This is a genomic window from Hydrogenophaga sp. (genome assembly GCF_030656115.1).
Taxonomy (GTDB): domain Bacteria; phylum Pseudomonadota; class Gammaproteobacteria; order Burkholderiales; family Burkholderiaceae_C; genus Hydrogenophaga.
In genome coordinates this window covers 1-83,586 of sequence record NZ_JAUSOO010000121.1, presented here as the reverse complement: position 1 = coordinate 83,586, position 83,586 = coordinate 1, and the positions used below count along the sequence as shown (strand labels likewise).

74 protein-coding genes and 1 pseudogene are annotated in these 83,586 nt (G+C 64.4%); 35 read left to right on the top strand and 40 right to left on the bottom strand.

Annotation, left to right across the window (positions count from 1 at the left end):
* A partial coding sequence (purL, locus tag Q7J58_RS14980; RefSeq protein ID WP_304829676.1) for a phosphoribosylformylglycinamidine synthase occupies positions 1-2,345 on the bottom strand: 2,345 nt, incomplete at its 3' end.
* A 123-nt stretch (positions 2,346-2,468) separates the two neighbouring features.
* Here purL and map point away from each other — a divergent pair.
* Together map and Q7J58_RS14970 are read left to right on the top strand one after the other, a co-directional pair.
* A complete protein-coding gene (gene map / locus Q7J58_RS14975) occupies positions 2,469-3,296 on the top strand; it encodes a type I methionyl aminopeptidase (protein ID WP_304829674.1) in 828 nt (275 codons plus the stop codon).
* Between the two features lie 31 nt (positions 3,297-3,327).
* Positions 3,328-6,087 carry a [protein-PII] uridylyltransferase gene (locus tag Q7J58_RS14970; protein WP_304829671.1) on the top strand — a complete coding sequence of 920 codons (2,760 nt, stop codon included), beginning with the start codon at positions 3,328-3,330 and terminating at the stop codon, positions 6,085-6,087.
* Positions 6,088-6,102: 15 nt separating this feature from the next.
* On the opposite strand, the gene def is transcribed toward Q7J58_RS14970, so the two are convergent.
* Complete coding sequence (gene def / locus Q7J58_RS14965; RefSeq protein WP_304829669.1) at positions 6,103-6,642, bottom strand: peptide deformylase; 540 nt, start codon at positions 6,640-6,642, stop codon at positions 6,103-6,105.
* Between the two features lie 91 nt (positions 6,643-6,733).
* Between def and Q7J58_RS14960 the strand changes: the two genes are divergently transcribed.
* Both Q7J58_RS14960 and Q7J58_RS14955 read left to right on the top strand, forming a co-directional pair.
* Entirely contained in the window at positions 6,734-7,105 is a 372-nt protein-coding gene (locus Q7J58_RS14960) for a hypothetical protein (protein ID WP_304829666.1), read from the top strand.
* On the top strand, positions 7,015-7,383 hold the full coding sequence (locus Q7J58_RS14955; RefSeq protein ID WP_336623500.1) for a type II toxin-antitoxin system Phd/YefM family antitoxin: 369 nt from the start codon (positions 7,015-7,017) through the stop codon (positions 7,381-7,383). Before Q7J58_RS14960 ends, Q7J58_RS14955 begins: the two co-directional genes overlap by 91 nt.
* Positions 7,384-7,398: 15 nt before the next feature.
* Here Q7J58_RS14955 and Q7J58_RS14950 read toward each other — a convergent pair whose 3' ends face one another.
* On the bottom strand, positions 7,399-7,752 hold the full coding sequence (locus Q7J58_RS14950) for a TfoX/Sxy family protein (protein ID WP_304829660.1): 354 nt from the start codon (positions 7,750-7,752) through the stop codon (positions 7,399-7,401).
* 169 nt (positions 7,753-7,921) lie between these two features.
* Between Q7J58_RS14950 and Q7J58_RS14945 the strand changes: the two genes are divergently transcribed.
* Positions 7,922-8,341 carry a group II intron maturase-specific domain-containing protein gene (locus Q7J58_RS14945; protein ID WP_304829657.1) on the top strand — a complete coding sequence of 140 codons (420 nt, stop codon included), beginning with the start codon at positions 7,922-7,924 and terminating at the stop codon, positions 8,339-8,341.
* A gap of 68 nt (positions 8,342-8,409) precedes the next feature.
* Here the strand turns inward: Q7J58_RS14945 and Q7J58_RS14940 are convergent, their stop codons facing one another.
* The 7 genes from Q7J58_RS14940 to Q7J58_RS14910 form a co-directional block, all read right to left on the bottom strand.
* On the bottom strand, positions 8,410-8,796 hold the full coding sequence (locus Q7J58_RS14940; protein WP_304829654.1) for an Imm50 family immunity protein: 387 nt from the start codon (positions 8,794-8,796) through the stop codon (positions 8,410-8,412).
* 374 nt (positions 8,797-9,170) lie between these two features.
* Positions 9,171-9,758 carry a transposase gene (locus Q7J58_RS14935; RefSeq protein ID WP_304829651.1) on the bottom strand — a complete coding sequence of 196 codons (588 nt, stop codon included), beginning with the start codon at positions 9,756-9,758 and terminating at the stop codon, positions 9,171-9,173.
* A 148-nt stretch (positions 9,759-9,906) separates the two neighbouring features.
* Positions 9,907-10,869, bottom strand: coding sequence for a PDR/VanB family oxidoreductase (locus Q7J58_RS14930; RefSeq protein ID WP_304829649.1), 963 nt, complete (start codon positions 10,867-10,869; stop codon positions 9,907-9,909).
* A gap of 51 nt (positions 10,870-10,920) precedes the next feature.
* Complete coding sequence (locus Q7J58_RS14925) at positions 10,921-11,352, bottom strand: MarR family transcriptional regulator (RefSeq protein WP_304829646.1); 432 nt, start codon at positions 11,350-11,352, stop codon at positions 10,921-10,923.
* Between the two features lie 24 nt (positions 11,353-11,376).
* Positions 11,377-13,197, bottom strand: coding sequence for an acyl-CoA dehydrogenase C-terminal domain-containing protein (locus Q7J58_RS14920; protein WP_304829643.1), 1,821 nt, complete (start codon positions 13,195-13,197; stop codon positions 11,377-11,379).
* A 12-nt stretch (positions 13,198-13,209) separates the two neighbouring features.
* Complete coding sequence (locus Q7J58_RS14915; protein WP_304829640.1) at positions 13,210-14,877, bottom strand: 3-hydroxyacyl-CoA dehydrogenase NAD-binding domain-containing protein; 1,668 nt, start codon at positions 14,875-14,877, stop codon at positions 13,210-13,212.
* Positions 14,878-14,879: 2 nt separating this feature from the next.
* Entirely contained in the window at positions 14,880-16,049 is a 1,170-nt protein-coding gene (locus tag Q7J58_RS14910) for a thiolase domain-containing protein (RefSeq protein WP_304829637.1), read from the bottom strand.
* Between the two features lie 217 nt (positions 16,050-16,266).
* On the opposite strand from Q7J58_RS14910, the gene Q7J58_RS14905 reads away from it, so the two are divergent.
* The 15 genes from Q7J58_RS14905 (at position 16,267) to Q7J58_RS14835 (ending at position 33,301) form a co-directional block, all read left to right on the top strand.
* Positions 16,267-18,117, top strand: a complete 1,851-nt coding sequence (locus Q7J58_RS14905) for an AMP-binding protein (protein ID WP_304829635.1) — start codon at positions 16,267-16,269, stop codon at positions 18,115-18,117.
* Between the two features lie 58 nt (positions 18,118-18,175).
* The gene (locus Q7J58_RS14900; protein WP_304829632.1) at positions 18,176-18,967 is read left to right on the top strand and encodes a crotonase/enoyl-CoA hydratase family protein; all 792 of its coding nucleotides are present in this window, start codon (positions 18,176-18,178) and stop codon (positions 18,965-18,967) included.
* A 57-nt stretch (positions 18,968-19,024) separates the two neighbouring features.
* Positions 19,025-20,242, top strand: a complete 1,218-nt coding sequence (locus tag Q7J58_RS14895) for a Rieske 2Fe-2S domain-containing protein (protein ID WP_304829629.1) — start codon at positions 19,025-19,027, stop codon at positions 20,240-20,242.
* A 43-nt stretch (positions 20,243-20,285) separates the two neighbouring features.
* Positions 20,286-21,896: an ABC transporter substrate-binding protein gene (locus tag Q7J58_RS14890; RefSeq protein WP_304829625.1), complete on the top strand. Its 1,611-nt coding sequence runs from the start codon at positions 20,286-20,288 to the stop codon at positions 21,894-21,896.
* A 148-nt stretch (positions 21,897-22,044) separates the two neighbouring features.
* Positions 22,045-24,042, top strand: coding sequence for an ABC transporter ATP-binding protein (locus Q7J58_RS14885; RefSeq protein ID WP_304829622.1), 1,998 nt, complete (start codon positions 22,045-22,047; stop codon positions 24,040-24,042).
* A gap of 7 nt (positions 24,043-24,049) precedes the next feature.
* Entirely contained in the window at positions 24,050-25,003 is a 954-nt protein-coding gene (locus Q7J58_RS14880) for an ABC transporter permease (protein ID WP_304829619.1), read from the top strand.
* A 10-nt stretch (positions 25,004-25,013) separates the two neighbouring features.
* A complete protein-coding gene (locus tag Q7J58_RS14875) occupies positions 25,014-25,925 on the top strand; it encodes an ABC transporter permease (protein ID WP_304829616.1) in 912 nt (303 codons plus the stop codon).
* 60 nt (positions 25,926-25,985) lie between these two features.
* Positions 25,986-26,678, top strand: coding sequence for an RraA family protein (locus tag Q7J58_RS14870; protein WP_304829613.1), 693 nt, complete (start codon positions 25,986-25,988; stop codon positions 26,676-26,678).
* Positions 26,679-26,688: 10 nt separating this feature from the next.
* A complete protein-coding gene (locus Q7J58_RS14865; protein WP_304829610.1) occupies positions 26,689-27,345 on the top strand; it encodes an RraA family protein in 657 nt (218 codons plus the stop codon).
* A gap of 47 nt (positions 27,346-27,392) precedes the next feature.
* Complete coding sequence (locus Q7J58_RS14860; protein ID WP_304829681.1) at positions 27,393-28,013, top strand: RraA family protein; 621 nt, start codon at positions 27,393-27,395, stop codon at positions 28,011-28,013.
* A gap of 63 nt (positions 28,014-28,076) precedes the next feature.
* The gene (locus Q7J58_RS14855; protein ID WP_304829607.1) at positions 28,077-29,069 is read left to right on the top strand and encodes a hypothetical protein; all 993 of its coding nucleotides are present in this window, start codon (positions 28,077-28,079) and stop codon (positions 29,067-29,069) included.
* Positions 29,070-29,131: 62 nt separating this feature from the next.
* On the top strand, positions 29,132-30,130 hold the full coding sequence (locus tag Q7J58_RS14850) for an amidohydrolase family protein (protein ID WP_304829604.1): 999 nt from the start codon (positions 29,132-29,134) through the stop codon (positions 30,128-30,130).
* A 15-nt stretch (positions 30,131-30,145) separates the two neighbouring features.
* Positions 30,146-31,039, top strand: coding sequence for a fumarylacetoacetate hydrolase family protein (locus Q7J58_RS14845; protein ID WP_304829601.1), 894 nt, complete (start codon positions 30,146-30,148; stop codon positions 31,037-31,039).
* Between the two features lie 4 nt (positions 31,040-31,043).
* Positions 31,044-31,997 (top strand): cupin domain-containing protein, encoded by a 954-nt coding sequence (locus Q7J58_RS14840; RefSeq protein WP_304829598.1) that lies wholly within the window; start codon positions 31,044-31,046, stop codon positions 31,995-31,997.
* A gap of 113 nt (positions 31,998-32,110) precedes the next feature.
* Positions 32,111-33,301 (top strand): FAD-dependent monooxygenase, encoded by a 1,191-nt coding sequence (locus Q7J58_RS14835; protein ID WP_304829595.1) that lies wholly within the window; start codon positions 32,111-32,113, stop codon positions 33,299-33,301.
* Positions 33,302-33,352: 51 nt separating this feature from the next.
* On the opposite strand, the gene Q7J58_RS14830 is transcribed toward Q7J58_RS14835, so the two are convergent.
* The 23 genes from Q7J58_RS14830 to Q7J58_RS14720 all read right to left on the bottom strand — a co-directional run bounded on the left by Q7J58_RS14830 (position 33,353) and on the right by Q7J58_RS14720 (position 56,222).
* Positions 33,353-34,078: a GntR family transcriptional regulator gene (locus tag Q7J58_RS14830; RefSeq protein WP_304829592.1), complete on the bottom strand. Its 726-nt coding sequence runs from the start codon at positions 34,076-34,078 to the stop codon at positions 33,353-33,355.
* 9 nt (positions 34,079-34,087) lie between these two features.
* The gene (locus tag Q7J58_RS14825) at positions 34,088-34,768 is read right to left on the bottom strand and encodes an isochorismatase family cysteine hydrolase (RefSeq protein ID WP_304829589.1); all 681 of its coding nucleotides are present in this window, start codon (positions 34,766-34,768) and stop codon (positions 34,088-34,090) included.
* A gap of 50 nt (positions 34,769-34,818) precedes the next feature.
* Positions 34,819-36,381, bottom strand: a complete 1,563-nt coding sequence (locus Q7J58_RS14820) for an ABC transporter ATP-binding protein (RefSeq protein ID WP_304829586.1) — start codon at positions 36,379-36,381, stop codon at positions 34,819-34,821.
* Positions 36,378-37,067, bottom strand: a complete 690-nt coding sequence (locus Q7J58_RS14815; RefSeq protein ID WP_304829583.1) for an isochorismatase family cysteine hydrolase — start codon at positions 37,065-37,067, stop codon at positions 36,378-36,380. The genes Q7J58_RS14820 and Q7J58_RS14815 overlap by 4 nt, the downstream gene beginning before the upstream one ends.
* Positions 37,068-37,071: 4 nt before the next feature.
* Entirely contained in the window at positions 37,072-38,115 is a 1,044-nt protein-coding gene (locus Q7J58_RS14810; protein ID WP_304829580.1) for a formamidase, read from the bottom strand.
* 10 nt (positions 38,116-38,125) lie between these two features.
* The gene (locus Q7J58_RS14805; protein WP_304829577.1) at positions 38,126-39,046 is read right to left on the bottom strand and encodes an ABC transporter permease; all 921 of its coding nucleotides are present in this window, start codon (positions 39,044-39,046) and stop codon (positions 38,126-38,128) included.
* Between the two features lie 28 nt (positions 39,047-39,074).
* Complete coding sequence (locus Q7J58_RS14800; protein WP_304829574.1) at positions 39,075-40,145, bottom strand: ABC transporter permease; 1,071 nt, start codon at positions 40,143-40,145, stop codon at positions 39,075-39,077.
* Positions 40,146-40,297: 152 nt separating this feature from the next.
* On the bottom strand, positions 40,298-41,404 hold the full coding sequence (locus Q7J58_RS14795) for a BMP family ABC transporter substrate-binding protein (RefSeq protein ID WP_304829571.1): 1,107 nt from the start codon (positions 41,402-41,404) through the stop codon (positions 40,298-40,300).
* 69 nt (positions 41,405-41,473) lie between these two features.
* Positions 41,474-41,869 carry an oxalurate catabolism protein HpxZ gene (hpxZ, locus tag Q7J58_RS14790; protein ID WP_304829568.1) on the bottom strand — a complete coding sequence of 132 codons (396 nt, stop codon included), beginning with the start codon at positions 41,867-41,869 and terminating at the stop codon, positions 41,474-41,476.
* Positions 41,866-43,275, bottom strand: coding sequence for an AtzE family amidohydrolase (locus tag Q7J58_RS14785; RefSeq protein ID WP_304829565.1), 1,410 nt, complete (start codon positions 43,273-43,275; stop codon positions 41,866-41,868). Before Q7J58_RS14785 ends, hpxZ begins: the two co-directional genes overlap by 4 nt.
* Positions 43,276-43,283: 8 nt before the next feature.
* Positions 43,284-43,487: an AtzG-like protein gene (locus Q7J58_RS14780; protein ID WP_304781305.1), complete on the bottom strand. Its 204-nt coding sequence runs from the start codon at positions 43,485-43,487 to the stop codon at positions 43,284-43,286.
* Entirely contained in the window at positions 43,484-44,305 is an 822-nt protein-coding gene (locus tag Q7J58_RS14775) for an ABC transporter ATP-binding protein (RefSeq protein WP_304829562.1), read from the bottom strand. Before Q7J58_RS14775 ends, Q7J58_RS14780 begins: the two co-directional genes overlap by 4 nt.
* 109 nt (positions 44,306-44,414) lie before the next feature.
* Entirely contained in the window at positions 44,415-45,251 is an 837-nt protein-coding gene (locus Q7J58_RS14770; RefSeq protein WP_304829559.1) for an ABC transporter permease, read from the bottom strand.
* A 5-nt stretch (positions 45,252-45,256) separates the two neighbouring features.
* Positions 45,257-46,282, bottom strand: coding sequence for an ABC transporter substrate-binding protein (locus Q7J58_RS14765; RefSeq protein ID WP_304829556.1), 1,026 nt, complete (start codon positions 46,280-46,282; stop codon positions 45,257-45,259).
* A 63-nt stretch (positions 46,283-46,345) separates the two neighbouring features.
* A complete protein-coding gene (gene atzF, locus Q7J58_RS14760; protein ID WP_304829553.1) occupies positions 46,346-48,082 on the bottom strand; it encodes an allophanate hydrolase in 1,737 nt (578 codons plus the stop codon).
* 516 nt (positions 48,083-48,598) lie between these two features.
* Positions 48,599-49,057, bottom strand: coding sequence for a hemerythrin domain-containing protein (locus Q7J58_RS14755; RefSeq protein WP_304829550.1), 459 nt, complete (start codon positions 49,055-49,057; stop codon positions 48,599-48,601).
* 17 nt (positions 49,058-49,074) lie between these two features.
* Positions 49,075-50,175 carry a CaiB/BaiF CoA-transferase family protein gene (locus tag Q7J58_RS14750; RefSeq protein ID WP_304829547.1) on the bottom strand — a complete coding sequence of 367 codons (1,101 nt, stop codon included), beginning with the start codon at positions 50,173-50,175 and terminating at the stop codon, positions 49,075-49,077.
* 41 nt (positions 50,176-50,216) lie between these two features.
* Positions 50,217-50,492 (bottom strand): FAD-binding protein, encoded by a 276-nt coding sequence (locus tag Q7J58_RS14745; protein ID WP_336623499.1) that lies wholly within the window; start codon positions 50,490-50,492, stop codon positions 50,217-50,219.
* 423 nt (positions 50,493-50,915) lie between these two features.
* Positions 50,916-51,365, bottom strand: a complete 450-nt coding sequence (locus Q7J58_RS14740; protein WP_304829541.1) for an OB-fold domain-containing protein — start codon at positions 51,363-51,365, stop codon at positions 50,916-50,918.
* Positions 51,362-52,543, bottom strand: a complete 1,182-nt coding sequence (locus Q7J58_RS14735) for an acetyl-CoA acetyltransferase (RefSeq protein ID WP_304829537.1) — start codon at positions 52,541-52,543, stop codon at positions 51,362-51,364. The genes Q7J58_RS14740 and Q7J58_RS14735 overlap by 4 nt, the downstream gene beginning before the upstream one ends.
* Positions 52,543-53,826, bottom strand: coding sequence for a CoA transferase (locus Q7J58_RS14730; RefSeq protein ID WP_304829534.1), 1,284 nt, complete (start codon positions 53,824-53,826; stop codon positions 52,543-52,545). The genes Q7J58_RS14735 and Q7J58_RS14730 overlap by 1 nt, the downstream gene beginning before the upstream one ends.
* A gap of 38 nt (positions 53,827-53,864) precedes the next feature.
* Positions 53,865-54,836 carry a tripartite tricarboxylate transporter substrate binding protein gene (locus Q7J58_RS14725; protein ID WP_304829531.1) on the bottom strand — a complete coding sequence of 324 codons (972 nt, stop codon included), beginning with the start codon at positions 54,834-54,836 and terminating at the stop codon, positions 53,865-53,867.
* Between the two features lie 66 nt (positions 54,837-54,902).
* Positions 54,903-56,222 carry a Rieske 2Fe-2S domain-containing protein gene (locus Q7J58_RS14720; RefSeq protein WP_304829528.1) on the bottom strand — a complete coding sequence of 440 codons (1,320 nt, stop codon included), beginning with the start codon at positions 56,220-56,222 and terminating at the stop codon, positions 54,903-54,905.
* A 138-nt stretch (positions 56,223-56,360) separates the two neighbouring features.
* Here Q7J58_RS14720 and Q7J58_RS14715 point away from each other — a divergent pair, with 138 nt between their 5' ends.
* On the top strand, positions 56,361-57,317 hold the full coding sequence (locus Q7J58_RS14715; protein ID WP_304829525.1) for a PDR/VanB family oxidoreductase: 957 nt from the start codon (positions 56,361-56,363) through the stop codon (positions 57,315-57,317).
* A 56-nt stretch (positions 57,318-57,373) separates the two neighbouring features.
* Here the strand turns inward: Q7J58_RS14715 and Q7J58_RS14710 are convergent, their stop codons facing one another.
* Positions 57,374-58,135, bottom strand: a complete 762-nt coding sequence (locus Q7J58_RS14710; RefSeq protein WP_304829522.1) for a GntR family transcriptional regulator — start codon at positions 58,133-58,135, stop codon at positions 57,374-57,376.
* Between the two features lie 144 nt (positions 58,136-58,279).
* On the opposite strand from Q7J58_RS14710, the gene Q7J58_RS14705 reads away from it, so the two are divergent.
* The 3 genes from Q7J58_RS14705 to Q7J58_RS14695 all read left to right on the top strand — a co-directional run bounded on the left by Q7J58_RS14705 (position 58,280) and on the right by Q7J58_RS14695 (position 62,311).
* The gene (locus Q7J58_RS14705; protein WP_304829519.1) at positions 58,280-59,011 is read left to right on the top strand and encodes a GntR family transcriptional regulator; all 732 of its coding nucleotides are present in this window, start codon (positions 58,280-58,282) and stop codon (positions 59,009-59,011) included.
* A gap of 169 nt (positions 59,012-59,180) precedes the next feature.
* Positions 59,181-60,683, top strand: coding sequence for an aldehyde dehydrogenase family protein (locus Q7J58_RS14700; RefSeq protein ID WP_304829517.1), 1,503 nt, complete (start codon positions 59,181-59,183; stop codon positions 60,681-60,683).
* On the top strand, positions 60,683-62,311 hold the full coding sequence (locus tag Q7J58_RS14695) for a GMC family oxidoreductase N-terminal domain-containing protein (protein ID WP_304829514.1): 1,629 nt from the start codon (positions 60,683-60,685) through the stop codon (positions 62,309-62,311). Before Q7J58_RS14700 ends, Q7J58_RS14695 begins: the two co-directional genes overlap by 1 nt.
* Before the next feature lie 157 nt (positions 62,312-62,468).
* Here Q7J58_RS14695 and Q7J58_RS14690 read toward each other — a convergent pair whose 3' ends face one another.
* Positions 62,469-63,515, bottom strand: coding sequence for a TRAP transporter substrate-binding protein (locus Q7J58_RS14690; RefSeq protein ID WP_304829511.1), 1,047 nt, complete (start codon positions 63,513-63,515; stop codon positions 62,469-62,471).
* Between the two features lie 256 nt (positions 63,516-63,771).
* On the opposite strand from Q7J58_RS14690, the gene Q7J58_RS14685 reads away from it, so the two are divergent.
* From Q7J58_RS14685 to Q7J58_RS14675, 3 genes and pseudogenes are all read left to right on the top strand, one after another.
* A complete protein-coding gene (locus tag Q7J58_RS14685) occupies positions 63,772-64,287 on the top strand; it encodes a SprT family zinc-dependent metalloprotease (RefSeq protein WP_304829508.1) in 516 nt (171 codons plus the stop codon).
* Positions 64,288-64,736: 449 nt separating this feature from the next.
* Positions 64,737-68,291 carry an EAL domain-containing protein gene (locus Q7J58_RS14680; protein ID WP_304829507.1) on the top strand — a complete coding sequence of 1,185 codons (3,555 nt, stop codon included), beginning with the start codon at positions 64,737-64,739 and terminating at the stop codon, positions 68,289-68,291.
* A 336-nt stretch (positions 68,292-68,627) separates the two neighbouring features.
* Positions 68,628-68,852: pseudogene (locus tag Q7J58_RS14675) on the top strand (IS630 family transposase); the annotation flags it as partial.
* A gap of 9 nt (positions 68,853-68,861) precedes the next feature.
* Here the strand turns inward: Q7J58_RS14675 and Q7J58_RS14670 are convergent.
* Positions 68,862-69,671: a helix-turn-helix domain-containing protein gene (locus Q7J58_RS14670; RefSeq protein ID WP_304829504.1), complete on the bottom strand. Its 810-nt coding sequence runs from the start codon at positions 69,669-69,671 to the stop codon at positions 68,862-68,864.
* A 222-nt stretch (positions 69,672-69,893) separates the two neighbouring features.
* Between Q7J58_RS14670 and accB the strand changes: the two genes are divergently transcribed.
* The 8 genes from accB (at position 69,894) to Q7J58_RS14630 (ending at position 79,197) form a co-directional block, all read left to right on the top strand.
* Entirely contained in the window at positions 69,894-70,385 is a 492-nt protein-coding gene (accB, locus tag Q7J58_RS14665; RefSeq protein WP_304829503.1) for an acetyl-CoA carboxylase biotin carboxyl carrier protein, read from the top strand.
* An 8-nt stretch (positions 70,386-70,393) separates the two neighbouring features.
* The gene (locus Q7J58_RS14660; RefSeq protein WP_304829500.1) at positions 70,394-71,848 is read left to right on the top strand and encodes a biotin carboxylase N-terminal domain-containing protein; all 1,455 of its coding nucleotides are present in this window, start codon (positions 70,394-70,396) and stop codon (positions 71,846-71,848) included.
* Entirely contained in the window at positions 71,845-73,344 is a 1,500-nt protein-coding gene (locus Q7J58_RS14655) for a hypothetical protein (protein ID WP_304829498.1), read from the top strand. Before Q7J58_RS14660 ends, Q7J58_RS14655 begins: the two co-directional genes overlap by 4 nt.
* Positions 73,341-74,207, top strand: coding sequence for an HAD hydrolase-like protein (locus Q7J58_RS14650; RefSeq protein ID WP_304829495.1), 867 nt, complete (start codon positions 73,341-73,343; stop codon positions 74,205-74,207). Before Q7J58_RS14655 ends, Q7J58_RS14650 begins: the two co-directional genes overlap by 4 nt.
* Entirely contained in the window at positions 74,204-76,225 is a 2,022-nt protein-coding gene (locus tag Q7J58_RS14645) for an acetoacetate--CoA ligase (RefSeq protein ID WP_304829492.1), read from the top strand. Before Q7J58_RS14650 ends, Q7J58_RS14645 begins: the two co-directional genes overlap by 4 nt.
* 96 nt (positions 76,226-76,321) lie before the next feature.
* Positions 76,322-77,545, top strand: coding sequence for a Tm-1-like ATP-binding domain-containing protein (locus tag Q7J58_RS14640; RefSeq protein WP_304829489.1), 1,224 nt, complete (start codon positions 76,322-76,324; stop codon positions 77,543-77,545).
* A gap of 79 nt (positions 77,546-77,624) precedes the next feature.
* A complete protein-coding gene (locus tag Q7J58_RS14635; protein ID WP_304829486.1) occupies positions 77,625-78,491 on the top strand; it encodes an amidohydrolase family protein in 867 nt (288 codons plus the stop codon).
* A gap of 55 nt (positions 78,492-78,546) precedes the next feature.
* A complete protein-coding gene (locus tag Q7J58_RS14630; RefSeq protein ID WP_304829678.1) occupies positions 78,547-79,197 on the top strand; it encodes a nitroreductase in 651 nt (216 codons plus the stop codon).
* Between the two features lie 5 nt (positions 79,198-79,202).
* Here the strand turns inward: Q7J58_RS14630 and Q7J58_RS14625 are convergent, their stop codons facing one another.
* From Q7J58_RS14625 to Q7J58_RS14610, 4 genes are read right to left on the bottom strand one after another with little or no spacing between them, the layout of a single operon-like run.
* Positions 79,203-80,390 carry a thiolase family protein gene (locus Q7J58_RS14625; protein WP_304829483.1) on the bottom strand — a complete coding sequence of 396 codons (1,188 nt, stop codon included), beginning with the start codon at positions 80,388-80,390 and terminating at the stop codon, positions 79,203-79,205.
* Entirely contained in the window at positions 80,369-81,811 is a 1,443-nt protein-coding gene (locus Q7J58_RS14620; protein WP_304829480.1) for an AMP-binding protein, read from the bottom strand. Before Q7J58_RS14620 ends, Q7J58_RS14625 begins: the two co-directional genes overlap by 22 nt.
* 10 nt (positions 81,812-81,821) lie before the next feature.
* Positions 81,822-82,415: a CbiQ family ECF transporter T component gene (locus tag Q7J58_RS14615; RefSeq protein WP_304829478.1), complete on the bottom strand. Its 594-nt coding sequence runs from the start codon at positions 82,413-82,415 to the stop codon at positions 81,822-81,824.
* Between the two features lie 6 nt (positions 82,416-82,421).
* Positions 82,422-83,135: an ABC transporter ATP-binding protein gene (locus tag Q7J58_RS14610; RefSeq protein ID WP_304829475.1), complete on the bottom strand. Its 714-nt coding sequence runs from the start codon at positions 83,133-83,135 to the stop codon at positions 82,422-82,424.
* Positions 83,136-83,586: the final 451 nt, after the last annotated feature.

The following is an 83,586-nucleotide window of genomic DNA, read 5'->3' as shown; positions in this document are numbered from 1 at the left end:
ATCCAGTTGGCCGACAGCTTCACGCGGGGCAGTTCAATGGGCGCGGCCAGCAGGTTGGTGATGGCCTCGGCCACCGCCATGCGGCCGGACGCAGCCGCGTCGAGCGAGGCCAAGGGCGTGCGCTCGCCCATGCTCATGGCTTCACCGGCAAAGCCTGCAAAGTCGGCCAGCGTCACCGCGCAGTCGGCCACCGGCACCTGCCAGGGGCCGACCATCTGGTCGCGGTGGCTCAGGCCCCCCACGGTGCGGTCGCCAATGGTGATGAGGAAACGCTTGGACGCCACGGTGGGGTGGCTCAACACGTCGATGACGGCCTGTTGCAGGTCCACGCCGGTGAGGTCCATGGGCTTTTCAGCGCGCTGCACGGTCTTCACGTCGCGGTGCATTTTGGGCGGTTTGCCCAGCAGCACGTTCATGGGCATGTTGACGGGGTATTCACTCCCTCCCCCGCTGGGGGAGGGTTGGGGTGGGGGCATGCCTGACGATGCGGTATCGGCGCGCGTGCCCCCATCCCAGCCTTCCCCCAGGGGGGGAAGGGGCAAATCCACATCACCCACCACCAGATGACGCTCTTCGGTGGCTACGCCCACGACCGCGAACGGACACCGCTCGCGCTCGCAAAACGCACGAAACTGCGCCAGCGACTCGGGCGCGATGGCCAGCACGTAGCGTTCCTGGCTTTCGTTGCACCAGATTTCTTTGGGCGCCAGGCCGCTTTCTTCCAGCGGCACAGCGCGCAGGTCGAAGCGGGCACCGCGTCCGGCGTCGTTGGTCAGTTCGGGAAAGGCGTTGGACAAGCCGCCGGCGCCCACGTCGTGAATGGCCAAAATGGGGTTGTTGTCGCCTTGTTGCCAGCAGTGGTTGATGACTTCTTGCGCCCGGCGCTCAATTTCGGGGTTGCCGCGCTGCACGCTGTCGAAATCAAGCGAGGCGGCGTTGGTGCCGCTGGCCATGGAGCTGGCAGCGCTGCCGCCCATGCCGATCTTCATGCCGGGGCCACCCAGCTGAATCAGCAGCGAGCCCGCGGGGAATTCGATCTTTTTCGTCTGCCCGGCGTCGATCACGCCCAGACCGCCCGCGATCATGATGGGCTTGTGGTAGCCGCGCTGCACGCCGTCCACCGCCTGCTCGTATTCGCGGAAATAGCCCAGCAGGTTGGGCCTGCCGAATTCGTTGTTGAAGGCCGCGCCGCCCAGCGGCCCCTCGGTCATGATCTGCAACGGGCTGGCGATGTGTTCGGGCTTGCCGCCCGGCTGGTCGCTCAGGCCGCCCCAGAGCTTGGACACGGTGAAGCCGGTCAGGCCGGCCTTGGGCTTGGAGCCGCGCCCGGTGGCGCCCTCGTCGCGAATTTCACCGCCCGCGCCGGTGGAAGCGCCGGGAAACGGCGAAATGGCAGTGGGGTGGTTGTGGGTTTCCACCTTCATCAAAATGTGGTGCGTGGCCGGCTCGGCGGCGTAGGCGGGTGAGGCATGGCCACCGGCGCGCGCCACGAAGCGCTCCACCGGGTTACCTTCCATGATGGAGGCGTTGTCGGAATACGCCACCACGGTGTGTTGCGGCGCCAGCTGGTGCGTGTGGCGGATCATGCCGAACAGGCTTTTGTCTTGCGCCACGCCGTCGATGGTGAACTGCGCGTTGAAAATTTTGTGGCGGCAGTGTTCGCTGTTGGCCTGCGCAAACATCATCAACTCCATGTCGGTGGGGTTGCGCTGCAGGCCGGTGAAGGCGTTCACCAGGTAGTCAATTTCGTCAGCGGCCAGGGCCAGGCCCCAGGTGGTGTTGGCTTCCACCAGAGCGGCGCGGCCACCCGCCAGCACATCCACATGCGCCATGGGCGCGGCGTGCAGCTCGGTGAACAAGGCGCTGGCCTGGCTGCGCTCCATCGACACGTTTTCGGTCATGCGGTCGTGCAGCGCGTCGGCCACGGCCTGCAACTGCTCGGCGCTCAGGCTGGCTTTGCTCAAGAAACCGCTTTTGAGCTGCAGCCGGAACTCCACCAGCCGCTCGACCCGGTGCAGCGCCAGGCCGCAGTTGTGGGCAATGTCGGTGGCTTTGGAGGCCCAGGGCGACACGGTGCCCAGCCGGGGCATGACCCACAGCGCGGGGGCGCCGCTGCTGGCCAGCTGGTGGTGGGCTTCGGTGCAGGGCTCGCCATAGGTCAACAGCTGGCCCAGGCGCTCCAGCGTGGCGGCGTCGGGCTCGGCGTCAAACGACGCGAGGTGCACAAAGCGCGCCGTGAGGCCGGTGATTTTTTCGGAAATGCCCACAAGGCGGGGCAGGATTTGCTGGACTTTGAAGTCGCTGATGGCGTTGCCGCCATCCAAAAAGCGCAGGTGCAGGGACACGGTGGGAGCCTGGGGTGCGTGAACCCAGAGAGTGGGTGGAAACCCGCAATTTTACCCGGCCACCTGAGCGGACTTGAACGTCCGGGCCGACCACATCCAGACCCGGTGGGATAATCGCGCCCCATGAGCATCACCTACAAAGACGAAGCCGGCATTGCGGGCATGCGCGTGGCCTGCAGACTGGCCTCCGAAGTGCTGGACTACCTGACACCGCTGATCCAGCCCGGCATCACCACGCTGGAAATCGACCGCCTGGCGGCCGAATACATGAAGCAGCAGGGCACGCGTTCGGCCACCATTGGCTACCAGCCCAGCGGCTACCCGCCCTACCCCGGCCACCTCTGCACCTCCCTCAACCAGGTGGTGTGCCACGGCATTCCCAATGAAAAACCGCTGAAAAAAGGCGACATCCTCAACGTGGACGTGACCGTGATCACGCCCGAAGGCTGGTATGGCGACAACAGCCGCATGTTCATGATCGGTGGCGAAGCGGCTTGCAGCATCCAGGCCAGGCGCCTGTGCCACATCACCTTTGAAGCCATGTGGAAAGGCATTGCCATGGTCAAACCCGGCGTGCGCCTGGGCGACATTGGCCACGCCATTCAGACCTTTGCCGAAAGCAACGGCTTCACCGTGGTGCGTGAGTTCTGCGGCCACGGCATTGGGCAACGCTTCCACGAAGACCCGCAGGTGCTGCACTACGGCCGCCCGGGCACGCTGGAAGAGCTGAAACCTGGCATGACCTTCACCATCGAGCCCATGATCAACGCGGGCAAGCGCGACATCAAGGAATTGGGCGACGGCTGGACCATCGTGACCAAAGACCGTTCGCTCTCGGCCCAGTGGGAACACACCATTCTGGTCACGCCCACCGGATACGAAGTGCTCACGCTCTCGGCCGGCAGCCCGCCGGTGCCGGCGTTTGTGTCGCAAGCCCCAGCCACCGTCTGACCGCGGGCAACCCGGCCACCAGGAGACCGCCATGAGCGACCCCAAAGGCGATATTGGGGCGTTGCGCCTCCAATACCGCAGTGAAAAATCGGCTTTGCTGGCCCAATTGGGCGTGCAGGGCGCATCGTCTCGTGGCGTGCGCAGCGCTTTGCAGCGCCTGGCGCGCCTGACCGACCAGGCCTTGCGCGAGCTCTGGAGCCATGCGGGCTTCGGCCCGGGTTTCACCCTCATGGCGGTGGGCGGTTATGGCCGAGGCGAGCTGTTTCCGTTTTCTGATGTGGACGTGCTGGTGCTGCTGCCCGACGGCAGCCAGCCCGAGCAAGACGAAACCCTGAAAGCCCGGCTGGAAGGTTTCATCGGGTCTTGCTGGGACGTGGGCCTGGAGATTGGCTCCAGCGTGCGCACCCGGGCCGACTGCGTGGAAGAAGCGGCCAAAGACGTGACGGTGCAAACCTCGCTGCTGGAATGCCGCCTGATTTGCGGCAGCAAGACGCAGTTTCTGGCTTTGGTCAGCCAGCTGAACGAGGCCATGGACCCCAAGGCCTTCTTTGTGGCCAAAACGCTGGAAATGCGACAGCGCCACAACAAGTTTGAAAACACGCCGTATTCGCTGGAACCCAACTGCAAAGAGTCGCCGGGCGGTCTGCGCGACCTGCAAATCATTTTGTGGGTGGCCAAAGCCGCTGGTCTGGGTCGCAGCTGGGACGAACTGGCCCGCAAAGGCCTGGCCACGCCGCTGGAGGCGCGCCAGATCAAGGCCAACGAAGCCCTGCTCAGCCTCATCCGCGCCCGGCTGCACCTGCTGGCCAACCGCCGCGAAGACCGGCTGGTGTTTGACCTGCAAACCGCCGTGGCCGAGTCGTTTGGCTTCAAGGCCCAGGTGCCGGCGGTGATCACCCCCAGCAGCCCTGGCGCGCGCACAACGCCGCATGCCCGCAGCACGCGCCGCGCCAGCGAGGCGCTGATGAAGCGCTATTACTGGGCGGCCAAGGCGGTGACCCAGCTCAACCAGATTTTGTTGCTCAACATTGAAGAGCGCCTGAGCAGCGACGACGCCAGCGTGGACCGCCGGCGCCCGCTGAACGAGCGCTTTTTTGACAAAGGCGGCATGCTGGAGGTGGCGCACGACAACCTGTACGTGCAGCAACCCCACGCCATTCTGGAAACCTTTCTGATCTACCAGACCACGGTGGGCATCAAAGGGTTGTCAGCGCGCACCCTGCGGGCGCTCTACAACGCGCGGCCGGTGATGAACGCCCAGTTCCGCGCCGACCCGGTCAACCGCGCCACGTTTTTGCGCATCCTGCAACAGCCCGAGGGCATCACCCACGCCATACGGCTGATGAACCAGACCTCGGTGCTCGGGCGCTACCTCTGGGTGTTCCGCAACATCGTCGGGCAGATGCAGCACGACCTGTTCCATGTGTACACCGTCGATCAGCACATCCTGATGGTGCTGCGCAACGTGCGCCGCTTCTTCATTGCCGAGCACTCGCACGAATACCCGTTTTGCTCGCAACTGGCGGCGGGCTGGGACAAGCCCTGGATCTTCTACATTGCCGCGCTGTTCCACGACATCGCCAAAGGCCGCGGCGGCGACCACTCGGACCTGGGCGCCAAAGACGTGCGCACCTTCTGCCGCCAGCACGGCATTGCCCGCGAAGACAGCCAACTGATGGAATTCCTGGTGTCGGAACACCTGACCATGAGCCGCATGGCGCAAAAGGAAGACCTGAGCGACCCGGACGTGATCAACGCCTTTGCCCAGCGCGTGGGCAACGAGCGTTACCTGACCGCGCTGTACCTGCTCACCGTGGCCGACATCCGGGGCACCAGCCCCAAGGTGTGGAACGCCTGGAAAGGCAAACTGCTGGAAGACCTGTACCGCTACACCCTGCGCGCCCTCGGCGGGCGGGCGCCCGACCCCGGCGCGGTGATTGAGGGCCGCAAACGCGAAGCCTTGTCCATGCTGGCGCTGCACGCCCTGCCCCACCTGGCCCACAAGGCGCTGTGGGACACGCTGGACGTGAGCTACTTCATGCGCCACCAGGCCGACGAAATCGCCTGGCACACCCGCGTGCTGACCAAGCAACTGGCTGTGGCCGCCTCGCAAAACCACAACCAGATCACCACACAACAGGCCCGCGCAGCAGCCAAACGCCCCGCTGCGCCCGAGGGCGAAGCCCACACAGGCGACGACGCACCGGCGGAACACTGCATCGTGCGCGCCCGCCTGTCCCCCGAGGGCGAAGGCCTGCAGGTGCTGGTGTACGCCCCCGACCAGCACGACCTGTTTGCCCGCATCTGCGGCTACTTCGACACCTCGGGCTTCAGCATTCTGGACGCGCGCATCCACACCACCCAAAACGGCCATGCGCTGGACACATTCCAGGTGGTGGCCCCCACGCTGTCGGAGCACTACCGCGAACTGATTGCCATGGTGGAAAACAACCTGGCCCAGACCATCGACGAACGCGGCCCCCTGCCCACCCCCACCAAAGGCCGCCTGTCGCGCCGGGTCAAAAGCTTCCCCGTCACGCCGCGTGTGGACCTGCGCCCCGACGACAAAGCCCAGCGCTGGCTGCTCAGCGTGTCGGCCAGCGACCGCGCCGGCCTGCTGTACTGCATTTCACGGGTGCTGGCGCGCTACGACATCAGCGTGCAACTGGCCAAAATCACCACCCTGGGTGAGCGGGTGGAAGACACCTTCCTCATCAGCGGGCCGCAGCTGCAAGTGAACAAACGGCAGATCGAGATTGAAACCGAGCTGCTGGAAACGCTGGAAGGCTGAGATCTTCAGTTCCCGTCAGTCGTCGTCGCCCGCGTCCAGCCCGGGAAACAGCACCTCGGTAAAGCCAAAGCGCGTGAAGTCGCGCACCCGCATCGGGTACAGCTTGCCCCACAGGTGGTCACACTCGTGCTGCACCACCCGGGCATGGAAACCCTCTGCCTCTCGGTCCATGGCCTGGCCTTGGGCGTCAAAACCCTGGTAACGGATGCGTTTGAAACGCGGCACCACGCCGCGCAGGCCGGGCACCGACAAACAACCCTCCCAAGCCTCCTCTTCTTCGTCGCCCAGGGCCGTGATCACTGGGTTGATCAACACCGTGCGCGGCACCACCGGCGCTTCTGGGTAGCGCGGGTTGGGCGCATCGGTACCAAAAATCACCACCTGCAGGTCCACGCCGATCTGTGGCGCCGCCAGGCCCGCCCCGTTGGCCACCGCCATGGTCTCCAGCATGTCGGCCACCAGACGGTGCAATTCGGGCGTGTTGAAGGTGGTCACGGGCTGGGCCACGCGCAGAAGGCGCGGGTCGCCCATTTTCAGAATGGTGTGAACGGTCATGGTGCGGTTTCTGGGGTTATGGATTACCCCGTGGGGTGTTGAGCCTGGGGCGTTATACAGTGCAGTTTTGAACGGTTTCGGAGGATTTTCCATGCAATCACGTGCTCGCTCTGTGCCCCCCGCTTCCACCCGGCTGCGCTGGGCCGCCACCGCCTTGCTGCTGGGCGGTTCCTTGGTATTTTTCAGCACCCAGGCCCGTGCCCAAGGCGCCGACATTTTCAAAGACGCCGACCTGGCACTGGGCACCCAACTCATCGCCGAACACAAGTGCGTGGCCTGCCATGTCAGCAAAGTGGGCGGAGACGGCAGCGCCATGTACAAACCCCTGGGCAAAATTAACACCGCAGGCTTGCTGCGCGGCATGGTGGAAATGTGCAACACCACCATGAACCTGGGCATGTTCCCCGAAGACGTGAGCGCCGTGGCAGCGGTGCTGAACCGGGACCATTACAAGTTCAAGTAATCGGTTGTTGGGAGATTGCTGTGCTTACATGGCCCGTTCAAGATGCGAAAGCCCGTTTTAGCGAATTCTTGGACGCGTGTCTCATGGAAGGGCCGCAGATGGTGACCAGAAACGGTGCTGAGGTGGCCGTGCTGGTACCGGTGCAAGAGTGGCGCCGTTTGCAGTCTGCTGCTCGCCCTTCCCTAAAGCGCCTGCTGCTATCTGACCCAGCACGTTCCGATGTAATCGTGCCAGCGCGAGGGCCAGCCAAACGAAGCACTGTAGAGCCCATGCTGTGACGAATACGTGCGCAATTATTTAGACCGCTTGGCGGTCTTATTTTTTGAACGCAGCGCAGCTTCATAGGCACGGCACGCCCACAACCTGGCCGTTTCTGGCTCGTCAAACACCTCAATGGGCGCCGAAAAGTAAGACATTTTCATGGTGACGCCGTTCTTGGTGTATTCAAACGGCAAAGAACCCACCGCAGAAAAATAGGGTGCCGATTCGGCATCGGTCTTCAGATAAAGCGTGTTATCTGCAACAAGGCCGAACATCAAATCTTGGTGGTAAATACCATAGCCACCGAACATGCTTTTAGCCTGGATGAGACCAAACAAGTGAAACACCTCGCTGAGATGTTCGACGAACTCATTCACCTTCTTCACATAATTCTCCAGTTTGAGTTGAACATGCATTGGCGGTGCTGGCATGGCCCACTGCCCTTGCAAAGGTGGGAAGCCCTTGTATTTGGAGTTAAGGCCGCGCCGCAGTGTCGGCCATGAACGATTTGAGTGTGCCCAGCATGGTTGCGAACTTTTTGGGTGAAAGTCCCCTGTGGGGAAACTGAATTGGACTCATAAAGAGCAATGTTACCGGCTGCGAAAACTGGGGCAGTGTCTTCGGGGTTGGATGGCGTACTTTGGCATCAGCCAGTATGACCGGCCAGTCCCTAAACTGGACGAGTGGATCAGACGGCGCATGCGCATGTGCTACTGGAAACAGTGGCGCTGGCCGCGCACGAAAATCAAGAACTTGCTGGCCCTGGGCGTGAGCCTGAAGTCGGCGATTCAACACGGCTGCAGCAGCAACAGCTACTGGCAGATGTCCAGAACCCCGGTGATCAACCAGGCCATCTCCAACGCGTGGTTACAGGAACAAGGTTTGCTCAGCGTGAAAGACCTGTGGTGCAAGGCACAGGGCTATACGGCAAAGAAGAAAAGAGGGAAGGCTTCGTCGAGCGAGCCGACTTGTTGAACCGCCCACTGCGGACCCGCACGGTGGGTGGTGTGGGGGCCGGGAGTTAGAGACTCCCGGTTACCCGATTAAGCCTGACCATTCAAATACCCCGTGACACATGCGATCCGCAAGTACGCGCATGTAATTTGGAATGATGCATCCCCCGAGAACGAAAGGCGAACATTTTGGTCGATGCGTTCAATTTCAATTCTGCCGACGACACCAGTCCCCCATGCAGACAAGTTAACAGACTCAAGTCCTATGGCATCGATGGTTAATTGGCACGTATTTGACCCTTCGGGCCAACGAGGCGATGGGCGCGATGGGTATTGAATTAGGTCAAAGACGAGCGCGGCAACTGGTCCATCACGTCGAAGCACCAGGGAGTGAGCAGTGACGGACTCAACAGAGGGCGTTTCGTCAAAATAACCCAGCACGGTTTTTGGATTTTCGATGAAGTCGAGCCAGGTCATAGCGATCTTTGAGGCTTAACACTTAGCGTTTATCTACCGCACCAGCCAAGCCAGCCAGCGGCGGTGACGTCATTCGCGGTAGATGAACCATGTTGAGCTGAACCGCAGCAGAGGCGGTGGTGTGGAATTCTTCAAATAGGGGATTGATGATTTCACCCCCGCCATGGGAAATCATTATGGCTTGACTGGGCGTCTGCAAAGGCCTTTTTCGGGCCACAGTTCCGGTCTGTTGCGCGGCCACCGCCACATTTTTCCCAGCCCGTGAGCGGTGCAATCGGGCAGTCCAGCCAAGCGCCCACACCCGCCCCTGGCGCAACTGTTTGTTGAGCAGTTGAACCAGGGGTTTGAGGTGTTCACAAAGACAGCGATCACGATCACGGCCCGTGCGCTGGTGGTGCCCGGCTGTTGGCTTTTCTGGTGCTGCCCTCAAACGGGTCTGGCAGGTGTTTCGCTCTCGCCAAGGTCTGCACCACACCCATGCGCCCTTGCTGGCACACCGGGCATTGTTGGATGTTCACCCGGGCCACCCGCGCCATGAAGTCTTGCGCGCATTCCTGCGCCTTTGGGTTGGGCTCGGGCGTGTGCAGCGCCGCTCTGGCCTGCGCCAGCTTGGTCCCGTTGGGGTTGGCCAACAGGCCGTAGTGCCGAATGCGCTTGAGCCCGCTGGGCAAGACGTGCTGCACGAAGCGGCCCATGAAGTCTGGCCCGCGCAGGCGCAGCGTGCGCTTCTTTCCCTGCTCGCCCGCCTGGCCTTCGCGGCGTTTGGCGCGGGCGCTGATGACGACTTCGTCACCCTGCAGACTGAGGATGCGTTCGTTGCCAATGGCCGTGCGGTGGGTGCAAGGCACCTCCAGCACTTGATTCAGGCGCGCTTGCAGCCAGGCGTCTTTGGCGCGCGTGCCACAGGTGGAGCAGTGGCGGTTGCGGCAGGAGTGGTATTGCCAGTGGCAGTGCTTGCGCACCAGCCACCGCGTCAGCGGTTTAGTTCAACGCAATGCGTACCGCAATACCTGCGAGAGAAGCTGGGCAGTGCGGAATATTCTGGCCAACCTGCCCACCCGCAGGCTCGCGGCGTCAGCGGCTTGGTTCGGGGGGCATTGGGTCCGCGTTTTACAGATCGAGCGTGAGCACCGGCGACAGGCTGCGTGAGCAGCAAATCAGCAGCTTGTCGTTTTTCGCTTTTTCCTCGTCGGAGAGCAGCATGTCCCCATGGGCCGGGGTGCCGTCGATCACGGCGGTTTCGCACATGCCGCAGGAGCCTTGCATGCAGCCGTAGGGGGCGTTGATGCCGTGCTCCAGCAGCACGTCCAGGATCGTGCGGTCTGGCGGGATGGTGAGTTGCATGCCGGAGCGCGCCAGTTGCACCTGAAAGGCCGCCGCCGCGCCGGTGGGCGCTTCGGCGGCGAAGCGTTCCAGGTGGACGTGGTCGGGCGGCACGCTGGCGGTGGCCTTTTCGTAGGCCTTGAGCATGCCCTGGGGGCCGCAGCAGTAGAAGTGGGTGCCGGGCGGGGCTGCGTTCACGATGGCGCCGAGATCGGGGGGGATGCCGCTGTTTTCATCGTCAAAATGGGTCACCAGCCGGCCGCAGCACGAACGCTGTGCGAGCGATTCGATGCGGTTCAGGTAGGCCGCGTCGCGGCGGCTGCGCGCGGCAAAGTGCAGTTCCCAGGGGGTGCCCAAGGCTTCCAGGCGCTGCACCATGGCCCAGATGGGCGTGATGCCGATGCCGCCGGCGATCAACACATGGAAGCGGCCCGCGGCATGCAGCGGGAAGAGGTTGCGCGGGGCGCTGGTGGCCACGAGGTCGCCCACGCGCAGCTTTTCGTGCACAAACCGGGAGCCGCCACGGCTGTTTGCGTCTTTGGCCACCGCGATTTCGTAACACGATTCGCTGCCCGCATGGCCCACCACGGAGTAGCTGCGCGAGAGCCCTTGGCCCAGGTGCAGGTCCACGTGCGACCCCGGTTCGGCCTCGGGCAACGCCTGGCCGTCGGGGGACTGGAGAACGATGCTGAGCACCTGGGGTGTTTGCCAGGCCATGCTTTGCACGCGAAGAAGGGAAGGTGTGTCCATGGGGTGGTGAATGGGCTGGGCCGGGCGACGGGTGCCGGTGCGCGGGCGGGGTTATTTGTCGGTGGGTTGCTGGGCGGCGCGCACGCGGTTGAGCAGCATGCGCAGGTAGACGTATTCCTCGCCGCTGAGGCAGCTGAAAAAGTTGTGTTCGGCGTGGTCCACTTTGGCTTCGCTGCGCACCAGGGTTTTGCGCCCGAGTTCGGTGGACTTGACCTGGATGACGCGCCGGTTGGCCGGGTCGGTCTGCCGCTCGACCATGCCTTTGGATTCCAGCGCTTTGATGAATTCGCCCATGGATTGGGCGGTGATGTTGGTGCGGCGTGCCAGGTCTGCCGACGAGACGGGTTCGTGGTGGATCACCAGGCTGAGGGTCATGTATTGGCCCGCCGTCATGCCTTCGGCTTGCAGGCATTGATCAATGACCCGCCGTGCGAGCTGTTCCACTTGCTGCACATAAAAAAATCCGCGCGCGTTCAAGGCCATAGGTGTCTTTCAGGGTCGGTTCGGTCAGATCAGCTCGTCAGCGATCTGCATCAGGGCGTCGTTGCCCGATTCAATGCGGACGCACAGTGTATGGATCAGGGGCATTTGCCGGTCCATCCAGATCCGGCCCAGCTGCAGCTTGGTCTGCCGGGTCTGGGCCGAGGCAAAGCGGCAGGCCTCGGGATTGGTGGCGACGGCGGCCATGTCCACCCAGTTCCAGCCGATGTACAGGATGCCGAACACGGTCAGCACATCGTAGGCACCGGCGTTGGCGCGGTCGGGCGCTGCGGCGGTGTGTTCGGCGAGCCAGTCGAGCGTGGTGCGCAGGCGCTCCAGACCCGCGGCCAGGGGTGCGGTGAAGGCGTGCAATTGGGGGTTGTGGGCGTTGCGCTCCACACAGCCGGCGAGCGCGCTCAGGAAGCTGCGCTGGGCGCGACCGTGGTGGAGGTTCAGTTTCCGGTGCAGCAGGTCCATGGCCTGGATGCCGTTGGCGCCTTCGTACAGCTGGCCAATGCGCGCGTTGCGCACGTACTGCTCCAGGCCGTAGTCCTTGACGTAGCCGTGGCCACCCAGCACCTGCTGGCAGGCCACCGCCGCCTCAAAACCTTTGTCGGTGAAGTAGGCCTTCATGACCGGCGTCAGGATCTCCAGCAGGTCGGACGCCTCGGCCTTCTCGGCGGGGTCTTCGGCGTGTTCGGCCACCGATTGCCACAGCGCGGCGCGCAGCGCCCCGGCCCGCGCGCCTTCGGCAAAGGCGCGCGACTCCAGCAACAAGCGGCGCACATCGGCGTGGGCGATGAGGGGGTCGGCCACCTGCTGCGGGTAGCGCGAGGGTGTGCTGGCTTGCCCCGACAGGCGTTCTCGCGCATAGGCCGCGGCGTTCTGGCGCGCGATTTCGGCGTAGGCGATGCCGGACATGGCGGTGCCAACACGGGCGTAGTTCATCAGCAGAAACATGGGCGCCATGTTGGCCGACGTGCCGGTGCGGCGCTCGTCCGCGATGCGCCAGGCCACGGCGTCTTCGAAGTCGAGTGCGCAGGTGGCGCTGCCCTCAATGCCCATCTTGTGTTCGATGGAGCGGGCGTGCACGCCGTTGAGCGCCCCCAGTTGCCCGGTGGCGGGGTCGATCAGGCGCTTGGACACCAGGAAGACGTTGACCGCCGACAGGCCCCGGGGCAGCTGGCCGCTGGCGTCGGGCACTTTGGCCAGGACCACATGGACGATGTTGTCCGTCAGGTCGTGTTCGCCGCCCGAAATGAAGATCTTGCGCCCCGTGATGCGCCAGGTGCCATCGGCCTGCTCCACCGCGCGGGTGCCCAGCTGGCGCAGGTCGGTGCCGGCCTGCGGCTCGGTCATGCACATGGTGGCGGTCCAGTCGCCGTCGGACAGGCGGGGCACCACGTGCGTCTGCATCCAGGGCTGGCCCAGGCGGGACAGCATGCTCGCGGTGGGGGCGCAAAAGCTGCTGTACATGGAAAAGGAATGCCCGGTGGACGCGCGCAGCTCGCTGATGGGCACCGACATGATGGGCGGCAGCCCGCCGCCGCCCAGCGCTGCGGGCAGGCTGATGCGGTGCCAGCCCGCGGCGCGGTAGGCCGCCCAGGCTTCGATGTAGCCCTGCGGGGTCTGCACCTGGCCGTTCTGGATGTGGGCGCCCTCGGCATCGGCCCGCAGGTTGATGGGGTGCAGCACCTCTTCGTGAAAACGCGCGGCCGCACCGAGCACGGCGCCGGTGAAGTCGGGGTCGAGGTCGGTGAAACCGGGCAACTCGGCGTGCTGGTCCACGTGCAGCACGTCGTGCAGCAGGAATTGCCAGTCGTCAACGGGGGCGGTGTAAATGGGCATAGGGGGATGGGTTCAGGAAGTCTGTTCGCAGAAGCGGCCGCCGCGCTGGGCGAGCTGCACCAGTGCGGCGGCGGGTTGAAACACCGGGCCATGGCGCGCTTGCAGGGCTTGCAGCCGCTCCACCACGGTGGCTAGGCCCAGGGTGTCGGCGTGGTGCATCGGGCCGCCTTTCCAGTCGGGCCAGCCGTAGCCCAGTTGCCACACCAGGTCGATGTCGCTGGCGCGCTCCACGATGCCCTCGGCCACCAGCTTGGCGCCTTCGTTGACCATGGGCAGGATCAGGCGGTCGTGCAGCTCTTGCTCGCCGATGGCACGGCGCTCCATGCCCTTGAGACGCGACGCCTCTTCGATCAGCGCGGTCACCTCGGGGTCGACCAGGGGTCGGCGCTTGCCCGCTTCGTAGCGGTAGTAACCGCGACCGGCGCGCTGGCCCAGGCGGCCGCGCTGGAACAGTTGCTCCACCAGCCAATCGCTTTGCCCGCTGCGCTGGCGGGCGTGGTAGGTGAGCGCAATGCCACCGGCCATGTCCTGCAATTCAAAGGTGCCCATGGGCAGGCCGAACTCGCGCTGGAAGCGGTCGATCTGCTCGGGCAGCGCGCCTTCGAGCAGCAACTGCGCGGCCTGGCGTTCGCGGGTGATCATGAGCCGGTTGCCCACAAAGCCATTGCAAATGCCCACCACGATGGGGGTTTTGCCGATGCGTTGGGCCAGGGCCTTGGCGGCGGTCAGCGTGTCGGCCGAGGTGGCCGGGGCGCGCACGATCTCCAGCAGTTTCATGACCTGCGCCGGGTTGAAGAAATGCAGGCCCACCACCGCCTCGGGGCGCCGCGTGGCGGCGGCGATCTGGCCAATGTCCAGCGTGGAGGTGTTGGTGGCCAGCACGGCGCCCGCGTCGGCGTGGGCGTCGATCGTGCGGAAGATGTCGCACTTGAGCGCCATGTCTTCGAACACCGCCTCCAGCACCAGCTCGGCGTGGGCCACGTCGGTGACCTCGGTGCTGGTTGTCAGGGCGGCTTGTTGTTCGGCCATGGCCGGGGCGGACAGGCGGCCCCGGTCCACCTGCTGCTGCAGCCCGGCGGCGATGCGCTCCTGCGCGCTGGCCAGTGCGGAGGCGCTCTTGTCGATCAGGCGCACCCGCAGACCGCCGGCCAGCAGCGCCAGCGCGATGCCCACGCCCATGTTGCCGGCCCCGATGACCACGGCCTGCCGGAACCGCTGGGCCGCCTCGGGGGGCGTGGCGCCCAGCGCGGCGCGGGCGCGCTGGGTGTAGGCGCGCGCCTGCTCGGCCGCCAGCGTGGTGAAGGCGGGCAGGAACCGGCCTTGTTCCGTGGGGATGCAGCGCAGCGTGACCGGGTCGCCAATGCGCAGCGCATGCACATCGGCGTCCACCACCACGCTGTGGATGCGCAAGCCCTCTTCCAGCTCGATGATGGCCGGGGCGGTCGGGCGCGGGCTGCGCTCCACCACGGTGTGCGAATAGACCGTGCCCCGGCCCGACAGGGCGTGCCACAGCGTTTCGCGGTGACCGCAATGCGGGCAGTGCGCGCGCGGGTAGAAATGCAGGGCGTCGCACGCGGTGCAGCGTTTGGCCAGCAACTGGCCTTCGCGGGTCGCGGCCCAAAAGGGTTCGTCGCCCGGAAACACCACCGGCTCGGGCATGAAGTTGCGAGGGTTTGCCATGTTTATTCCGCCTGAAAAATGAGCGTGCCGGCCGCGTGGGCGCCGGCCAGGTTGCCCCCGGTGCCGTGCGCCAGAACAAACTCGCGGCGCCGGACCTGCACCGCCGGATGTGCCTCGCCGCGGCATTGGCGAACGGCCTCCAGGATCTTGGTCATGCCGCCTTTGTTGCCGGGGTGGTTGTTGCACAGGCCGCCGCCGTCGGTGTTGAAGGGCAGCGCGCCGTGGCCGGCGATGAGGTTGCCGTCGGCGACGAAGCGGCCACCGGCGCCCTTGGGGCAAAAACCCAGGTCTTCCAATTGCACGATCACGGTGATGGTGAAGCTGTCGTAGAGCGAGACGTAGCCGATGTCGGCGGGCGCAATGCCCGCGTCTTGAAAAGCTTTGGCGCCCGATGAGCGAGCGGCCGAATAGCTCAGGTCGATGCGCCCGGCGCCGGGGTGCTTCACGGCTTCGCCGGCCCCGATCAGCTTGACGAGCGGGCGCCGGAGTTGGCGCGCGATGTCCGGGTGCACCACCACGACGGCGCCACCGCCGTCGGTCATGACGCAGCAGTCCAGCCGGTGCAGCGGGTTGGCCACCATGGGCGAGCGCAACACGTCGTCCACGCTGACGACGTCGCGGTGCACGGCATGGGGGTTGTGTTGCGCGTGGTGAGAAGCCGCCACACGCACCCAGGCCAGCTGCTCGGGCGTGGTGCCGAACTCGTGCATGTGGCGCCGGGCGACCATGGCGTAGCCGTACATGGGTTGCGGTGGCACCGCCGCCTGGAACGGCAGGTTGGGCATGGTGTTGCGGTCCACGCCCGCCAGCGCCGTACCGGCCGCGGCCGCCAGTGGCCGGTCGGCCATGGTCACCAGCGCCACGCGGCAACGGCCGGCGGCAATGGCCTGCGCGGCGTGGCTGACGTGCAGCAAATAGGCGGAGCCGCCCGACTCTGTGGTGTCGGTGTGCTGGAGCTTGTTCAGGCCGATGTATTCGGCCATGGTCAAACCGCCCAGACCGGGCGCATCGGCACCGCAAAAGTAGCCATCCACGTCGTCCAGCGACAGCCCGGCGTCTTCCAGCGCGCCCAGTGCCACCTCGGCGTGGAGCTGCGCGGTGGACTGGTTGTCGGCCCGGCGCAGCGGGTGTTCATAGATTCCTGCGATGTAGGCCTTGCCTTGGAGACTCATGGTGGGAGGTCGCGAGAAAACGGGAAAAAAAAGGAAGCGCCTGCAGCCAGCATCTGTTGAAGCCGTGCGGGCAGGGACCGGCGATGAAGGGCTTAAATGTAAGGTGACATTATTAACTGGTGCATAGGGATTCCCCTATGTAAAAAAGGCGAAAACAAAGATAAGGTCACCTTATTGATTGCCGAGAGGCTTTTTGACAACGTGGATGGACATTGCCTTGAACGCCAGGACCCCCGCTTCCTTTTTGCCCTTGCCCTTCATGGAGCGCCGCATTGAGCTCGATGCGCGCACCGACGGCTCGTTGTTGATGCGCAGCCGCGTGCCCCTGGGGCCTGTGGAGCGCCATTTGCCGGGGGTGCTGCGCCGGCACGCGGCGAACCAGGGCGACAAGATCTGGCTGGCGCAGCGGCAGGCCACGGGCGCCGATTGGCGCACCCTGGGCTACGCCCAGGCGCAGCAGCAGGTGGACGCGGCCACGCAGTGGCTGCTGAACCTGGACCGCCCGGGGCGCGCGGTGGTGGTGCTCAGCGGCAACTCGCTGGAGCACGCGGTGTTGGAGCTGGCCGCCATGCAGGCGGGCATGCCCTATGTGCCGGTCACCCCCGCCTACGCGCTGTTGAGCACCGACTTTGGCAAGCTGCGCGCCATGGTCGAACTGATCGATCCGGCGGTGCTGTTCGTGCAGCAGGCCGACCGGTTCGGGCGGGCGCTGAAGGCGCTGGACCGGGCCGGTGCGCGCGTGGTGGCGGTGGACGGCGCGCAGGACCTGGCGGGTGCGGTGGCCTGGGCCGATGTGCTGCGGGTCGTGCCCGGCGCGGACGTGCCCAGCGCGCTGGAACGCATCACCCCCGACGTGGTGGCCAAGTACCTGTTCACCTCCGGCTCCACCGGGGTGCCCAAGGCGGTGCCGATCACGCAGCACATGCTGTGCGTGACCATGGCCATGCATGCGCAGACGATCACACGCGGACCGGACACGCCGTCCTCGGTGTTGCTGGAGTGGCTGCCCTGGAGCCATGTGGCCGGTGGCACGGCGGTGTTCAACAGCGTGCTCGAAGACGGCGGCACGATGTACCTGGACGATGGACGGCCCACCCCCGGCGAGTTTGAAAAGACCTTGCGCAACCTGCGCGAGATTTCACCGACCCGCTTCAGCAGCGTGCCCGCCGGCTACACCATGCTGGCCGACGCGCTGGACGAAGACCCGGCACTGGGGCAGCGGTTCTTTCGCGACCTGCAGCGGCTGACCTCGTCGGGCGCGCGCCTGCCCGACAGCGTGTATCTGCGCCTGCAGGGCCACGCCGTGCGCCAGCGGGGCCACTACATGCCGTTTGTCGCCGGCTACGGCTCCACCGAAACCTGCGCCGCCACCACCGTGGTGCACTGGCCCACCGAGCGCGCCGGCCTGGTGGGGCTGCCCCAGCCGGGCGTGGAACTCAAGCTGGTGCCCATGGAGGACGCGCGCTACGAGGTGCGCGTCAAGGGCCCTTCGGTGATGCCGGGTTACCTGAACCAGCCCGAGCTGACCGCGCAGGCCTTTGACGAAGAGGGCTTCTACCGCATGGGCGACGCGGTCAGTTTTGTGGACCCGGCACGGGCGGACGAAGGCCTGGCGTTCGCGGGCCGTGTGGCCGAAGAATTCAAGCTCCAGTCGGGCATTTTTGTGCGTGTCGGTTCGTTGCGCGTCGAGGCGATCAACGCGGCGGCGCCCTGGCTGAACGACGTGGTGGTGACGGGGGCCGACCGCGAATACGTGGGCCTGCTCGCCTGGCTCAACCCGAGTGCGGTGCAGGAGCGGTTCGGCCCGGCGACGGCGCAACCGTGGACGCAGCACGCCGGCGTGCGCGATGCGCTGCGCCAGGCGTTTCAGGCACACAACGCCCAACACAGCGGCGGGAGCATGCGCATTCGGCGTGTGCTGTTGCTGGACGAAGCCCCCTCGATGGACGCGGGCGAAATCACGGACAAGGGCTACGTCAACCAGCGCGCGGTGCTGGCGCGGCGCGCCGAGGCGGTGGACGCCTTGTACGCCCCGACGCCCGACCCCCGCGTGATCGCCATCGACTGACCTGCCGCACGCCAGCCCCCGACCCCAACCCCAACCTCCCCACACAGCAGAGCCCCGCATGACCGACAACATCCTGCAGATCGAGCGAGAAGACGACATCGCGCTGGTCCAACTCAACCGCCCCGACAAGCGCAACGCGATCAACGACGCCTTGCTGGACGCCCTGGGCGACTGCTTCGCGCAGCAGCTGGACGGCGCGCGCGCGGTGGTGCTCTACGGCGCGGGCGGGCACTTCAGCGCGGGGCTCGACCTGTTTGAGCTGATGAGCAAACGCAGCCCGGACGTGCTGGTGGGCATGCGCCGTTCGCGCCGCTGGCACCGGGTGTTTGATCAGATCCAGTTTGGCGAACTGCCGGTGGTCAGCGTGCTCCAGGGCGGCGTCATCGGCGGCGGGTTCGAGCTGGCGGCGGCCACGCATGTGCGGGTGTGCGAAAGCTCGGCCTTCTTCCAGCTGCCCGAAGGGCAACGCGGCATTTTCCTGGGCGGTGGCGGCTCGGTGCGCATTCCGCGCCTGATCGGCGCCGGCCGGGTGGTCGAGATGATGCTGACCGGCCGCGCCATGAACGTGAGCGAGGCGCAACAACTCGGCCTGGCGCATTACACGGTGCCCGAAGGCCAGGGCCTGGCCAAGGCGCTGGAACTGGCGCGCACCATCGTCAAAAACGCCCCGGCCACCAACTACGCCGTCATCAACGGCATCAGCCGCATTGGCGAGATGTCCATGGGCGAGGGTTTCTTCGCCGAAACCATGGTGACGGCCATGACCCGCTCGGCCGGCATCGATGCCTCCCAGCGCATCAGCGCGTTTTTTGATGGCCGGCGCGAGCGTGCCGGCAAAACCGGGGAATGAGCGGTCCGTCCAGGAGCGCCCAATGACTTTCAGCCTATAGCCAACAAGGAGCAAGACATGCTGTCCAAGGAAGACAACGAGCGACTGACGCGCGTGAGCAACGGAGCGCCCATGGGGCGCATGATCAAGCAGCACTGGTGGATACCGGCGGCGCTGTCCGACAAACTGGAGGCCGATGGCAAGCCCTTGCGCGTGCGGCTGTTCGGCGACAACTACGTGGCCTTTCGCGCCACGAACGGGCAGGTGGGCTTCTTTGATGAGGCCTGCCCCCACCGTGGCGCGTCGCTGGCCCTGGGGCGCAACGAAGACAACAGCTTGCGGTGCATCTACCACGGCTGGAAGTTCCGGGTGGACGGCGTGACCGTGGCGGTGCCCACGCAGCCGCAAAACGAGGCGCAGTACTGCAAACACGTGCCGCTCAAGCACCACGCGGTGCGCGAGGAGGCGGGCATTGTGTGGGTCTGGCTGGGCGAAGGCGAGACCCCGCCGGCCTTCCCCGACCTGCCGTTCGTGGGCCTGCCGCGCGAGAACTTTGTGGTGTTCCGCCAGAAGGTGAATGCCAACTGGGTGCAGGGCGTTGAAACCACGATGGATTCGGCGCACCTGGGGGTGTTGCACCAGAGCTGGCTGGTGGGGTTTGGCGACATCGAACTGTCGTCGGCCAACATGGCACCGGTCTACCACCTGGCGCAGAAACCGTTCGGTTTTCGCTACGCGGCGGTGCGCGAACTCAAAGACCAGCGCGCCTACGTGCGCACCAACAGCTTCGTGATGCCCTGGTACGGCATCGTCTCGCCGAACCAGGCCGACCTCCAGGGGGGCAGCATTTTCTTCTCGGTGCCGATCGACGACGAAAACATCCACTACTGGCAAATGACCTACCGCACCAGCGAGAAGCTGGTGCTCAACAAGACGCACCACTACACCGACGCCGACGCCTGGCCACCCCTGCCACCCGGACCGCCCGAGGACAACTGGGGCCAGGACCGCGAGGCCATGAAGAACGGCCACTTCACCGGCTTCACCCAGATGCTGGGCACCGAGGACTTCGCCGTGATCATGAGCATGGGCCCGATCTCGGACCGCACCCAGGAATACCTGGGCGCGGGCGATGGCGCCGTGCTCGCGGTGCGCCGCTGCCTGCTCGGCGCGCTCAAGCAGTACATGGCGGGTGAAGTCCCCCAACTCGCGCAACACGAAGCCATCGACTACAGCGGCACCGCGCCGCAGTCCAAGGTGGTCACCGGCGAGTCGGAATGGCGCGCCATGCTTTGAAGAAGCGTTCCCCCTGACACAACAACACCGGAGACAAGACACCATGAAAACCTTCACCTTCCAAGTGGCCAGCGCAGCCGTGCTGGCTGTATGCGCCAGCGCACCGCTCCAGGCCCAACCGGTGGCGGCGGGCTCGCCCGTGCGCGGCGGCACACTCGCGGTCCCGATCCATGTGGGCGAGCCGTCCACCTACGACTGCCATGCCACGAATTCGCCGGCGGTCATGTGGCGCATCGCCCCCCACTACTCGACCCTGCTGAAGATCGATCCGGACCAGTTTCCGCGCGTGGTGGGCGACCTGGCCAAGAGCTGGACCGTGTCGCCCGACCAGCTGGAGTACCGCTTCACGCTGAACAGCAACGTGAAGTTCCACGACGGCAGCGTGATGACCAGCGCCGACGTGAAGGCCAGTTTTGACCGGATGCGCAACCCGCCGCCGGGCGTGGTGTCGCTGCGCCAGGGCATGTTGTCCGGTATCCAGTCCATCGAAACGCCCGACGACCACACCATCGTGTTCCGTTTTGGCCACGCCAGCACGACGTCGCTGCAACTGCTGGCCATGCCGTACGCCTGCATCTACTCGGCCAAGCTGATGGCCAGCGACCCGTCGTATCCGTTCAAGCGCGTGATGGGGACCGGTCCCTTCCGCTTCGTGCGCCACACCCCCGGAGCCGATTGGGTCGGTGAGCGCTTCGAGGGCTATTTCGGCGCCGGCAAGCCTTATCTGGATGGGTTCCGCATGCTGAGCATTTCGCCCGTGGCGGCCACCAACACCCTGTTGGCCGGACAGGTGGCCTACACCATGAGCGGCCTGACACCGCCGGAAGTCAAGCGGGTGCTGGAGGCGCGGGGAGACGACGTGGTGCTGCGCGGCGGCAACAACGCCACCACCTTCCTGCCCTGGTTTGCCATCAACAACCAGCGCGATGGGCTGAAGGACGAGCGGGTGCGCCGCGCGCTGAACCTGGCGCTGGACCGCTGGGGCGCCTCCAAGGCCATGGAGCAGATCACACCCATGTTCAAGGTGGGCGGCCTGGTGCGGCCGGGCTCGACCTTTGCGCGCAGCGACGCCGAACTGGCCAAACTGCCCGGCTTTGGCCACGACATCGAGGCCGCCCGCAAAGAAGCACGCCGCCTGCTGGCCGCCGCCGGCAAGACGGACCTGAAGCTCACCGTGGTGAACAACCGGGCCTTTTCGTACTTCGGCGTGTACGTGGCCGATCAGCTCTCGAAGATCGGTGTGACCGTGGACCACCAGGCGCTGGCCACACCGCAGGTGGCGGCGCGGCGCGTGTCGGGCGACTACGACCTGATCTTTGACAGCCCGGCGGAGTATTCCGACGACCCGTCCATCCAGCTGTCTTATTTCGAACCCTTCAGCACCAACCGGGCCAACCTGGCGCGCTTTGGCGACGTGAAGTTCGTCGAAATGTTCAACGCCCAGCAACGGGACTTCAACCCCGCATCGCGCCTCAAGCGGGTCCGGGAACTGGAGAGCTACCTGCTGGAAAAGAGCTATGTGATGCCGCTGTTCTGGCAGAGCCGCAAGCGCGTGATGGACAGCCGCCTGCGGGGACTGGAGGGCGACTACCCGTCCAACTACGTGAAGATCGATCTGGCCGATCTGTGGATAGCCCCCGCTGCGGGCAAATGAGCTGGCTGTTGCCCACCCGCTGCCCTTCATGTTGAGCGTCACACCTACCACCATGCTGCAAGCCTCTGCGCCCCCGTGCCCGACGGTTGTCTCTCCCCTGGCCGGGGGAGATGCCGCGAGCTCATCACCCCTGCTGTCCGTGCACAACATGGAGGTTCGGTTCAGCACCGACCACGGCACCGTCGCGGCGGTGCGCGGGCTGACCTACGACGTGTACGCCGGTGAGATCCTGGCCATCGTGGGCGAATCGGGTTCGGGGAAATCCGTCACGTCGCTGGCCGTGACGCGCTTGTTGCCGGGCAACGCGACGGTGACGGCCGACGCGATACGGTTCGGCGGCATCGACCTGCAGTGCTTGACCGATGCCGAGATGCGCGCCCTGCGCGGGCCGGGCATCGGCATGATTTTCCAGGACCCGATGACCGCGCTCAACCCGGTGATGACGGTGGGCGACCAGCTGCTGGAGCCCCTGCGCCAGCACATGGGCCTGAACGCCCGCCAGGCGCGGGAACGGGCGCTGGAGCTGCTGATGCTGGTGGGCATTCCCGATGCGAAGACCCGCATCGACCACTACCCGCACCAGTTTTCTGGCGGCATGCGCCAGCGCGTGATGATCGCCATTGGTTTGTCGTGCAACCCCAAGCTGCTGATCGCGGACGAGCCGACCACGGCGCTGGATGTGACGATCCAGGCGCAGATCCTGGACCTGATGCAGGAACTCTGCCAGCGCCTGAACATTGCGCTGGTCATCATCACGCACAACCTGGGCGTGGTGGCCCGGTACGCCGATCGCGTGCTGGTGATGTACGGCGGCCAGATGCTGGAGCAGGGCACGGCCCACACCGTGTTCACCACCCCGCGGCATTTGTACACCGAGGGGCTGCTGGCCTCCGTGCCCACGCTGGAGCGTGCGTTGAGCGAGCGCCTGGAGGGCATTGAAGGCACGCCGCCCAACCCCTCGCACATGCCCCCGGGCTGCGCGTTTGCGCCGCGTTGCCGCCACGCACTGGCGGCCTGCGAAACCCCGGGCCCGCTGGTGTTGACCGATGTGGGCAGCCTCTCGGCCTGCGTGCGCGCGGCCGACATCGCGGCGGGGCGGGTGCACTGGGCACAGCCTTCGGTGGTGTCGGTGGCTCGGGCCGATCGGGTCGGCGAGCCCGTGCCGAGCGCGAAGGCCGAACCCCTGGTGTGCGTGCAAGGGCTGGAGAAGACCTACACGCTGAAGAAGGGTGTGCTGGGTGCGCGCCAGCAGGTCCACGCCCTGCGCGACGTCAGCCTGTCCATTGGCCGGCGCGAGACGGTGGGCGTGGTGGGTGAATCGGGCTGCGGCAAGTCCACGCTGGGCAAGCTGCTGCTGCGGCTGGAAGAGCCCACGGGCGGGCGGGTGCTGTTCCGGGGGGAAGACATCACGCACCTGGGCGACCGCGCGCTGCGCGGCTTTCGGCGCCACACGCAGGTCATCTTCCAGGACCCGTATTCGTCCCTGAACCCGCGCAAGCGCATTGGCCACATCCTGATGGAGCCGATGCTGGTGCACGGCATTGTGGCGAACCGGGACGAGGCGCGGGAGGACGCGCAACGCCTGCTGCGCGAGGTGGGCCTGCGCTCCGAACATGCGGAGCGCTTTGCGCACCAGCTCTCGGGCGGGCAGCGCCAGCGGGTGGCCATTGCACGGGCGCTGGCCATGCGCCCGGAGTTCATCGTCTGCGATGAAGCCGTGTCGGCGCTGGATGTCTCGGTGCAGGCCCAGGTGGTCAACCTGCTGACCGATCTGCAGGAGCGGTTGAACCTGTCTTACCTGTTCATCGGCCACGACCTGGCGGTGGTGCGCCAGATCGCGACCCGCGTGGTGGTGATGTACCTGGGGCGGGTGGTGGAGATCGCCGACCGGGACGACTTCTACCGGCAGCCCATGCACCCGTACTCGCAAGCCCTGATGGCAGCGGTGCCCAGCGTCGAGGCGCTGGGTTTGAAGACGCAGAAAAAATTTGAAATCCGGGGCGAGCCCCCCAGCCCCATGGCGCCGCCCTCGGGCTGTGCTTTCCGCACCCGTTGCGCGCTGGCCAGCGCCGATTGCGCAGACACCGTTCCGGAACTGCGCACGGTGGCCGTTGGGCGCCAGGTGGCTTGTCTGCGCGTTGCGTGAGGTTCGTATGCTGAAATTTCTTTTGCGCCGTTTCGTTCAGTTCGTCTTCACGCTGTTTTGCGTGGCCACGATCATCTTTTTCGCGCTGCGCGTGCTGCCCGGCGACCCGGTGGAGTTCAAGTACGTCAACGAAGGCGGGGTCATCAGCGCCGAGCAGTTGCAGGCCCAGCGCGAACGCTTCGGCTACGACCGGCCGCTGGCGCAGCAGTATGTGTCGTGGATCGGTGGCCTGACCCAGCTCGATCTGGGCACCTCGATCTGGAGCGAAAACCCGGTGAGTGAGGAGATCGGGGTGCGCTTCGGCATCACGATCCAGCTGGCCGTTCTCGCGCTGGTCATCGGGCTGCTGTTCGCGATACCGCTGGGCGTGATCGGTGCCCTCACCCGAGGCACCTGGATCGACCAGGTGGTGCGGGTGCTCACGGTGACGGGTCAGTCGGTGCCCAGCTTCTGGCTGGCCATGCTGATCCTGATGGCCTTGCTGCTGACGCTGGGCTGGATTCCCTCGATCGAGGCGGTGCAATTCCAGCAGCAGCCGTGGGAATACATCGGGCAGATCTTTTTCCCGGCGCTGGCCGTGGGTTGGCGCCTGTCTTCGGTCAATGCCCGGTTGTTGCGCTCCTCGCTGATCGAGGTGCTCTCGCAGGACTATGTGCGCACCGCGCACGCCAAGGGCGTTGCGCCGTCTCGCGTGGTCTGGCGCCATGCGCTGTCCAACGCGCTGCTGCCCACCGTGACGGTGATCGGCATCGAATTTGCCGGCCTGCTCGGTGGCCTGGTGGTGACCGAACAGGTTTTCAACATCAACGGCATCGGGCGCCTGCTGGTGCAGGCCATCAGCTTCAACGACCTGACCCTCATCCAGGGCCTGGTCATGCTGTTCGCCCTGATCTACGTGTCGGTCAGCTTTGTGGTGGACCTGGTCCAGGCACTGCTGGACCCCCGCATCCGCGTTCAATGAGCTGAGCACCATGTCCACTTTTTCAACCGCCACCACCGCCTCTGCAGCACGCCCGTCACATGCCCGCGTGGCACTCAAGGTGCTGGGCCGTTTCTGCCGCACGCAGCCGCTGGGCGCCCTGGCGCTGGCGCTGATCCTGACCATGCTGCTGGCGGGTTCCTTCGCCCCCCAGCTGGCGCCCTACGACCCGCTGTCCGCCAGCTTCACCGACGTGTTGCTGCCCCCCAGCGCCGAGCACTGGATGGGCACCGACAACTTCGGCCGCGACGTCTTTTCGCGCATCCTGCACGGCACGCGCCCGGCGCTGTTGCTCGGCATATCGACCGCGCTCATCGGCTCCCTGATCGGTGCGGCCCTGGGCACGGCATCGGCCTACTTCGGGGGCCGGATCGACGCCGTGCTGCAGCGCACCAACGATGTGTTGCTGTCGATTCCGCTGATCGTGGCGGCCCTGGTGGTGGTGTCGGTGCTCGGGCGCTGGGAGGTCGGTGGCATCGACATCAACCTGATGATCGCCATCACGCTGCCGTACATCCCGGTGATGGCGCGCGTGATGCGCACCGCCGCCCTGTCGGTGCGCCTGTCGCCCTACATCGATGCGGCGCGGGCGCTGGGCTTCTCCCACCTTCGCATCATGGTGCACCACATGCTGCCCAACCTGGTCTCGCCCTGGTTGGTCATGGTGAGCGCCTTCACGGCGCAGACCATCTTGCTGGAGGCATCGCTGTCGTTCCTGGGCGTGGGTGTGCACGAGCCCACACCGGCCTGGGGTTTGATGCTGGCGGGCGTCAGCGTGGAGACGTTCACGACAGCGCCCTGGGTGGTGCTGTTCCCGGGGCTGGCGATCAGCCTGACGGTCTTCTCCTTCAGCCTGCTGGGCGACGCGCTGCGCGATGCGCTCGACCCGCGCACCCGCCACTGAGCCGCCGCTGATCCGCAGCGAATCGGCCACACACTTTTTTTCAAACAGGTTTTGACACCCATGGGAACAACCTCTGTAAGCGATGACACCGTCGCACGGCTGAGCCACCTGGACGCCTGCGCGGTCTCGGACGCACTCGACCGGCTGGGCCTCGACGGCCAGGTGGCCCGCGGTCTGGAACAACGCTCCACCCAGCGCCGTCTGGTGGGCCGGGTGGTGACGTACCGGCTGGTGCCGGCTGGACAAGTGCCCCGCTCGGGCGGGCCGGTTCGCCACCTGGGCACCACGGCGATCGAGCGGGCCGCCCCCGGCGACGTGATCGTGGTCGAGCAGCGCACCGGCATCGACGCGGGTTGCTGGGGCGGCATTCTGTCGTTGGGCGCCAAGGTCAAGGGCATTGCCGGCGTGATTGCCGACGGACCGGTGCGCGACATCGACGAGGCGCGCGCCTACGCCCTGCCGGTGTTCTGCCGCAGCCTGACGGCGCGCACCGCGCGCGGCCGTGTCGAGGAAATCTCGGTGAACGAAGCGGTGTGCATTGGCGACGTGACCGTGCACCCCGGCGACTTCGTCATTGCCGATGGCAGCGGCGTCGTTTTTGTTCCGGCCGGGCACGCCCAAGCGGTGCTGGAGGCGGCAGAAAAGATTGCCGGGCGCGAAGCCGCCATGGCCAAGGACCTGCTGGCGGGACGCCCGATCACCGAGGTGATGGGGCGCGACTACGAATTCATGTTGCGGCCAGACGCCGCTTGAGGAGATCACGATGAACGACACCAACGTACAACGGGCTGCGCGCATGGACACGGCCACGCTCAGCGACGCGCTGGACCGCTGCGGCATCCAGGGCCAGTGCCACCGGATCCAGCCGCGCTCCACCGACTTCCGCATGGCCGGCCGCGCCTGGACGCTGCTGTACGGCCCGGCGGGACTGCCGGCGGGCACGGTGGGCGACTACATCGACGAAGTGCCTGAAGGCGCGGTGGTGGTGCTGGACAACGGCGGGCGCGACGACGCCACCGTCTGGGGCGACATCCTGACCGAGGTGGCGCACCGCAAGGGCGTGGCCGGGACCGTGATCGACGGCGTGAACCGCGACGTGGCCCTGTGCCTGGAACTGGGTTATCCGGTGTACAGCCTGGCCAGCTATATGCGCACCGGCAAAGACCGCGTGCAGGTCGAGGCGACGCAGGTGCCCGTGACCATCGGCGGCGCGCGCGTGGCGCCGGGCGACATCGTGCGCGGCGATGCCGACGGCGTGGTGGTGATTCCCCAGGCGCACGAAGAAACCGTGCTCGCGGCGGCCGAGGCGATTGAACAGGCCGAGGACGCCATCCGGGCGGCCGTGCGCGCGGGCAGCAGCCTGCGCGAGGCGCGCAGCCAACTCGGCTACCACCGGCTGCAGACCCGGGAGGCCTCATGAACCCGGCGAGCGATGCGTTTGTGCGGCTGCCCACCGTGCGCACCGAGATGGAGCGCGTTGCGCCGCCGTGGGTGGCCCGCGCCGCGAAGCTGCCCACGGCCACCTTGCACGAGGCCGGCGGGCGCATCGGGGTGCTGCCGCCCCAGATCAAACCGGTGGGGCGTTCGATGCGCCTGAGCGGACCGGTGGTGACGGTGCACTCCCCCGGTGGCGACAACCTCTGGCTGCACCGCGCGCTGTACGTGGCGCAAGCCGGCGATGTGTTGCTGGTGCATGTCAGCGGTGCGCCGGCGTACGGCTACTGGGGCGAGATCATGTCCACCGCGGCCCGGCACCGGGGGCTGGCCGGCTTGGTGATCGACGGCTGCGTGCGCGATGCCGACTTGCTGGAAGACATCGGCTTCCCGGTGTTTGCGGCGGGCCTGTGCATCCGGGGCACGGGCAAGGACCACCAGGCGCGCGGCTGGATCAATTTTCCGCTGCGCCTGGACGAGCTCACGGTCCACGCGGGCGATCTCATCGTCGGCGACCGGGACGGCCTGGTGGCGGTGCCGCGCGAAAGCGCCCCCGCCGTGGTGGCGGCCGCGGAGCAGCGCGAAGCCACAGAGGCGGGTGTGCTGCAGCGCATCGCGGCGGGTGAGAGAACCCTTGAGGTCTACCACTTCTGAGGCGCACGGGCCGCTTTCAAACCCAACCAACACAGCAACCAACACAACAACACAGGAGCAGACATGGCGCGCATCACCCTGGGCATTGGCACCTCTCACAGCCCGATCCTGGTTCTCGGCGGCGAACGCTGGGAAGAGCGTTCGCACGACGACCGCCGCAACAAATCGCTGTACACGCTGGATGGCCGCAAGCTGTCCTACGACGAACTGGTGGCCGAGCGCGGCGAACCCTACACAGCGGAAAGCGACCCGGCCCGGTTCCCGGTGCTCGCCCGCCAGGCCGAGGCGGCGCTGGACCAGCTGGAGGCCCTTCTGGTGGAGGCCCGGCCGGACATTGTGCTGGTGGTGGGCGACGACCAGGACGAGCTGTTCGGCTTCGACAACCTGCCGGCCATTTCGGTCTACCGGGGCGAAGAAGTCGTCATGAAGGAAATGGACCAGCACCCGCGCCTGACCTGGGCCGACAAGTCTTTCTGGGCCGGCTACGCGATGGACCTGCCGCGGCGCTTTCCCGGTGCGCCCCGGCTGGCCGACGACCTGATCAAGAGCCTGGTCCACCAGGGCATTGACGTGGCCTGCAGCAACGGCGTGCCGAACCCGGAACAGCGCGCCTTCGGGCACGCCTACGGGTTCATCTACCAGCGGCTGATGAAGAAGCTGCAGGTGCCGATGTTGCCGGTGCTGATCAACACCTATTTCCCACCCAACAACCCGACCGCAGCGCGCTGCTTTCACCTGGGCTCGTGCATCGCACACGCGCTGGCGGCTTCGCCGGTGGAGGCCAATGTGGCCATCGTCGCTTCGGGCGGCCTGAGCCACTTCTTGTGCGAGGAAACGTTCGACCGCCGCGTGCTCGACGCCATGAAGCGGCGCGACATGCGCACGCTGTGCGAGATCCCGCAGGAAGCCCTGTGTTCGGGCACCTCCGAGACGCGCAACTGGATCGCCCTGGCCGGCGCCACCAGCCACCTGCGTTGTGTGTACGACGAATACATCCCGGTCTACCGCACGCCCGCCGGCACAGGCATTGGCCTGGGCTTTGCTGCCTGGCGCTGAGGCCGGCGCCACACCGAAACCCGTCACGCATTTTTTCAACCCTTTGACCACCCACCACTGCCATGATCATTGATTGCCACGGCCACGTCAGCCCCCCCGCAGACCTCTGGGTCTACAAAGCCAACCTGTTGTCGCACCTGGGCGCGCACGGGCGCCGCATGCCCGAGGTCAGCGACGAAGACATCCTGCGCTCGGCCAACAAAAAGGAAATGGGCCCCTGCGGCCATGTGGACATGCTGGACCGGGTGGGGACGGACATGCAGATGATTTCGCCCCGGCCGTTCCAGATGATGCACAGCGCCAAACCCGGCAAGCTGGTGCACTGGTTCACCGAAGAAACCAACAACATCATTGCCCGAACCGTGAAGCTGATTCCCGGGCGTTTTGTGCCCGTGGCCGGCCTGCCCCAGGTGGCGGGCGACCCCATCGAAGGCGTGCTGCCCGAGCTGGAGCGCTGCGTCCAGATGGGTTTTCGGGGTGCGCTGCTGAACCCCGATCCTTTTGAAAACACCGGCACCGAAGCCCCGCCGCTGGGCGACCGCTACTGGTATCCGCTGTACGAAAAACTGTGCGAACTGGACGTGCCCATGCACATCCACGCCACCGGCTCGCACTCGCCGCGCAGCCCCTACACGCTGCACTTCATCAACGAGGAGTCGATTGCCGTCTACGGCCTGGTGCATTCCGATGTGTTCAAGGACTTCCCCCACCTGAAGGTGATCTGCTCGCACGGCGGCGGCTCCATCCCGTACCAGATCGGGCGCTTCCAGTCGAGCGCCGGGCGCCGGGGTCTGGACTTTCTGGACGGCATGCGCAACCTGTACTACGACACCGTGCTGTACACCGAGGAGTCGCTGCGCCTGCTGATCAAGACCGTGGGCGCGGACCGCTGCCTGTTCGGCTCCGAGTGCCCGGGCGTGGGCTCGACCATCGACCCCAGCACCGGGCGCCTGCGCGACGACGTGCGCCCGGTGATTGAGAGCTTCGACTGGCTCAGCGCCGACGAGAAGCGAATGATCTTCGAGGGCAACGCCCGCCACGTGTTCGGCCTGAAGGTCTGAAGAAAGGTCTGCACCATGAAAATTGCCCGTTTCAACGAAGGTCGCATCGGCATCGCCGTGGACGACGCCCACCTGGTTGACATCACCGAGCTCATCGGTGAAGACGCAGCCGCCTGGCCCCCGGTGGGCACGGTGCGGCTGATCGCCCGCTTTGACGCGCTGCGCCCGGTCATCGAAGCCGCCCTGCCCGCGCTGCCGCGCATTCCCCTGGCCGGGGTGAAGCTGCTCACCCCGGTGCCGTGGCCGAACAAGGTCATCGCCTACCCGGTGAACTACCACGACCACGGCCGCGAGATGCAGGCCGGCTACCGCGCCGACGTGCAGGGCTTCTTCCTCAAGCCCAACTCGTCGCTGTCGGGCGCCAGCGAACCCGTGGTGCTGCCCCACCTGCCCACGCGCGAAGTGCACCACGAAGCCGAGCTGGGCATCGTCATCGGCCAGGGCGGGCGGGACATCCCGCGCGCGAACTGGCAGGCGCATGTGTTCGGCTACGCCTGCCTGATGGACATGGTGGTGCGCGGCCGCGAAGAGCGCGTGTTTCGCAAGGCCTACGACAGCTTCTGCCCGGTCGGTCCGTGGGTCGTGACCGCCGACGAGGTGGGCGATCCGACCCAGCTGGAAATGAAGCTGTGGGTCAACGGCGAGCTGCGCCAACACGCCAACACGCGCGACCTGGTGCTGGACATTCCGGGCATGGTCGAGATGGCGTCGGCCGTCATGACGCTCTACCCCGGCGACATCATCGCCACCGGCACGCCCGCGGGCGTGGCGCAAATCCGCGACGGCGACCAGGTGCGCATGACCATCGACCGCGTGGGCGAGATGACGGTGCGCGTGGTGCAGGGCAGCGGTGGCGCCACGTCGGTGTTCGACAAGCCCTACACCCCCGACATCATCAAACAAAGGTGAGGCCATGAAAGACCTGGATTCCCTCTACGCCGCGATCGACGCCCTCAGCCTCGAAGGCGGCTGGCACCGCAAGACGCCGTCGCTGTGGCCCGAGCCGCGCAAGAACTTCCTGCCCTACCTCTGGCGCTACGCGCAGGTCAAGCCGATCCTGGAAGCGGCCGGGCACCTGGTGGACCACGCCATGGCCGACCGCCGCAACCTGACCATGACCAACCCGGTGGCCGGCAACCTGTACGCCACGGCGCGCACCATGGTCGCGGCCTACCAGTCGATACGGCCGGGCGAATGCGCCCTCGCACACCGCCACACGCCCAACGCGCTGCGCATCATTCTGGAAGGCCACGGCTGCTACACCACGGTGAACGGCACCCGGGTGGAGATGCGGCCCGGCGACGTGCTGCTGACGCCCAGCTGGAACTGGCACGCGCACGAAAGCGTGGGCACCGACGAGTGTTTCTGGGTCGATGTGCTGGACGTGCCGCTGGTGCACCTGCTGGAGCCGATGTTCTTTGAGCGGCACCCGGACCAGCTGGAGTCCGAGATCCACAACGTGGCCGAATGCCCGCTGGCCTGCCGCTGGGAAGACTCGCTGCGCCGCCTGGACAGCGCCCCGCGGCAGACCGGCGCGATGGCGGAGCAGGAGGTGGAGCTGGGCACGCCCACGCCCGCCCTCAAGACCATGGCGGTGCACGCGCAGCGCCTGTCGGCGGGTTGCGTCACGCCGGTGCACCAGAGCACGGCCAACGCCATCTTCACCGTCATTGAAGGCAGCGGCACCACCGTGGTGGACGGGCAGGCACTGGACTGGCAGCGCGGCGATGTGTTCGTCGTCCCCGCCTGGCGCACGCACCAGCACCGGGTGTCGGAGCGCACGCACCTGATCCGGGTCAGCGACGAACCGGTCATGCAAGCGTTCGACTTTTTGTTCAAACAGAACACGCCCGCGTCTGCGCCCTGAACCCAGACGCTGTTGAAACAGGCTGTCTTGCCCCCTGGCCCTCTGGGCCCCCAGGTGCGCAAGGCTCCATTCCGTAAGCCGGACCGCCAGGGTCCCAGACACAGAGGTACGACATGAAGGTATTGATTGCAGGTGGTGGCATTGGTGGGTTGGCCGCGGCGGCCGCGCTGCTGCAGCGCGGCGTGGACGTCGAGGTCTACGAGCAGGCGTCCGAGCTCAAGGAGGTGGGGGCCGGTATCCAGATCAGCCCCAACGGCAACAAGGTGCTCGACGCGCTGGGGGTTTTTCAGACCTTGAAAAGCCTCTCCTGCGACCCGGAGCGCAAAGAATTTCGCCTGTGGAACAGCGGCAAACCCTGGCCCATGTTCACGCTGGGCAAGTCGGTCATTGAAAAGTACGGCTATCCGTACCTGACGGTGTACCGGCCCGATCTGCACCAGACCCTGGCCGATCGCGTGCGCGCCCTCAAACCCGACGCCATTCACCTGAGCAGCGGGGCGGCGGGCTGTGAACAGAGCGCAGCGGGCGTCACGCTGGTGTTGCGCGACGGCCGGCGCGTGGCGGGAGACGTGTTGATCGGCGCGGACGGCGTGCGCTCGGTGGTGCGCAACACCTTGTGGGGGCCCACAGACCCCGGGTTCTCGGGCATGGTGGCCTGGCGCGGCCTCATTCCCATGGAGAACCTGCCCGAGCACATGCGGGGTTCCGTCGGCACCACCTGGATCGGGCCCGGTGGACACGCGGTGACGTATCCGCTGCACCACGCAACGATCATGAACTTCGTCGCCACCATCGAGGGCAAGACCTGGACCGCCGCCACGGGTTCGGAGCTGGGCACCACCGAGGAATGCCTGGCCGATTTCGCGGGCTGGCACCCGGAGGTTCAGATGCTGATCCGCCAGAGTCCGAGCCTGATCAAGTGGGCCCTGATGCAGCGCGACCCGATTCCGGCCTGGACCCAGGGACGCATCACCCTGCTGGGAGACGCCGCCCACGCCACCTTGCCGTTTCTGGCCCAGGGCGCGGTGCACTCGATCGAAGACGGCATGGTGCTGGCGCGTTGCCTGGAAGGCCAGACCACCGAGCAGGCCGCGGCGGCGTTGCAGCGCTACGAGTCCGCGCGCATCGATCGAACCAGCCGCATGGTGCGCGGCGCGACCGCCAACACCGAGCGCTTTCACAGCCGCGAGCTGGCCACCGAGGTGTCGGCCGAGCGGTACCTGGGCCAGGAGTGGAGCGCCGCGCCCATCTTTGAGCGCTACGACTGGCTCTACCGCTACGACGCCAACACGGCGAGCCTCTGAGGCTGAGCGCCCCCACAGCAACAACGTGCGGCCCGGCCGGCACGTTGTTGCTCAGGCCGCTGGCGCCACCTGCTGCGCGAGAAAGACCTGGTGCAGCGTGATCTTTCGCACCTCGACCTGGCTCGACTGGATGTGTGAGCGCAGCAGCAGTTCTGCGCGGTCGGCCTTGCGCGCGATGATGGCGCGCAGGATCTTGGCGTGCTCATCGTAGGTGGCGTCGATGCGCATCTGCTTCAAAAAATCGAGCCGGCGGATGATGCGGATGCGTTCGGTCACCTCGTGGTGCACGCGCGCCATCTCGGCATTGCCGGCGGCCTCCACCAGCGTTTCGTGAAACGCTTCGTCCCAGGCGGCCACCTCGGTGGCGTCGCTGCTGCGCTCGCCCGCCGTCACCAGCCAGCGTTCCTTCAGCCCATCGAGCAGGGGCGACGCATCGGCCGCCGCCTGCAGACACAGGCGCTGCGCCGCGGTGGTTTCCAGCACCATGCGCAGATCGTAGAGCTGGTCAAATTTGTCGAAGTCAAACGGCAGCACGCGCCAGCCGCTGCGGAACATCACCTCGACCAGCCCCTCCTGCTGCAGGCGAAAAAGCGCCTGCCGCACCGGGGTGCGAGAGACCGCCAGGCGGTTGCAGATGTCGTGCTCGCTGAAACGGTCCCCGGGCACCAACCGGAAGTCGGCGATGTCTTTCTTGAGCTGCGTGTAGACCTCCTCAGCACGTGAGGGCTGCGATGGCGAGGACTTGACGGATTTGATGCGGGTATGGGTATTGAGCACGTGGAAACTTTAGCAGTTTTGCTTGTCGTGGGCCTGAAGTGCGGCCACCACAGAAGCACCCCACCCCGTCCAGCCGATGATGCCTCCCTGGGCCCGGAGCATGTCGACCGCAGCGGTCTTGAAATGCGGGAAGTAGCTCTCGGTGCAGTCCTCCAGCAACAGGCAGTCGTAGCCCCGGTCGTTGGCTTCCCGCATGCTCGTCTGCACGCACACCTCGGTGGTCACGCCCATGAACAGCAGGTGGCTGATCCCGGCTTGCTGCAGCTTTTCGTGCAGACCGGTGGCGTAGAACGCGCCTTTGCCGGGTTTGTCGATCACCCACTCGCCCGGCACGGGGGCGAGCGCAGGCACGATCTGGTTGCCCGGCTCGCCCGCCACCAGAATGCGCCCCATGGGCCCCATGTCGCCGATGCGCAGCGAGGGGTTGCCGCGCAAGCGCTTGGACGGCGGGCAGTCGGACAGATCGGCCGCATGCGCCTCGCGCGTGTGCACCACCAGCCCGCCAGCGTTTCGCCAGGCCTGCAGCACGGCCTGGCAGGCGGGCACGATGGCTTCGAGCAGCGCCACATCGTTGCCCAGGGTTTCCCCAAAGCCCCCGGGCTCGATGAAGTCGCGCTGCATGTCGATGATGACCAGGGCGGTGTGCGCCAGATCGCATGTGTAGGGGAAGGGTTGGGCGTCTATGTGCATGGGTTGTGGGTGTGGGTCGGTTGATCGGTTGTGGGGCGGCCGGCGCTGCGTCAATGGCCGCCGCCCATGTGGGCCCCCAGGGTCTGTCGGTTGGCCCCGGGGCCGGGCGTCTCGAACACGATGCGACCCTCGCTCATCACCACGATGCGGTCGGCCAGCTCCAGCAGTTCGTCCAGGTCCTCGCTGATCAGCAGCACCGCGCCGCCCCGGTCGCGCACGCCGCGCAGCCGGGTGTGGATTTCCCTGACCGCCGCGAAGTCCAGGCCGAACACCGGGTTGGCCGCGATCAGCACGTTGATGTCGCCGTGCAGCTCGCGCGCCAGCACCGCGCGCTGCACGTTGCCGCCCGAGAGGCTGCGGATGGGAGCGTCCTCGCCCTGGGTCTTGATGCCGTAGCCGGCGATCCATTCGCGTGCGCGGCTGCGCCACTGGCCGAAGCGCAGGCGGCCCCCGCTGCACAGCGGCGCGCGGTCGAAGTCGCGCAAGGCCATGTTTTCGGCCACCGACAGGTCGCCCACGCAGGCGTTGCGCAGCGGTTCTTCGGGCAGGCTGCGCACCTTCAGGCGGTGGTTCTCCTCGCGCCGCGCGGCGTAGGGCTGGCCCTGCACCGTCACCGTGCCGGCGGCGCGGGGACGCTGGCCCACCAGCGCCTCCACCAGCTCGCGCTGGCCGTTGCCCGACACGCCGGCCACGCCCAGAATCTCGCCGCTGGCCACGGCCAGGCTCAGGTCCTGCACGGCCAGCGTGCCGCGGTCGCCCATCACCTGCAGGCCCTGGACCGCGAGCGACTCCGCGCCGCGGGCCGGGGCGTCGGTTCGGGCCGCCGGCTCGACACTGTCTGCGCTTTCGGCCGCGCCGCCCACCATGGCCTGCGCCAGCAGCGCCGGCGTGGTGCCGGCCACGGCGCAGTGGTGCACCGCCTGGCCACGGCGCAACACCGTCACGTCGTCGGCGTAGGCCATCACCTCGCGGAACTTGTGCGTGATGATCAGCACCGTGCACTGGCCGCTGCGCGCGAACTCGCGCACATGGCCCAGCACCTCGTCGGCCTCCTGCGGTGTGAGCACCGAGGTGGGTTCGTCCAGGATCAGCAGGCGGGGTTTCAGGTAGAGCTGCTTGAGCAGCTCCAGCTTCTGCTTTTCGCCGGCGGCCAGTTCCTGCGGGCGCGCGTCCAGGTCGAGCTGGAAGGGCGTGGTTTTCAGAAACTGGGCCAGCCCCGCACGCTGCTGCTTCCAGTGAATCACCGACGGTGTCTGGCCCCCAGCAAGCAGCAGGTTCTCGGCCACCGTCATGCCCGGCGCCAGCGTGAAGTGCTGGTAGACCATGCCGATGCCCAGGGTGCGCGCGACCACCGGGTTGGGAATGGCCTGTTCGCGCCCGTCGATCAGGATGCTGCCCGAGGTGGGCCGCTGGAAGCCGGCCACGCACTTCACCAGCGTGCTCTTGCCGGCGCCGTTTTCGCCCAGCAGGGCGTGCACCGTGCCCGGCGCGACCTTCATGCTCACGCCCTGCAGCGCGTGGAAGCTGCCAAAGCGCATGCCCATGTCGTAGGTGTCCAGCGCCAGTGCGCCGGTGCCGGGCGGCAGGCCGCCGATGGGAGCGTTGTCGTTCATGTCAATGCGTCCAGAACAGCGGTTGAAAGGGCGTGCGCGCCGAACACGCCGCCCTGCATGGTGATCATCTTCAGCGCGGCCTCGTGGTTGCCCCGGTCGGTGGCGGCGGTGCAGTCCGACAGCAGCAGGCATTCGAAGCCGCGGTCGTTGGCGTCGCGCATGGTGGTGTGCACGCACACGTCGGTGGTGATGCCCGCGAGCAGCAGGTTGCTGATGCCACGCGTGCGCAGCAGCAGCTCCAGGTCGGTGGCGTAGAACGAGCCCTTGCCCGGCTTGTCGATCACCACCTCGCCCGGCAGCGGCGCGAGTTCGGGGATCAGCTCCCAGCCCGGTTCGCCGCGCACCAGGATGCGCCCGCAGGGCCCGTCGTCGCCAATGCCCACGCCGCCGGTGCCGATCTGGCGCGAGCGCCAGCGCTTGTTGGCTGGCAGGTCCGAGAGGTCGGGCCGGTGGCCTTCGCGGGTGTGCATGACCGTGTAGCCGGCGCTGCGCATCGCAGCCATCAGCGTTTGCAGTGGCGCGATGGGCGCTCGCGTGAGCGAGATGTCGTAACCCATCTGGTCCACGTAACCGCCGATGCCGCAGAAGTCGGTCTGCATGTCGATCACGATCAGCGCGGTGTTCTCGGGCCGCAGGTCGCCGTTGTAGGGCCAGGCGTAGGGGTGGGCGTCGATGAAGCGTTCCATGGCGTCAAGCGGCTTTCTTCAGGGTGATCACCGCCGAATCCGGCATCAGCGGGTGCGTCTCCGGGCCTTTGTACGAGCGTGTGGGTGCATCGAACCCGCAGGGCGTGCCGTCGGTCACGTCCACCTGCCAGGGCAGCCGGTAGGTGCCGGCGGCCATGTCGTGCATGTAGGTGTAGGGGCAGTCCTGCGCGCCGCCCTTCACCGCCACATAGCCCCGGTGGTAGAGCTGGTAAATGTTGTTTTCCACGCCCCAGCCCTGGCGCGCCTCGCGCACCAGATCGGGCCGGAGTTCGGCGGTGATGATTTCGTCCACCCGCCCGCCGCCCTCGGCGATCACGGTGCCGTCGAAGCTGCAGAACATGCCCTCGCCCATGGAGTCGAACGTGCCGTCGCTGCCGCACAGGCAGACGCTGGCGGTGATGGCCAGGTTCTGGAAGGCGTTGGCCTGGTTGGTGATCTTCCAGGCGTGGCGGATGGGCGCGGTGTAGCCGGCGGTGCGCAGGATGATTTCCGCGCCTTTGTACGCCGCCTCGCGCGCCATCTCGGGGAACATGCCGTCGTGGCAGATGATGAGCGAGAGTTTGCTGCCGTTCGGGCCGTCGCACACCGGCACGCCGAGGTTGCCGGGTTCCCAGGGTTCCACCGGCACCCAGGGGTGCAACTTGCGGTAGTAGAGCCGGATGGCACCGGTGTCGTCGATGATGAGGCCGCTGTTGTACGGGCAACCGCCGGGGTTGGTCTCCATGATGGAAAAGCAGCCCCAGATGTGGTGGTCCACACAGGCCTGCCGGAAGGCCGCCACCTCCGGGCCGTCGAGCGAAACCATGAGCTCGGGCGCCGTGCTCATGGAGAGGCCGTGCAGCGCGTACTCGGGGAACACCACCAGGTCCATCGTGCCCTGGTTGCGCCGCGCCTTGCCCACCAGGTCGCAAATGCGCTGCGTCTGTGCCGCGAGCTGCGCCGGCGTGTCCACCACCGGCAACTGCAGCTGCACCAGGCCCACGACCACGCCGTGCTTCGATTTGTTGAGTCCGCCGAGTCCGCTCATGTTCTTGCTCCTAGCGTGTTGATGAAAGTTCGCCCGGACTGCCCGGCACGACCACGCCGGGGCGGCAGGTGATCACCAGGATCAGCAGCGTGAGCACATAGGGCACGATGTTGAACAGGTGGTAACCCCAGCCGATGCCGACCGACTGCAGCGCCGGGCCGATGGCGCCCGCGCCGCCGAACAGCAGGGCCGCGCCGACGCAGCGCAGGGGGCTCCAGCGCGCGAAGATCACCAGCGCCACGGCGATCAGACCCTGGCCGCTGGAGATGCCTTCGTTCCAGCTGCCGGGGTAGAACAGCGTGAGCGAAGCGCCGCCCAGGCCGGCGATGAAACCACCCGCCGCGGTGGCGGCGATGCGGATGCCCGAGACCGAATAGCCCAGCGCGCGCGTGGCGTTGGCCGAATCGCCGGCCAGGCGCACCAGCAGACCGAGGCGCGTGTTGGCGAACGCCCACCACAACAGAACCGCCATGAGCAGCCCGAGCGGCAGCAGCGCGTTGACCTCCAGCGCCGAGCGCACGGCGGGCGAGTCGCTCCAGCCGCCCAGCGACAGCGCGGGCAGTTGCGGCGCCTGCGGCTGGATCAGCGGCTTGCCGAGGTAGAACGCCAGGCCCATGCCCAGCAGCATGAGCGCGATGCCGGTGGCCACATCGTTGACGCGCGGCAGCGAGCACAGCAGACCGTGCAGCGTGGCCAGCAGCGCACCGGCCACCGCGCCGGCCAGCACGCCGACCCAGGGCGAACCGCTGAGGTACGACGCGCCGAAAGCCGTCATGGCCGAGAGCACGAGCACGCCTTCGAGGCCGAGGTTGATGCGGCCCGACTTTTCGGTCAGGCACTCGCCCAGGCTCACGAACAGGAAGGGCACGCCCACGCGCAACGCGCCACCGACGATGCCGGAGAGGAAGATGATGAGTTGGTCTGCGGTCATTCGAAATCCTCCATGCTTCGCACTGCGGTCATGCCTTCTCTCCCTGTGGCGCCGGCCCATCCGAGGGGACGCGGGCGAGCTTGGCGAACCAGGCTTTCCAGTCGGTGTCGCGCAGCGCTTCGCTGGCCAGGATCAGCACGAAGGCGATGCCCTGCAGCAGCAGCACCGAGGCGTCGGGCAGGCCGAGGCGGCGCTGCAGCAGGCTGCCGGCGGCGCCGAAACCGCCGAACAGGATGGCCACCGGGATCACCGCCACCGGGTTGTGCCGCGCCATGAACGAGACCAGGATGCCGGCGTAGCCATAACCCGCGATCAGCGCGGCGTTGGCGCTGGTGTGCACGGCGGCCACCTCGATGGCCCCGGCCAGCCCGCCGGCCGCACCGCCGAGCGCGCAGGCCAGCACCACCAGCTGCGTGGCGGGCAGGCCCACCAGCTGGGCCGCGCGCGGGTTGCCGCCGACCACGCGCACGGCAAAACCCGAGGGCGTGAGGCGCAGCCACAGGCCCGCGACCAGGCACACCACGACGCCGATCACCAGGCCCCAGTGCACGTCGGAGCCGGCGATGGTGCTGATGAGCAGGCCCTCGTCGAGCGCGGGGGTGGACGGTTTGTTGAGGCTGGCGGGGTCGCGCAGCGGCCCTTCCACCAGGTGCTTGAACAGACCGATGGCCACGTAGGCCAGCAGCAGGCTGCTGATGGTTTCGTTGATGCCGCGGTACTGGCGCAGCCAGCCCGCCAGCGCCACCCACAGCGCGCCGGCGAGCGCACCGGCCACACACACCATCACCGTGCCGGCGAGGTTGGTGGGCAGCGGCAGGGCCTGGGCCAGCGCGGCGCAGGCGAGGCCACCGAGCACCAGCGCGCCCTCGCCACCGATCACCACCAGGCCGGCGCGCGCGGGGATCGCCACGCACAGCGCCGTCAGCATCAGCGGCGCGGCGCGCTGCAGCGTGTTCTGCCACGAGTACCCGTCGCCGAAGGCGCCCTTGAACAGCAGCACCCAGACCTCGACCGGGTTCACCCCCGCGAACGAGACGATGAGGCCGAACAGCAGCAGGGCCACCACGATGGCGCCGACGGGAAGGAGGATGTTGCGCATGGGATGTACCTCAGCAAAGGCCGTGCCTGTTCAAGCGATCTCCGGTGGCGAGGTGTCTCGCCCCAGAGATGCCGTGGAACCGGCTTCGCCGGGCCACGGGCATCGCCCCCTTGAATGGGTGACGCGCTGCCAGCGCAGCGCGGGGGTGTTCTCTAGACACTGCCGTTCACGCCTTCGACCAGGTAGTTCATCTTTTCGAGTTCCAGGTCGGTCTGCTTGAAGGCCTTGCCGGCGGGGATGATGGTGGCGCCCTTGTTGTCCTTGAGCGGGCCTTTGAAGATGTCGAAGCCGCCGGCCACCATCTGCGCCTTCACGCTGTCGGCCTGCTTCTTCGCCGCGTCGGTGACCATGGGGCCGTAGGCCGACATCTTCACGAAGCCGTCCTTCAGGCCGCCGCGCACGAAGTTCGGGTGCGGTTTGCCGCTGCGCGCCGCCTCGATGAAGGCGGTGTAGGCGGTGAGCCAGTTCCATTCGGCGCCGGTGAGGTAGGCCTGGGGTGCGAGCTTGGCCTGGCTGGCGTGGTAGCCGCAGACCATCTTGCCGCGCTTGGCCGCGGTCTCCACGATCACCTTGGGGCCGTCGACGTGCATGGTGAACACGTCCACGCCCTGGTCGGCCATGCTGTTGGTGGCCTCGGCTTCCTTGACCGGCATCGACCAGTCGCCGGTGAAGATCACATTGCAGGTGATCTTCGGGTCGACCGAGCGCGCGCCCATGGTGAAGGCGTTGATGTTGCGCAGCACCTGCGGGATCGGCTTGGCGGCGATGAAGCCGATCTTCTTGCTCTTGCTCATGTGCCCGGCGATGACACCGTTGAGGTACTGGCACTCGTCGATGTAGCCGAAGAAGCTGGCGGTGTTCTTCGGGTGTTTGCCCTCGGTCCACATGCCGCCGCAGTGGGCGAAACGCGCGTCGGGGAACTTGGCCGCCACCGCCAGCATGTGCGGGTCGAAATAGCCGAAGGACGTGGGGAAGATCAGGCTCGCCCCGTCCTGCGCGATCATGCCGGTCATGGTGCGCTGCACGGCCGCGGTCTCGGGCACGTTCTCTTCTTCCACCACCTTCACGCCCGGCATCTTCTTGAGCTGTGCGGCGGCCTCGGCCTGGGCCTGGTTGTAGCCGTAGTCGTCGCGCGGGCCGACGTAGATCACGCCCACGGTGATGGGTTTCTGCGCGAAGGCCAGCGGGCTGGCAGCCGCTGCGCCCAGAGCAGCCAGGGTTTTGAGGGAATCGCGGCGGTTGGAAAGGAAGTGGCTCATGGGGAAAGCTCCTGCAGTGGATGGAAAGAAACAACGGGAAATCGGGGTCATTGAAAGACGCTCAAACGCTCAGGCACTCAACAGACTGACGTGGGCCGACACCACGCGCCAGCCCTCGGGCGTGCGCAGCCAGGTCTGGCTTTGCCGGCCGGTGCGTTCGCTGCCGGTGCGCAGGAACTCGGTGTTGGCCGTGGCGAAGTCCTGCCCGTAGGTGGTGATGACGGTGTGGGACAGCGTGCGCGCCAGCCCCACCGAGGGGCGTGCCGCCCGGAACGCGCGGATCGCCTCGTAGCCGTACAGGTTCTCGGTGGCACCGAAGCGCAGCGTGTGCGGGCTGTTCCAGAACAGCTCGTCGAGCACGGCCACGTCGTTGCTCACCAGCGCCGCTTCGTAGCGCTCGAAGGCGGCGGTGACCTCGGCCAACACCTCGGGCCGGTTGATGGCAAGGGCTTCGGTTGGGCTCACAGGGTCACCTCTTTCACATGTGCCACGCCGCTTTGCGCCAGCACCTGGGCGGCGCGAAACGCCAGGTCTTCGCGCCAGGGTGCGGCGATGAGCTGCACGCCTATCGGCAGGCCGCCCGTGCCCGTGGGCCACAGGGGTGCCGTCACCACGGGGCAGCCCGAGAACGAGATCGGTTGTGTCAGCAGGCCAATGGACGGACGGCACGGAAAGCGCTGGCCGTTGATGTCGAACCATTCGGTGCCGATTTCTGGCGCGGCCAGGGGCGTGGCCGGCGCGATCAGCACGTCCCAGTGGCGAAACAGGTCGTTCACCTTGTCGCGGTAGACACGGCGAAAGCGCTGCGCGCGGGCGTACCAGGTGGCCGGTTGCAGCGCGCCCGAGATCAGGCGGTCCACCGACAGGGGTTCGTAGTCGGCTGCGTGTTCGCGCAGCGCGGGCAGGTGCAGGCTGCCGCCTTCGCTGGCGGTGACGATGAAGGCCGCTGCGCGGGCCTGCGCCGCGTCGGGCCACGGCACGCCCGGGTGCACCACGGTGTGCGCGCCCAGGGCGTCGGCGGCCAGCGACACCGCCTGTTGCGCGGGGGCCGTGGCGTGCTCGGTGAAGTAGCCGCCCAGCACGCCGATGCGCAGGTCCTTGACGCCGAGGTTCAGCGCGTGCACCACCGGCGCCATGCCCTTGGCCAGGCAGCCGGGGTCGAGCGGGTCGGGGCCTTGCAGGGCGTCGTAGGCCAGTGCCAGGCCGGGCAGGTCGTCGGCCAAGGGGCCCAGGTGGTCGATGCTGTGCACGAACGGAAAACTGCCGCGCCGCGAGAGCCGCCCGAAGGTGGGCTTGAGGCCCCAGATGCCGCAGAACGACGACGGCACGCGGATCGATCCGTTGGTGTCCGAACCCAGCGTGAGCGGCACCTGACCGGCCGCCACCGCCGCACCCGATCCGCCCGACGAGCCGCCCGCCACGCAGCGCAGGTTGTGCGGGTTGCGGGTGGCACCGTAGTGGGTGTTTTCGGTGGTGAAACCGTAGGCGTATTCGTCCATGTTGAGGGAACCCACCAGCACCGCCCCGGCAGCCTGCAGGCGCTGCACCAGCACCGCGTCGGCGGTGGCGGGTGGGTGCGAGCGGTTCACCTTGGAGCCCGCCAGGGTCACCTCGCCCGCGATGTCGAACAGGTTCTTCACCGCGAACGGCACGCCGGCCAGCGGGCCCAGTGGCTCGCCCCGGGCGCGCTGGGCGTCCACCCGTTGCGCCTGGGCGCGTGCGGCATCGAAGCGGGTGCCGGTGAACGCGTTCACGCGCGCCTCGGTGGCCTCGATGCGGGCGATGCAGGCCTCGATCACATCGGTGGCGCGGCGTTCACCGCGGGCGACCGCGTGTGCCGTCTGGGCAAGGGAAAGCGGGGGCGATGTCATGGCGTGGGTCAGCGGGGTTGTTCAAAGGGAGCGGGCCGAAACAGCTCGGCGGGTTCGTCGTGCACGGCCAGCTCGAATGCGTCGAGCAGCGCGGCCATGGCGGCGGTGCGTTGCAAGTGCAGTGCCACGCGCGCGGCCTGGGCAGCGTCCAGCGGCAGGCGCACCGCCACGGCGGCGGCCTGCACGTAGGCGAGGGTTTCGTCGGGGGTCACCGGCGCACCTCGTGCTGAAAAATCTCCAGACTGCGCTTCTTGGCCGCAATGAAGCTCGGCTCGGACAGCGTGGCCGTGGTGCGCGGACGCGGATCGTCGTAGGGCAGGATCTCGGCCACCTGGGTGGGCCGCTTGGTGAGCAACAGCACCTGGTCGGCCAGGTACACCGCCTCTTCCAGATCGTGCGAGACCAGCACCATGGTGGTGCCGGTCTGCATGAACACCTCCTGCAGCTTTTCGCGGATGAACAGCGTCATCTCGAAGTCCAGCGCGGAGAACGGTTCGTCCAGGAACAGCACCTCGGGGTTGGGCGCCAGCGCCCGCATGATCGACGCGGTCTGCTGCTGCCCGCCCGAGAGTTCGTAGGGGTAGCGGTTCAGGTCGAACTTCACGTCGAACGAGGCCACCAGCTCGGTCATGCGCCGGTCCACCTCGGCCTTGCTCTTGCCTTCGAGCTTGAGCGGGTAGGCGATGTTGTCGATGGTGCGCATCCACGGGAACATGGCTTCGCGGTAGTTCTGGAACACGTAGCCGATCTTGGTGTCCTTGAGGCTCTTGCCGTCGAACAGGATCTCGCCGCTGTCGATGGGAATCAGGCCCGCGATCATGTTGATCAGCGTGCTTTTGCCGCAGCCGTTGGGGCCGAACACCGAAACTATTTTGTGCTTGGGGATGTCGAGGTCGAAGTTCTCGTACAGCGGCCAGCCCGCGAAGTATTTGGTGAGGCCGCGGATGGTGATGTGCGTGCCGGCCGGGCCGGGTTTGAAGGCCGGCACAGGCACCTCGGCGAAGACAGGGGCATTCAATACAACGGACATGGGAACTCCAGTCGGAGACAACGTTCGGGGGTGCCGCGGAACCGGCTTGGCCGGGCCGCAGGCGCCGCCCCCTTGAGGGGGTCGCGCAAAGCGCGGCGGGGGAGCTTCATTACCGTCCACTCCAGTGAACAATCTTTCTTTCGATCAAGAGGAACAGCACGTTCAGCGCATACCCCAGCGCACCGGCGGCGAGGATGGAGGCGTACATGTCTTTCACGTTCATCACCTGCTGCGAGTTGATGATGCGGTTGCCCAGGCCGCTGTCGGCGCCGATGAACATCTCGGCCACGATCACGATCACCAGCGCCATGGAAACCGCGGAGCGCAGGCCCACGAAGCTCGGTTGCAGGCTCTCCCAGATCAGCACGTCCTTGAACACCTGCCAGCGCGTGGCGCCCATCACCTTGGCCGCCATCACGCGCTGCTTGCGCGCATTGATCACGCCGTAGGCGCTGTTGAACACCACGATCAGCAGGGCGCCGAAGGCGGCGATGGCGACCTTGTTGATGTCGCTCACGCCGAAGATCATGAGGAACAGCGGGATCAGCGCCGACGAGGGTGTGGAGCGGAAGAAGTCGATCAGGAACTCCACGCTGCGGTACGCCTTCTCGTTGCTGCCCAGCAGCACGCCCAGCGGCATACCGACCACGGCGGCGATCAGAAAGGCCTGCACGGTGCGCCACACGGTGACCAGGAAGTCGCCCAGCAGCGGCCCGCCCGCCAGGCCGCCCAACAGCGCGCCCAGCGCGTCGACGGGGGGCGGCAGCAGGATGGCTTTGATGAAACCCAGCCGCACGGCCAGGTCCCAGATGATGAAGAGCACGACCGGACCCACGAAAGGCAGGGCCTTGCCCCAGTCGGCTTTGCGTGGCGCAGGCGGCGCTTCGCGGGATGCCGGCGGCACCCAGGGGGCGGCGGCTTCGTTGACAGCGGTCGGGGTGGCCATGGACTTCAACCCTTGTAAAGCATGGAGTCAACCAGCAAGCGCTTGCTGAAGATGCCCTTGTCGGCAAACAGATCAAAGAACTTCTGGAAGTGCGCCACGTCGGCCGGGGTGAATTCGTTGTACATCGTGTACGCCGCCAGGGGCACTTCGCTGGTGAGTGCGCCTTCAATGGCGGTGTAGCCCTTGAGGTACTGGCGCGCCTCGGTGGACTTGCTGCGCACGTAGGCCACGCCCTTGCCGTAAGCGGCGACGAACTTCTTGGCCGCGTCCGGGTGCTTCTTGATGAATTCCGACGAAAGCGATGCCGAGCCACCAAACCACGGCGCCATCGGGTCGCCCAGCACGTAGTGCGCGATCACACCGGCCTCCAGCACGCGGCTGGTGCCGTTCATGCGGCCGATGGTGCCGGTGGGCTCCAGCGTGTAGGCGCCGTCGATCTGGCCGGCGGCGAGCGCGGCCACGTGCTGGCCAATGGGCAGCTCGACCACGGTGGCGCCGGTGGCGCCGCCGCGCTCCAGCACCGTCTTGGCCAGGGTCACGTTCTGGATGCCGGGGCCGGAGGCGATGCGTTTGCCTTTGAGGTCGGCAATGGTCTTGGCCGGGCTGGCCACGGGCACGATGATCTCGTCGAGCACGTTCTTCACGTTGCTCGGGTTCGAGCAGAAGATCTTGAACGTGCCCGGCTGAGCGAGTTCGCCGATGGCGATGTTGGCCGAGCCGGTGCCGTTGGCGGTGCCGTCGGCGCGGCCCGAGAGCACCGCCTCCATCACCTGCTGTGCACCGGCGAACTTCAGGGGCTCCACATCGAGGCCGGCTTCCTTGAAGTAACCGAGTTCAATGGCGCTGTAGAACGGCAGACCGGCGGCGATGGGCCAGTAGCCGATGCGGATCTTGGGGGCGGTCTGCGCGCGCAGCACGGCGGGCGCGCCCAGCAGGCCCAGAGCGGCCCCGGCGGCCCCGAGCTGCAGCACGTTGCGCCGACGTGGGGAGGCCGGAAATGCGGCGGCGGAGGCGGGACGGAATGGATTCATGGGGAACTCCTGCAAGGTGGGTGAAAAAAGGTCGGGCAAGGCCAGGGGCGTGGTGCCAGCGGGTCAGGCAATGGCCTGTTGGGGCGGATTGAGCGATGCGATGTAGGCGCGCCAGCCCCCCAGGTGCGTGATGTCGGTGGCGCCATCGAGCGCCAGCGGCTCGCACAGGAAGCCCTGCACGTGGGTGCCGTCGGCCAGTTGCAGCGTGCCGATGGACAGGGGTGAGGGCACGAGCGCGACGAAGCTGCCGTAGTGCGCCAGCGGCATGTCCCACACCTCGATCTCGATCGCCTGGCCTTCGCCCGGATGCACCCGCAACAGGCCCGGCTTGGGCGGGGTGGTGTTGGGCAGGGCGTACAGGCGGTACTGCGCCGCCGTGTGGGTGCAGGCCACCCGCGTGGCGCCGCGCTCGGTGAGCTGGCTGTTGAGCGGCATGCCGGACAGATGGGCGCCGACCACCGCCACCCGCACACTGGGGGCCGGTGCGGCTTTCAGGCCCGCGATGGGCTGCATCGCTGGCAGGGGCAGGCCGGTGGCGCCCTGCGGCAGGCCGGTGGCGTGGTGGAAGCGCTGGCCCAGCTCGGCCAGTTGCCAGTCGCTGCCGCAGCGGCCGATCAGCGTGATGCCAAACGGCAGGCCGTCGGCACGCAGGCTGGCGGGCACCGACAGGGCCGCGTAGTCGAGCAGGTTGACGAAGTTGGTGTAGGCGCCCAGGTTGCGGTTGAGCGCCACCGGGTCGGCCTGCATGGCTTCGATGGTGTAGTGGGTGGGGGCCGTGGGCACCACCAGCAGATCGATGCCCTGCCACAGCTGGGCGGCCTGCTGCGCCAGCGCGGCCAGGCGGTTCTGCGCGGCAAACAGGTCGGCGGCGCTGGGCGCGCGCCCCGACGCGATGATGCTGCGCACGGGCTCGATCAGCGCCTCTTCATGCGCATCGACAAAGTCGCGCACGGCGGTGTAGCGTTCCGCGATCAGCGCACTGCCGTACAGCATGTCGGCACAGGCGGCCAGCGGCGCGTAGTCGATGGCAACCGCCTCGCCCCCCAGGGCCTGCAGCCGCTGCACGGCCTGCTGAAAGGCGGTGCTCGCCGCGGCGTCTCCCATGAAGCTGAGCGTGTCGGGCACCCCGAAACGGAAGCTGGTCGGAAACGGTGCATCGGCCAGGGTCAGGCGGCGGGCGTACGGGTCGGCCGGGTCGTGCGCCATGGCCACCGCCAGCACCTCGGCGGCGCGCGCCACGGTGGTGGCAAAGATCGACACGCAGTCCACCGACTGGGCGGCCGGCACCACACCGCGCGCGCTGATGAGGCCACGCGAGGGTTTCAGCCCCACGATGTTGTTCAGGCCAGCGGGCACCCGGCCCGAACCGGCGGTGTCGGTGCCCAGCGCAAAGTCGACCTGGCCGGTGGCCACCGCGTAGGCCGAGCCGGAGCTGGAGCCACCCGACACATACAGCGCGTTGATGGCGTTGGGCACCGCGCCGTAGGGGGAGCGCGTGCCGCTCAGCCCACAGGCAAACTGGTCCAGATTGGTTTTGCCCACCAGCGATGCACCAGCATCCAGCAGCCGCTGCACCGCTTTGGCGTGTGCCTCTGGCGTGTAGGCAAACGCCGGGCAGGCGGCCGTGGTGGGCCAGCCCGCCACGTCGATGTTGTCCTTGACGGCGAAGCGCAGGCCGGCCAGCGGCCCCTGGGCGGCACCCGCCAGGGGCTGCTCGGGCCGGTGGATCCACGCCTGGGGTGCCCAGCGGTCGGCGTTGGGCGGGGAAGCATCGGAACGGGGGTTTGTTTCTTGCACCATGTTAAAGCATTCCATCTTGGATACAAGAACGCATGCAAGATGAATGCCAGATGGGGCAAGACAGCCCAACGGTCAACGACCGGGACCCGGTCGCCGGTGTGGGATCAAGGCGCCCAGTGGTCGGTGTGGCTGCGCCATGCGGTGGGGTCGGCGCGGCGCCCAGGGTTGGTGGGGTGTGCGGCGAGGCCGGATGTCATGCACGCCGCAGGGGCGGCACTGGCGGCCTTTGCGCACCGGAAGGGAACAGCTCGGGTGCAACCCGGTCCGGCTGCAACGCGAAACGCTCCGCACACGCAACGGTGATCAGCGCGTCCAACGCCAGGGTCGGCTTCAGATCGCGTCCGTCCAGCCAGTGGGCGCAGGGTGCAACCACCGCAGGTTGCTAGAACCCATCGGCGACATCCCCCAAACGATGCTGAGGCAAACTATGACCGGCAGGTCGCCAACCAAGCTGCGGTAGCGGCCTGATTTAAGGCAACCAGCCTCCACGAAAACCGGGGCGGTTCACAACAGTGTTCAAGCGTGAAGCTTAAGACCTCTTTTAATCACCACGGGTTTGCCCCCCAGTCGCTTCTTGTTCGCCCAGTGTGCCAACGCAGAATCGAGATGTTGAGTGTGCTTTGGAAACCACTCAGCCAACGCACAGATCAGTTCCCTGGCGACGTTGAGTCGCCCGCTTTTTAGCGATTGCTGCACCTCCAACACTGATTGCAGCACTGCCGCGTGCTCGTCCATGTGACACTGCCTCGGTGGGAAATCAGTGTCGAGCATGAGCTGATTCTCAGCCTCGAAATGCGTACGGAGGTGTGTCACGAATCCGTCAAAACAATCGGGTATCGCGCGGTCATCCGCACCTTGAAGCCGCACCATCTGATCGACGAACTCAGTGTGGCTGGCGTCAATACCGCAGTGCCCAAGAAGAAAGTCGTCCGTCCACATCAAGGTGGGCGACACAGCAATGGAATCGGTGGGCATGATCTGTCCGGATTTATTCATCTAGGGGCCGCCCACTCTAGGCAAACCGCCGCGAGCTCGGTGGTCGCGGAGGGTACGCCATGCCTGACGCTGGAGGCGGTGCGCGAGAACCGGGGAGCGGGTGCGGGCTGGATCAGACCCTCAATCTCGACGAACGCACCGCGCGCAATATGGTGGGGGTGTGCGCTGACCTCGGACAGGGCAAGCACCGGGGTGACACACGCGTCGGTGTTCTCAAGCATCACCATCCACTCGTTTCGCGTGCGACGACGAAACGCCTGCTCCATGGATCGACGCAACTGGGGCCAGCGGCTGCGGTCACTCTGGGCATCCCGCAGAGCGATGTCGATCTCCAACTTCTCGCACAGGATGGCGAAAAACGGTGGTTCTATAGGTCCCACACTGACATAACGCTGGTCGGCAGTCTCGTACACGCCGTAGAAAGGCGCGCCGCCGTCGAGCAGGTTGGTGCCTCGCTGTTCGGTGTGCGTTCCCCGCAAGGCGCTGGCAAAAAAATGGGTCATCAACGACAGTGTCCCATCCGTGATCGCGGCATCAACGACCTGCCCTTTGCCCGACCGCTGGCGCTCCAGCAATGCCGCCAGAATGCCAACCACCAAGTACAGACTGCCACCACCATAGTCCCCTATCAGATTCAGCGGAGGCACCGGTGGGCCTTCGCGCGGGCCGATGGCGTGCAGGGCTCCCGTCAGCGCGATGTAGTTGATGTCGTGCCCCGCTTGTTGGGCCAGTGGGCCGGTCTGGCCCCATCCGGTCATGCGGGAGTAGATCAAGCCTGCGTGCAAGTCGTCAGGCCCCAGCCCGAGGCGCTCCATTACGCCCGGCCGGAAACCTTCCACCAGCACATCCGCACCGGCCAGCAGCGTCTTGACTTTATCCCGGTCGGCGGCATCCTTCAGGTCCGCCACTGCGGTCCGGCGTCCACGTCCAACAATGTTCGTGGGGTCACCCAGCCTCTTGCCAGGGCGATCGATGGTGACCACGTCAGCTCCCATGTCGGCGAGCAGCATGCATGCAAAGGGAGCGGGTCCCAGGCCGGCGAACTCCACTACCCGCAGGCCGTGCAGGGGGCCACCAGTCGATGTGTCAGAAGTCATGGTGTTTCAAATAGGAAGGGAACATGCGGTATCGCGCGCAATCAGGGAGCGCACAGCGAAGCCGCGAAACAGGCAGACCGATTGCCGAAGGTTACGTAGAGCCCCAGAGTGATGCCGGGCCCCGGGTAGGTCCCTTGCATGGGAGAGGCCATGTCGTTGCCCACTGCGAACAGACCGTCGATGACACGGTCGGCAGAGTCGAGCACGCGTCCATCGGCGCCGGTGGCCAGTCCAGTGCTGCTGCCAGCGTCCGCTGGCCAGATGGGAAATGCTAAGAAAAGCCCCTGTCCCAGCGCGGCCAGGCAGGGGTTTGGCATGTGGCAAAGCTTGCCGTCGTAGGGCACCGGCGCCACCGCCGGGCGTGGCCGCTCCTTCCCGCTGCAGGTAGTCCGGGTGCAGGCCGGCAGGAACGAAGCGCACCTGTGTGTGCCGATGCAGAAATTCCATGGCTGCCGCGCCAATTTCAAACAACGCTTCCCGCAGACCGCGCAGCTCCTGTGGGCCTACCACGGCATTGCGGTAGCGACGCGCCTCGTCCACAGTGTCGAGCATGCCGGTCAAGCGCGACGGGTGGTTGCCCGGAATCCAAAAGGTCCCGGCGGAAAAGACGGTGGTGCCACTCACCTGATCCGACGCCTCGCACAACAGCACCTTCAACCCCAGATGGGCTGCGCAAAGCACAGTGGTCATGCCGCCCGCGCCCACCACGATCAGATCGTACGCAGGACCGGTCTCTGACATCATGCCAGTCGCCACTGCAACAGAGAGTACGGTGGCAATGCGCCCGTGTGGTGCTCGAACACGCCTATGACATCAGCACCAATGGACACTTCCTGCATCGGGTCTCCGAGCAGGTTGCCCACCATGCGAACCGATCCGGCGTGCGGCAGCTCCACCAACACGGCGAGGTACGGCGTGTGTCCTCGCAATGCCGCGTGGGCGGGGTGCCAGACGCGCTCCCAACTGTAGATCTGGCCACGTGGCTCGACCTGCGCCCACTCCAAGTCAAAGGCATGGCAACGGTGGCAAAGCCACTCTGGTCCATGCTGCCATGTATGGCAGTGCGGGCACCTCTGCACCAGCAAGCACTCTTCCCGGAGGCCTTTCCAGAACGCGGCCGAGAGGCCGTCGGGTTCGGCGACCGGAATGGGCAGCCCTTCTGGCAAGTAATAGTGGTTGGTCCCGCTCACAGCACGCTCTCCTTACCCAGCAACAGGCTGCTCACGGGGGATACCATTGGCCCACCGATCACCAGTGCCACGTCGTTGCGATTGGCTTGGCTGGTCGACACGCCGCGAACCTGCCGCACAGCCTCAAGCACCAATTCGAAGCCGTGTATGTAGCACTCCGCGAGGTTCCCACCGCTTGTGTTGAGCGGCAGCCGTCCCGATGGCGCGATCAGGTTCTCCAGTTGCAGAAAGTTGTTGGCTTGCTTCGCGGTGAACAGGCCGTGTTCGATCAACGCCATCAACACCCCGCCGGTGAAGTTCTCGTAGCTCTGCACGACACCCACGTCACTGTGCGACACACGCGCCATGGCAAACAGGTCGGGGACGACTGTAGTGAAGCTCGCGCTGGCGTAGTCAGGTGCGTTGTGCGGGTGCGCCCCCGCCCGATAGCCAGAACCCGACGCTGCACCCAGCACATAGACAGCCTTGTCGGGTGTGTCGCGTGCGCGCTCTGCGGGCACCATCACCACAGCCGCTGCGCCATCGTTCTCCATGCAGCAGTCGTACAGGTGAAAAGGCTCGACTATCCATCGCGAGGCGTCGTAGGTCTTTTCGTCCAATGGCCTGCCGTGCATCAAGGCGCGGGGGTTGGCCTGTGCGTGGTGGTACGAGGCCAGCGCGATGGCCCGCAACGCCTCCTGCTGGATGTCGTGCTCGTGCATGAAGCGGCGCACGCGCATGGCGAACCGCTGGGGTGGAGCCAGCACGCCATAGGGCATCAGATACGCCTTTTCGCCCGAAATCGTCTCAATGCCGGTGGTCTGCCCGAAGCGGCCGAACTGCCCTTGAGCCAGAGCCCGAAACACCACCACGCATTCGGCCATGCCGGACTCGATCGCGGCCGCACCATTGGCCACAGCCGCACAACACCCCCCGCCCCCACCGCCCCACTGCATGGTGGCAGATCGCAGACGCTTGATGCCCAGAGCGGCGGCCAGTCGCGTCGCGTCATTGCGGTCATCGCTGTATGACGAAAAGCCGTCGATGTCACGCGGATGGATGCCTGCATCCTCGCAGGCCGAGAGAATGGCTTTCACTGCGAGCTTGAACTCAGCGTCCGGCGACTGTCCGTGCTTGTAATAGGGCGTCTCGCCAGCGCCGACGATGGCTACGCGTCCGCGCAAGCTGCGCTCGGCCATCAGACCACACCCTCCAGCGGCAGCTTGCGCTCACCAAAGGCACCTGCATCGCCCAGGGCAGCGATCTGGTCTTCGCTGTAACCCAACACTTCCGCCAGCACATCGTGCGTGTGCTCGCCGACTTTTGGCGCGGGGTGCGGGTCAACCAGGGGCGTGCCTTCGTAGCGGATGGGCAACTTGACGTTAGGCAACCAGCCCAACGTTTCGTGGGGAATGCGGGTCACCAGCTCGCGTGCCCGAGCTTCGGGCGATCGGATCGCCTCGCCGACAGTTCGCACCTCGCCGCAAGGCACACCCGCCTGCCGCATGCGGCCCTGCCAATGAGTCCAGGGCTGTTGTCCGAACGCGTGCCCCAGCAACTCGAACAGCTCGTCGCGACAGGCGGTTCGTCCCTTGCCCGTCGCGAAACGTGGGTCTGCGGCCACCGCGGGCAATTCAACCACTTGCGACATGAGGCGCTGAAAGATCTTGTTGTTGCCGCAGTTGATGTAGAAGGACCGATCACTGGCCTGGAAGACGCCGGAGGGGCAGGTATCCGGGCTGGTGTTGCCGTGTCGCCGGGGCTCATCCCCGGTGAAGAGGTGTTGCAGCGAGGCGTAGCCCGTCATGAGCACGGCGTTGTCAAACAGCGCGACCTCCAAGGCCTGCCCCTCGCCCGTGTGCGTTCGCGCGAAGAGTGCCCCCAGGATGGCGCTGGACGCCATCATCGCCGTGCTGATGTCCATCACCGGCGAGAGCGCTCGCACACCTTCCCGGTCCGGGTAGCCGTTCATCGAAACGAAACCACTCTCGGCCTGCACCACAGGATCGAATCCCAACCGGTCCTTGAACTCGCCCTCACGTCCGTACGCTGACACCGAACAGTAGATGAGCGAAGGGCGGCTTTTCTTGCAGGTCTCGTAGTCCAGACCGAGGCGTTCCATCACCCCGGTTGAAAAGTTCTCCACCACCACGTCCGCCTGCGCGATCAGCTCGAGCGCCACCTTCAAGCCGGCCTCGGTCTTGAGGTCCAGCGCGATGCTGCGTTTGTTGCGGTTGCTCCAGACAAAAGGCGCACCCGCTTCGAGCTGGGGTTCGAAGGGTGGGTACTGACGGAAGTCGTCACCCTTGCCCGGTGCCTCGATTTTCAGCACATCCGCACCCATGTCCGCCAGGATCATGGTCGCGAAGGGCCCCGCAATGAAATGCGTGAAGTCGATGATGCGTACGCCCTGCAGCGCTGTCGCCTGACCGCGTGGCCGGGGGCGATATTCCGGAAAGTCTTCTTCGATGTTGGAAATCATGCTGATATTGCTGGATGGCGTGGACGAAAAACACCCGATCACATTTCGATCTTGTGCTTCTTGATGATGGGCGCCCATTGCGTAATTTCGGCGCGAATGATGTTGCTCAGCTCGACAGGCGTGCTGCTGCGGGGCTCGACGTTGCGATCTGTAAAGTGCTTTCGGATCTCAGGTTTTTTGACTGCAGCCACCACCGCCGCATTGATCTTGGCGACCACGTCATCGGGCGTTCCTTTCGGGGCGAGAAGCCCGAACCAAGCGTTGCTCTGGAAACCCGGGACATCTGTGGTGATAACCGGCAGTCCTGGCACTACGTGCGTGGTTTGCGGCGTCGCCACCGCGAGATACTTCACCCGCCCGGTTGCCAGCATTGCACCACCATCAAGCCCCGTCACGAAGGCCGCTTGCAGATCGCCGCCAAGAAACGCCGTCAGCATGGGCGCGCCGCCCTTGTAAGGAATGTGCTGAATCTGCACGCCTGCCAACTCGTTGAAATACTCCCCAGTTAGATGTGAAAGCGATCCAGCGCCTACCGATCCGAAGTTGAACTTGCCCGGATTGGCCTTGGCGAGCGCGAGAAACTCCTTCACGTTGTTGGCCGGCGAGCTGCTCGGCACTGCCAAAATCATGGGCGTGATCGCCACTGTCGAGATAGGCTGCAAGTCGGCATGGATGTCGTACGTCAGCTTGCGCATGAGAGAAACTACCGCATTGGGTCCCGTGTTGCCGAAAACCAGTGTGTAGCCGTCGGCAGGCGAACGGACCACATGATCCACACCGATGGTGCCACCGGCACCCGCCTTGTTCTCGATGACAACGGGCTGCCCCAGCGCCTCGCTCAGCGGCTGCTGAATGATTCGCGCGAGTTGATCGGTGGAACCTCCAGCTGCGTAGGGAACAACAATCTTGATCGGCCGATTGGGATAAGCCTGTGCGTGACTTTGCACGGCATGCGTGCCCAGCAAGGTGGCAACAACGATCGTCAGTGCCGAATACCAGTTCGTTTTCATAGTATTTGTCTCCAGGGTAGTGTTGTGGGTTATCTAAAGAGGCGCCTTGGGTACAGGCGCTCTTTTTCAGGGGGTGTAACCGAAGTCCTTGCCCAGCTCGGCCTTCATGTGCTGCTCGCCTTCTTTCATCCAGTCGGCACCTGCGGGAACTGTCAGGGAAGCCGCACGCAACATGTAACGGTCTGGCTGATTGACCGATTCGGGGCGGGTGCCATCTTGTCCAAGCTTGCGCAGGCTATCGAGCAACATGCGACGCGTACGGGCGATGCCTGTGTCGCTGGTGCCCAGATGTTCCTTTGAACGGTCGTACACCGCGGCCACGCCCGACTGGCAAGCCGCGTCTTGAACCCAAAGACCGGGCAACCCCGAGTTGTATTTGTTGACTTGCAGCCCGTAGTCGAACTGGTACGCATTCGCGCGATTGAACCGGCTCCAGTAGGTGTGGTACGGCTCCACAGGCGAGCGCTTCTCGAACGAGGCTTCCGATGCATGGCCTGTCTCACGTCCACCATAGCCTTCCTTGAATACCTTGCGAGTCTTTTCGTAGAGCGGCTGGGCAGGCGTGTACGAAAACATCAGGCACAGCGTGTGATGATCGTCGATGGGCACCCAGGCGTGACCACTCAAGTCGGGGTACTGGGCTTGCGGCGGAACAAAGGTCCAGAATGGCATCAGGAACTGATTGACCCGGATGTAATTCTTGTCATCGCCCACCTTGCGGCGCGATGCGATGCTGACACCCACAGAATGCTGAACGCATTCAAAGGTCGGGGTCAGGTCCTGCGCCTGCTTCCACTGGTTGATGATGCCACCGACGTCCACCCGGCCGTGCAAGATGGCGGCGTGAGCCGAATCGATTTCACCCTCCAGCGCCTGCAGCCAGTTGCACTCCTGAACGCGCATGGTCAGCGCCACCTGCTCCTCCGGCACCAGGTTCCACTCTATGTCAGGCAGCGGTGGAGGATTGTCGGCGTCTGGTCCCATGTAAGCCCACAGCACGCCATTGCGCTCCCGCACCGGGTAGGCGGCGATCTTGACTTTCTTCAACATCGCCGAATTGGCCGGCTCGGCTGGCATCTCCCTGCAGGCGCCCGTCGTGTCGAACTTCCAGCCGTGGTAGATGCAGCGCAAGCCGCCATCTTCATTGCGGGCGAACGCCATGGGCGCACCACGGTGCGGACACGCATGGTCCACCAGGCCTACTTGTCCGTCGGTGTCCCGATAGGCCACCAGGTCTTCCCCCAGCAGGCGGACCTTGTATGTCTGGCCGTCCACATCCACATCCTTGGACAGCAGGAAGGGAATCCAGTAGAGGCGCATCAACTGCCCCATCTCTGTTCCCGGCCCTACCTGGGTGACCCTTTGATTGTCTTCACGCGTCAGCATTTTTGCTCCTTGTAATGGTTGAACCATTGATATAATGTACCGGATTTTCAGAGCCGCGGTCTAGTGGTTTTCACGGATGACCCACCGCAGAGGCTGACGATCACCCCCATTACTTCTACAAATAGCGAGGCAATCCAGATGACAACTGACACACTGAACCTTCGTATCCGTCAGATCTGCGAGCAGACAGTGGATATCCATTCCTTTGAACTGGTCTGCGCGAGCGGCGCTCAACTTCCGCCTGCTAGAGCCGGGTCCCACATCGACATCCAGCTTCCTGGAGGCCTGTCGCGGAGCTACTCCTTGCTCGATGACGGAAGTGAATCCGGTGCCTACCGCATCGCCGTCAAACTTGAGGCCGACAGCCGGGGAGGATCAAAGTGGTTTCACACGCAGGCCCGGGTTGGCACCATGCTGAAGGCCTGCACACCAAGCAATGACTTTCCTTTGGTGGAAAACGCCCCCAGCACAGTTCTCATCGCTGGCGGCATTGGCATCACGCCCATGCTGTCCATGATTGAACGCCTGTCCCGGCTGGGTAAGCCCTGGATCCTTCACTACGCTGCACGTTCCCCAGCGCACATGGCCTATCGGAAGGAACTTGAACGGATTGCCCAAGCCTGCAGCGGCACGTTGTTCCTCTATTTCTCCGGCGAGCAGCGCCGCATGGCGGTGCACGACATCGTGTCCAAGGCGGACGGGAATGCCCATCTCTATTGCTGCGGACCTTCGGCTCTGATTGATGCGTTCATCGAGGCCGGGCGGCAGCGGGATCCAGTCACTGTCCATTACGAGCGATTTGCCGCCAGTCAGACAGCCGCACTTGATGGTGGATTCAAGGTGCAGTTGAGCCGTTCCGGCAAGGTGGTGTCCGTGACGGCGGGCATGTCCATCCTGGACGCGTTGCTTGATGCGGGAGTGGATATCCAGTACGCCTGCTCTCAGGGTGTTTGTGGCACCTGCAAGACGCGTGTGATCTCCGGTGTTCCTGACCATCGCGATGAATGCCTGACCGAAGCGGAACGCGAGGAGAACGGAGCGATCATCCCGTGCTGCTCGGGATCTCGCTCACCGCTGTTGGTCTTGGATCTTTGAGGCTGCAAGGCGACACAAAGGATGTCGCCAAGTGGGTCGCATCAAGACCCGGGCTCTCAACGGCGGGCATCAGAAGTTTGTGCCTGCCGCGCCGTCCACTGCGCAAGGTACTGGTCGTGCAAACGCACCAGCGACTTCTTCATCTCCGCGGTTGCAGCCAACGTATCGCGAGCGTTCAGGTGCTTGAGAAGGCGACGCCGCGAGGGAATGATGAAGGCATTGTCGCTGGGTCCGATCTGCTGAATGAAGTCGGCCAGTATGCCCATGACACCTCTCATCGCGCTCTCAATGATCGGGTTGCGTGTAATGCTGGCGAGCACGAGGTGAAACTCACGATTGAGCCTGGCACGTTCGTCGAAATCGCCACGCGCATCGGCCGCTATGGTTGCATCGACGTTGGCCTGCAAACGCAACAGGTCATCGGTTGTCGCCATTTCGCAAGCAACCTCGACAATCACCTTGCTCAACCAGATGCGGGCATCTGTTAGTTGCTGCGGTGTGATGGCACCCAGGCGGTAGAGGTCTCGCATGCTGTTGGCGACGGTACCCGCGTCGCCATGCAACACGAACGCGCCGCCGTGGGCACCTTTGCGCAGTTCGATGAGCTTGGCCTGCTCCAGTGCGCGGAGTGCTTCACGCAATGTATTGCGGCTCACGTTAAAACGCTGCGCGAGATCCCGTTCAGGAGGCAGCTTGTCACCGGGACGCAGTTGCCCCTTGGCGATCAAATCCCTGATCTGGGCTTCGATCTCATCGGCCGCACGCATGGGAGCGATGGCTTCGAAGTCTGGTTGACGCAAGGATTCGATGGTCTTCACTCTGAGAGTTCAACGTTTGAGGGTGCGCCATTCTAAGAGCGCCAAGGTACTCCCGTGCGCACCACGCCACTTCGTACGCCAATGGCCCCTGGTTCGCAGGCTCCGTCAGTCATATACTGAGACCGGACTTTCCGTTGAACGTGCATGCCATCTGTCTCCCCGTCCCTCCCCCTTGATCTGACGCCGGTTCAATCGGTGCGAACTTTTGAGGTCGTAGAACAGCGCATCCGCGACCAACTCAGCAGTGGACGCCTCAAGCCCGGCGACAAGTTGCCTCCTGAGCGTGAGTTGGCCGAGCTTCTTCAAGTTGGCCGCAACACCGTTCGCGAAGCCCTTCGCAGTCTGGAAAATGCGGGCCTGTTGACTCTGGTGCGGGGAGTCAAAGGCGGGGCGTTTATCCGCGCATCCGATTCCGGTCGTGTCACTCAGGCGGTCAACGATCTGGTCGAGATGGGTTCCATTTCTCTGGACGATCTAACTGAAGTCCGCATCCATCTGCTTGATGCGGTGGTTCGCTTGGCCAGTGAACGCGCCACGGACCTCGACATGACCTCATTGGAGCAGGCGGTACAGGACACGGTCGACGCGGTGAAGGATGTCTCTGACGCCAAGCGCTTGTCCAGCTCGCTTGAGTTTTATCGATGCCTGGCAGCAGCCACGCACAATCGCGCCTTTGCGATGTTGATGGATTCCATCAGCGACCCCGTGGTTCGCCTGCTCGGCACGGTGCGATACCCCGCCCGGGACCTCGCCGCGGCCCGCAAACGGTTCATGGCTTGCTTTCGCGTACGCGATGCGAATGGAGCCTGCCGCGAACTCAATTCGCTGTTGATGAGCCTTCGCGATCACGCGAACAAGCAGCAATCCAAGCCTTAAGGCGCACCGCCAGCACACCGAGTGATACCGGGTAAACCCTGGTTTGAGTAACTCAGTACTCCAGCATAATGGTAGAACCATTGATCTGTGGGATGTATTTATCTGGCAGGTTCAGGCCGCCCACTGTCTAGCCTCGCACCCCCACCTTTTCTCCATAGGACTTTCTTTCATGACGGACACACCCGCCAAGCCCACGCGACCTGCATTCCTGAACGGATCAGTCAAACGATTGCTGATCGACGGCCAACAGGTACTGGCCGAATCGGGCCGAACGTTTCATACCATCAACCCTGCGACAGGCCAGGTCCTCGCAGAAGTCGCGCTGGCCGAAGCGGTCGACATCGACAAGGCTGTAGCTGCTGCGAGGCGCGCTTTCGAAGGCCCTTGGAGCAAGTTCACGCCATTCGATCGTCAAGCCGTACTCCTAAGGCTGGCGGACCTGCTGGACGAGAATTTCGACGAACTTGCCATGCTGGACACCTTGGACATGGGTGCTCCGATCACCGCGACAACCTCGCGGCGTCGACGCGGTATTGCCCTGTTGCGCTACTACGCGGGATTGGCCACCTCGATCCAGGGTCACACCATCGGGAACTCGCAACCGGGCGGCATCTTCACCTATACGCTGAAGGAGCCCGTCGGAGTGGTGGCGGCCATCAATCCTTGGAACGGCCCTCTGGGCATGGCCATCTGGAAGATCGCCCCTGCGCTCGCCGCCGGATGTACGGTGGTGCTCAAGCCAGCCGAACAGGCACCGCTTTCGCCTCTGCGGCTGGGTGAACTGTGCCTGGAAGCGGGCATCCCTTCCGGCGTGGTCAACGTGGTCACCGGGTTTGGCGAGGCCGGTGCGGCTCTGGCCGCCCACCCGGGCGTCGACAAGATCGCCTTCACGGGTTCGACCGAGGTCGGGCAGCACATCGTGCGTGCCTCTGCTGGCAACCTCAAGCGGGTGTCGGTGGAGCTCGGCGGCAAGTCGCCGAACATCGTCTTCGCTGATGCGGACCTCGATGCCGCCGTGCCCGGTGCTGCCATGGCCGTGTTCCTGAACTCTGGACAGATCTGTAGCGCGGGCACGCGGCTGTTCGTGGAGCGCAAGATTTATGAAGAGTTCGTGGAACGTGTGGCGCAGTTTGCTCGTTCCCTGAAGGTCGGCGATCCCCTGGACCCGACCACCCAACTTGGCCCCCTGGTAAGCGAATCTCAATTGACACGGGTGATGGGCTACCTGAACGCGGCCCAGGCCGAAGGCGCTCGCACCGCGGCCGGCGGGACCCGGCTCACGGAGACGGGACTCGAGAATGGATACTTCGTTGCACCAACGGTCTTCTCGCAAGTCAGCGACAACATGTCCATCGCACGCGAGGAGATCTTCGGACCTGTCATATCTGCGCTTCCATTCGACACAATTGGCGAGACCATCCAACGTGGCAACGACACGCCGTTCGGTCTCGGTGCTGGCATCTGGACCCGTGATACTGACAAGGTGCAACAGATTACCCGGGGGCTGCGCACCGGAACGGTGTGGGTCAACTGTTATGGGCCAATGGATCCTGCTGTTCCCTTCGGCGGCTACAAGATGAGCGGTTACGGACGTGAGTCCGGCACAGAGCACATGGACGAGTTCCTGCAAACCAAGTCGGTATGGCTCAAGGGCAACGCCCACCAGATCTGATGGCTGCAATCATGTCCAGAGTTTCGACATCCTTTGATTTCATCGTGGTGGGAGGGGGTGCGGCCGGTTGCGTCGTAGCCAACCGCCTTTCAGAAGATCCCAAAGTCCGCGTGGCCCTCATCGAGTCTGGTCCGTCCGATCGGCGTTTCCCCGTCAACTGGAAAACCTCGGTCCCGATCGGAAACGTGTTCCTGCTGCCCCATGAGCGCTACAACTGGCAATACGTCTTTCAGGGTGGGGCCGGCATCAACGGACGAGAGGTGCCTTGTCCGCGCGGCAAGGTCATGGGGGGATGCACCTCTGTCAATGGCACCGTCTACATCCGAGGACACCGCAGCGACTACGACCGGTGGCACGCCGAGGGGGCCGAGGGTTGGCGATATGACGATGTGCTTCCCCACTTCAAGCGCCATGAAAACCACGCCGCTGGCGCGTCCCAATGGCATGGAACAGGCGGTGAACTCGATGTCCAGCCGCTGAAGGAACCTCACGTGCTGTCAACCGCATTCATTCGCGCGGCTCAGCAGGCTGGTCACGCCCGCAACGACGACTTCAATGGCGCCGAGCAGGATGGCTTCGGCCTCTTTGATTTGAACCAAAGGAACTCGGTTCGCCTTAGCAGTTCACGTGCCTTCCTGCACCCCGTGCTGAATCGGCCCAACCTTACTGTGTATGACGAGTCGACCGTGGAGCGCATTCTGATCGAGGGCCAACGCGCTGTTGGAGTGAGCTTGCGCCAAAAGAACGCTCACCTGAGCCTCAAGGCCACCCGCGAAGTCATCCTCTCTGGCGGAGCTATCAACTCGCCTCACCTTCTGATGCTCTCAGGCATCGGCAATGCCACCATGTTGCAACAACACGGCATTGCTGTCACCCACCACCTGCCTGGCGTTGGACAGAACCTGCAGGACCATCCCACTGTTTCGATCGCGGCATCCAACCCCGGCGCAGAGTCCTACGCACTGAGTTGGCGAACCGCGCCGCGCGCCATCATGTCACCGCTGCGATATCTGTTCGCAGGTAGGGGCATGCTCGCGTCCAACGCGGCTGAAGCCGGCGGCTTCATTCGCACCTTGCCGGAACTGGAACATCCGGACGTGCAGTACACGTTCATGGTAGGTCTGAAGGAAAACGCCAGGACACTGCCGCGGCGCCACGGGTTCATGTGCCATGTCAGCCTCCTGCGTCCTTCGACCCGTGGGTCTATCGAGTTGCAATCGGCGGACCCTCTCGTCAAGCCCAGGCTACACGGCCATTTCCTCGAGCATCCCGCTGACGTAGAGACCTTGATCCGTGGCGTGCGTGAAGCCAGGCGCATCCTATCGATGCCCGACATGGCTCGCTTCATCGGTGAAGAGCTGGCCCCAGGCTCGAGCGTGCAGGAAGATGGCCAACTCGAGAAGTACATCCGCGCGCACACCGCTACCGTCTACCACCCAGTGGGAACCTGCAAGATGGCGCCTGCCTCAGATGCCCTGGCAGTGGTCGACAACCACCTCAGAGTGCATGGCGTCGAGGGACTGCGCATTGCAGATGCGTCCATCATGCCGAACATCGTAGGTGGCAACACCGCCGCGCCCTCGATGATGATCGGCGAGCGGGCTGCAAGCCTCATCCTTGAATCCTGAGCAATGTGACACGACCGCACCGCCGAGCGCCGGCCGCCGTCTGCGGGAACATGCTTGTGTTCATGGGACCACCAAAACAAAAAGCCCAGGGGACCGGTCCCTGGGCTTTTTGCATGGGCGGATTCGGGCTTTCGGCCCAACCGCCTCAGTCCCTTTGTCACGCCTTCTTTGCGTGCTTGTCGATGAGCTGACGCGCGGTAGACACCAACGCCTTTCCGTCGATTCCCCGCTTGTTCATTTCCTGCATCCACTCCACCTCCACAGCGGCTGACTTCCGCCTGAACTCCTGAGCATCTGCCCCCTTGATGATGTGGATGGTGTTGCCGCGCTCCTGCGCGGCTTTCCTGCCGACCGGGTCCCCCAGCAGGGTGCCTGCCCCCATGCGACCTGACAGCTCGATACCTGAGTTCTTGTCGATGATTTTCTTCAGTTCGGGTGACAGGTTGTTGTACTTGTTTTTGTTCATGGCTAGAACAAATCCAGCGGTGTAGAGGGCGTTCACGCTTGGATCGAATTCGGAGTGAAAGTGGGCCAGTTCATGTGCCTTCACGGGATAGGCGGCATCCCATGGAATCACAGCCCCATTGATCACCCCCTTGCTCAGTGCGTCCGGTATAGCAGGCAAGGGCATGCCCACTGGTGCCGCCCCCAGGTTGCTGAGCAGTTTGGAGACCTGACGTGTCGCCCCTCGAATCTTTGCGCCCGCAAAGTCCTCTGGACGCTTCACCAGCTTGTCCTTCATGTGGATCACGCCCGGGCTGTGAACGTGGAAGGCCAAAGCGTGTACGTCCCTGAATTCGTCTTTTGCAACGGCTTGCACGTAGTCCCAGCATGCTCGTGAGGTGGATTCCGCATTGTTCATCATGAACGGAAGCTCGAAGACTTCGATACGGGGAAAGCGACCTGGCGTATTGCCGGGCAAGGTCCAAACCACATCGACCACCCCATCTCGAGCCTGGTCATACAACTGGGCTGGCGTACCGCCCATCTGCATGGCCGGATAGGCTTCAAATTTGATGGCGCCTGCAGAGTCCTTCTCCACTGCGTTCATCCATGGCAAAACGATGTTTTGCCAGCCGTTGGATTGCTGGGGCATGAAGGTGTGGAATCGAAGCTTTACCTGCTGCTGAGCATAGCCAGTCAGCGCAGGCGCGCCCAACGCAGTTGCCACGCCTGACTGCAAAAAGGTCCGTCTTTGAATCATCGAATAAGTCTCCTGTTAAGAAAATTCATGCAAGCAATGAGCCGGAGTCCTTCCTACCAAGGACGACTACGGCGGCTCACCATAGACGCGCCGCGTTGTATGGAATATCTATTGGTTGAACCAATTATAGGAACAACCAAAATTCCATTTGAACGGGTAAACCCTAGAAGCGAGCGCGAAATAGGGCTACGCTGAACAAGTCCCGCGCTGGCGCGGGGTTTGCATGTCTCTGAGCACCCGAGACAGGAAGGTGAAGATGAAACAGCAAACCCTGGCGATGGCCGCCGATCAAGGCAATGGCTACCTTTGGGGCAAACGGTACCTGCTGGATATCCATCACGTCGATGCGGCGCACGCAGTGAACCTGAGCCCGCGCAAGCTCTACCTGCAGGTGCGCCCAGGTGCTGATCAGGTGCGCTGCGAAGAGGTGCTGGATGCCTGGTACCGGCAGCAGGTCCGCGATTCGATCTACTCGCTGCTGGCCAAGTGGGAACCTCTGTTGCGTGTGAAAGTGAACCGCTTGTTCGTGCAGCGGATGAAGACCAAGTGGGTTAGCTGCACGCCCGAGTCAGGCTACATCCGGCTCAACACCGATCTGGCCAAGAAGCCGCCCGAGTGCCTGGAGTACATCCTGGTGCACGAGCTGGTCCACCTGTTGGAGCCGACGCACAACAAGCGATTCGTGGCACTGATGGATATGTACCTGCCCCACTGGCAGCACCTGCGAAAGCGACTCAACGAGTTGCCTGTGCGGCATGAGAACTGGGACTGACCGTAAAAATAAAACGTGTCAAAAACTTGCGAAGACCTACCGTAGTGGCAACAACCAACCCAAGGACTACAACGGCAACCGCGCTGAATTGCCGCTACCTGCCGGCCCGTGGGAGCCACTACCCCCCACCGGCAATCTCGCCACGGTCGCCGACTGGGTCGTCTCTCTGCTCGGCGCTTATCTCGAAGCCAATACGTAAAGCTGTTTGCAGGATGTTGTACTGGGTGGCCGTTCAGCTTGTAGCTTGTGATTGGCAGGCACAGCCTTGGGGTGCAAGGGATGCCTGTGTCCGTCCCACTGTGTGCTGAATCGCACAGAAGCGTGGATTGATCGAGACTAAGCTTCGGTTTCAACCACAACTGAACAAGCACAGGGCACACCGTTCCCGACAGTGGAGGCATGAGTGACCAGCGGTACTTGCCACACAGGGCTTATTCGCAATGGACGCAATGGAAATTCCTGCATCAAGTCAGGTGGTCATGGATGGCGGATCCGGGCCACAGACTGATGCCACGCAAAAAGCCCTGCGCATTTCCGAAAGCCGCTACCGCCGTTTGTTTGAAGCAGCACAAGACGGCATCTTGCTTTTGAATGCGGACACCGCGCAGATTGAAGATGTCAACCCCTACCTGATCCACATGCTGGGCTACTCGCATGGTGAATTCCTGGGGAAGAAGCTGTGGGAAGTTGGGCCCTTCGCCGACAAGGCCCAGAGCAAAGAGATGTTCGTGGTGCTGCAAGAAAAGGGCTACGTCCGCTACGACGACCTGCCGCTCAGGACCAAAACCGGGGCCACCGTTCAGGTTGAGTTCGTCAGCAATGCCTACGACTGCGAAGGCATCAAGGTCATTCAATGCAACATCCGCAACATCAGCGAACGCCATGCAGACCGGGCCAAAATTCTGCGCTTCACCCAGCTCTACGCCACCTTGAGCCAGTGCAACAAGGCCATCGTGCATTGCAAGACCGAGGCCGAGTTGTTCCAGCGGATATGCACAGTTGCGGTGGAATTCGGCGGCATGAAGATGGCTTGGGTCGGCCTGGTCAACGCCGAGACCCTGCTGGTGCAACCGGTCGCCAGTTTTGGGGATGACACCGCATACCTGAACAACCTGACCATCTCTGTCGATGCCAGCATCCCACTCGGGTGGGGCCCGACAGGGTCGGCTATCCGTGAAAAACAACCCGTCTGGTGCCAGAACTTCCTGATGGATCCCATCACCGCGCCCTGGCACGAACGTGCCAGGCTGGCCGGACTGGCAGCTTCTGCCTCATTGCCACTGTTCAAAAACGGCACGGCAGTTGGCGCTTTCACCTTGTATGCCGGTGAAAACCATGCCTTCGGTGAATCCACGCGTGACCTTTTGATGGAGATGGCTGACGACATCGGCTTCGCGTTGAACCAGTTCGCCAGCGAGTCCCTGCGTCGCCAGATCGAGGCCGACGTTCAACTCAAGAACACCATTCTCAAGACCCAGCAGGAAACATCGCTGGACGGCATTCTGGTGGTGAGCGAGCACGGAATAATCATCTCCTACAACCAGCAGTTCATTGACCTCTGGCAACTGGATCCACAACTGGTGAGCGCCAGGGCGGATGCGCCGGTTCTCCAGGCGGTGGCTGCGCAAACCGGCGATCCTCCAGCCTTTGTGGCCCGTATCCAGTATTTGAATGAGCATCGCGAGGACAAGAGCCGCGAGGACGTGTTGCTCAGAGACGGCAGAATCATCGACCGCTACTCTGCGCCAGTCACCGGCCCTGATCTGACGCACTACGGACGTGTCTGGTATTTCCGCGACATTACCGAACGCAAAAAAGCCGCACAAAAATTCAAAGACCTGCTCGAATCCGCGCCCGATGCGATGGTGATCGTCAACAGCAATGCCGACATGGTGCTGGTCAACGCCCAAGCGGTGCATCTGTTTGGCTGGGGCCGAGATGAGCTTCTGAGCAAGAAAATTCACAGCCTGGTGCCCACGGGTCTTCGCGGCCAGCATTCTGATCACCTCAACGGATTTTTCGAGCAACCGCGTGCGCGAAACATGGGGGCGGGTCTTGACCTGTTTGGCCTGCGCAAGGATGGCAGCGAATTCCCCGTAGAGGTCAGCTTGAGCCCCATGGAGACCGATGAAGGCACGCTGGTCATTGCGGCCATCCGCGATGTGACCGAAAACCGAAAAGCGCAGGAGCGCATCACCTACCTCAACCGTGTGTACGCCATGCTCAGTGGCATCAACACGCTGATTGTGCGAACGGACAGCCGCGAAGATCTGTTCAGACAAGCCTGCCGCATCGCGGTGGACGGCGGGTTCAGCATGGCCATGATCGCCATGGTGGACCCCAAGACCTTGAGACTGGTGCCGATGGCTTCGCAAGGCAAGGACGAGGCGCTGATGAGCGCCATCCACGGCATCTTGTCATCGGATGAAGCCGCCTCAAAAACCATGGGCGCGCGTGCGATCAGGGAGAAGCAAGTCGTGGTTTCCAACCATTCACAACTGGACCCGCAGGTCGTATTCCGCACAAAGTACACCGAATCCGGCATCCACTCCATGGCCGTTTTTCCGCTCATGGTTTCAGATGCGGCGGTGGGCGTGTTTGCGCTGTATGCCAGCGAAGTTGATTTCTTTCACGGCGAAGAGTTGAAGCTGCTCACCGAGCTGGCCGGTGACATCGCGTTTGCCATTGATCACCTTGAAAAACAGGAACGGCTCACCTACCTCGCCTACTACGATGGCCTCACCGGCCTGGCCAATCAAAGTTTGTTTTTGGAGCGGGTTGCCCAATCCTCACGCAGTGCGCTCAGCGCCGGGCACAAGCTGGCCATCGTGCTGATCGACTTGGATCGCTTTAAAAACATCAACGACAGCCTGGGTCGCACCGCCGGCGATGAGCTTCTGAGGAAGGTGGCTCAATGGCTCTCGCGCTACGTTGGCGATGCCAATCGGTTGGCCCGTTTGGGGGCCGATCGTTTTGCGGTGCTCATGCCTGTGGTCAAGCCCGAGAACGATGTGGAGCATCTTCTCGCCAAAATGATGCAGGCCTTTCTGGCGCACCCCTTCCGGTTGAATGAAGCCATCTTCCGCATCGCAGCCAAAGCGGGCGTGGCGCTCTTTCCCGATGACGGTACTGACACCGACATCCTGTTCCGCAATGCCGAGGCTGCGCTCAAAAAGGCCAAGTCAAGCGGCGAGCGCCATTTGTTCTATACGCAAAGCATGAATGAGATGGTGGCAGGCAAGTTGACGATGGAAAACCAGCTTCGCCAGGCCTTGCTGATGGGCGAGTTTGCGCTCCATTACCAGCCCAAAGTGAATCTGGTGAGTGGCAAGGTGACCAGCGCCGAGGCCTTGATCCGGTGGAACAAACCCGGCACAGGACTGGTGCCGCCGAGCCAGTTCATTCCGATTCTGGAAGAAATCGGGTTGATCAATGAGGTGGGGCGCTGGGCACTGCACCAGGCCAATGCAGATTACTTGCGCTGGCACACGGCGGGCCTGGCCCCGGTGCGTATCGCGGTCAATGTGTCTGCGCTGCAACTGCGCAACCGCACTTTTTTTGACGAAGTTCGCCACCTCGTCGAAAGTGATGCCCGCACGGCTGCGGGGCTGGAGCTTGAAATCACCGAAAGCCTGATCATGGAAGATGTCAAACACAGCATCAGCAGCCTGCACGCCATCCGCACCCTGGGCCTGACCATCGCGATTGACGACTTCGGAACAGGATTCTCCTCGCTGAGCTACTTGTCGAAATTGCCAGTGGACACGCTGAAAATTGACCGCTCATTTGTGGTTGACATGACCGCAGCCCCGGAAGGCCTGGCCCTGGTGTCCACCATCATCCATCTGGCGCATGCGCTCAAGCTCAAGGTTGTGGCCGAAGGCGTTGAAACGCAAGAGCAGGCGCGGCTCCTCCGGTTGTTGAACTGCGACGACATGCAGGGCTATCTGTTCAGCCGACCCGTTCCGGCAGGCATCTTCGAAACACAATTTCTGACCCCGTGACCGCCCGGGGCTTTTCTTTATAAAAAAGGACTACTGAGAGTGACCGTAAAAATAAAAAGTGTCAAAAGTCTCCCTCTGTGACGTAAGTTTTGAAAAAGTGTCAAAACGGGCGAAAACAGCAGAGTGGCTTCACCTTTGAAAAATAAAAAGTGTCAAAAACTTGCGAAGACCTACCGTAGTGGCAACAACTAACCCAAGGACTACAACAGCAACCGCGCTAAATTGCCGCGACCTGCCGGCCCGTGGGAGCCACTACCCGGCACCGGCGATCTCGCCACGGTCGCTGACTTGGTCGTCTTTCTGTTCGGCGCTTATCTCGAAGCCAATACGTAAAGCTTCACACCGACCTCTGCATCGTGGCTGAACCAGGTCGAGCGCTGGTTCGCCACCCTCACCGAAAAGTACATCCGTCGCGGCACACATCGCTCGACTCGACAACTCGAGCAGGCGATCAAGCAGTACCTGCAAATCAACAACGCCGACCCCAAGCCATTCACGTGGGTCAAGTCCGCAGATGACATCCTCGCGAGCATCGAGAGATTTTTTTTTGCGAATTTCTAACTCAGGACACTAGGTTCCGACGAGTCGCATCGAAATCTCTCTAGATGCGGCAGTGAGAACCGGTAGGTGCGCCTTCACGACCTGCGGAACGGTCGCCACCTTGTGCATCCACGTCAAATTGAGCGCTGCGATCACCTCGTCACCCGCCCAGATAGGTACCGCAATCGAGTCCCTGTCGTCATTCCACTCTCTGCGGGTCATATCAAAATGTCCACCAAAATCAGGAGTTCGGTGCCCGTATCCCAATCGCCTGGTTTCATCAAGCAGGCGCTCTACCATCGCCGGCTGACGCGCCATGAAGTTGCCAGGTTCGCTGCTCGCCACCAAGCGCTGCAGCATCGCCTGACGCTCACTGTCGCTGCAAAATGCGATGTAAGCGCGACCCGATGCTGACCGCAGCATATTGACCCGAAAGCCTATCGGACCTACTGGCACGTGCGAGAAGTAGGATTTCGGTCGATTGGTCTCGACCACCTCCATGCAATCCAGGCGCGGAACGGCCAATACGGATGGCCAGTTGACTTTACGGCACAGGCGCTCCATCACGGGAGCTGCCACCTCCACCAAGTAGTTCTCGTCATTCAACTGCGGTGCGCGTGGCTGCACAGTGTGGCTAGCCATGTAGGCGCCATCAACCAAGCGCTGCCAGACCATTCCTCGCTTTTCGAGCGTGACGATCAAACGGGTCAAGGTTGCCTTCGGAAGGCCGGTCGCCAGATACAGGTCGTGCAAGCTAGCCGCCCGTGCCTGGTGCAAGTACTGCAGCACCTCAAGGCCCCTATCCAGGGCGCGGATCGTCTTGACCTTGTAATCACGCATGGTTTGTAGATTCCGTTGATTTTCACCAGGAGAAAACTTGATGCGCGATCCTACCTGCTGTCTTGGCTAGCCGCAAATACTCTCGCCATTCCTGGATATCAGATAACGGGACGCAAGAAAAACGACAGGAGACAAGACATTGCCGGGCACAGCCATTCAGCTCGGTACGCCATGTCTCCTCATCTGCTGCACGGTCGCAGTTGCATACAAGGAGATATGTTTATGAGTTTTTCCCACGAAGACGTACAGCGCCTGCTCCAACTGCTGGACAGTTCGCATTTCGATGAGCTGCACCTTGAAGCCGATGGCATCAAGTTGTCCCTGCGCAGGGGTGGTGCGATGGCGGGCCTAGCTCCCAAAGCACCCGTGGCGACGCCGGTCACCGCTGCCTCGGCGCCTCTGCCACCATCCACCCTGGCAACGCCTTCGACAGCCTCCATCGCAGCTGCGCCCCAGACCAGCGGCGACGCGTCCTTGCTGGACGTCCGGGCACCCATGCTAGGTACGTTTTTTGGCGCACCCAAGCCGGGCGCTGAACCTTTTGTTGCCGTCGGAGGTCGCGTCGATGCGAACACGGCTGTGGGGATCATCGAGGTCATGAAGCTGATGAATTCGATCTCTGCGGGTGTCGAAGGTGTGGTGGTCGAGGTGCTGGTCCGCGACGGCGACCTGGTCGAGTTCGATCAGGTTCTAATGCGTGTTCGTCCGGTGTGAGCACGGCCATGAAGACCGCAGACCAACTGGCCGTTGACGGCCCGATCCGGCGGGTGCTGGTGGCCAACCGCGGCGAGATCGCCGTGCGCATCATCCACACGCTCAAGCGCCTGGGCATCGAATCAGTGCTGGCCGTCTCGGCGGCCGACCGCAACAGCATGGGCGCCCGCCTGGCAGACCGCACGGTGTGTATCGGCCCGGCACGCGCCACCGACAGCTACCTGCGCATCGGCACGCTGATCGAGGCAGCGCGGGGTGTCGGCGCCCAGGCTATCCACCCGGGTTACGGCTTTTTGTCGGAACGCGCGGAGTTCGCGGCGGCCTGTGAAGAGAACGGCCTGATCTTCATCGGCCCGACGGCCGAGCAGATAGAACGTGTGGGCAACAAGCTCGAAGCCCGGCGCTGTGCCGAGCAGGCCGAGGTGCCGATTGCGCCTGGTGGCCAGGTGGACAACCTGCCTGCAGCGCTGGAAGTGGCCGAACAGATCGGCTATCCGGTGCTGATCAAGGCCGTGGGCGGTGGCGGTGGGCGCGGCTTGAAGCGCGCTAACACACCGGCTGAGCTGAGCGCGCTGTTCGACCTCGCCAGTTCCGAAGCCCTGGCTGCCTTTGGTGACGGTAGGGTGTACGTGGAATGTTTCGTCACCCAGGGCCGCCATGTGGAGGTGCAGATTTTGGGCGACGGCCAGAGCGTGATCCACCTGGGTGACCGTGATTGCTCGGTGCAGCGCCGCTACCAGAAGCTGGTGGAGGAAGCGCCTGCGCCGCACCTCAGCGATGGGATGCGCCGCGATCTGCACGCTGCGGCAGTGCGCTTTTCCAAACACATCAACTACCGCAGCCTGGGCACCATCGAGTTCTTGGTCGATGTGGCGCGCCAACAGTTCTACTTTCTGGAGATGAACGCGCGCATCCAGGTCGAGCACCCCGTGACTGAGCAGATCACCGGGCTCGATCTGGTGGCCGAACAGATCATCGTGGCGCAGGGGCACGCCTTGCGCATGAAGCAGGCCGACGTTCGGCTGACGGGCCACGCGATCGAGTGCCGCATCAACGCCGAGGACCCGACGCAAGACTTCCGCCCAGCACCCGGCAGGCTCGCCACGGCCCACTTCCCGGCCTGGACGGACCTGCGCGTGGACACCCACATGGAGGCCGGCGCCATGATCCCGCCGTACTACGACTCGATGATCGCCAAGGTCATCGCCACAGGCAGCGACCGCGAGCACGCCCGGCGTCTGCTGGAATCTGCGCTGGCGGATGTGCGCATCGACGGCGTGCTCACCAACATCGCACTGCACCGCGCCGTTCTGGCCACGCCCGAGTTCATCGAAGGCGGGTTCGATACCGGCTTTCTCGGTCGCTTCCTGGCGGGCTCGGGCGCGGCCATCTTTGGCCAGCCTGTCACGCCGCCCGCCGCACAGGCCAGTGCCCCCACCGCTTCTGAAGGACCACGCCCATGAGCGCCAACAGCCTCGACTTCATCGACACCACGCTGCGCGACGGCAACCAGAGCCTGTGGGGTGCCACCGGCCTGCGCACCGGCATGATGCTGGAGGTTGCTCCCGATCTCGACCGCGTCGGCTACCGCGCGCTCGACTTCTCCACCAGCACGCACATGGCAGTGACAGTGCGTTTCCACAAGGAAAACCCCTGGGAGCGAATCCGCCTGATGAAGGCGCGCATGCCGAAAACGCCCCTCAGTTTTCTGTCGACCGGCATGCGTTTCATTTCGTGGGAGACGGCGCACCCCGAACTGATGGCGCTGTCTTACCAGTTGCTGGTTCGCAATGGCATTGAACGTTTCATGGTGATGGACCCCATGAACAACATGCAGGCCGTGACCGACAGCGCCACGGCCATCGCGGCGGCGGGCGCACGCGAGATCGTCGGTGCCATCGTCTACACGGTCAGCCCCATTCACGACGACGCGCACTTTGCCGACGCGGCACGCAAGCTCGCGCTGGTTCCCGCCATCACCCGTGTCTACCTGAAAGACCCGGGTGGCCTGCTCACACCCGAGCGTGCCCGCACGCTGCTGCCCGCGCTGCGCGCCGCGCTGGGCGGCAAGCCGCTGGAGCTGCATTCGCATTGCACCATTGGTCTGGCCCCATTCACCTACGCCGAAGCCCCCGAGCTGGGTGTGCAGACTCTTCACACCGCCACGCGGCCCCTGGGCAACGGCAGCAGCCAGCCGGCCATCGAAAACGTGGTGGCCAACCTGCAAAGCCAAGGCGTCTCGGTCAATCTGGACATGGAAGCCGCAGCCCGCGTCAGCAGCTTCTTCACCCAGCTCGCCGCCGCCGAAGGCCTCGCCACAGGCGTACCGCAGGAGTACGACATGCGCTACTTCCAGCACCAGTTGCCGGGCGGCATGATCGGCACCATGCGGCGCCAGCTGCGCGAAATGCGCCAGGAACACCGCCTACCGGAGGTGTTCGAGGAGGTCGCCCGCGTTCGCCGCGAACTGGGCTACCCGATCATGGTGACGCCGTTTTCGCAGGTGGTCGGCACCATGGCGGTGATGAACGTGTTGGCTCCAACGCGCTACGCCAACGTGCCCGATGAGGTCATTCGCTACGTGATCGGCCGCTTCGGCACGCCACCCGCACCGATGGACGCCAACGTTCGCGACCGGATCGAGCAGCTTCCCCGGGCGCGCGACCTGGCCACGCAGGCCGCCATGCCAGAACTGGCGGAGTTGCGCCGCAAGTTCGATTCGCGCCTGTCGGACGAAGAGTTCATCTTGCGCGCCACCATGCCCGCCGAGCAGGTGGACGCGATGGTGGCTGCAGGTCCCTGCCGCCAGCACTACAGCGCCGTGGCCAGCCCGGTGGAGCGGCTGGTGGGTGAGTTGGCGCGCCGGCCCGATGTCACTCATGCGCGGATTGAACGGGACGGCTTCCTGCTGGACCTGCGGGCCAACCCCACCACCGCAACCCAAGGAGCAACACCATGATTCAGACATTGGCACACACGCCTGGGCCGGCCTACGCAGAAGCGCGCCTGGCCAATGTGCGTGGCTTTGTGTTCGACATCGACGGCACCCTGGCGCTCGCCGACAAGCTGCTGAGTGGCTACCAACCGTTGCCGGGAGCCTGCGAGTTGCTGGCCTTGTTGCGCCAACGGCGCATCCCCTATGTCGGGTTCACCAACGGCAGCACCAAGACGCCACAGAAGTTGTCGGAGGCCCTGACGGCCATCGGCATCGAGCTCGACGAGCGGCACACACTGACACCCGTCAGCGTGGCAGTCGACCTGTTTCAACGCCGTGGCTACAAAAGGTTGCTGGTACTCGGCGGCGAAGGCGTCTGGAAGCCGCTAGCCGATGCCGGCTTTGATGTCGTGCGCTCGCCTGAGCGAGCAGACGATGCCGAAGCAGTGCTGATCGGCTGGCATCCTGAATTTGGTCTGGGCGACCTGGACGCCGCTTGCAAGGCCGTGTGGGCCGGCGCGGCGTTTTACACCGTCTCCAAAGCCGCCGTCGTGGCCAGCCGGGAAGGCCGCACGCTGGGCATCTCGGGTGCGCTTGCGGCGGCGGTGACCAGTGTCACGGGCAAGAAGGCAGTGGTCGTCGGCAAGCCATCACCGCAGGCACTGACTTGCGCCAGTGGCCGCTTGGGCGGTGTGAGGCCGGCCCAGATGGCGATCGTCGGTGACGACATCAGCCTGGAAAACGCGATGGCCCACCGGGGCGGCGCGATGTCGATTGGCGTGCACACGGGCTTGAACAGCGCCGAGGACTTCGAACGTCTGGCGCCAGCCAGCCGCGCCCACCTCTCAATCAGCGGCGTCGACCGCTTGCTGGAGTTGTTGAAATGACCACCTCGAATGCATTAGTGGCGCCCGTCGAGGTGCTGTGGACGCCCCAATCGGATCAGATTGAGCCTACCCGGCTCACAGCCTACATGCGCTGGCTGGCCACCGACAGGGGGCTGAGCTTCAACACCTACGGCGCCCTGTGGCAGTGGTCCGTGGATGAGCTGGAGGCTTTCTGGCAGTCGATCTGGGACTACTTCGACGTGCAAGCCGATGGGGACTGCGAGCCCGTGCTGGGCACACAGGACATGCCCGGCGCGCAGTGGTTCCCGAATGCCCAGTTGAACTACGCTGAGCATGTGTTTCGACGCGCCACCGATGAACGCCCAGCGATCATCGCGCGCAGCGAAGACACCGGCACCTACGAGGTCTCCTGGTCCGACCTCCAGCGCGATACCGGCGCCATGGCGGCCTACCTTCGCGCCTTGGGCGTGGGTCCTGGTGACCGCGTGGCGTCTTACATGCCCAACCGGCCCGAGACGGTGGTGGCCTTCTTGGCCTGCGCCAGCCTGGGCGCGATCTGGTCCAGCTGTTCGCCCGACATGGGTGCCACCGTGGTGCTCGACCGCTTCCGCCAGATCGAACCCAAGGTGTTGCTGGCCGTGGACAGCTACAGCTACAACGGCAAGACGCACGATCGTCGCGAGCTGGTCGATGAGTTGCTGGGAGCCTTGCCGACCGTTCGGCATGTGATCCACGTCGCAGGGCCGATCTGTCGCGCCGCGTCCCACAAACCGCCGGCGTGGCGCGACCGAAAAGAATGGTCTGAGGCCATAGCTGCTGACGCCGAGTTGCGCTTTGAGCGCCTGCCGTTCTCACATCCGCTGTGGATCGTCTACTCGTCGGGCACCACCGGATTGCCGAAGGCCATCGTGCACAGCCAGGGCGGCATCGTGCTGACGCACCTGAAGACCATGGCGCTGCAGCACGATCTGCGGCCCGCCGACCGGCTGCTGTTCCTGGGCGGCACCGGCTGGATCGTCTGGAACCTGCAGCTCGGTGCTTTGTTGACCGGCGCGAGCATCGTGCTCTACGACGGCAACCCGGCCTGGCCCGATGCGGCAGCGCTGTGGCGCTTCATCGACGAACAGAAAGTGACCCTGTTCGGTTGTGGCGCGGCCTACCTCATCAACTGCAAGAAAGACGGGCTACGGCCGCGCGACATTGCGCCGCTCCAGAGCCTGCGCGCGATCAACGCCACGGGGTCACCGCTGCCCGTCGACGCCTACCACTGGGTCTACGACGCGGTAAAGCCCGACCTGTGGCTTGCCTCGATCAGCGGCGGTACCGACATCGCCTCCGGCTTCGTGGCCTGCGCGCCGATCCTGCCCGTGACGGCGGGTGAGATCCAGTGCCGCGAGCTGGGCGTGGCGGCCTATGCGTTCAACGATAAAGGCGAATCCGTGATTGACGAGGTGGGCGAACTGGTGATCACCAAGCCCATGCCCTCGATGCCGATCTTCTTCTGGGGCGATCCGGAGCACCGGCGCTACCTGGAGAGCTACTTCGAGATGTACCCCGGCCTCTGGCGCCACGGCGACTGGATCCGCTTCACCGAGCGCGGCACCTCGGTGATTTACGGCCGCTCGGATTCGACCATCAACCGCTACGGCATCCGCATGGGCACAGCCGAAATCTACCGGGTGGTGGAAGAGCTGCCAGAGATCCGCGACAGCCTTGTGATTGATCTTGAATACCTCGGCCGACCCTCGTTCATGCCACTGTTCGTGGTGCTGGAGCCAGACCAGGTGCTGAACGACGCCTTGAAAGCCCGGATCGTTCAACAGATCAAGACCAAGGCGTCTGCCAGGCATGTGCCCAACGAGATCTACCAGGTTGACGAAATCCCGCGCACGCTCACCGGCAAGAAGATGGAGGTGCCGGTGCGCAAGCTGTTGCTCGGGGCAGAGCCCGAGAAAGTGGCCAGTCCTGATGCGATGGCCAACCCGAAGAGTATTTCCTTTTTTCAGCGACTGGCAGAACAGCTGAAAAATGAGCTGAATGCTCCGCAAACCAGCTGACCCGATGTCACAACCGATCGTTTTTTAACCCCCCGCGGAAAGCTGCAATTCGACGGCAACCGCATACCTACCGTGTAGCAACCCAAGGAGACAAGCATGAGCAACAAACCCAAAGTCCTGATGATCATCACGCTGGACACCAAGGCAGTGGAAGCGAAATTCATTCGCGAGGTGCTGGAGTCGCAGGGCGTGGACGTGGTCCACCTCGACGCCAGCATCCGCAGGTCCACCGATTCAACAGTCGAGATCCCGCCTGAGTCGATTGCGGCGGCGGCCGGCAAGACCCTGGAAGAGGTGCGCGACCTGAAGCACGAAGGCAAATGCCAAGGGGTCATGATCGAAGGCTCGGTCAAGTGCGCGCTGGAGTACCACGCCAAGCACGGCCTGAGCGGCATCATCGGCGTGGGAGGCTCGATGGGCACGGCCCTGGGCACCGTCGTCATGGGCATGTTTCCCTACGGCCTGCCCAAGGTGATGGTGTCCACCATGGCCTCGGGCTTCACCAAGCCCTTCATCGGCGCCAAGGACATCAACATGTTCAACCCGGTGTGCGACATCGCCGGCCTGAACAGCATCACCCGTGACGTGTTCCGCAATGCCGCGCTGGCCACCGCCGCCATGGCCAAGAACTACTCGCCCACACGCGTCGAACCCAAGCCGCTGGTGGCGATGACGACGCTCAGCACCATCGACGCCTGCACCGTCAACGTGCGCAAACAGCTCGAAGCCAAGGGCTTTGAAGTGATGGTGTTCCACACCCTGGGCACCGGCGGCATGGCGATGGACCAGATCGTGAGTGAACGCGACGTGGTAGCGGTGGTCGACACCTCGCTGGTGGAGATCAACGACTTTCTCAACAACGGCCTGTGCAGCGCCGGCCCGGACCGCGCCAAGTCGGCCCTGGCCAAGGGCGTGCCGGTGATCTTTGCGCCGGGCAATGCCGACTTCATGGTGGCCGGCCCGATCGACATGGCCAAGACCATGTTCCCCAACCACCGCTACCACATGCACAACCACGCCCTGACGGCGGTGCGCACCGAGCCGAGCGAGCTCAAGGCGCTGGCCAGCCACATGGGCGGCCTGATCGCCGACGCCAAGGGCCCCGTGTCGTTCTTCGTGCCGCTCACCGGCTTCTCTCACCACGACAGCCCGGAAGGCCACCTGCACGATCCGGCCATGTGCCCGGTGTTCCTGGATGCCTTGAGGGAGGCCTTGCCGAAGACGGTGGTAGCTCGCGAGTTCAACTGCCACATCAACGACGCGCAGTTCGCGGACGCCATCGTCGAGCAGGTGTTGATCTACACCAAAACCGACAGTTGACCCCCAGCGTGAAGGTACGGGGTGGAGGCAGACTGCTTTGCCGTACACCGACTTCTATCCCACTCAAGCAGCAAACAACATGGACTACAAGAACCTCATCGCGATCGACATCCACACCCACGCCGAAGTGAGTTGTCGCAACCCCTTCGACAACTACGGCGAGGAGTACGACCGGGCCGCCGACAAGTTCTTCGGCAGCAGCCGCCGTCCCACGATAGCCGAGACTGTCACCTACTACCGTGAGAAGAAGATCGGCCTGGTGATGTTCACGGTCGACAGCGAGTCGCAACTCGGCCGACGCCGCATTCCGAACGAGGAGATCGCGCAGGCCGCGCGCGAAAACAGCGACATGATGATTGCCTTCGCGAGCATCGACCCGCACAAGGGCAAGATGGGTGCGCGCGAAGCCGAACGCCTGATCCAGGAGGAAGACATCAAGGGCTTCAAATTCCACCCCACGGTGCAGGGCTACCACCCCTACGACAAGATGGCCTGGCCCATCTACGAGGTGATCAACGCGCACAAACTGCCGGCCATCTTTCACACCGGCCACAGCGGCATCGGCTCGGGCATGCGCTGCGGCGGCGGCTTGCGGCTGGAGTACAGCAACCCCATGCACCTGGACTACGTGGCGATCGACTTCCCCGACATGCAGATCGTCATGGCGCACCCCAGCTTTCCCTGGCAGGACGAGGCGCTGTCGGTCGCCACGCACAAGCCCAATGTGTGGATCGACCTCTCCGGCTGGAGCCCGAAATACTTTCCCAAGCAGTTGGTGCAGTACGCCAACACGCTGCTGAAAGACCGCATTTTGTTTGGCAGCGACTACCCGCTGATCACGCCCGAGCGCTGGATGAAGGATTTCGAAGTTGCAGGCTTCAAGCCCGAGGTGATGCCAGGCATTCTGAAAGGCAACGCTGTCCGGTTGCTCGGTCTTGACGTCTGAAGCGAACCTCATACCATGTTTGCTGTCTTTGACTGCTCAATATGCCCACGCAGCCATGGTGCGGTCTCGCCGTTCGGTGCGGGCCTATCGTCCTTCGCCGGTTCCACCCTCCCTCTTGCGAGGCATACTCGAAACGGCCCGTCTTGCACCGAGTGGAGCCAACCTGCAGCCAGGCAGATTCATTGCCATACAGGGAACGGTCAGGCAGCACCTGTGCGACGAATTGGTCCAGAGTTGGCAACAAGGAAGGCAAGAAGTAGAAGACTACGGCTACTTTCCCAATCCCATGCCCAAAACCTTGAGGCGCCGCCAGGTGGCGGCTGCTCAAGCGTTGTACTCGGCATTGGTGATCCCACGCGAAGACCGCGCGGGTCGCAACGGACAGTTCGAACGCAACTTCCGCTTTTTCGATGCACCAGTGGCGCTCATCATCACCATCGAGAACGACTTCGGTAGCGGCGGTTACATGGATTTGGGCATGTCTATCTACGGCTTGATGCTGGCAGCCCAGTCACACGGTCTTTCAACTTGCGCCATCGGTGCCATGGCTTCGTTCCCAGGCCTCATCCGACGCCATCTGGGTCTGGACGAGCGCACCCACATTGTCTGTGGGATGGCCATGGGCTACGCTGATCTCGAAGCGCCGGTCAATCAGACCCAGACCACCAGGTGCAGTCTCGACGAGTATTTCCGCACCATAGGCTGAAGCCTTCAGACGCGTCGCACGATCGCGGCAGCACCGATTCCACCAGCTCCCGCCACCGCCGTCATGCCCTGGTCACCTCTCGCGCCTTCATGCGCCAAGTCTGCCAGCAGCCTCACAAGCGCCACAGCTCCCGAGGCGCCGATGGGGTGACCACGCGCCAATCCACCCCCGTTCCGATTCAGACGCTGTGGTTGCAAGGAAAGCGCTTGAGCAAAGCTCAACCCCTGCACTGCGAACGCATCGTGCAGTTCGACAGCAGCGAGGCCATCGGCATTGTGCAATCCGGCCCGATCCATCGCTGCACGTGCAGCGGCCTCGGCCGCCAGCAGTGGGGTTTCGGATGGATTGCCGACGGATGCGCTGGCTACCCACACGGCCCGTGATGAAAGATTCCATCTCTTGCAGGCCATTTCATTGGCCAGCAGCACGAAGGCTGCGCCATCGGCTTTGCCCGATATGCCCAAGGGGCTGAGGCGGCAGTCCGGCTGCTGGCCCAGCAACTCGGACCAGTCCCGGCCCAGATCCCTCGCTCTGACGGCGGCGGGCATGCGCGCCACGCGCTCAGCGAGTAATTTGCGAGGACCCAGATCGTGTGTCACGCTAGCCACAGGCACGAGCTCGTCGGCCCACGTAGTGCCTTGAACACTGGCCAGAGCGTGGCTGCGCAAGGTGTAAGCGTCTTGCTGCTGCCGAGTCCAGCCAGCCTGCAACGCGTAACGAGCCGCTGAGACCAGCATATCTGGGTCGCGCTCTGGGTCTGGCGCAAACGCAGGGCGCTCATAGGGGACCGCTGGCTCACCGGGATGTCGTGGCCGGTGCTGCCGGATGGGCGATCGACTCCAAGCCTCCACCCCACCGGCCACCACCAGTGAAGCTTGTCCCGAACCAAGCAAACCCACCGCCATGGTGACGGCGTCGAGACCCGAGCAACACTGGGTATCGACCGTGAAACACGCACAGCGATCAGAAAGACCTGCAGCCAGTGCGACCATGCGCGCAGGGTTGCCGCCTGCACCCAGTGCATTGCCGACCACCACGGCATCGACCTCACCGGGTGCAACGCCCGCGCGGGCCAGCAGTGCCTGCAACACAGGCGCGCCGATCTCGTGAGGTTCGAGCTGACCAAAGGCCCCTCCACGGGGAACCACAGCGCTGCGTGCCCATCCGGCGATCAGTGCAGGCGACGCAGACATGGCGAAACGTTGTCCCTGGATCCGTCGCTGTGCTGCTCAAGAACTTGGGCCAGCTTGTTGTGATCGGTCTTGCCACTGGCGGTCCATGGCCATTCGTTGCAGACATAGACATGGCGTGGCACCTTGTACGCCTCAAGGTGTTCTCGGCACCAGTTCATCAGTTCGTTCTTGACCACCGCTCTACCCGCTTGGGTTCGAACTATGGCCACCACCTGCTGGCCCCGGACAGGATGCGGTAGGCCATGAACCGACGCTGTGTCAACCGACGGGCACGCCGCCAATACGGTTTCCACCTCTTCTGGGAACAGGTTCTTGCCCTGGGTCACGACCATGCGGTTCTGACGGCCCATCAGTAGCAGACGACCTTGCGCGTCGAAATGGCCGACATCGCGCACCGATATCCACTCATCCGTCCGCAGAGCGGCCGTGGCATCCCGGTTTCCCCCGATGTAATCCATGAACAACATGGGACTGCGTACGTAAATCAGTCCAGAACCATCGGCCTCTTGGGGATCCCGGATGTCGATGTCCACATTGGCAAAGGGATACCCCACCACGTTTGCGGGAACGGCCGCATCGGCTGGTATCCATGAAATGAAACTGGTTTCGGAGGCCCCGTAGAACTCGATGATGCGAGCGCGCGGAAAGAGCGCCTGCACCGCGGGCGTGTGTTCACGTGTCCAGCGCGCTCCACTGATCATGATCAGGCGCACGCATTCCATGGGTGCCTTATAGCGACGGGCGGCCAACTCCAGCAACATCAGCAACTGGCTGGGCACTGCCACCAAACTGGGCGTGGCGCCCTGGGCCAGAGTGTCGATCAGCTCGGCAGCAGAGAATCGCTCCTGCACTACCACGCCCGCACCGCTCCAGAGTCCGAAGAGGATGCCAAACAGAAACAGCGAATGCGAGAGGCGCCCAGGCACCATCAGACGGGAGCAGGCATCAGGCCCGAAGGTCTGTGCGCAGATTCGGAAGCTTTCGACCCAGGACCTGTGGTGGCGTCGGAAACCCTTTGGAAGGCCCGTGCTACCGGACGTGAAGCCGACATAGAACGGCGTGTTGGGTCCGGGCGGTGCACATGAAACCGGTGCGGAGTCCAGCAGTTCCAGCACCGATCGACGGGTGGCAGGGGTCCAGTCTGGATCGCTGACCGCCGCACACCGGCCACTGGCGATCGTGGCCAGAAAATCGATCACCCTGTTTTGAATCGGCAACTCGTCGTCGATCAACACGGTGGCTGGCGCCCGCGAGAGTTCCAGCGTCAAGGCAGCTTGCTGGACCCTCGCGTACAGCTCGGCAAAACTCAGTGTCGACTGGCCCTCCAAGATTGCTGCCTTGTCTGCTCGCTGGATGGCCCAGCGGGCCAGCGACGAATGAACTAACTCGGAAGGAGAATCTTGAATCGTGGCAAGGTTCATTGCTCGATCTCTACTTGCCCATTCGCAACTGGAGTGCATCGCCGACCCGTCTTGCTGCCACCAGCATCAGAATGGACAAAGGGGGAATCAGGCGCCAACCGCCCGAACGACCGGTACGCACCCTGTGGGCATCGTCCAGTCGTTTCCACTGAATAAAGAAATGTTCGGTGAACCGGATCATGAGCGCCAGCTGCAGGCTGATTCGGCCCACGCGAACACCCAGGCAACCCAGCGGTGACAGCAGCCGTTCGAACACGCTCAGCGTCTCGGTATGGCGTGTGCTCATCGAAAGCGACACGCCCAGCAGGGTCATGGTCAGCAAGCGCGCGGCACTGGCCAGCCCCAGCGTGACCTGACCCAGGCAGGCGTGGAAGCCTGCCACCAACGATGCAGCGATCAACACGGACAGCACTAACCGGCGTGCGCCCGGAGCGGGGCGCCCGAGCGAGAGAAACACCACGGTAGAGACACCTGCTGCAAGCGCTAGCACCAGCAACTCCTCGGTCAGGAAGAGGACGGAACCGGTCACCGCCAGCCCCAACAACTTGAGGCCGGGAGCCCAGCCATGCAACCAGGTGCGTTGTTCGAGGTACAGGCTCTGCATGCGAAATCAAATCAGTGCAAGCGTTGAGCCAGGGTGCAAGCGATGGGAATCCATTCGGCGCGCAATATCGACCTCGTAGGCGGCGCAGACCTCTTGACCAGGTCCATCACCACGCACCTGACCCTCGGCAAGCCAGACTACACGTTCGAAGTGGCGCACGTGATTCAGCACATGCGTGGAGACAATGATCTGTTGCGGGGCCTGTTGAATTTCATGGGACAGCAAAATCTGGCCAGGCAGGTCCAGGCTGGCGAAGGGCTCATCCAGCAACAGCAGGACCGGTGCAGCGATGGTCAGGGCCAGCCAACAAACGAGTTGGCGCTGCCCCTGGCTGAGACAGGCGATGGCCCGTTCAGCCCAATGACCCAAACCACGGTCGCGGAGGAATTCGCGCACCTGTTCACGCGCTTGCCGACGCGGCACACCACTGACTTCCAAGCCCAGAGCGAGCTCCTCTTCCACCGTGGGAAAGATGATCTGCTCGTCCGGGCTTTGGAACATCATGCCCACCGGTCTCTCGCAGAGGTCAGTCGGCCCCACGTCGTTGCCATGCACCGAAATGCGTCCTGCGCTGGGCGTGTCCAATCCGCAAAGCAGGCGAAACAAACTGCTCTTGCCGGCGCCGTTGTCACCAATGAGTCCGATGCGGGACTCAACAAGTTCGAGGTTGAGACCACTGAAGACTGTAGTGCTCCCACGGCGCAAGGTGACACTCTCCATGCGAACGGTTCGAGCAGTATCCTGATTCGGCACTGATAACACCCTTGCAGCAATGAATGCGCGATTTCAGCAGGCGTTGGCAACCCGCGATAGTCCGACATGCAGGTACCTGTGTCGATACCTGACAGCTTGGCAGGGACATGCTGGAGCAATCGCACGCCAGACACAGGGGGCTTATGGTGCAGTGCGGCCACCGAATGGCCAGTCGGGAAGTCCGCGAGCCACAGTGTGCACGACGGTGGCGCAGACCACGCACTTGAGCAGATCACCTGGCACAAACACCAGCGTGCCGACAATGGCTTGCGACCAACTCAGAGGCTGAGAGTTTTTCGACGCTCACAGCGCCGATCATGCCCGTTGCGTATCACGCCGAGCGCGCCGACATGCGCACGAATGGCATCGCCGATGTACGTGGCGAGCGTCTATGGCTCGATCAAGAGCCTTATTTGGA

Bases quoted from the DNA above. Each gene is read 5' to 3' on its own strand.
- map (WP_304829674.1), top strand. From the start codon at position 2,469: ATGAGCATCACCTACAAAGACGAAGCCGGCATTGCGGGCATGCGCGTG.
- Q7J58_RS14970 (WP_304829671.1), top strand. From the start codon at position 3,328: ATGAGCGACCCCAAAGGCGATATTGGGGCGTTGCGCCTCCAATACCGC.
- def (WP_304829669.1), bottom strand. From the start codon at position 6,642: ATGACCGTTCACACCATTCTGAAAATGGGCGACCCGCGCCTTCTGCGC.
- Q7J58_RS14960 (WP_304829666.1), top strand. From the start codon at position 6,734: ATGCAATCACGTGCTCGCTCTGTGCCCCCCGCTTCCACCCGGCTGCGC.
- Q7J58_RS14940 (WP_304829654.1), bottom strand. From the start codon at position 8,796: ATGACCTGGCTCGACTTCATCGAAAATCCAAAAACCGTGCTGGGTTAT.
- Q7J58_RS14930 (WP_304829649.1), bottom strand. From the start codon at position 10,869: ATGGACACACCTTCCCTTCTTCGCGTGCAAAGCATGGCCTGGCAAACA.
- Q7J58_RS14925 (WP_304829646.1), bottom strand. From the start codon at position 11,352: ATGGCCTTGAACGCGCGCGGATTTTTTTATGTGCAGCAAGTGGAACAG.
- Q7J58_RS14920 (WP_304829643.1), bottom strand. From the start codon at position 13,197: ATGCCCATTTACACCGCCCCCGTTGACGACTGGCAATTCCTGCTGCAC.
- Q7J58_RS14915 (WP_304829640.1), bottom strand. From the start codon at position 14,877: ATGGCAAACCCTCGCAACTTCATGCCCGAGCCGGTGGTGTTTCCGGGC.
- Q7J58_RS14910 (WP_304829637.1), bottom strand. From the start codon at position 16,049: ATGAGTCTCCAAGGCAAGGCCTACATCGCAGGAATCTATGAACACCCG.
- Q7J58_RS14900 (WP_304829632.1), top strand. From the start codon at position 18,176: ATGACCGACAACATCCTGCAGATCGAGCGAGAAGACGACATCGCGCTG.
- Q7J58_RS14895 (WP_304829629.1), top strand. From the start codon at position 19,025: ATGCTGTCCAAGGAAGACAACGAGCGACTGACGCGCGTGAGCAACGGA.
- Q7J58_RS14890 (WP_304829625.1), top strand. From the start codon at position 20,286: ATGAAAACCTTCACCTTCCAAGTGGCCAGCGCAGCCGTGCTGGCTGTA.
- Q7J58_RS14885 (WP_304829622.1), top strand. From the start codon at position 22,045: ATGGAGGTTCGGTTCAGCACCGACCACGGCACCGTCGCGGCGGTGCGC.
- Q7J58_RS14880 (WP_304829619.1), top strand. From the start codon at position 24,050: ATGCTGAAATTTCTTTTGCGCCGTTTCGTTCAGTTCGTCTTCACGCTG.
- Q7J58_RS14875 (WP_304829616.1), top strand. From the start codon at position 25,014: ATGTCCACTTTTTCAACCGCCACCACCGCCTCTGCAGCACGCCCGTCA.
- Q7J58_RS14870 (WP_304829613.1), top strand. From the start codon at position 25,986: ATGGGAACAACCTCTGTAAGCGATGACACCGTCGCACGGCTGAGCCAC.
- Q7J58_RS14865 (WP_304829610.1), top strand. From the start codon at position 26,689: ATGAACGACACCAACGTACAACGGGCTGCGCGCATGGACACGGCCACG.
- Q7J58_RS14860 (WP_304829681.1), top strand. From the start codon at position 27,393: ATGGAGCGCGTTGCGCCGCCGTGGGTGGCCCGCGCCGCGAAGCTGCCC.
- Q7J58_RS14855 (WP_304829607.1), top strand. From the start codon at position 28,077: ATGGCGCGCATCACCCTGGGCATTGGCACCTCTCACAGCCCGATCCTG.
- Q7J58_RS14850 (WP_304829604.1), top strand. From the start codon at position 29,132: ATGATCATTGATTGCCACGGCCACGTCAGCCCCCCCGCAGACCTCTGG.
- Q7J58_RS14845 (WP_304829601.1), top strand. From the start codon at position 30,146: ATGAAAATTGCCCGTTTCAACGAAGGTCGCATCGGCATCGCCGTGGAC.
- Q7J58_RS14840 (WP_304829598.1), top strand. From the start codon at position 31,044: ATGAAAGACCTGGATTCCCTCTACGCCGCGATCGACGCCCTCAGCCTC.
- Q7J58_RS14835 (WP_304829595.1), top strand. From the start codon at position 32,111: ATGAAGGTATTGATTGCAGGTGGTGGCATTGGTGGGTTGGCCGCGGCG.
- Q7J58_RS14825 (WP_304829589.1), bottom strand. From the start codon at position 34,768: ATGCACATAGACGCCCAACCCTTCCCCTACACATGCGATCTGGCGCAC.
- Q7J58_RS14820 (WP_304829586.1), bottom strand. From the start codon at position 36,381: ATGAACGACAACGCTCCCATCGGCGGCCTGCCGCCCGGCACCGGCGCA.
- Q7J58_RS14815 (WP_304829583.1), bottom strand. From the start codon at position 37,067: ATGGAACGCTTCATCGACGCCCACCCCTACGCCTGGCCCTACAACGGC.
- Q7J58_RS14810 (WP_304829580.1), bottom strand. From the start codon at position 38,115: ATGAGCGGACTCGGCGGACTCAACAAATCGAAGCACGGCGTGGTCGTG.
- Q7J58_RS14805 (WP_304829577.1), bottom strand. From the start codon at position 39,046: ATGACCGCAGACCAACTCATCATCTTCCTCTCCGGCATCGTCGGTGGC.
- Q7J58_RS14800 (WP_304829574.1), bottom strand. From the start codon at position 40,145: ATGCGCAACATCCTCCTTCCCGTCGGCGCCATCGTGGTGGCCCTGCTG.
- Q7J58_RS14795 (WP_304829571.1), bottom strand. From the start codon at position 41,404: ATGAGCCACTTCCTTTCCAACCGCCGCGATTCCCTCAAAACCCTGGCT.
- Q7J58_RS14785 (WP_304829565.1), bottom strand. From the start codon at position 43,275: ATGACATCGCCCCCGCTTTCCCTTGCCCAGACGGCACACGCGGTCGCC.
- Q7J58_RS14775 (WP_304829562.1), bottom strand. From the start codon at position 44,305: ATGTCCGTTGTATTGAATGCCCCTGTCTTCGCCGAGGTGCCTGTGCCG.
- Q7J58_RS14770 (WP_304829559.1), bottom strand. From the start codon at position 45,251: ATGGCCACCCCGACCGCTGTCAACGAAGCCGCCGCCCCCTGGGTGCCG.
- Q7J58_RS14765 (WP_304829556.1), bottom strand. From the start codon at position 46,282: ATGAATCCATTCCGTCCCGCCTCCGCCGCCGCATTTCCGGCCTCCCCA.
- atzF (WP_304829553.1), bottom strand. From the start codon at position 48,082: ATGGTGCAAGAAACAAACCCCCGTTCCGATGCTTCCCCGCCCAACGCC.
- Q7J58_RS14755 (WP_304829550.1), bottom strand. From the start codon at position 49,057: ATGCCCACCGATTCCATTGCTGTGTCGCCCACCTTGATGTGGACGGAC.
- Q7J58_RS14750 (WP_304829547.1), bottom strand. From the start codon at position 50,175: ATGACTTCTGACACATCGACTGGTGGCCCCCTGCACGGCCTGCGGGTA.
- Q7J58_RS14745 (WP_336623499.1), bottom strand. From the start codon at position 50,492: ATGCCAAACCCCTGCCTGGCCGCGCTGGGACAGGGGCTTTTCTTAGCA.
- Q7J58_RS14735 (WP_304829537.1), bottom strand. From the start codon at position 52,543: ATGGCCGAGCGCAGCTTGCGCGGACGCGTAGCCATCGTCGGCGCTGGC.
- Q7J58_RS14730 (WP_304829534.1), bottom strand. From the start codon at position 53,826: ATGATTTCCAACATCGAAGAAGACTTTCCGGAATATCGCCCCCGGCCA.
- Q7J58_RS14725 (WP_304829531.1), bottom strand. From the start codon at position 54,836: ATGAAAACGAACTGGTATTCGGCACTGACGATCGTTGTTGCCACCTTG.
- Q7J58_RS14720 (WP_304829528.1), bottom strand. From the start codon at position 56,222: ATGCTGACGCGTGAAGACAATCAAAGGGTCACCCAGGTAGGGCCGGGA.
- Q7J58_RS14715 (WP_304829525.1), top strand. From the start codon at position 56,361: ATGACAACTGACACACTGAACCTTCGTATCCGTCAGATCTGCGAGCAG.
- Q7J58_RS14705 (WP_304829519.1), top strand. From the start codon at position 58,280: ATGCCATCTGTCTCCCCGTCCCTCCCCCTTGATCTGACGCCGGTTCAA.
- Q7J58_RS14700 (WP_304829517.1), top strand. From the start codon at position 59,181: ATGACGGACACACCCGCCAAGCCCACGCGACCTGCATTCCTGAACGGA.
- Q7J58_RS14695 (WP_304829514.1), top strand. From the start codon at position 60,683: ATGGCTGCAATCATGTCCAGAGTTTCGACATCCTTTGATTTCATCGTG.
- Q7J58_RS14690 (WP_304829511.1), bottom strand. From the start codon at position 63,515: ATGATTCAAAGACGGACCTTTTTGCAGTCAGGCGTGGCAACTGCGTTG.
- Q7J58_RS14685 (WP_304829508.1), top strand. From the start codon at position 63,772: ATGAAACAGCAAACCCTGGCGATGGCCGCCGATCAAGGCAATGGCTAC.
- Q7J58_RS14680 (WP_304829507.1), top strand. From the start codon at position 64,737: ATGGAAATTCCTGCATCAAGTCAGGTGGTCATGGATGGCGGATCCGGG.
- Q7J58_RS14670 (WP_304829504.1), bottom strand. From the start codon at position 69,671: ATGCGTGATTACAAGGTCAAGACGATCCGCGCCCTGGATAGGGGCCTT.
- accB (WP_304829503.1), top strand. From the start codon at position 69,894: ATGAGTTTTTCCCACGAAGACGTACAGCGCCTGCTCCAACTGCTGGAC.
- Q7J58_RS14660 (WP_304829500.1), top strand. From the start codon at position 70,394: ATGAAGACCGCAGACCAACTGGCCGTTGACGGCCCGATCCGGCGGGTG.
- Q7J58_RS14655 (WP_304829498.1), top strand. From the start codon at position 71,845: ATGAGCGCCAACAGCCTCGACTTCATCGACACCACGCTGCGCGACGGC.
- Q7J58_RS14650 (WP_304829495.1), top strand. From the start codon at position 73,341: ATGATTCAGACATTGGCACACACGCCTGGGCCGGCCTACGCAGAAGCG.
- Q7J58_RS14645 (WP_304829492.1), top strand. From the start codon at position 74,204: ATGACCACCTCGAATGCATTAGTGGCGCCCGTCGAGGTGCTGTGGACG.
- Q7J58_RS14640 (WP_304829489.1), top strand. From the start codon at position 76,322: ATGAGCAACAAACCCAAAGTCCTGATGATCATCACGCTGGACACCAAG.
- Q7J58_RS14635 (WP_304829486.1), top strand. From the start codon at position 77,625: ATGGACTACAAGAACCTCATCGCGATCGACATCCACACCCACGCCGAA.
- Q7J58_RS14630 (WP_304829678.1), top strand. From the start codon at position 78,547: ATGGTGCGGTCTCGCCGTTCGGTGCGGGCCTATCGTCCTTCGCCGGTT.
- Q7J58_RS14625 (WP_304829483.1), bottom strand. From the start codon at position 80,390: ATGTCTGCGTCGCCTGCACTGATCGCCGGATGGGCACGCAGCGCTGTG.
- Q7J58_RS14620 (WP_304829480.1), bottom strand. From the start codon at position 81,811: ATGAACCTTGCCACGATTCAAGATTCTCCTTCCGAGTTAGTTCATTCG.
- Q7J58_RS14615 (WP_304829478.1), bottom strand. From the start codon at position 82,415: ATGCAGAGCCTGTACCTCGAACAACGCACCTGGTTGCATGGCTGGGCT.
- Q7J58_RS14610 (WP_304829475.1), bottom strand. From the start codon at position 83,135: ATGGAGAGTGTCACCTTGCGCCGTGGGAGCACTACAGTCTTCAGTGGT.